This window comes from Polaromonas sp. UC242_47 (assembly GCF_044452385.1).
Lineage (GTDB): Bacteria > Pseudomonadota > Gammaproteobacteria > Burkholderiales > Burkholderiaceae_C > Polaromonas.
The window spans coordinates 53,425-166,452 of sequence record NZ_JBIOAO010000001.1 but is presented as its reverse complement, the minus strand read 5'-3'; the positions used below and the strand labels follow the sequence as shown (position 1 = coordinate 166,452).

Below are 113,028 nucleotides of genomic sequence, written 5' to 3'. Positions count from 1 at the left end.
CAGCGCCGTCGCCCCGAAACCGGGCCGGCCTGGCCGTCGCGTTCGTCGTAAGCCTGGCTCACAAGACCCCGTGCTGCAATGCTGGCAGCTGCAAACGCAGCGCCTGCAGGTGTTCGCCCGACACCTCGGCCATGACCACCGCAGGGCCTTGGGCCTGCTGCGCCAGGATATTCCCCCAAGGGTCGGCAATCAGGCTTTGGCCCCAGGTGCGGCGTTGGTTGTCATGCACACCACCCTGGGCCGCAGCCACGACATAGGCCAGGTTTTCAATGGCGCGTGCCCTGAGCAGGATTTCCCAATGCGCCTGACCAGTTGTGAAAGTAAAAGCGCTGGGCACCAGCAACAAATCCGCCTTCATGGCCCGGTACAACTCGGGAAAACGCAGGTCATAACAGATGCTCAGGCCAACCCGGTAACAATGGCCATCGATCGAGGGCAACTCAAAGGTCACCGGCTGGTCGCCGCCTTCGATCACCCGCGATTCGTCGTAATGTTCCAGCCCGTTGTCAAAGCGGAACAGGTGGATCTTGTCGTAACGCGCCACACATTGGCCCGAGGGCGCGTAGACCAGCGAGCTGTTGCGCACATGCTGGTTGTCACTGGCCTGCAACGGCACCGTGCCGCCAACAATCCAGAGCTTGAACGCCTGAGCCGACTCGGCGAGAAAATCCTGGATAGCCCCGCGGCCCGGCGCCTCTTGGGAGGCTAACTTGTCCGTGTCTTTCATGCCCATCAGGCAAAAATACTCCGGCAACAAGGCCAGCTCGGCACCTTGTCCGGCGGCTCGTGCCAGCAACTGCCTGGCCGCGTCCAGATTGGCCTGAACGCTGGGACCGGACACCATTTGTAGCGCAGCAACTTGCATGATCAGCGGGTCCCCCCTGAGTTTTCATCGGACTTGCCCTCGACCACGGGTTTGCGGTCGATCTTGGTGATTTTCGGATTGGCCCAGGTGCCGTCAATATGAAACTCCTGGGTCGTGGCCTGCATCAGCGGACGCCTTAAAAAATACTGGGCCAGGAAAGAACCCAGGCCGATGGCCGGGTTGATCACGGTGGCAATCAGCGATGCCGTGCCGGCATTGATTTCAGGCACCACCACCACCTTCAGGTCTTGCGTTTCCCTGGCAATGTCGGCGCGGCCTTCCATGAGCACGGCGGCATTCACGCCTTTCATCTGCAGGTTGTTGGTAAACGCCAGCCCCTGGTTGATGCTGATGTCGCCACGCACAAAGTCAAAGGAAAACCCTTCCGAAAACACGTCGCGGAAATCCAGTGTCAAACGCCGGGGCAAAGCCTGCAGGCTGAGCACGCCCAGCAGCTTGGCAATGCCCGGGTCGGCCTTGAGAAACTGGCCGGACGCCACATTCACATTAAATTGCCCGCTCAAGCTGGGATAGTCCAGGCTCAGCGGCGAGCCGACCCAGGCGATCTGGCCTTCCAGCCGCCCCTTGCCCTCGCGAATGACATCCCCCATGCCAAAACGTTTGAGCAACTCACCCGAGTCGGCAATATCCAGCTTGAAATTCATCACGGTGCGGCGCCGCTCGACCGCGCGCGGCGAAGCGCCGGCGGCCTGGGCCTGCTGCGCATTGACAGCCACCCAGTTGCCGGTGGCCGTCAGCGTGGCCTCAGGCATGAGGATGTTGAGTTTGTTCAGGCGCCACTCGCGAACACCGCCTTCGCGGGCCACCGTGCCGGCACCCCGGTTGATCGCCTCGATTTCAACCCGGCCCAGTTTTTTGCCACGTAAGTCCAGGTCCTCGACCACGATGTCGAGTGCCGGAATGTTCACGGGTTGCTCGTTCAGAATGGCCTCGACCTCGCCGGCAGAACCCTGGCCCAGGCTCAAACGCGACAGCCGCCCGTACAACCGGCCGGCACCCGCGCCACCGGGCTGGCGAAACTCGGCATAACCATTGAGCTCGGTCGCATCGATGTTGGCGCGCCAGGTCAGGCCCTCGCGCGAACCGCCCAGCACCACGTTGTGCAGCGTGCGGCCTTCCAGCCGCAATTCCTTGGCACGTATCGCCATGCTGGTCGGCAGGTAACTGAGCACCGCGCTGGCCGGGGTCAGCCGGGTGCCCGCAGGCGCGGCGACAGGCGTGCCGGTGGAGGTGCTCAGCACCTTGTCCCAGGCATCGATGTCGAGAATGGCCTGGTTGATGTTGGCCGCCACGCCGCTGTCCGGCAGGGGCGCATTTTCCCCCGGCTGCAGACCGATGGCCAGGGAGCCGCGCAGCACCAGCGGCTCGGGCCCGCTGATGTCGCGCACATACAGCACCGAGGCCAGTTGTCCGACGGTCAACGACAACTGGTCCTGTGTAGCCGGCCGGCCGGCGCCGGCCGATTCACGCAAGGCGGTGTTCTCAAAGCGCAGGGGCAGGGCCGTGTCGGCACTTTTGGTCAACGGTGCGGGCAGGCTCAAGGCCATGCCTTGCAGATTGCTGCTGATGCTGAGTTCTGTCATGCCAGCCCTGAAGCCGAGGTTGGCGGTGTAGGCGGCAGAGCCGCTGGCGTGAGCCCCCAGGCGCGCGGCCAGACCCAGCTCTTTGGCCTGGCGCAGGCCTTCGGCGCTCAAGGTGCCCTGGGCGCGCACCACCACACTGGCATCCGGAAACTCCATCGGACCGGCCGCCGAGCGCGCCGCGCCCGTGGCGGCGGCGCGTGTACCGCCCTCCAGCCGGATGTCGCCGCCCAACATGCGGCCCTGGCCGCCGACAATGGCAAAACCACTCTCGCTAAACGTCACCACGCCCTTCAGACGTGTGAACTGCGGCGTGTCCGGCGTGAACTGCACGTCATTGCCCGGCACGTTGACGCTGCCCTGCACCGTGGTCTTGTCCAGGGCACTGAGCGGCAGGCTGAGCTGGAACTGGTAGTCGGCGGCGCCGCTGGCCACGGTTTTGGCCAGCGCCTTGCCGGTCATGCTGCCCAGCGGTGATGTGTTGACAAACCCCAGGGCCTCGGCGAGCGGGCCTTTGAGCTCGGCCTTGACCTGTACCGTGGCCGCATGCATCAGGTCCGGGATACGCGCGTCCGCCTTGAGCACCTGCAGGCCGGGAAAACCGCTGACCCGGCCGGTGGCGCCATTCACCTGCAGCGAAGCGCGATCAAACACCAGCTCGCCGTCCAGTTCACTCAAGGCCGGCCAGGCCACGGCGTCCCGCGGCAAAATCGATTTGGGCACATAGGCATACGCCGCCTTGGCGACCTTGGCCGACACCCGGAATTCACCCTGTTTCGGGTCGGTAAACGGCATGTCATGCAGGTTGCCCTTGACCTTGAACTTGACGTCCGACAGCGCGCCCTGGGTCACGGCGTCCCGCACATAGTGGCGCACCCCATCCGGCAGGATCAAAGGCAGGTAACGGTGGACTTTGCTACCGTCGCCCCGGCTGATCACGCCCTGCAGGTCCAGCACGCCGGGAAAACGTGCGTCGTGCGCAGTGCCTGAGGTCTGGCCGCTGGCCACCTCGGCGGTATGCCAGCTGGCTTGCGCCACGCCTTGCGCATCCACATTGGCGAACACCATGTTGCGCAACTGCACCTCTATTTTCGGACCGGCCAGCTTCCACTGGGCCTCGGTCGAAAACTGATCCAGCAACACGTGCGGGTCTTCAAAAATTCCCGGCAAGGCAATCTCGCCGTCGTTGATCCTGACCTTGGCCTGGCCGCCCTGCTGGCTCAGGTCAAAGTCCACGGTCGCGCCCCGCACGCCGGGCCGACCGATCGCCACATGATGTGCCGTGCCTGCGGCTGCAGCCGTGGTACTGACCGGCGGCGCAGCCGCTGCCAGCGACGCCATTTCCAGCTGGGCCACTCGGCCTTTCGCGGAATAACTGACAGGCGCATCCAGCGGGCCTTGCCATGTCGCTTCGACCACGTCCACCAGCCCCTTGGGCGCCAGCGCGGCGATCGCGGCATGGGCCGCGTCGCCCAGCGGCAGGCGGTTGGCAATTTGCGCCAGCGCAGCCAGATCGAGTTTGTCGGCCTTGAGCTCGCCGCGGGCCGGCGCCCGGCCTTCGGCCGCTGTGTAGACAATGGCCGCATTGCCGCCCGGCCATTGCAGGCCGTCGCGGGTGCGGAACTGCAAGCCTTGGGTGGCGACATCAAAACCGTTGGCCAATTGCCGGCCACCCACGCGACCGGTCACGGCCTCCAGCGCCAGCGGCTCCAGCGCCTGACCCAGTTGCGCATCCACCTCCAGCAGCGCCACGTCGGCGGTGCCGCCGGTGAACTCCCCGTGGTCCACATCCACCCAGGCCCGCAAGGCGCCGGTGCCGGCTTTCAGGTCTATGCCCAGGCCGTCCAGGCTGGCGTAAGGCTTGACCGCGGAGGCATCCACGCGGCTGAACTCGGCGTAAAGCTGGCCAGCCCAATGTTGCCATTGCCCGGCACCACCCGACCAGAGCGGCTCGCGAAACACCCCGCGCAGGCTGAAACGTTCGCCCCAGGCGGCCGGCGGCGTGGCATCCAGGCGCATCAGGTGCCGGCGGCCCGGGTTGCGCGAGGTCCAGTCCACCTGGGTCAGGGCCAGCACCGGCACCTGGCGCATATCGTCGCGCCAGCGCACCGTGCCGCCGCGCACAACAAACTCGGTTTGCGAGAAAAACCAGTCGGCCATGGCGCTGCTGCCGTCGCTGCGGTTTTGCGACACATCCAGCCCGGCCACATAAATTTTCCCGTCCGCGGTGCGCCGGATGTCGAGTTCGGGCTGGTCGATGAACAACTGCTCGAAACCCAGGCGCCACAGCGACGCAGGCGATACCGCCGCCAGCACACGCGGCAGGCGCAAGGCCGGCCGGCCCTGGGCATCCAGCAGGGCCACGTCGCGCAGTTCGAACGAAGGCAGCAAGCCACGGGAATGGGCCGTGATCTGGCCTATACGTACCGGTACACCCAGTGCCCGGCTGGCCTCGATTTCCAGGCGTGGGCGAAACTCGCCGATTCGCGGCACAATCCAGCCGTGGAGGATGGCCCAGGCTATACCGAACAGAAGCCAGAAAGCCAGTACCCCCCACAAGGCCAGGCGTGTGGCGAAAGCAGCAACTTTGAGACCTCGTGCAGGAAGCACTGGCGGGGAGAGAGTCGTTTGATCCATTGACATGGGAATTATGACCTTCAGCGCTTCCGTCCGTTCAACCCAACCCAGGGAAGTCTTTGTTAACTAGTGTGATGACCGTTCCATCGACCGCCTCTCCCGCCGCATCGGGCCATTCCCGCTTTGTCCAGCGCATACGCCGCCGTTATGCCGACCAGCTTGCATTGTTGCCGGCAGGTGCGCCGGTGCGCGCCAGCATGCAGCTGGCTTACGACGCCTTGCAGGCACGCGGCCTGGACACCGGCGCCGCCTTGCGGGTGTTGCGCCAACTGGTGATGGAGCGCCTGGTGGTGCTCGATTGCGACGCGCTGGACGCGCCCACGCCAGCCTCAGCCTCCGCGACCCTGGCGATCGTCACCACCGCCATGACAGAACTGGCCGAGCTGGCCCTGGACATCGCGATCTGCGACTCGCGGCCGGCGCTGGATGCTCTGTATGGCGCGCCGCAAGCGCCTTGTTCGCCGGACGCGACGACCGGCCCGCGGGCACAGTTGTGGGTGGTCGGCATGGGCAAGCTGGGCGCCCGAGAACTGAATGTCTCCAGCGACATCGACCTGATCTACGTCTACGACCACGACGGCGAGACCACGGGCTGCGCGGACGGCCGAGGCGTCATCTCCAACCACGAATATTTTGCGCAGCAGGTCAAGGCCATCTACAACCTGATTGGCGACACCACGGAGCACGGCTTTGTGTTCCGGGTCGACCTGGCGCTGCGGCCCAACGGCAATTCAGGGCCGGCGGCGGTGTCGCTCAATGCGCTGGAAGAATATTTCCAGGCACAAGGCCGCGAGTGGGAGCGTTTTGCCTGGCTCAAGAGCCGGGTGGTGGCGCCGCGCGACTGCATCCAAAGCGGCTCGGCCCAGGCCATGCGCGGCTCGGTCCTGCCTTTTGTCTTCCGGCGTTACCTCGACTACAACGTGTTTGACTCGTTGCGCCTGCTGCATCGCCAAATCCGCGAACACGCGGCCAAACGCGCCGCCGGCCACCCGGAACGTGCCAACGACGTGAAGATGTCGCGCGGCGGCATCCGCGAAATCGAATTCACCGTGCAGCTGCTGCAAGTGGTGCGCGGCGGCCAGTTCCCCGAACTGCGCACCCGGCCCACGGTTGATGCCTTGCGACGGGTCGCCCATGCCGGGCTGATGACGCAGGCCACCGCGGAGGCGCTGGTAGGGGCCTACGAGTTCCTGCGCCGCGTCGAACACCGCATCCAGTACCTGGACGACCAGCAAACCCATGTGTTGCCGACCCAGGACGAGGACCTGGCCTGGATTGCGCAAACCATGGGTTACAGCAGTTGCTGCCCGTTTTTGAGCGAGCTGGACGCCCACCGCGAGCTGGTGGCCCAGGAGTTCGACACCTTGCTGGGCAACAAGCCCGACTGCAAGGGCTGCGGCAAGGCGGCCGCGGCGGCGCCGCAAGACCTGGAGGACTTGCTGGAAAAACTCGCGGACCAGTGGCCCGGCAAATTTCGCGCGCGCCTGGAAGCATGGCGCGAACATCCCCGCGTGCTGGGCCTGCGCGACGACGCCCGTGCGCGCTTGACCCGGCTGGTGCAACGCACGGCGCAATGGCTGCTCGAAGGCAAGGTCGATGAAACCGCGGCGGTACGCATCATCGACTGGATAGAACCCCTGCTGCGCCGCGAAAGTTACCTGGCCATGTTGCTGGAGCGCCCCGCCGTGCATGAGCGCCTGCTGCGCCTGCTGGGCGCGGCCAAGTGGCCGGCGCGTTACCTGCTGCAGCACCCGGGCGTGATCGACGAGCTGGCCAGTGCAGCCATGTTGCACGAACGTTTTGATGCCGCCGCCTTCGCCCAGGAACTGCAGCAACGCCTGGCTGCCCTGCGCCGCACCGGCGAGGACGACGAAGAAAGCTGCCTCAACCTGCTGCGCCGCGCGCACCACGCGGAAGTGTTCCGCACCTTGGCGCGTGATGTCGAAGGCGCGCTGACCGTCGAGCAGGTCGCCGATGACTTGAGCGCCCTGGCCGAAACCATGCTGCGGGTCACCACCGGCTGGTGCTGGGAACGGCTGAAAAACCGCCACCGCGACACGCCGCAGTTCGCCATCATTGCCTACGGCAAACTGGGCGGCAAGGAACTCGGTTATGGCAGCGACCTGGACATTGTGTTTGTCTTCGAAGACGAGGACGAACGTGCGCCCGAGGTCTATGCCGCGTTTGTGCGCAAGCTGATCAACTGGCTGACCGTCAAGACCGGCGAAGGCGACCTGTTCGAGATCGACACCGCCTTGCGGCCCAATGGCAACTCGGGCCTGCTGGTCACCAGTTTCGAGGCCTACGCCAAGTACCAGCAGCAACGCGGCAGCAACACCGCCTGGACCTGGGAACACCAGGCCATGACACGCGCCCGATTCATCCTCGGCGACGAGTCCTTGCGGACGCGTTTTGACCAGGTGCGGCAGGCCGTGATCAGCGCGCCGCGCGACGTCCCGGCGCTGCAGCATGAAATCATGGCGATGCGCGACAAGGTCCGCGCCGCCCACCCGATCAAGCGCCCGCACACACCACCGCCCGAGGGCGACACCGTCGGCGAACTCTTCGACGTCAAACACAGCCCGGGCGGCATGGTGGATGCCGAATTTGCCGTGCAGTTTCTGGTGTTGTCGCAATCGGGCCGGCATCCGGAGCTGGCCGACAACGTCGGCAACATCGCGCTGCTGCAACGTGCCGAGGTCGCTGGCCTGTTGCCGGCCGGCGTGGGCCAGGCCGCGGCCGACGCCTACCGCGAACTGCGCCGGGTGCAACACCGCGCGCGCCTCAACGAAGAACCCACACAAGTCATGCTGCCCGCACTGCAGGGTGAACGCGCGGCCGTCCTGGCGGTGTGGGCCTGGGTCTTCAACACCGGCAAGCCACGCGCAAACCCTTGACGGCAAGCCGGCTTCTTTAATTAAAACTTAAATCAGCTGTTTTAACTTCATGCTCTAATGCGGCGCATGCAAGCCGCTGCCCACCCGCTCCCGCTCCCTCACCAAGCCCGCAAGCAGCGCGCCGACGGCGCCGAGGCCAGGGGCCAGTTGCTGCTTGCCGCGCTGCGGCTGTTTGCCGAAAAGGGCTTTGCCAAAACCTCCATCCGTGACATTGCACAGGCCGCCGGCGCCAATGTGGCCGCCATCCGGTATTACTTCGGCGACAAGGCCGGGCTTTATCGCACGGTGTTCACCGAGGCCCTGGGCACGCCGCTCTGCGACGACGTGGCGCGTTACCAGGCGGTGCACCTGAGCTTGCGGCAAGCGCTGGAAGCTTTGATGGCGGACTTTCTGGCGCCCATGAAACAAAGCGAGCTGGCGCAGCAACTCACCCGCCTGAATTTCCGTGAAATGCTGGAGCCCACCGGCCTCTGGGCCGAGCAGATCGACAGCGGCGTCTTTCCGGCGCACACCGCGCTGGTCGAGGTGTTGCGTCGCCACCTGAGCATCCCCCAAGCGGACGACGATGTGCACCGCCTGGCTTTTTCCATCCACGGGCTGGCGATGCAGATGTTTGTCACCCGTGACGCGATTGAAGCCGTCCGGCCGCAACTGATCGCCACACCCCAGGCCATAGACCTGTGGGCGGCCCGCCTGGCGGATTTTGCCGAGGCCATGGTCGTGGCCGAACAGGCCAGGCGCCAGCCCCGCGCTCTTGAGAAGAAAACCCAAGCATGAAACAAACCCGACGCATCGCCCTCGTGATGGCGCCCCTGCTGCTGAGCGCCTGCGCACTGCAAACGCCGCCCACCGCGGTGTCCGCCAACCCGCCCGCGCAATGGTTCACGCCTGTGCCCGACCTGCCGCACCAGGGCAGTTTGACCGACCTGAGCCAGTGGTGGCAAGCGCAGGGTGATCCCTTGCTGGTCGAGTTGATCGCGGCGGCGCAAGCCGTCAGCCCCTCGGTCGCCACGGCGCGTTCACGCATCGAGCAGGCGCGTGCCAGCCGCGTCGCCGCCGGCGCGGCCTTGCTGCCCTCGCTGGATGGGTTGACCAACATCAGCCGTGCGCGCAGCCAGCCGCTGATCCCGGCACCCGCGTCAACCGGCACCACCGCGAGAGCCGGCTTGCAGACGGCCTGGGAGCTGGACCTGTGGGGCGGCCTGCGGGCCAACCGCAAGGCCGCGCAGCTGCGTTACGAAGGCGCCCAAGCCCAGTGGCATGACGCGCGAGTGCTGGTGGCGGCCGAAGTGGCCAACCAGTATTACAGCCAGCGCAACTGCGAACAACTGCTGGTGGTGGCACGTTCCGACGCCGCCTCGCGCGCCGAGACCAACCGGCTGGCGGCACTCAGCGCCGGCGCCGGCTTCACCGCGCCGGCCACCGCCGCGCTGGCCCGCGCCAGTGCGGCCGAAGGCAACAGCCGGGCCACGCAGCAGGCGGCGCTGTGTGAGCTGGACATCAAGGCGCTGGTGGCGCTGACCGCGCTGCCAGAGCCGGATTTGCGATCAAAACTGGCCTTAGCCACCGTCGGCATTGCGCAAACAGCTACCATTTCCATAGCGAGCGTGCCGGCGCACGCCCTCGCGCAACGTCCCGACGTGTTTAACGCGCAGCGCGAAGTCGCCGCGGCCAGCGCCGAGGTCGGCAACGCCGAAGCCGCGCGTTACCCCAGCCTGCGTTTGAGCGGCGCGGTCACCGCCAACACCTTTCGCAGCGACGGCCTGCGCGCCGACTTCAACACCTGGTCCATAGGCCCGCTGGCCCTGAGTATTCCGCTGCTGCACGGCGGCCGCGTCGACGCCGAAATCAAAGCCGCGCAAGCGCGTTACGAAGACGCCGCCGCCAGCTACCGGGGCCGGGTGCGCCAGGCCGTGCGCGAGGTGGAAGAAGCGCTGGTCAACCTGCAAAGCACGGCGGCACGCAGCGACGATGCCCGCACCGCCGAGCAGGGTTACCGCGCCGCGTTTGCCGGCATTCAGGCCCTGTACCAAAACGGCCTGGCCAGCCTGATCGAACTGGAAGACAGCCGCCGCAGCCAGCTGGCCGCCGAAACCGCGCTGCTCTCGCTGCAGCGCGAACGGGCGTCCGCCTGGGTGGCGCTGTACCGCGCGATGGGCGGCGGCTGGACGCCGGCGCTGGACAGCGCCGCGGCGCGGCCCTGAACCACCTTCCCGACCTTGCCCCTGACGAACCCGACCTCACCATGCACGCTTTCAAGCTTCACCCCATCGCTATCGTTTTAATAGCTTTCCTCGTCGTCATTGCGGGGGCCGCGGCTATTTTTTCCTCAAGAAACGAGAGCCAGGCTGCGCCGGCGGTGGCGCCGGCCAAACCGGCGCTGACGGTGACCAGCACGCGGCCCGAGCAGACGCGCTTGCCGATACGCCTCAGCGCCAACGGCAATGTGATGGCCTGGCAGGAGGCCATCATCGGTTCCGAGTCCAACGGCCTGCGCCTGACGCAGGTGCTGGTCAATGTCGGCGACACGGTCCAGGCCGGGCAGTTGCTGGCGCGTTTTTCCAGCGACAGCGTGCAGGCCGACGTGGCGCAGGCGCGGGCCAGCCTGGTCGAGGCGCAGGCCACGGCGCAAGACAGCGCCGCCAACGCGGCCCGTGCCCGCACGCTGCAAAACTCCGGCGCCTTGAGCACGCAGCAGATCAACCAGTACAACACCGCCGAACAAACCGCCCAGGCCCGTGTGGCCGCGGCGCAAGCGGTGCTGGACGCGCAGCAAGTGCGCGGCAGCCACACCCAGGTGCTGGCGCCCGACAACGGCATCATTTCGGCGCGCAGCGCCACCGTGGGCGCGGTGGTCGGCGCCGGCACCGAGCTGTTTCGCCTGATACGCGGTGGCCGGCTGGAGTGGCGCGCCGAGGTCACCTCCAGCGAGCTGGGCCGCATCAGCACCGGCACCACCGCCACCGTCGTGGCCGCCAGCGGCGCCGAACTGCAGGGCCGGGTGCGCATGATCGCCCCCACGGTGGACCCGCAGACCCGCACCGCGCTGGTCTATGTGGACCTGCCGTCTTCGCTGGGCAAAAACATGCCGGCCAAGGCCGGCATGTTTGCGCGCGGTGAGTTTGACCTGGGCAGTTCCCGCGCGCTGACCGTGCCGCAGCCCGCCGTGGTGGTGCGCGACGGCTTCAACTACGTGTTCCAACTGAGCCCCGACCAGCGCGTCAGCCAGCTCAAGGTACAGACCGGCCGGCTCGCCGGCGACCGTGTCGAAATCACCAGCGGCCTGCCGACGGATGCCCGCATCGTGGTCAAGGGGGCGGGCTTTCTGAACGATGGCGACCTGGTCCGCGTTGTTGAAGATATTGAGCCAAAACAGGCACCGGCCCCCGCCAGTCCTGCGCTACCAGCTAGCAATTAAGGAGCGAGCATGAACGTCTCCTCCTGGTCGATCAAAAACCCGATTCCCGCGCTCATGCTGTTTGTGCTGCTGACTTTCGGCGGCATCCTGTCTTTCAACGCCATGAAGGTGCAGAACTTTCCCGACATCGACCTGCCGACCGTGACCGTCTCGGCGTCCTTGCCGGGCGCGGCGCCGGCGCAACTGGAAACCGAGGTCGCACGCAAGCTCGAAAACTCCATCGCCACGGTGCAGGGCCTCAAACACATTTACACCAAGGTGCAGGACGGCGGCGTGACCGTCACCGCCGAGTTCCGCCTCGAAAAGCCGGTGCAGGAAGCGGTGGACGATGTGCGTTCGGCGGTCTCGCGGGTGCGCAGCGATTTGCCGGCCGATGTGCGCGAGCCGATTGTCAGCAAGGTTGATCTGGCGGGCCAGCCGGTGCTGGCCTTCACCATCGCGTCGAATCGCCTGGACGCCGAGGCCTTGTCCTGGTTTGTCGACAACGATGTCTCGCGCAAACTGCTGGCGGTGCGGGGTGTGGGGGCCGTCACCCGCGTCGGCGGCGTGACACGCGAGGTGCGTGTGGCGCTGGACCCGTCACGGCTGCAGGCGCTGGGCGCCAGTGCGGCCGACATTTCGCGCCAGCTCAAACAGGTGCAGACGGAAAGCGCCGGCGGCCGCACCGACCTGGGCGGCAGCGAACAACCGGTGCGTACCCTGGCCACCGTCAAATCGGCCGAGGAACTGGGCCGGCTTGAACTCGCCTTGAGCGATGGCCGGCACATCCGGCTCAACCAGGTCGCCACCGTCAGCGACACCACGGCCGAGCCGCGCTCCGCCGCCTTGCTCGACGGCCAGCCGGTGGTTGGTTTTGAAGTGGCGCGCAGTCGCGGTGAAAGCGAAATCACCGTCGGCAACGCGGTGCAAAAAGCGCTGGCCGAACTCAAGCGCCAGCACCCGGATCTGGAACTGACCGAAGCCTTCAACTTCGTGCAACCGGTGCAGGACGAATACGACGGCTCCATGCATTTGTTGTACGAAGGCGCGATCCTGGCGGTGTTGGTGGTGTGGCTGTTTTTGCGTGACTGGCGCGCGACCTTTGTCTCCGCTGTGGCGCTGCCGCTGTCGGTGATCCCGGCGTTTATCGGCATGTATTTGCTGGGCTTTTCGATCAACGTGATCACCTTGCTGGCGATGTCGCTGGTGGTCGGCATCCTGGTCGATGATGCGATTGTCGAGGTGGAAAACATCGTGCGCCACCTGCGCATGGGCAAAACGCCTTACCAGGCGGCCATGGAAGCGGCCGACGAAATCGGCCTGGCCGTGGTGGCAACCACCTTCACCCTGATCGCGGTGTTTTTGCCCACCGCCTTCATGAGTGGTGTGGCCGGCAAGTTTTTCAAGCAGTTCGGCTGGACCGCGTCGCTGGCGGTGTTTGCCTCGCTGATCGTCGCGCGGGTGTTGACCCCCATGATGGCGGCCTACCTCCTCAAACCCATCGTGGGCGGCCACCAGGAGCCGGGCTGGATGAGGACTTATATGCGCGCCGCCGCCTGGGCGCTGCAACACCGCGTGCTCACCATGCTGGCCGCGACCCTGTTTTTCATCGGCTCGGTGATGCTGATTCCGCTGCTGCCCACCGGCTTCATCCCGCCGGACGACAACTCGCAAACCCAGGTCTACCTGGAGCTGCCGCCTGGCGCCACGCTGGCGCAAACCATGGCCGCGGCCGAGCAGGCGCGCCTGCTGGTCAGCCAGGTCGACCATGTGCGCAGCATCTACACCACCATAGGCGGCGGCAGCGCCGGCACCGACCCGTTTGCGATGCAGGGTGCGGCAGAGACACGCAAGGCCACCTTGACCGTGCTGCTGACCGAGCGCAGCGAACGCCCGCTCAAACAAGGCATTGAAAACCAGATGCGCAGCGCGCTCGAAGCCTTGCCCGGCGTGCGCACCAAGGTCGGCCTGGGCGGCTCGGGTGAAAAATACGTGCTGGTGCTCACCGGCCAAGACCCGCTGGCGCTGCAAACGGCGGCACGCGCGGTCGAGAAAGACCTGCGCACCATTCCCGGCCTGGGCAGCGTGGCCTCCAGCGCCAGCCTGATCCGCCCCGAAATCGCCGTGCGGCCCGACTTTACCCGTGCCGCCGACCGAGGTGTGACCAGTGCCGCCATCGGTGAAACCTTGCGGATTGCCACCGTCGGCGACTACGACATGGCGCTGCCCAAGCTGAACCTGTCGCAGCGCCAGGTGCCGATTGTGGTCAAGCTCGACGAGTCCGCGCGCCAGGACCTGGGTGTGCTCGAACGCCTGTCCATCCCCGGCAGCAAGGGCCCGGTGATGCTGGGCCAGGTCGCCACCCTGGAGATGACGGGCGGGCCGGCCATCATTGACCGTTACGACCGCTCGCGCAATGTCAACTTCGAGATCGAGCTGTCCGGCCTGCCGCTGGGCGACGTGACCAAGGCGGTGCAGGGCTTGCCGGCCGTCAAACAGTTGCCGCCGGGTGTGAAAGTGGTGGAGATCGGCGACGCCGAAGTGATGGGCGAGTTGTTTGCCAGCTTCGGCCTGGCGATGTTGACCGGTGTGTTGTGTATTTACATCGTGCTGGTCTTGCTGTTCAAGGACTTCCTGCACCCGGTGACCATTCTGGCGGCGCTGCCGCTGTCCTTAGGTGGCGCTTTTGTGGGCCTCCTGATGGCGCAGAAAAGTTTTTCCATGCCTTCGCTGATCGGCCTGATCATGCTGATGGGTATTGCCACCAAAAACTCCATCCTGCTGGTCGAATACGCCATCGTCGCGCGCCGCGGTAACGACGGCAGCAACGGCCACCCGGTGGTGGCACCGATGTCACGCCGCGACGCGCTGCTGGACGCCTGCCACAAACGGGCCCGGCCCATCATCATGACCACGTTGGCCATGGGTGCCGGCATGTTGCCGATTGCGCTGGGGTTTGGCGCGGCGGACGCGAGTTTTCGTTCGCCGATGTCGATCGCCGTGATCGGCGGCCTGATCACCTCCACCGTGCTGAGCCTGCTGGTGGTGCCGGCGGTCTTCACCTACATGGACGACCTGGAGCAGTACATTAAACGCATGCTGGGCAAGCTGCGGCACACCCCCCGTCCGGTGGAGCCGGCACCGCCCCCCGCTTGACGCAGGGGCTTGGCCGCCATGGAACCAAGCCCTGCGGACCTGATCCAACCTTCATTAGCTGGCGCTCCGTCCGGCTCTTGGAGGTGTCCCATGAAACCGCTGAAACATTGGCAAGACCCCGTCAACGCCCTGCTCGGGGCATGGGTCATTCTTTCGCCATGGGCATTGGGCTTCCAGGACAACACGGCGGCGATGAGCAACGCCGTGATCATCGGGCTGGCCCTGATCGCGGCCGCGCTGGGCGCTATTTTTGTTCCGCGCGCCTGGGAAGAGTGGACCGAAGCTGCGCTCGGCTTGTGGCTGATTGCCGCCCCCTGGGTGCTGGGCTTCAGCACCCATCGCGACGCCATGCTGGCGGCCGTGGTCACCGGCGTGGTGGTCCTGGCGCTGGCCTTGTGGACGCTGGCGACCGACAAGGACTACAGCAGCTGGCTGCGCGACCGGATGGCGCACTGATTGGCCATCCCCCGCCGCGAGAGAACTAGGCGCCGGCCTTGATCTTGCTGACCAGAGCCGTCGTCGAATAGCCATCGACAAATGGCAGCGCTTGCGCCTGCCCGCCGTAGGCCCGCACGACGGCGGTTTCCGCCAGCTTGTCCATGTCGTAATCACCGCCCTTGACCAGGATGTCGGGCTTGAGTTCGGTGATGAGTTCCAGCGGTGTGTCTTCGTCAAACCAGGTCACCAGGCTGACGGATTCCAGCGCGGCCATCAAAACAGCGCGGTCCTCCTGGTTGTTCAAGGGCCGGTCCGGCCCTTTGCCGAGTCGCCGGGCCGAGGCATCGGTGTTGATCGCCACGATCAGGCTGCCGCCCAGCGCACGCGCGGCGGCCAGGTAGCTGGCGTGACCCCGGTGCAAGACGTCAAACACGCCGTTGGTAAACACCACCGGGCCGGGCAGCGCCACGCGCCGCTTGGCCGCCTCGGCGCGGGAGACAATTTTTTGCGTGAAATGGGAAGGGGCGGCTGCGCTTTGCATCACGCCACTTTAACGGAAGGCCACAAGCGGAATCAAACGCTGGTCACGACCGGTTTGGCGGCGATGGACGCCGTGATCTCCCGGCTCAGTTCCTTGCGATAACGGTTGAGTTCCTGCACGGTCTTGAAGCTCTGGTTCATCAGCAGGCTCATGTTGTGCAGAATGCGTTCCACCACCTTGCCCTCCCAGACCGCGTCGAACTTGATCTGGGTGTCCAGCCAGTGCTCCAGCCACTCCGGGTTGGGCAGGCGCGACTGGATGGTGTCGCGCGGAAACAGGTCTTTGTTGACGTGCAGATTGGTCGGGTGCAAAGCCTGCGCGGTGCGGCGCGCGCTGGCCATCAACACACCGACCTTGGTGAAGGCGGCCTTGGCCTCGTTGCCGAAGTTGTTGATGGCGCGTTTCATGTAACGCAGGTAAGCGCCACCGTGGCGCGCTTCGTCCTGGCTGAGCTGGGTGTAAATCTGCTTGATGACCGGCTCGGTATGCCATTCGCTGGCGCGCCGGTACCAGTGATTCAGACGGATCTCGCCGCAAAAATGCAGCATCAGCGTTTCCAGCGCGGGTGCCGGTTCAAACTCGAAACGCACTTCGTGCAGCTCTTTTTCGGTGGGCGCCAGCTCGGGGCGGAAACGCCGCAGGTATTCCATCAGCACCAGCGAATGTTTTTGCTCTTCAAAAAACCAGATCGACATGAAGGCGGAAAAGTCGCTGTCGTCCTTGTTGTCGCGCAAAAACATTTCGGTGGCCGGCAGGGCGGACCACTCGGTGATGGCATTCATCTTGATGGTCTGGGCCTGCTCATCGGTCAGTTTGGACGCGTCGAAGCTGGCCCAGGGGATGTCCTTGTCCATGTCCCAGCGGACGGATTCGAGTTGTTTAAAGAGTTCTGGGTAAAGCATGAGACTTCCTTTACGCGGCCTGCGCCGACTTAGATTCAAGACGATTTTAGGGCTTGAATATGACAAATTGCCTGAAATGGGTTTTTACGGCCACTTCATGAGAACTTGCAGCTTTTTAGCTGCCTTTAATCGTTCTACACCGTTTTCCAGACCCTGGGTAGCGGCCAAGGTCGGCAGTGTGCTGCTGAGCGATTATCGGGTGTCTGATCCGGGCTTGAATCCGTTCGCACCTGGCCTGCGTATTTTGAACGGACCGGCCAGGGCGCCAACGGCTGTTGCTTTTGTCCTTGCCGTGGACACAATGACTTTTTGGGCCCCGCCCTTGATCCAACTGGAAAGAAGAACATGAACCCTGTTTCATTCAAAGCTTGGCTGGCCAGCGCACTGCTAGGCCTCAGCCTGGGCGGCATGGCGAGCCACGCTGCCACACCGGCCACAGCAGTAGCGCCGGCAGCGGCCTGTGCACCCCTGCTGCAACACAGCTTTTTGCGCCTGCAGGATGAAAAACCCCAGTCCCTGTGCCAATACAGCGGCAAGGTGCTGGTCGTGGTCAATACCGCGAGTTTTTGCGGCTTCACCGCGCAATACGAAGGCCTGGAGGCCTTGTATGCCAAATACCGGGACAAAGGTCTGGTGGTGCTGGGTTTTCCATCCAACGACTTCGCACAGGAGACCGGCAGCAACAAGGAAATCGCCGATTTTTGCGAAAACACCTTTGGTGTGAAGTTTCCCATGTTTGCCAAGTCCGGCGTGAGCGGCAAAACCGCCAACCCGTTGTTCAAACAGTTGGCCGACATCACCGGCAGCGCGCCGGCCTGGAATTTCCACAAATACGTGGTCTCGCGTGACGGCCAGGGCGTGCGCAGCTTCAGCACCCGGGTGGATCCCAAAGACCCGGCTTTTGTCGCCGAAATCGAAAAACGACTGCTGGCCAAATAAGTCCCACCCAGCCATGCCATGAGCGCTTCTTCACAAATCTTTACCCAGCCCGAATTGCGTTTCCGGGGAACTGGGCGCAGATGCCGGGCTCATACCAACATCGGCATGGCAGCGTAAGCACCCAGCCATACACACAGTTTTTTGTTGCGAAGACTTCTGGACCCCCGCGGTCCGGATGGAATCCCGGGGCGGTTCTCCTCCTCCTCCCTCCCTCCCTTGTTCGCACTGGGGCGCTTCGCAGCATTTTTATCTTCTGGCCGTCCAGCGCCCTCGGCCTTCGGCGTCACCCGCACACCGGGCGATACACGCGCTCACAAAATAACAGAGGCGGCCCGCCCAAAGCCAAGCCACGCGCTTGGGCGCGGACTATCAATAGCTACTGTTTTTATAGCTGACTGCGTCCGACCATCAAGGGCTGCAAGCCATTTTGACGTTAAGAACGACCTAGGCGGGGCGGGTATCGATGAAGCTGGGGCGCTGCATCAATTTGTCGTACAGGCGTGTCAGGTTGGGGTGGGGCGTGCGCCAGTCGATCTGCGGAAAACGGAAATCCAGGTAACCCAGCGCACAACCCACGGCGATGTCGGACAAGCTCAAATGAATGCCGCTGCAAAAAGCTTTGTCGCCCAGGCCGGTGCTCATGGCCCGCACCGTCATCTCGATCTTGCCCATCTGGCGATCTATCCAGGCCTGGCTGCGCTGCTGCTCTTCGCGGCCGGACCAGGTCGCTTCCAGCCTGGCCAGAATGGCCGCGTCCATCAGGCCGTCGGCCAGCGCTTCCCAGGTTTTCACCTCGGCCCGCTCACGGCCTTGCACCGGGATCAGTTTGCCCACCGGCGACAAGGTGTCCAGGTATTCGACGATCACACGCGAGTCGAACACGGCTTCTTCCGATCCGTTGGCACCTTCCATGACCAGGCAAGGCACTTTGCCCAGCGGGTTGGATTCGGACATGGCGGTACCGGCAGCCCAGACGTCTTCCAGCACGAACTGGTAGTCGAGCTTTTTTTCGGCCATCACAATGCGCACTTTGCGCACATAGGGGCTGCCATGGGATCCGATGAGTTTCATATGTAGATTTTGTATCGTGGGACGAAGTCTTTTGTATTCTATAGAGTAAGCCGTGCTCCGAAACCGGCCCAGCTCTAAATGGGTGGGCGGCCTACAATTGCCCCATGAACCCGTCTACCAGCTTCACCATCACCGCCCTGTCCCCGTTGGACGGCCGCTATGCCGCCAAACTCGCCCCCTTGCGGCCCCTGATGTCGGAACTCGGTTATATGCACCGCCGCGTCCAGGTCGAAATCGCCTGGTTTATCGCGCTGTCGGATGCAGGCTTTGCCGAATTCAAGCCTCTCAGCCCCGGAGCACGTACTTACTTGCTGGGACTGGTCAAACATTTCTCCCACGCCGATGCCACGGCCATCAAAGAGATCGAAAAAACCACCAACCACGACGTGAAAGCGGTCGAATACTGGATCAAATCCAAGTTCGAAGCCCGGCCAGAACTGCAAAGCGCCAGCGAGTTTGTGCACTTTGCCTGCACCAGCGAAGACATCAACAACACCAGCCACGCCTTGCAACTCAAAAGCAGCCGCGAGCAGGTCTTGTTGCCGGCCCTGGACAAAGTCATCACCCAGCTGCGCGAAATGGCGCACCGCTACGCCTACCAACCCATGCTGAGTCGCACCCACGGCCAGACCGCCAGCCCGACCACCGTGGGCAAGGAAATCGCCAACGTGGTGGCCCGCCTGGCCGTGGCCCGCGAGCGGATTGCCTCGGTCCAGCTGATGGCCAAGATGAACGGCGCTGTTGGCAACTTCAACGCCCACCTCTCGGCCTGGCCCGACTTTGACTGGGAGGCGCTGAGCCGCCGTGTCATCGAGTCGCCCGAACCCCTGGGCCTGGGCCTGACCTTCCAGCCCTACAGCATCCAGATCGAGCCGCACGACTACATGGCCGAGCTGTTTGACGCTATCGCGCGCACCAACACCATCCTGATCGACTTCGCCCGTGATGTCTGGGGTTATGTCAGCGTGGGTTATTTCAAGCAGCGCCTGAAAGAAGGCGAAATCGGCTCCAGCACCATGCCGCACAAGGTCAACCCGATCGACTTTGAAAACGCCGAAGGCAACCTGGGTCTGGCCAACGCCTTGCTGCGCCACCTCAGCGAAAAGCTGCCTATCAGCCGCTGGCAGCGTGACCTGACCGACAGCACCGTGCTGCGCAACATGGGCGTGGCTTTTGGTTATGCCGTGCTGGCCTACAGCTCCCTGAGTGTGGGCCTGGGCAAGCTGGAGCTCAACAGCGAAGCGCTGGACAAGGACCTGGACAATTCGTGGGAAGTGCTGGCCGAGCCGATTCAGACCGTGATGCGACGTTACGGCGTGCAGGGCGCTTACGAAAAACTCAAGGAAGTCACACGCGGCAAAACCGTGACCGCCGAAGCCTTACACGGACTGATTCGCTCCCTGGACATTCCCGAGGCCGAAAAAGAACGCCTGCTGGCGATGACGCCGGGCAGTTATGTCGGCAAGGCTGCGGAATTGGCTAAGCGCGTTTAAAAGCCCCCACGGGTCGCTCACTGCGTGTAGCTCCCTGCCCCCCGGAGAGGTCGCTGCGCCTGCGGTCTGGCGAAGCCAGTCCCGCGGCCCCGGCTTGCAGATGCGGGGGCACCGTTTCAGGCGGTCGTGGGCATATCGGCGCCGCAGTGCCAGCATTGCTCAAAACCACCTTCGACGGTTTCGCCGCAGGCGCACAACCAGCGCCGCTGCGGCGGGTTTTGCAGGCTGTGCAACAAGGCCTGGGCCTGCGGTTTTTCGTGGTCATGGGCCAGCCAGACTTCGGGCTGGCACTGGTCCGGCGGCAACTCGCCGGCCACGCTGCTCAAGAAATAACGCTGGACGCTGGCCGAGAAGCCGGCCTGCTGCAAGGCATCGGCCCACAAGGTGGCGATGGCGATGTTGGGCGCGCGGGCAAGTCTGAGCATGGCTCAGTTTACTCCTGAATTGATAGCTGCTTGCGCTGACCCCATCGGGGCTGGAAGCCTGAAAAGCTTAAGAAATCAGCAACTCAGGCCGAATCTGGCGGCGTGTTCTTTTTTTCCAGCGCACGGTCGGCATAACGGCCAAAACGCCAGGCCGTGTCTTCCTGCGTGATACGCCGCCAGGTCACGCGTTTGGCGGCCGGGCTCATCTCGGGCCAACGCTGAACTTCTTCAAAGGTGCGGCCGCAACCCTTGCACATCTCGTCGCCCTGGCTGGTCGAGCAGATCGCAATACACGGCGTGTCGGCCGTGGTGTCATACCAGGCACGCCAGGCCGCCAGCGCCTGGGTCGGAAAACCGGCTTCGTCGGCCTCTTCCTCATGGTAAAAAACCATCAGCGCATACACCTCGGCCAACACACGCAGCTCGGGCGCCAGCGTCACGCCGTCCGGCGAGGGCTTTTTTTCGCGCCAATAATTAATGGCGGCTTCAATATCAGTGATGTGGATGCCAGGCATAGGGAGTGAAAAAGCGAACAACAGACAGGTGCCTGTTTGCGCAGATGACAAGGGCAAGGATTTGCCAGGACCAGACCTTGGATTATCGGCGAGACCGCCAGCGGCCTTGCCCGTAAAAGGGTCTTGTGGCCCCCATCTTTGCCGAGCCGAACTTGCAATCCGTCCGATTCCTTCGTTAGAATACAGATTCCGAAGGGGAGTAACTCCCTCGTTTTGCTGCATTACAAGATAAAACATCACAACAGCAAGATCGCTTCAGTAAGTCGTCAATTCGAAGTTCACACTTCCGGCTTACTGGACATGCACAGACACTGCATGTCGAGCCAGACCTTCGATTGAAACCTGTACAGGTTTGATCGAGGCGTTCGCGGCACCCAGGTGTTGCACCACTCACTGACCTGTCCAGTTTTTACGAAAACCGGAAATCCGCCTGCGGATTTCCATGTCGAAACTCGGATTTTGGAGTCTGTGATCATGGAACTTTTTTCTACGCCCTGGTGGTCGGCCCTGTTGGCCATCATCCTGATTGACCTGGTACTGGCCGGCGACAACGCCATCGTGATTGCGTTGGCCGCGCGCAGCCTGCCCAAGGATTTGCAACGCAAAGCCATCATTTGGGGCACCGTTGGTGCCATCCTCGTGCGCTCGGCGATGACCATAGGCGTGGTCTGGCTGCTCAAGGTGCCAGGCCTGATGCTGGTCGGCGGCCTGGGCCTGCTGTGGATTGCCTACAAATTGCTGGCCGACCAGGGCGGCGAGGAACACCAAGGCCCCATGGCCAGCACCTTCTGGGGCGCCATGAAAACCATCGTGGTGGCCGACATGCTGATGGGCATCGACAACGTGCTGGGTGTCGCGGGCGCGGCCCACGGTGCGTTTGACCTGGTCATCATCGGCCTGCTGATCAGCGTGCCCATCGTCGTGTTTGGCAGCACCATGGTGCTCAAACTGGTCGAGCGCTTCCCCATGATCATCGGCATCGGTGCCGCCGTGCTGGCCTTTACCGCCGCCAAGATGATTGTCAGCGAGCCCCTGCTGGACGCCATCTACGGCGGCCCCGCGACAGCGATGGAAACCACGCAACGCCTGGCGCAGTGGGGCACTTATGCCCTGGCTGTGGCCGGTGTGCTGGGCGGCGGCTGGTTGGCCACGCGCCGCGCCAAGGCCAGCCATGGCGACAAACTCATCGCTGAATAAACATCAGAGCAATCGCAGGGGCCGGAACGGCCCCTGCCGCGCAGCCAGAGAGTCCACATAGCACGTAAAACCAAGGAGAACTTTATGGACAACATGATCGTTTACATCGATGAAGCCGCTTACGCGTTGAAAATGCTGACGCCTATGCTGCCCTCCGGAGAGACACGCACCCCCACGCGCTGGATTGTGGTGGGCTGTGCGCCGCGCATCACCCACCACGTCAGCAAGTGGGTGACCAACAGCGCCCGCCAGAGCTGGCGCGGCAAGTGGGCCGAAAAGGTTTTTGACCAGATCGTTCCCCTGCTGCAAGGCCCGGGCGATTCGGTGATCACCCAGGTCGCGCGCGGCCCCCTGTGCGACCTGACGGAGGCGCTGATCACCCAGTACGGCGCTGCGCGCGTGCTTGATGCGCGCCGGCCCAAGCTGGGCCAGGACCTGCCACCCGTCACCCACCAACAACCCCAGGAGGCGCAAGGCGTCTGGGGTTATGCCGCAGTGGTGGCCGGCGCCGGCGTGTTGCTGGCTGCGGACTAAACGCAGCCTTCCGTTCCAGTCACGGCCTGGCCTTGCCCAATAGGCGGCAGGCAGGTCGTGCCATGGTGCTATTCTTGCACCCATGAAACTCATTGTTAAATGGCTTCTCAGCGCCGCCGCCCTGCTGCTGGTGGCCTATATTTATTCCGGCGTGGTGGTGTCCAGCTTCACCTCGGCGCTGATTGCCGCAGCGGTGCTGGGCGCACTCAACACCGTGCTCAGGCCGGTGCTGGTGTTGCTGACCCTGCCGGTGACGCTGGTGACCCTGGGCCTCTTCCTGTTTGTCATCAACGCCCTGATGTTCTGGGCCGCGGCCAGCCTGATAGGCGGCCTGCAGGTCACGGGGTTTTTCGCCGCGCTGGTGGGCTCACTGATTTATTCGGTGCTGCAACTAGCGATCGACGCGTTCCTGGAGCGCTTGTTCTCGCAGTAACTGGTCGATCTCGCGCGCCCGCGTGTCGATGATGGACGCATCGATGTAACTGCCGGCCCCGCTGTTGTCGCGGTTGCTGCGCAACCAATCCTGCGCCGCCTTGAAACGGTCGCGCGCCGCACCGTAATCAAGCTGCGCCACGCGGCTCTCCGCATCGGCCCGGATGGCCCTCAGGGTCTGCCCCTCCTTGCCATAAGCCGTCGCCAGCAATTGCCAGGCCAACGCATCTTTGGGGTGGCTGGCCACCCAGCTTTGCAGGCGGTTGGACGCGTCCGGCGCGCGGCCCGCCGCCAGATCGGCCCGGGACTGCAGCCACACCGCGGCACGGCTGCCGGTGTCTGCCAGCTTGGTCAAATCCGCCGTGTTGCCGGCCGCCAGTTCAACTTCCAGCGCCAGCCATTCCGCGATCTCGGCAGCCGACGGGTTGGCGGCGGTCGCCGACTTCAGTTTGGCGACCAGGCTGCGCGCCAGCGTGTAGTTGCGCATCTGGCTGGCCGCCATGGCGCCGCCATACAAGGCACCGACTTCGCCCGGGCCCGGTGCCGCGCCAGCGGCCAGGGACACACGCTGCGCTTGCATCAGTTGGGTGCGCAAACCATCGACGCTGCTGTCGCCCAGCACGCGCGCACGCGCGGCCATCATGGCGTGCACCACGCGGGCGGCGGCCGCCTGCGCTGCCGTCGGCGCCGTGGCCGCAGGGACATTGCCCGCTTCCAGCTGCAAGCGGCCCTTGGCATCGCCGATCCGCTCGGTGGTCAAGGGGTGGCTGCGCAGATAGGGGTAGGAGCCGTTGTCATTGAGGCGCGAGGCCTGCTGCAGCTTGTCGAACATGCTGGCGAAACCCTGCTTGTCAAAACCCGCATCGGCCATCACGCCAAAACCGACCCGGTCGGCTTCGCGCTCCATGTCGCGTGAGAAGTTGAGCTGGTTTTGCACGGCCATGGCCTGGCCCCCGGCAATCGTGGCCATGGCTGCATCGGGATTTTTGCTGGCGGCCAGGGCGCCCAGAATCATGGCCGCAATCAGCCAGGGCATTTGCTGGCTTTGTTTGCTCATCAGCCGGGAAATGTGGCGTTGCGTCACGTGGCTCAACTCATGCGCCAGCACCGAAGCCAGCTCGTCCCGGGTTTCCACGGCGCTGATCAGCCCCAAATGCACCCCCAGATACCCGCCCGGCAAGGCGAAAGCATTGATGGTGCGGTTGCGAAGCAGCATGATGTCCCAGGCAAAACGCTCTTCCAGCTCGGGCCCCAGTTCCCCACGCGCCCGCGCCGCCACCATCAAGGGCCGCCAGATGCTCAGCAGGTAGTCGCCCAGCACCGGGTCGTCCAGGTAATCCGGGTCGCGGTAAATGCTGCTGACAATCCGGTCGCCCAGGCGCCGCTCTGCGCTGACCGCCAACTCCGAGGTGTCCCCCAGCGCCGGCAAGGCGCCGCTGGGGCGTACCGGCGTCTGGGCTTGCGACAGGTTGGCAGACGCTACAAAAACCATAGCTGCCAGCGCAATACTGCCAAGGGGAAAATGCCTTATTGGCTTGATAAATTTAGGAAAAATCAATGGAAGTAAAAACCATGGTGTTGAAATCCAGCGAAATCGCCCAGCGTCGACTGCGGCCCGACTGCCCGCCAAGGGCTTTTCCAGGGGGATATTGACGTTGCGAACATGCTCTTATGATGAGGGATTCTTGTAAAGGTTTCGTAACCCGCTCTATGACCACCACCTCACCACTGACACATTTTGACGGACAAGGACAGGCGCACATGGTGGATGTCGCCGCCAAATCCGCCACCCACCGCGTGGCCGTGGCCCAAGGCCGTATTGTGATGAATCCTGCCACACTGGCCATCATCCTGGCAGGCAGTGCGAAAAAAGGCGATGTGTTAGGCATTGCCCGCATCGCCGGCATCATGGCCGCCAAAAAAACCAGCGATTTGATTCCCCTGTGCCATCCGCTGGCGCTGACCCATGTGGCGCTGGACTTGACGCCCGATACCACCCACACCTGCATCACCTGCCTGGCCACCGTTGAAACCGTGGGGCCAACCGGCGTGGAGATGGAAGCCCTAACCGCCGTGCAAGTCGCCTTGCTGACGATTTACGACATGTGCAAAGCGGTGGACCGGGGCATGACCATGACCGACGTGAAACTGCTGGAAAAACACGGTGGCAAGTCGGGCAGTTTTATAGCCACGCCGTAACGCACTGCTTGCAGCATCAATCCTCAGGACCGTCCATCAAACCCTTGGCCTCACGCCATTTGGCGTGGGCTTGCGGAAAGGCGGCGCGGTAACGGGCCAGGTGCAGCAACGCCTCATCATCACGGCCCAGCATGACGGCGCTTTCAATCACTTTTTCGATCACGCGTGGTTCGGGTGAATAGTGCAGCAACGCCTTCGCGGTGGCGAAGGTCCACTGCGCGTTCGCCTGCGTGAGCGGCGTCAGGCTCAACTCGGCAAAAGACACCTGATTGGCAAACAACCAAGAGTTGCGAATTTTCGCCAAGGTGTCTTCGCGGTAGGCCGCAGCGCGTGCTTGGGGCGCAAGGTATATCTGGCTGATGCGGTGATAGTCCCAGGCCGCATAGCCCGCCATCACTATCAAAAAAATAGCTACTAGCGCCCGGTATATATGGGCTAGAGCCCAATTTTTCTTAAGCTTTTGGTCACCCACCGAGTGATTGCCACGCCAGAGCATCAGCACACACAAGCCCACCGCCATCTGGAAGGGCCCGTACCACAGCGGGTATTCCAGCAGGCTGTGCAGCCCGATCAGCGCCAGCACCGCCCACGCCAGTTGGCGTGTGGCGTCAGTCTCGCACCAGGGCTGCAGCCTGAAAATCCACCACAACACCCCGCCGCAAAAAAACAAAGCCGCCGGGACACCCAGTTCTACAGCCAGATGCAAAGGCAGATTGTGCGCATTGTCCAGCAGGTCACAAAACCGCGGCCCGTCGTACAAGGTGGTGTAGTGGGCGTAGTCCAGCTCGCCCCAGCCCCAGCCGAACCAGGGCTTTTGCGCGATCAGTTGCAACACGTTGGACCAGAGTGTGAGACGGCTGGCGCACACGGCATCCCCGGTGCGCATACGAGCCCAAGCGCCGTGTATCAGCGGGTCCATCCCGGTCAGCGACGGCAACAGCACCAAAGCAGTCACGTAGGTCAGCCCAAATGCCATCAGCACACAATGTACTCGTGGCTTGTGCAGCCCACCCCAAATTCCAAGAAGCAGCACCAGCAATCCCGTTTGGAGCAAGCCCGTACGCGAAGAAGATGCAGCATTGCCAAATGCCAAAATGCAGGCTGTCAACATGACCAGCCACCGACTTGATGCCTGGACATTTAGCTTGCTCACTAAGAAGCGCTCCTGCTCCACCCACCATAGCAGCGCAGCCAGCGCAACATTGGTCAACGTCGCAAACTGGTTGCGCTGGCGCAGATTGGCGAAGGCCTCACCAACGGATGTCTGGTTGATCCAAGGGGCCAGCGCTTGCGCAGCACCAAAGTATTGCAACAAGCCAATCATGCTGCTGACTACGCCGGCCAGCACCCATGCTGTGGGGTAGGTCCATTGCCGGGTGAGAGTGGAGCGCGCGCTCGGGTTAGAAAGTGGGCCGCCCAGCAGAGGCTGCAGCAACATAAAGCCAGCTGTCGCCATCAGTGCAAGCAGCCACGGCAACACAGCAGGCGATGGACCCGGCGCAAACGGATTTAGACAAGGCAACGTTATGACAAAAACGATAAGTGCGTCACGCCTAATGACTGCGGCAACTGCTGGCTTCATTGTCTTATTGGAATCTGATCTCCACTTAACCCATTAGTTTGGGTTTCTAGCGCGCCCCGTCAACGTTAGCCGGCCAAGGAACTGCCGCAATAGCCGGTTCCTTGAGTGCTTTTTGGGCCCAAGTAATCCTGGTTCCTTCGCAAAACTGCACAGGGAATGCTTTGCAGAGGTTTTTGAGCCACAACTGCGCTTCCACGCCTTGACCGTTAAGTGCGAGAGCCAGTGCTAACTTGTGGGCGTTATATGGGCTCGGGTAGGTCTTGGTGACATCTCGCATCCAGACCAGTTCTTGGTCACTCATATTCGGCCTAGCCTCGGTACGGCCAAATATGATCATCTCTCGTAGCTGCGTCAACACCCAAAGCTCAGGTGCAGATCCCGGGTTATTTGTATGAATCCGCGCTTTCTCGAAGCGCAAATCCGCGAAACTGGACTCCACACGAATGTAATCCCTTACCGTCACGGCCAGCATCGCTCCGGAACCCAACAACACGACCATACAAACCCAATGCGCCGAAATAAACGCAGGGCGAAACTTGAGACGGACATTCAACACCCCCGCGACCAGCCCAGCTGGCAGCAAGAAGTAAGCGTAGTGCAGGGGATACTCCAGCATGGCATGGACACCCAGTACGAGCAAAAAAAGCAGCAATATGGCGTCAGACACCCCTTTGACAGCCCGGGTCGCTGCAGCTAACCACCATGTCATGGCAACAACGACAAACACGCCGAGCGGTATACCATTCCACAAAATAAGGTCCAAAAACAGGTTGTGCGCCTCAAAGAAGATGACACCGAGAAACGGGTGACTTGCAGCTACTTGCAAATGAGCAAACCCTGTTTGCCCCCAGCCATAACCAAACCATGGTTTTTCCCATGCAGCGTCGGCAAGCAAGCGCCAAATCACAGGACGCGCTTGTTCCGAAAACCGGCCCGACAAATCGTAGGCCCCCGTTAATTGCAGCAGATCTGAAAGCCACGACAAACCCAAAACGCATACGACAAAAAAAGTGCCCAAGCCAACGGCTGTGACCATGATGCGCTTTTGAGAGCGCGTCCAGCCCCAACAGAACATGGCCAGGATGAAAATTGACACGTTCAGCCAACCCGTTCGCGACTGCGTCAAAGCGATGCCTAGCAAGAAAAAGCCCGCCAATAAAATACTACTCCACGCAGACAGTTGCTTGCGCACAAAGCCCCACGAACAGCCAAGCAGCCCAAGAACAAGCAATGTGGCCAACTGATTGGGTTGCCCGAGATTGCCATAAGGACGTCCTAGCGCCTTGTTGACCCAAAACTCCAGACTGTCAAACAGCAGCCATTGGTGTATTTGAATGCCAACGGACACCATCCCAGCCAAGCCCAATGCCAAAAACAAAAAATCCGCGCATTGCCCTGGGCTAGCCCGTTCCCAGTAAGCCCCCAATAACAGCGCCGTGCACAGCCCTAGCAAATAGGTGGCATTGATCCAAGCCACGCCAAAAAACGGAATCTGCCCAAAACCGTACTGAATAAGGGGAACACATGCCATGCCAGCCACAACAACAGCGGCCCAGTGCCACCGCACAGAGCTACGAGCAAAAAACATGAGCGCGATGCTGACCATTAGCAAGACAATCGCCAGCCAGGCATCGCTGTGGAAGGTCATCCAGGGCGGGTAATGGTTGGGCAGCAGCCAAGCAAGGGCCAAAAATAATGATGCCCCGCTCAACCAGAAGGCACTGATTGGGGATTTTTCTATTGCCACACAACCCCTTGGTCGATTGAAACTTTAAAGACTTCGAACATGAAAAAAGCGGCTTTAAGCCGCTTTTTTAGATCAAAAGGCAGAAGTCGTACTAAACGATCTCAGCCAAATTTACTTACAAGAACCTGGCAAATATTTTGGAGGCATTGGGTTTGTCCCCGCAGGGCCACATTTCCAAGAGGCAATCGAAGTGCCTCCAGCGGTTGTGCCAACAAGCGTGCCGCTTGCGCTGTAGGGTACGAGAGAAACTGCATTGGCCGTGGCAGATGTAGCTCCGCCCAACGCTGTCTCACTGCCAATAACCGTGATGACGCCGTTGCCATCCACCGAGCCGGAGGCAACATATTTGGTCAGTGTAAAGCTGCAAGCACTAGGCAGTGACGAAGAAATATCGACTTGCTGGGCTGTTTGAACCGCTTCAGTAATAGCGGTGCGGCAGGAAGACGCCGCCAAAATCACTTCAGACACCTTGGCACGCACAGTGTAATCTTGGTACGCAGGCAAAGCCACTGCAGCCAAAATACCAATAATCGCCACGACGATCATCAATTCGATCAGGGTGAAACCCTTTTGGACCATTTGCATAGAACGCTTCATGAAAAACTCCTTGATTGAGGGAATACTGACGCGGCAGTATGAGCAGGCTTCATGCCAGCCCGTTCAGGCGCTGAAATGTGTAAGTTAGTTCTCAATTTTTGTCACCGCCGCCATAAAAACTTACTTTTTTGACACACAACATCGGGTTGACTAACATTTTTGTCACTTGATGCAGACCGACCGGACCATTTTCAGATCCGTCAGCCCCATCAGCACCTTCTCCATGCCGTCCATCTTGAGCGTACGCATGCCGCTGTTAACCGCCGACGAGAACAGCTCGGCAACCCGCGCCCGCGCCTGAATCAGTTTTTTCGCCGCATCGTCGGCAACCATCAACTCGTGCAGGCCGATGCGGCCCTTGTAGCCCGTCTGGTGGCACTTATCGCAGCCGACCGCGCGGTACAGGGTGAGTTGGCCGTCTTTGCCGTAGCGCTCCATCCAGTCGTCCAACAGCATCTGCGACTCGCCACCGACATCTGCCTTCCAGGCATCGGTGTGGCGTAACTCCTCGGCATATTCCTTGATGAAGTCCTTGATCTCCTGCGAACTCGGTTGGTAGGCTTGTTTGCAGTCGCACAGTTTTTTCGCCAGGCGTTGGGCCAGGATGCCGAGCAAGGCGTCGGCGAAGTTGAACGGGTCCATGCCCATGTCCAGCAGGCGGGTGATGGATTCCGGGGCGGAATTGGTGTGCAAGGTCGAAAACACCAGGTGGCCGGTCAATGAGGCCTCCACACCCATGGACACGGTTTCCTTGTCGCGCGACTCGCCGACCATGATGATGTCCGGATCGGCGCGCAGAAAAGCTCGCATGACCAGCGCAAAATCGATGCCGGCCTTTTTGTTGATCTGGACCTGGCGCAGGCCTTTTTGCGTGATTTCGACCGGGTCTTCGGCGGTCCAGATTTTGGTGTCCGGTGTGTTGAGAAACTTCAGAATGGAATGCAGCGTGGTCGTTTTGCCGGAACCCGTGGGGCCGCAGACATAAAACAGGCCATAAGGTTTGGAGACGGTTTTCTCGAGCCGCTCTTTGTTATGTGCCGTCAGCCCCAACCTTTCGAGTGGAATCGGTTCACCCGCCGCCAGAATACGCATGACAACATCTTCGACCCCGCCCGAGGAAGGAATGGTGGCAACACGTAATTCGATATCGAGCGGCCCATATTTTTTGAACTTGATCTTGCCGTCCTGAGGCTTGCGCTTTTCGGAAATGTCCAGATCACACATGATCTTGAGCCGCGTGACCATGGCTTGGCGAAACTGGGCCGGGACTTCGATGTAGGGCTGCAAGGTGCCGTCGATACGAAAGCGGATGCCGGTTTTGGCCTTGCCTGGCATGGGCTCGATATGGATGTCGGATGCCTTCAGCTTGTAGGCGTCAACAATCACCTTGTTGACGAACTTGACCAGTTCGTTGTCGGCCGCCGCGGACTCCAGGGCGGAGTCGTCGTAGGCATCGTTGTCCAGCGGCGAATCCATGTCGGCCAGCAACTGGTCGATGGACCCCCCTTCGTTGCCTGCGCCAAACAGCTGACCCAAGGTTTCGTCAAATTCGGTCTGTGTAGTGACGCAGTAAGAGAACTTGCCGAGTTTCGGAAACACCTGCGGAACCACCCGAGCGCCGCGCACAGCCTCGGGATCAACACACATGATGGTCAACCCGTCCGGTGTTTCTTCCAGGGGCATCCAGCCTTGTTGCTCGATAAAGTGCCGCTTGAGCAGGCCATGCAACATCTCGGAGCGTATGCGCCCGGCGCTAAACGCCTCGTACGGCACCCCAAAAAATTTGGCCAGTGAGGCGCCTAGCTGCGCCGGACGGATGCGGTAGCGGGTCAGCAGCAGATGTTCGACCGACTGGCCTTCTTCACGCGCTTTGTGAAGACACTGCAGCAACTCGTCCGGCGACAACACACCTTCGGCCAGCAAGCCGTCGTATTTGGTGGCTTTGCGCCGCAGACCGTCTTCCTGCCGCTGCATACGCTGACGAAGCGCAATCCCCAGCGTCTTGCACAGTTGCTGCGCCCCCTCTTCTTCCAGCTTGGCAAAGGGCTGGTCACTGCGGTTATTAATCACCTGCAAAACACCGTACAAGGTGTTCCCATCCATCACCGGCGCGACCAACATTTGTTTGGTGCGGTAGCCGGAGCGTTTGTCGACTTCCTGCAAAAAACTCAGCTTGGGATGCAGCTTTTTGAGCGCGTCTTCGTCGTACACATCCGCAATATTCACCATTTTTTTGGCCAGCGCCACATAACCGGCAATGCTTTGCACACTGATGGGCAGTTTCAGCTCGCGGCTGGTATTCAGGCCGGTCTTGACTTTGGAAATGATGGCCGTGCGGTCCTCATTAACCGCATACAAGGTCAGCCGGTCGGCATTAAACAGCTTGCAGATGTCCTGGCTGGCCTCCAGCATGATCTGGTCAATGTTCTCGGTTTCGTGGATGCGGTTGGTCACCAGTTGCAACTGGCGAAAATACAGCACTTCAAACGTGACCCCTCGCTCTTGGGGGGGCAACTTTTGCGAGACAAAAAACTGGTCTTCGGGATCTCGCGGCAAGGCGGCACTCATAGTTCAAACTCCTGACCCGCGCGCAGCCAGCGTATGTCGTGGATCACATGGGGCCCCACCGGGGTCGTCTGATCAAAACGTTGGATTTCGGCCATGATCAAATCGGTTTCGGCGGGCTTGGTGTGCGTGATGTAAATGGGGTAATTCCGGCTTTTATCGATGCAATCGAGTTCGCTCGCCAGGACATGCGGCGACAGATGCAAACTCCGCTTGGCCAGGTCGCCCTCCCGGTTGCTGAACGCGGTTTCGATGACCAGCATGGCCACCTTGAGCTGGTTGATACGCGCCCACAGTGCCGGGTTTCTTTCCGTATCGCCGGTAAATACCCAGCAACCCGATTCCGCCGCCACAGCGTAGCCGACAGCCGGCACCGTATGAACGGCGGGCAAAACTTCCACGGATTTTCCGGCGAGCAACAGCGTTTGTCCGACCGTCAGGGGGTGGAAGCTGACAAAGGGCGCCTCCGGCGTGGGGATTCTTGAAAAATCAGGCCAGATGGTGTTGTTGAAAATATGCACCTGAAGTGCATCAATCGTGCCCTGCAAAGCGTGAATCTGTATGGGCGTCGTCCTTTGCGCGGCGATCGCGTCCACCATCAGCGGCAAGGCGGCCACGTGATCCAGATGGGAATGTGTGAGCAGGACATGGTCAATGCCGCGCATCTCGTCCAGCGTGAGGTCGCCCACCCCGGTCCCCGCATCGACCAGCACATCATGATCGAGCAGGAAAGACGTGGTCCGGCAGTCTTTGGCGATGGCTCCTGAACAGCCCAGTACACGTACTTTCATGGTTTTAAGGTCTGGTGCGTTGATGGTGAGGGTTTACTTGGTGTCAAAGTTGGTTGCACCGTCCCAGGCGGGATCCAACGGCAACAGCCTCATGGAGGCTACACGTTCTGCATACAGCCGGTAAAGGTACTTTTTCGCATTCATGCGCTGCAAATTGAGCAAATGCACATCGCAATCATCCCAGGCCTGGTCGCGATAGGCCTTGAGGGCCAAAGTCCATTCTTTCAGTTCGCTGCCGAGCTGCTGGTCGACCTGGTCTAAAGGCGCCACAGGACAAAAAATCGCCACCGCCTGGTCTTTGCCTTTGACCCGAACCTTGTCGAGTTCTTGCCAGGCAAAGTCGCTCGCCAACTGGCGGGTGGCCTCACTGGCCACGGTATCAACGCCATAGGTTTTGGACAACCCCTCCAGGCGAGCGCCCAGGTTGACCGCGTCGCCAATCACCGTGTAGCTGCGGCGTATGTGGGATCCCATGTCACCCACACACATGCTCCCGGTGTTCAGGCCTATGCCGATACCGATCTCCGGCAGACCTTTGATCCGGTGCTCTTCGCTGAGCTGGCGCACGACCTGCACCATTTCCATCGAGGTCTTGACCGCCAGGCTGGCATGGGCCGGCGTGTCCACAGGTGCGCCCCAGAAGGCCATCACGCAGTCCCCCATGTATTTGTCGATGGTGCCACGGTTGCTACGGATCAGGTCCGTCAGCCGGCTGAAAACGCTGTTGAGCAAGGCCTGCAGTTGCGTGGGCTCCATGGTTTCAGACATCTGGGTAAAACCACGCATGTCGCAAAACATCACCGTGAGCTCCTTGGCCGAGGCTTTCATGCTGTAGCTGTCGGGGTCTTTGACCATTTCATCGACCAGCTCGGGCGGTACGTAGGTGCCGAACAGGTTGGCCAACTCCCGCTTGGAGCGGCTCTCGACAAAATAACCGTAACTCATGTTCAGGGCAAAGGCCGTGAGCGCCATGACCAAGGCGGTGGCCAAGGGCAACACCAGGCCATACGCCGAATACAGCCAGAAATTAAGCCCGACCAGCGCAGCCACCATGGCTGCGCTGGTGGCGACCGCCTTGGGCGCGGACAACAAGGGCAACACAAACGCCAGGGTCAAGCCTGACAGAATGAGTAACAGCACCTCGTAACCCACCGCGTAGTCCGGTTTCACCAGGACCTTGCCATCCAGAAATCCTGAAATCACATTGGCGTGGGTCTCGACACCGGGGTAGGTCTCGCCAACCGGCGTCACCCGCAGGTCCAGCAGACCCGGTGCGGTGGTACCCAGCAGGATGATTTTGTCCTTTAACTGGCCTGGTGCCATTTTTTGCGCCAGCACATCGGATGCCGAGATGTAGCGGAACGAGCCGCCATTGGCCCCCCCCGCCCCCCGAAAGGGCACCAGGGTCGCCACCCGCTCGTCCACCGGAATGGCCAGGGACTTGTTGCCCTGTTTGAGCAGGATGCTCTCCAGGCCCCGGTAGTGAGCGGTCAGGAGTTTTCCCTGCGGGAAACCAGGCTCCACGCCGGGCAGGCCCACCAGCATGCGAAACATGGCCAGAGACAAGGATTCGTAGTATTGGTCTTTGAACTCGGCCAACAAGGGAATGGAGCGCACCACGCCGTCACCTTCCGTGATTGAGTTCATAAACCCGCCCATGGGTGCCGCCTTCGCCAGCAGGTCGATATTGGCACCGTAACCGTTCCAATTGGTGAAGCGTATAGGCCGGCCTTGCAGGGCCTCGCGGTCCATCACCGGCGCAGGTAACATGCCGTTGACCCGCCCATCGCGGTCGCTGGTGAAGTAATACCCCAGCACCACCGGCCTTTTTTCAATGGCCTTGGCAAAACGGGCATCGTGGTCCAGGCTGTCCTGGAGTTGGCTGAGTTTGTCGATAAAGACCGGCTGGTCTTTCAGTTCGCGCCGGGCCAGTTGCTGGAGCCGCTTCAAGCCGGAACTGTTGTCGGCCTCCGCAAACACCACGTCAAAGCCCAGCAATGCCGCTTGCTGCCGGCCCAACAGCTCTTCCACCAGGTCCGCCAGATGGTGGCGTCCCCAAGGCCAGTGACCCACTTCGGCGAGGCTTTTTTCATCCACATCGACAATAACGATGCGCTCATCCAGCGTGCGCGGCATGGTGGCGCGCAGGCGGGCATCGTAAAGAATGTCGTCCAGTCGCTGCAACACGTCCAGGCGCAGCACCGCGCCGGCATGCAGCAAAGCAAAAACGAGTGGGATCAGCGTGACAAGAATCCGAGGCCAATGCCGGGCAAAAAGTCGCATAAGGCCTCTTGGGGAGCTGCGCTTGAAAGCGGTTTTCCGGTCAAGGCCAGAAAACCGCCGGGTTCAATGCTGCACGAACTGCATTTGCGTGCCCGCCAGCTCAAGAAGGTCGCCGTTTTTGAGCGGGACGGGATCGGTCCCGATGGACGCGCCGTTGAGGGTGGGCCGGTTGTCACCTTCCACATGGGCCACCACAAAACCCTGAGGCCTTTTGGTAATGGCGGCAACCGCTACCCCGGGCTTGCCAATGGTGGTCACCACCTTGACCAGCGCGACTTCGCGGCCGGCGGCGGCACCCGACATCACCTTGATGGCGGCACTGGAAGCTGCGCCCCCCTCCACCGGTGCGGGTGCTGGCGCGGCGGGTGCAGCTACACCGGGCGAGCCCGCCTTGATGATCATGGTCTTCTCGAAGCCGGCGTTCGCGGCTTCATTCACATATTTGATCTTGTACTTGCCGATTTCGACCGTGTCGCCATTGGCCAGTTGTTGCTTCTTGACCGCTTTGCCATTGAGATAAGTCCCATTGGTGCTGTTCAAGTCCTCGACAAAAACTTCATTGCCCGACATCTGCAGAACAGCATGCTCCCCACTGACGGCCAGGTTGTCGATAACGATGTCGTTGTAAGGCCGCCGACCCAGGGACGTACGGTCCTTGGTCAGCTGCACCTCTTTAATCACAACACCGTCAATAGAGACGATCATTTTCGGCATGGCCGACTCCTGTCTATTTTTAATATGGCACTCACTCTGGCTACCTCCCCATCATTCTGGACAACAGGCCGCGCTTGACCGAGGCCTCCTTGGCGCGCACCAGCAACACTGAAATATTGTCCCGCCCACCGCCCGCATTGGCCGCAACCACCAGTTGCCGGGCTGTTTGCTCCAGCGGCTTGGCCCCCGATAGAATAGCCGCAATCGCTTGGTCGCTGACCATGTCGGACAGGCCATCGGAGCACATCAGGTAGATATCGCCCAACTCCACGCGGTGTTCGTTGACTTCCAGCAACACCGAGTCTTCCACGCCCAAGGCCCGCGTGACCAGGTTTTTGTTCACCGAGGTGAGCGCCTGTTCCGGCGTGATCAGTCCCGCATCAATCTGCTCCTGCAGCAAGGAGTGGTCCTTGGTGATCTGCTGAAACTGGCCCGCACGCCAGCGGTAACAACGCGAGTCACCGATGTGGCCCAACATCAGGCGCGTGCCCTGAAATACAGCGACCACCAGCGTCGTGCCCATGCCGGAATATTGCGGGTTGGAATTGGCCGCGTTGAAAATGGAGTGGTTGGCGTTTTCTACGCAAATTTCCATAGCACGCCGCACCTCCCGGGAATTCGCGTGTTTGCCCGCCTGCGACAACCAGCGACCCAGTTCCGAGCGGATAAACGCGACGGCCATGCCGCTGGCGATTTCCCCCGCGTTGTAACCCCCCATGCCGTCGGCCAGAATGCAGAGGTTGGTCACGGCATCAAACGTCAGCGCATCTTCGTTGTTGTCCCGCGTCAAGCCAGGATCGGTCTGGGTGCAGATCTCGTAGAGCATCGTATTCTTGTTATGGATTCAAATCTGTATCGGCGTGGCCTGCCGGGGCATCCGAAAGAGAAGAGGCAACCGGGCGTGTACACCGCGCGACCCAAGCCGATGCCCCATGCTGGCGAGGCCTTGCTTGTCGATGGCCACGATCGCCATCCGGTCTGAGGGTTGGCGCAAGGTGCTGGTACCGAAAAAGTCGGTGGCGGTGTACAACATCGGGACGGCCAAAACCACGCGAGCCCCCACGCCCCTGTCGGCCCGCCGGAATTGCCTGCGCTTGTTTGCTGTGGTGCTCACGCCACGCCCCCTGGTTCGCTGTTCATATCCGCTGTTATGTTTCTTTTTTCGTCGCTACCAGCCGACGATTGTTACTTATTAGTTACAAATATCCCGGATGTGGACATTAACAGACGCCGTGCAGGCGGACAAGGCACTTTTACACATCCTGCAATGGATTTAGGTAGTCCCACGGAAAGTGGCCCGCCAAAAGCAGAAAACCCGGGGTTTGACCCGGGTTTTCTGAGCTTGCGGCCCGCAAGTTCACGTCAAACGTGGACCGACGGGCAGACAGGAAAGTCAGGAGCCAGTCACTGGACTTTTGCCGCGCTTTTGCAGGTAGGTGCCCAGCGCCACCACCAGCACGGCGCCCAGGATGCCACCAAAGGTCACGGTTTGCTCGGCAATCTGGCCAAAACGGCTGGTCACGGCCGGATCGGTCAACAACATCTCGCCGGCCAGGAAACCCAGCAGGGCCGCGCCGATCGTGATGATGATGGGGAAACGCTCCATGACCTTGGTCAGCAAGGTGGCACCAAAAACGATCAGCGGGATGCTGACCAGCAGGCCCAGGACCAGCAGCGGCAGGTTGCCCTTGGCGGCAGCGGCCACGGCCAGCACGTTGTCCAGGCTCATCACCAGGTCGGCCAGCAGGATGGTGCGAATCGCGGCCATCATGCCGCTGATTTCCTGGCCGGATTCATCGCCGTTGTCTTCGCCCTTGAGCAGATCAACACCGATGTAGACCAGCAGCACCGCGCCTATCATCTTCAGGTAGGGCAGGCTCAAGAGCTGGATCGCCACGATGGTCAGAATAATCCGCATGACAATCGCCGCGGCGCTGCCCCAGAAAATGGCTTTGCCGCGCTGATGCGGCTCCAGCGTTCTGGCAGCCATGGCAATCACCACGGCGTTGTCGCCGGACAAAACGATGTTGGCGATCATGATGGAGCCGAAGGCGCTCCAGAAAAGAGGGGACGCGAAGTCGAGACCGAAAAACATGAGAGCTCCTGTTATGAATTAAAAAAAGCGCTGGGGAGCGCTTTTTCGTTTTTTTAGAGTCTAAGCCGCAATACGGCTTACCACGATTGGTATTACTGCTTATGCACTTGACCGAGGTCAAGTTTTTGCAATCACCTTACAGCAGCGCCTTGAGCAACCTGGCCATCTCGGAGGGGTTGCGCGTGACCGTGAAGCCGCAGGCTTCCATGATGGCCAGCTTGGCATCCGCCGTGTCGGCACCACCGGAAATCAGCGCACCGGCATGGCCCATGCGTTTGCCGGCAGGCGCCGTCACACCAGCGATGAAACCCACGATTGGTTTCTTCATGTTGGCCTTGCACCATTCAGCGGCTTCGGCTTCGTCGGGGCCGCCGATTTCGCCAATCATGATGACGGCGTCGGTGTCCGGATCATCGTTGAAGGCGCGCATCACGTCGATGTGTTTCAGGCCGTTGATCGGGTCGCCACCAATGCCCACGGCGGACGACTGACCAATGCCCAGTTCGCTCAGCTGTGCCACGGCTTCGTAGGTCAGCGTGCCGGAGCGCGAAACCACGCCGATGCGGCCTTTCTTGGTGATGTGACCGGGCATGATGCCGATCTTGATCTCGTCAGGCGTGATCAGACCAGGGCAGTTGGGGCCCAGCAGCAGGGTTTTCTTGCCGCCGGCGGCTTCCTTGGCCTTCATGCGGTTGCGCACTTCCAGCATGTCCTTGACGGGAATGCCTTCGGTGATACAGATGGCCAGGTCCAGGTTGGCTTCCACGGCTTCCCAGATGGCGGCGGCTGCGCCTGCGGGCGGCACGTAAATCACCGACACGGTGGCGCCGGTCGCCTGGGCGGCCTCGGTCACATTGGCGTAAATCGGGATGCCTTCGAAATCTTCGCCGGCTTTCTTGGGGTTCACGCCGGCGACAAAGCATTCCTTGCCGTTTGCGTAGTCGCGGCACATGCGGGTGTGGAATTGACCGGTCTTGCCGGTAATGCCCTGCGTGATGACTTTGGTGTGTTTGTTGATGTAGATCGACATGCTTGTTTCTCCTGGGCTTACTTGACGGCGGCCACGATTTTGGTCGCGGCTTCGGCCATGGTGTCTGCGGCAATGATGGGCAGACCGGATTCGGCCAGCATCTTCTTGCCCAGGTCTTCGTTGGTGCCCTTCATGCGCACGACCAGCGGAACCGACAGGTTCACGGCCTTGCAGGCAGCAATCACGCCTTCGGCGATGGTGTCGCACTTCATGATGCCGCCGAAGATGTTGACCAGGATGCCCTTGACTTCAGGGTTCTTCAGCATGATCTTGAAGGCTTCGGTCACCTTCTCGGCCGTGGCGCCGCCGCCGACGTCCAGGAAGTTGGCCGGCTCGCCGCCGAACAGCTTGATGGTGTCCATGGTGGCCATGGCCAGACCGGCACCGTTGACCAGGCAACCGATGTTGCCGTCCAGCGAGATGTAGGCCAGGTCGAACTTGGAAGCCTCGATTTCAGCCGGATCTTCTTCGTCCAGATCGCGGAAAGCCACGATTTCAGGGTGACGGAAGAGGGCGTTCGGGTCGAAGTTGAACTTGGCGTCCAGCGCCATCAGCTGGTTCTTGCTGTCGCGGTTCAGCGGGTTGATTTCGACCAGCGATGCGTCGGTGTCCATGTAGCACTTGTAGAGCTTCTGGAAGATGTCCACGGCCTGGGCAGTGGACTCGGCGGGCAGGCCGATGCCGTTGGCGATCTTGGTGGCTTGCTCAGCGCCCAGACCGGTCAGCGGGTCGATGTATTCGGTGATGATTTTTTCGGGGGTGGCATGCGCCACTTCCTCGATGTCCATGCCGCCTTCGCTGGATGCGATGAAGGCCACTTTTTGTGTGGCGCGGTCGGTCACCAGGGAAACGTAGTATTCCTTCTGGATGTCGGCGCCGTCTTCGATGTAGAGGCGGCGAACCTTCTGACCTTCAGGGCCGGTCTGGTGCGTCTTGAGCTGCATGCCCAGGATTTCGCCAGCGATGCGTTTGACGTCTTCAATCGTCTTGGCCACCTTCACGCCGCCACCCTTGCCACGGCCACCGGCGTGGATCTGGGCCTTGACCACCCAGACCGGGCCGCCAAGTTTTTGCGCGGCTTCCACCGCTTCTTGCACTGTGAACGCGGGGATACCACGTGGCGTAGGGACACCAAAGTTGCGCAAGATTTCCTTGCCTTGGTACTCGTGAATTTTCATGAAATTACTTCCAGGAGTCGGTAAATGGGGGGCGCTCGCATGATCTGATGTTTGTCTGCCACATTCCGCAGAATTCACCAAAATGTAAGGCCTTCGATCACTGCACGCAGCAGCGCAGAACTGTATCATGTTGCGATGCACAATTCTTGTGCCGAATTTATACTTTAGTAATACGCACTTTCCACAGGGGAATAAGCCACCATGGCCAAGGTTTTTATCGACGGTGAAGCGGGAACCACGGGTCTGCAGATCCGCGAGCGTCTGCAAGCCATGCCGCAGATTGAATTGGTCAGCATCGCCCCCGCCTTGCGCAAGGATGCCGCCGCCAAACGCGAGCTGATGGCCCAGGTCGACCTTGTCATTCTGTGCCTGCACGATGACGCCGCGCGCGAATCGGTCGCCATGATCGACTCCCTGCCGGGCAAAAAACCCAAAATCATTGACGCCTCCACCGCCCACCGCACCACGCCGGGCTGGGTTTATGGCTTTCCCGAACTGACCCGGACACAAGCCGCCGCCGTGGCCGCCGCCGACCGTGTGGGCAACCCGGGCTGTTACGCCACAGGCGCGATTGCGCTGATCCGCCCGCTGGTCGATGCCGGCCTGATGCCGGCCGACTTCCCCTTGAGCCTGCCGTCGGTGAGTGGTTACTCCGGTGGTGGCCGCCAGATGATTGAGGCCTACGAGGCCGGCAACGCCCCGGCCTACGAGCTTTACGGCCTGGGTCTGGAACACAAACACCTGCCGGAAATCATGTTCTACACCGGCCTCACGCGCCGCCCGGTGTTTGTGCCTTCCGTCGGCAACTTCATTCAAGGCATGCTGGTGCAACTGCCGCTGCACCTGGACCTGTTGCCCGGCCAGCCAATGGCCGCACAGCTGCACGAGGTGCTGGCCAAGCATTACGCCGGCAGCACATGGGTGACGGTAGAGGCCGCGCCCGAGTCCGGCAAGCTGGACGCTCTGGCGCTCAAGGACACCAACAAAATGGAGTTGCGCGTGTTTGGCAACGAAACGTATCGCCACGCGGTGCTGATTGCACGACTGGACAACCTGGGCAAGGGGGCTTCCGGCGCCGCGGTCCAGAACCTCCAACTGATGCTGAATCTCTAGAGCCCCCACGCTCCCCACTGCGCGTGGTTCGCTGCCCCCCGAGGGGGCGCTGCGCCTGCGGCCCGGCGAAGCCGGTTCCGCGGCCCTTGCTGGCATGAAGCGTCCCCACGATCGCTATTAGTTTGATAGCTTCTTGCGCCCGAATCTATTGGGCTAGCGGCCAATTTTTCTTGCAATCCTGGCCAGCAGAGCTATTCAGTCATCCTCGGCCTGCGACACCACGCGGCGGATCGCATCCGCCCCAAAACCGCGCGCCGCCAGAAAACGCATCTGTTTGCCGCGTGCGGCCGCGTCCAGCGCTGGTTCGCCAAACTTTTTGCGCCAGACTTCGCGGGCGCGTTCGACTTCGCTGGATTTCAGGCGGTTGACGGCGTCGGCCACGGCTTCGGGCGCCAGCCCCTTGCCCTGCAACTCGTGACGGATACGCGCCGCGCCAAAACGGGCGGCGCGCCGGTTGATCACCGATTCGACCACCCGCGCCTCGCTGATGAAGTCCTTGGCCTGCAACTCGTCGAGCACTTGGGCCAGTTGCTCCGGCGACTCGGCATGGGCGGCCAGCTTGCGCTCCAGCTCGGCACGTGAATGTTCACGCGCCGCAAGGTAACGCAGGGCCCGGCCTTTCAAGGACAGACCGAAGCCGGCGGCCGGGGACGGTTTGTCCGAAGTCAAACGAGGCATGGCTATTGACTCACTGCTGTTTTGATAGCTGCTTGCGCTGATGAATTAAGGGCTGAACCCGATTTGAGGCGCAACCGGGGCCTAACCCGGACTTCAGGCTGCGGCTTTGGAGGCTTTTTCAGCCTTCTCGGCCTTTTCGGGCTTCTCGGCCTTTTCAGGTTTGCCGCCCACCGCGTCCTGGATCAAGGGAATGCCTAACGACTCGCGCACCTTGTTTTCGATCTCGATCGCCAGTTCAGGGTTTTCTTTCAGGAACTCGCGCGAGTTGTCGCGGCCCTGGCCGATTTTTTCACCGTTGAAGGCGTACCAGGCGCCGGCTTTTTCGACGATGTGGCCGGCCACCCCCAGATCCAGCACCTCGCCGAGGCGACTGATACCTTCGCCGTAAAGAATGTCGAACTCTGCCATCTTGAAGGGCGAAGCGACCTTGTTTTTCACCACCTTGACCCGGGTTTCGTTACCGACGACTTCTTCACCCTTCTTGATCGAGCCGATGCGGCGGATGTCCAGGCGCACCGAGGCGTAAAACTTCAGCGCATTGCCGCCTGTGGTGGTTTCCGGGCTGCCGAACATCACGCCGATCTTCATGCGGATCTGGTTGATGAAAATCACCATGCAATTGGCTTTTTTGATGTGGGCGGTCAGCTTGCGCAACGCCTGGCTCATGAGACGTGCTTGCAGGCCGGGCAGGGAGTCGCCCATTTCGCCTTCGAGTTCAGCCTTGGGGGTGAGTGCCGCGACCGAGTCGACCACGATCAGGTCCACCGCGCCGGAACGGGTCAGGGAATCAACAATTTCCAGGGCTTGTTCGCCGGTGTCGGGCTGGCTGATCAGCAAGTCCTGCAGGTTCACGCCCAGTTTTTGCGCGTACTGGATGTCCAGCGCGTGTTCGGCATCGACAAAAGCGCAGGTGCCGCCCAGTTTTTGCATCTCGGCAATCACCTGCAGGGTCAGCGTGGTTTTGCCGGACGATTCCGGACCGTAGATTTCAACCACACGGCCGCGCGGCAGGCCGCCCACGCCCAGCGCAATGTCCAGACCCAGCGAGCCGGTGGAGACGACCTGGATGTCCTCGATCACCTCGCCGGCGCCCAGCTTCATGATGGTGCCTTTGCCGAACTGCTTTTCGATCTGGGCCAGGGCCGCTTGCAGGGCTTTGGCTTTTTCGGTGTTCAGGGCGGGGTTGGCTTTGTTCGGCAGGTCCATGGAAATCTCCTTGAAAATCAATCGGGTAAAAACTGGGGCATCACCGTCAGCCTCTGCTTTTAATCACAGCGCTGGATGCATGACCAGTACTTTATGGGCGTCGTATAAATAAGTAAACCCTGTTTTTAGTCAGTTTGCCTGATCAATTGGGCTATCATTTTGGCCATGGATACCAGCCCCGCCCCCAGCCCTGCCGACCAGGAAAACTGGCGCCTCACCCACCTGGGCCGCCTGCTGGGCCACGCCTTACGCCGCTTCGACGAACGGGTACTGGTGTTGATGGCGCGCAATGTGGATGTGCCGCTGGCGCTGTCCAATCTGGCGGCGCGGGCACAGGTGGGCGCGGCGCACATCCACATCACGCGGCACCTGGCGGTCGGTGGCTCCCGCCTGACCGAGCTGGCGCACAGTGCCGGCATGAGCAAACAGGCCATGGGCGACCTGGTGGACCAGTGTGAAGCCTGGGGCTTGGTCACCCGTGAGGCCGACCCGCGCGACGCCAGGGCGCGGCGTGTGTGTTTCACACCCACCGGTCTGGACTGGCTGCAGGCTTTTCGGGATGCCGTGGCCCAGGCCGAAGCCGAGTTCCGCGAGGAAGTGGGTGACAACGTGGCCACGGTGGTGGCGATTGGGCTGGAGGCTTACGCCGGCGGCGCATAAACCCGGCTGGTCCTTCAGCCCAGCACGGCCGGGCCAGCCAGCAGGGGCAGTGCGGCAGAGGGCGGCACAGCCACCGTCAGCAGCCACTCGCGAAAACAGCTGAGTGTCGGGATCTGGCGCCTGGCTTCGGGGTAACAAAACCAGTAACCCATGTCGCTCTGGTAACCGCCGCCCGCCAGCGGCTCGCGCACCATGCCGGCGGTGATTTCGTCCTGTACCAGGCAACGCGGCACCAACGCCAGGCCCATGCCGGCCATGACGGCGCGGATCATGGTCTGGAACTGGTCAAACTGCGGGCCGGCCAGCGAATTCAACTCCGTCACGCCATGGGTCTCGCTCCAGCGCACCCAGGCCTCGGGCACCGTGACGTGGCGCAGCAAGGTGTAGCGCGACACGTCCTGCGGCGAGGTTATCGGCCAGTCGGCGACGCGGGTGCGCGGCGCAATCAGCGCCACATCGTTGCCCGTGAGGTAATGCGCCCGGGCGCCCGGCCAATGCCCTTCGCCAAACAAAATGGAGCAGTCGAGTTCGGGCCGCTCGAAGTCGTAGCTGTGCACATAAGGCACAAAGTGCAGGGTGATTTGCGGGTGCAGTTGCTGGAACTGGGGCAGGCGGGGAATCAGCCACTTGGCGCCAAAAGTCGGCAGGCTGGACAGGTGCAGCGCACCCCCGCCGTCGTCACTGGTGATCAGCTCCAGCGTGGCGGCTTCCAGTTGCGCCAGCACGGCACGCACGGCTTTTTCGTAATGTTCGCCGGCCGGTGTGGGCGCAAGGCGTTTGCGGCTGCGCTCAAACAGTGGCACACCGACCCAGGATTCCAGTTCTTTGACCTGTTTGCTGACCGCGCTTTGGGTCAGGTGCAAGGCCTCGGCCGCGCGCGAGACCCCGCCAAAACGGGTCACGGTGGAAAACGCCCGCAGCAAATGCAAGGGAGGGGTGAGCCGGCGCAAAGACATGGTGAAATGCATCATAACATTCCATATTGGAATGATGTTAGGCACATGAATTGCTTTTTATTAATCGTCAGTTCGATTAATCTTGTCCTCATTCATTGGAGAACTCCCTCATGCAACGTCGTCATCTGCTCGCTTCCCTGGCCGCCGCATCTTTCATTCCTGGAATGTCTTTCGCCCAAGAAGGCAAACCTCTGCGCGTGATCGTTCCCTTCCCACCCGGCGGCGCCACCGACATGAGCGTGCGCGGCTTGCAGGAAGCGCTGTCGCGCATCCTGAAGCAGCCCGTGGTGCTGGAAAACCGCGGCGGTGCCGGCGGCTCCATCGGCATGGCTGAAGTCGCCCGTGCCGCACCCGATGGCCTGACGGTCGGCGTGGCCACACTGTCCACCCATGGCGTGAACCCCGCGGTTTACAGCAAGCTGCCTTACGACCCGATCAAGGACTTTGTTGGCGTCACGGAACTCGTGAAAGCCCCGGGCGTGATCGTGATCAACCCCAAGATCCTGCCGGTGAAAGATTTCGCCGAACTGGTGAAATACCTCAAGGCCAACCCCGGCAAGGTGTCTTACGCCACCCCCGGCAACGGCACGATTGGCCACATGTGGGGCGAGCTGTTCAAGAGCAGCACCGGCACCTCCATGGTGCACATTGCCTACCGCGGTGCCGGCCCGGCCATCAACGACGTGTTGGGCGGTCAGGTGCCTGTGTATTTCGACCAGGTCGCCTCGTCGCTGCCGCATATCGCCTCGGGCAAACTGAAGGCCCTGGCCGTGTCCTGGCCGACCCGCCTGGACGTGTTGCCCGAGGTGCCTACCTACGCCCAGCTCGGTTACCCCGCCAACAACGACCCGTCCTGGTTCGGCCTGGTGGCCCCCGCCGGCACACCAGCCGCTGCCGTGGATCGTATCCAGCAAGCCGTGGCCCAAGCCCTGCAAGACCCGGCCGTGCGCCAGCGCATGACCGCGCAAGGCCTGTACCCGTCGGGCACCACGTCCAAGGACTTCTCTGCGCAAATCGTGAAAGAAATCAAGAAAATGAAGGGCGTGGCCGCCTACGCCAAGGTCAGCCTGGACTAAGCACTGCTCAGCCCACCCGCCCGGCCCTGCTGTGCCGCGCTGACCGTGTTGTCACGGTCAGCGCTAGCATGGCTGACCAGGCCTGCTGCGCCGGGCTGCCTCGACGGCTTTCCACCCGGCGCGCTTTCACGGATTTCCCCCATGCACGCAGCACTGAAACTCATCAACCAACGTTTCCAGCACGCCCAGCCGGGCGCGTCGGGATCGACCCCCACCACGGCCGCGCCGGCCATGGTCAGCCAGCAGGCCGGCAACACGCCGCTGGTGCTGGACTCGCCGCACAGCGGCACCGTCTATCCGGCCGATTTCGGCTCGGTCTGCGACCTGCCGACACTGCGCCGGGCCGAAGACACCCACGTCGAAAAAATTTACGGCTTTGCCCCGGCCCTGGGCGTGGCCTGGGTGGAAGCGCATTTCCCGCGTATTTACCTGGACGCCAACCGCAACACCACCGAACTCGACACCTCGCTGCTGGACGGCGCCTGGACCGAGCCGCTGGCGACCGACCCCGAGGTCTTGTCCAAGGTGCGCCTGGGCAAAGGCCTGATCTGGAAGTTCACCGACGAAGGGGAGCCCATCTACAACCGGCTGCTCACCGTGGACGAGGTGCGTGCGCGTATCGAGCGTTGCTGGAAGCCCTACCACGCCGCCGTGCAGCAAGCAATTGAAGCCGCGCATACGCGCCACGGCTACAGCATTCACATCAACTGCCACTCCATGCCGGCCGTGGCGGCCAGCCACGCCACCAACTTCCCCGGCCTGGTGCATGCCGACTTTGTGATCGGTGACCGCGATGGCAGCACCGCCGACCCGGCCCTGTCGCACATGATTTGTGCGCACCTGCGTGCCTGCGGTTACAGCGTGGAATACAACTACCCCTACAAAGGTGTGGAACTGGTGCGCCGTTACAGCGACCCGGCGCAACATCGCCACAGCATCCAGATCGAGATCAACCGCAAGCTCTACATGGACGAGCAAAGCCTGGCGCTCGACCCGGCCGGCATGGCACGCCTGCAAACCGACCTGCAAGCCCTGGTCGTCAAGCTGCTGGCCACGGACCCGCGCTAAAGCCGTCAACCTGCAGCGGCAACAGGCCGCGTCTCACTGAAGTCAGGGGCGCCGTAAAATGCGGCGATAGACGGTCTTCTAAGATCGCCCCTACAACAGGAGACAGCCATGCGTATTCTGATTGCCGAAGACGACCAGGTTCTGGCCGATGGCCTGTTACGCACCTTGCGTGCTTCCGGCGCGGCGGCCGACCACGTGGCCAGCGGCAGCGAAGCCGATGCGGCCTTGCTGACCAACACCGAGTTTGATTTATTGATCCTGGACCTGGGCCTGCCGCGCATGCACGGGCTGGAGGTGCTGAAACGCCTGCGCGCCCGCGGCTCGGCCATGCCGGTGTTGATCCTGACCGCCGCCGACAGCGTGGAGGAACGGGTCAAAGGCCTGGACTACGGCGCCGACGACTACATGGCCAAGCCGTTTTCGCTGCAGGAACTGGAAGCCCGGGTGCGCGCACTGACGCGGCGCGGCATGGGCGGCGCCAGCAGCACCATCAAACACGGCCCGCTGATTTACGACCAGGCCGGGCGTGTGGCCACCATAGACGGCCAGATGCTGGAGCTGTCCGCGCGCGAGTTAGGCCTGCTGGAAGTGTTGCTGCAACGCGCCGGCCGCCTGGTCAGCAAGGACCAGCTGGTCGAGCGCCTCTGCGAATGGGGCGAAGAGGTCAGCAACAACGCGATCGAGGTGTATATCCACCGGCTGCGCAAGAAGATTGAAAAAGGCCCGATACGCATCGCCACGGTGCGCGGCCTGGGCTACTGCCTAGAAAAAATCCCCGGCTAGAAATGGAGCCCCCACGTTCGCTCACTGCGTGTAGCTCTCTGCCCCCCGGGGGGGCCGCTGCGCCTGCGGCCCGGCAAAGCCGGTTCCGCGGCCCCGGCTGGCGTAAAGAGCACGTCCGCCACGCTTGCTGATCTGTGGCACTCCGACTCTTTCAGCGTGAACGCCGGAGTTTGTTTGGCGAGATTCTCGACTGGATGCTCACGCCGCTGTTGCTGCTGTGGCCCATCAGCCTGGCGCTGACCTGGCTGGTGGCGCAAAACATTGCCGGCAAACCTTTTGACCGCGCGCTGGAATACAACGTGCAGGCCCTGGCCAAACTGATCGTGGTCAAAAACAAGCAGGTGCAGTTCAACCTGACGGCGCCGGCGCGCGAAATCCTGCGCGCCGATGACACCGACCTGGTGTATTACCAGGTGATGGGCACACGCGGCGAATTCCTCAGCGGCGAACAAGACCTGCCGCCACCACCCGACGAAGAAAGCGCTTTTGACGGCGAGGTGCGCCTGCGCGAAGACAAGGTGCAGGGCGAAGATGTGCGTGTGGCCTACACCTGGATCAAGGTCGATGTGCCGGGCGCCCGGCCCATGCTGGTGCAGGTCGCCGAAACACTCGGCAAACGCAAAACCCTGGCCACCGAAATCGTCAAGGGGGTGATGGTGCCGCAGTTTGTCACCTTGCCGCTGGCCGTGTTGCTGGTCTGGCTGGCGCTGGTGCGCGGCATCAAACCACTGGACCAGCTGGAAAAACGCATACGTGCGCGCAAGCCCGACGACATGAGCCCGCTGGACGAAACCGTGGTGCCGGAAGAAGTGGCGCCGCTGGTCTCCTCGATCAACGATTTGTTGAGCCGGCTCAAGGTTTCGCTGACCACGCAAAAACGGTTTTTGGCCGATGCCGCGCACCAGCTCAAAACCCCGCTGGCCGGTTTGCGCATGCAGGCCGACCTGGCGCAGCGCGAGACCGATGCCGACGAGCTGAAAAAATCGCTGAAACACATAGGCCGCGCCAGCATACGGGCGACCCACACCGTGAACCAGTTGCTGGCCCTGGCGCGTGCCGAAACCACAGGCCGCAGCCTGGCCAAACACCAACTGGACCTGGTGCACATCCTCTCCGAAGCGATCCAGGACTCGGTGCCACGCGCATTGGAAAAACACATAGACCTGGGTTACGAGGGCCCAGCCGTTGGCGAACGCGCCAGCCTGCTGGAGGCCAACCCGACCCTGCTCAAGGAGCTGGTGCGCAACCTGCTCGACAACGCGCTGAACTACACGCCCGAAGGTGGCCATGTCACGGTGCGGCTGCTGACCGACCGTTTCAGCGGCGTGATTGTGCTGCTGGTCGAAGACTCGGGGCCGGGCATTCCGGAGTCCGAACGCGAGCTGGTGTTCCAGCCTTTTTACCGCGCCCTCGGCACCAACGTCGACGGCTCCGGCCTGGGCCTGGCGATTGTGCTGGAAATTGCCAAACAACACGGCGCCACCATCAGCATCGACGACGCCAGTGTGGCCGGTCACCCGCAGTCGCCGGGCACCCGGGTGACCGTGCGTTTTATCGGCATGGACAGGCCGGCGGAATGAGCACATTCATGTATCAAACAGGGCTCCAGCCCTGATACACCAGGCGCAAGCAGCTATCAAAAACAAAGCAAGGCAGGTAAATACCGAAAAATGCGGCTTTGTCCTATAGCCCGGCCCGACCGCGCTGGAGGACACTGGACTTGCGCAACTTTTTGAGGATGCCTTATGCCCGCAGCCCGACGCCTGAAGATTGGCCTGTCCGCCTGCTTCTCCCACCCCGACCACGCCCGCTCCCTGTTCACCGGCAAGACCTTGCAATATGTCGAGCAGTCGATTGCCCACTGGTTGATGTCCTCCGGCGCCATGGTGGTCATGGTGCCTTGCCCGACCGGCGCCACCCAGCGCGGCGACGTGACCTTTGACCACTATGCGCAGTGGCTGGACGGCCTGGTGTTACATGGCGGCGCCGATGTCTGGCCCGGCAGTTATGGCGAAATACCGCTGGAAGAACGCTGGAGCGGCGACCGCCTGCGCGACGAATACGACAAGGCGCTGGTCACGGCGTTTGAAGGCCTGGGCAAACCGGTGTTTGGGGTCTGCCGCGGCCTGCAATTGCTCAACGTGGCTTTTGGCGGCACCTTGTACCAGGACGTGGAGACCCAGGTGCCGGAATCTTTCCGCCACCGCGATGCGGCGTCTTACGACTTGAATTACCACAGTGTGGACATTGTCCAGGGCTCTGGCCTGTCCCTGTTGTACCCGGGTGTGGAGCGCGTGCGCGTCAACAGCATCCACCACCAGGCGATCAAGGACCTGGCGCCCGAGTTCCAGGCCGAGGCCTTCAGCATCAGCGACGGTCTGGTCGAGGCGATACGCCGGCGCGACCCGGCCAAAAGTTATATCGCCGCCGTGCAGTGGCACCCCGAGTTTCACCAGCCCGGTTCGGACACGATAGACGACCGCGCCTTGCTCGACGATTTTCTGGACGCCGTGGCGGCGGCGAAGCAAAAACACGCCGCGCCGGCATAAAACCCGCCGAGTCTTAAGAGAAACAGGCCTCCAGCTCAGAAGGGGCGGGCGCAAGCAGCTATTCATTCAATAGCAACTGGCGACCCGTTTATTCCACACCCAAGCGGTCGTAAATCCGCGTCACATAAGCGCCGAAGGCCGGCGTGGTTTTGAGGTGCAACTTGCGCGGCCCGGGCAAATCGATGGGGAAAAAGTCGGCCATACGCGCCGGCCCGGCGGTCATCACCGCGCAGTGTGAACCGAGAAACACCGCCTCCTGGATGCTGTGGGTCACGACCACAAAGGTCTTGCGGCTTTGCGCCCAGATACGCAACATTTCCAGGTTCATCTTCTCGCGGGTCAGCGCGTCCAGCGCTCCAAAAGGTTCGTCCATCAAGACCAGTTTGGGGTCGTGGATCAAGGCCCGCGCAATCGAGGCGCGTTGCTGCATGCCGCCCGACAACTCGTAGGGAAACTTGTTGGCAAAGCCGTTCAGGCCCACCATGTCGAGCAGGCCGTGGGCGCGCTCCACCGCCGCCTTGCGCGGCAGGCCCAGGATGTCGGCGGGCAAGAGCACGTTCTCCAGGATGTTGCGCCACTTCAGCAGCAGCGGCTGCTGAAACACCATGCCCACATCACGCCCTGGCTCGAAAGCCGCGCCGCTGGCGCCGCCAATCTGCAGGTCGCCGCCGTCATGGCCATGCAGGCCCGAAAGTATTTTCAGCAAGGTCGACTTGCCGCAGCCCGAAGGTCCGACCAGCGACACCATGTCGCCTGCGTGGATGTCCATGGTGACGTCGGAGATCGCCAGAAACTCCTGCGTGCCCTTGCGGTACACCTTGCGCAGATTGCGCATGCTGATCAGGGGCTCGCCCTGGCGCGGCATGGCCAGACTCATGACAACCACCGCTGCAGGTTTTCGCGCACAAAAGCATCGTCGCTGAGGTCACCATGCGCCTGGTAGATGCGGTCGATTTCTTCGGACTGGCCGGCACCCAGGCCTTCGGCCGGGTCCAGGCACCAGATGCCTTCGAGCAAGCCCTGGCGCCGCAGCACCTCGTGGCAGCCGGCGATACAGCCGTGGAAGTTGTTGCGCACATCAAAGAAAGCCGCATTGCAGTCGGTCACGCGGGAGTCGAGTGCCAGCAATTCCGGGCTCAAGGCGCCGCCGTGGGCCGCGAGTTCGGCCTTGATCTGCGCCAGTTGTTTGGCCGCGCTGGCAGTCCAGACCGACCAGTGGCCCAGCAAGCCGCCGCGAAAACGCACGCTCACGGCCTGGCCCTCACGCATGGCGGTGAAGGGCAAGGCCAGGTCCAGCACGATATGGTCGTCGTTGCCGGTGTACAAAAACACCCGATCCTCGGCCCGCGCATCGACCAGGCCGCGCACCACATCGATGCTGCGGTAACGGTTGAAAGGCGCGACCTTGATCGCCAGCACATTGGGGATCAAGGCAAAACGGCGCCAGAAGTCGCTGGACAAAATCGGCCCGCCCACCACCGTCTGCAGGTAAAAACCGATCAGCGGGATTTCTTGCGCCACGGCTTCGCAGTGAGCAATCAGTTCGTCTTCAGAACAATGCGCCAGCGCCGCCAGGCTCAAGAGGCCGGCGTGGTAACCCAGGCCGACGGCGATTTGTGCCTCGGCACGTGCCTGGGCCGTGCTGCCGCACAAGCCGGCGATCATGACCATGGGCCGGCTGGACCAGGCCAGGCGGTCTTCCATGGCCGCGCGCAGCACGGGTTCGTACAGGCCACGTTCACGGATGCTGAACTGCGTGGTGTGGACACCGACGGCCAGGCCGCCGGCGCCGGCATCCACGTAATAACGCGTCAGCGCGCGCTGGCGCTGGCGGTCAAACTGGCGCTGGGCATTCAGGGCCAGCGGGTGGGCCGGGATCACCGTGCCTTGCGCCAGCAGCGCCAGCACGTCTTCGGGCAGGTCGGATCGATTCAAGGGCATGGGGACTCCTGTGTCTGTGGGGGTGCTGCCGCTTATCCGAATTCCGGACCCGCGATGGCATGAATGAAATGGTTTTGTCCGCGCAAGGGCTGCTCGCCGAGCACCATGCGTATGAATCCCCGCTGCGGCGTGAAACCAGCGACACGCAAGGCCTGGCCCAGTTGCACGCGCTCATCGGGCACATCAATAAACACCCGGCCCGCCAGACCTGACACGGCGCGGCCCAACAGTTCGGCGGCGCTGGGCTGGTCCAGCGCCAGCAAGGGGCCGATCTGGTGAGCGAGACGCCCGCGGCGCACGATGGCAAAACCCTGGGTGCCGCGCACGCAGGTCGTGTCGGGCCGCGCCAGAAAATCAGCCAGCAAGGCGTGACGCGGCGCACCCAAAGCCTGCGCATCCAGCGCCGCCAGGGCTTGCGCGTCATGCGACACGGCGCTGCGCCCGGCCGGCACAACTTCTGGCACCGCCTCGCGCTGCCAGCGTGTGAGCCGGTCCACCGGGGCAAAACCAAACTGGCGGTACAGGCGTTCACCGTCCGGCGTGGCATCCAAGTAAGCCGTGCGCCCGGCGGCTTGCAGCAGGCCCAGGCAATGCGTAAACACCGCGCGGCCCAGACCCTGACCGCGCAGATCGGGCGCGACCAGAATCATGCTGATCCAGGCCACCTTGGCGCCGTGGGGCAAGACCGCGCCGCTGGCGATGATGCGTCCTTGCGCATCACGCACGACACAAATTGTGCCTTCGCGCGCGAAAGCTGCCCAGTCCTGCGGCGTCTGGTTCCAGCCGCTTTGCAACACCAGCGCATCGAGCTCGGCCTGCACGGCGGGTGTCAGCGCGTCCAGGCTTTTGACGGCAAACGCGGTCTCAGTACTTGCCATCACGTGACTCGAACTTGGTCGGTTTGCCGTAGAGGCGTTGCTCGCGGGAAATCCAGTCCGCGACCCAGCCGATCTGGCGCGACAGCGACACACGCGGGTAACCAAACAGGCGTTCGGCTTCGCCGGTGTTCATGAGCCAGGCGGTGTCGGCTTCTTCGCCGACGATGTTGGCCGGCTTGCCGAAGCAGCGCCCAAACTCCTCGGCCAGCCAGCGGATGGAGGTGGTCTCGGGCCCGCTAACGTTGAGCGGCGAAGTTGGCACCGTGGCCACCGCCAGGCAACGCAGCGCCTGGGCATTGGCATCGCCTTGCCAGATGACGTTGACATGGCCCATGGTCACATCCACCGGCTCGCCGCGCCAGACCTTGGTGGCCACATCGGCCAACACGCCGTAACGCAGGTCGATCGCGTAGCTGAGGCGAAACAGCCGGCCCGGCGTGCCATGCACCTGCGAGAAGTATTCGAACATACGCTCCCGGCCGACACAGGAGTTCGCGTATTCGCCGGGGGGGCTGAGCGCCGAGTCTTCGGCCGCGCCCTGGCTGTTCACCGGGGCAAAGGGGTAGACACAGGCCGTGGAAAACGCCACGATGCGCGAGGCCTTGAAAGTCTCGGCCACCAGGGCCGGCACATGGGTGTTCATGGCCCAGGTCAGCGGGTGGTTGCCGTCGGCGCCGAACTTGCGCCCGGCCATGAAGATCACGTTGGCGCAGGGCGGCAAGGCCGCCATGGCGTTGCGGTCCAGCAGGTCGCAGCTGATGGTTTCTATGCCGTGTTGCTCCAGCATCTCGCGCACGCCGGCCTCGCTGAAACGCGCCACGGCGATCACACGCCGGCCCGGCATGGCGTTGCGCGCCAGGCGCGCCAGGGTGGGCCCCATTTTTCCGCCCACGCCGAGAATCATCAGGTCGCCGTCCAGGCCGGCCAGGTCGCGGATCAGGTCGCGCGAAGGCGTGGCCAGGTAGTTTTCAAGGGCTTGTTCGTCGGCAAAACTGTCGGGAAAAGGCAGCTCGTCGAGCACGGCGGGGGAGGCGGCAGGTAGGTGGGTCATTGGATTCTTGCGTCTTGGGTGATAAAAAGCCGCTCCAGCAACAGGACCAGCAGGTAAAGCAACACGCCCAGGCCGGTGATCAGCAACACGGCCATGAACACCGCCGGCGTGTCCAGCGAAGCCTGGACCTGGATCATCAAATAACCCAGGCCTTTGTCGGAGGCGATGAACTCGCCGACCACAGCGCCGGCCACGGCCAGAATGGTGCCGACCTTCATACCGGAAAACACATACGGCAGCGAGCCCGGCAACTGGATATAGCGAAACAGCTGCCAGCGCGAACCCTTGAGAGCGTGCACCAGGTCCAGCAGTTCAGGTTCGGTTTCGTTCAGGCCGCGAATGGTGGTGAGCAGAATCGGAAAAAAGCACAGGCTGAAGGTGATGAGGATGTTGGGGCCTATGCCGTAGCTGAACCAGACAATGACCAGCGGGCCCAGCGCGACCTTGGGAATCATGTTCAGGGTGACCAGCAGCGGGAACACCAGCAGCATCAGGCGGCGGCTGGTGACAAACAGCAGCGCGCACAAAATGCCAAACACCAGGCCCAGCGTGTAACCGCCAAACACCTCGATGGCCGTGACGGCGGTGTTGCCGAGCCAGCTCAGGTTGGGGTTGGCCAGGGTTGCCAGCACCTGCGATGGCGCCGGGAGAATAAAGGCCGGGATCGCAAAAATCCGCACCACGGCTTCCCATAACGCGACACAGGCCAGGTGAATGCCAACAATCGCCAGCCAGCGCCGCCACGGCGGCCCGCTGGTCGCCAGGGACGGGGCGGTCGTGATCACCGCACCGTTGAGGGGAGCCGTCATGTGAAGTCCTTCGCGCAAGCAGTCATCGTCAAATCATAAATTTGACGTCAGCCCTTGTCAACCAACCAGTTGAATTAATTAAGGACCGGCTCGCCGACCTAACACTCGATCACATTGACGGCCAGGCCGCCGCGTGAGGTTTCCTTGTATTTGGTCTTCATGTCGGCGCCGGTTTCGCGCATGGTCTTGATGACCTGGTCCAGTGAGACCGAGTGGCTGCCGTCGCCCCGCAGCGCCATGCGTGCGGCGTTGATGGCCTTGGTCGCCCCCATGGCGTTGCGCTCTATACACGGCACTTGCACCAGGCCGCCCACCGGGTCGCAGGTCAGGCCTAGGTTGTGCTCCATGCCAATCTCGGCCGCGTTTTCCACTTGCGCCGGCGTGCCGCCCATGACCTCGGCCAACGCACCGGCGGCCATGGAGCAAGCCACACCGACCTCGCCCTGACAACCGACTTCGGCCCCCGAGAGCGAGGCATTTTCCTTGTAGAGAATGGCGATGGCGGCGGCCGTCAGCAGGAAACGCTCCACCCCTTCGGCATTCGCGCCGTGGATAAACCGCGTGTAGTAATGCAGGACGGCCGGGATGATGCCGGCCGCGCCATTGGTAGGCGCGGTCACCACACGCCCGCCGCTGGCGTTTTCTTCGTTGACGGCCAGCGCATACAGGCTGACCCAGTCCAGCACCACCAGCGGATCGGTCAGCCCGGCCTGCGGCTGGCTGTTGAGCTGGCGCAACAAATCGGGCGCGCGGCGCTTGAGCCGCATGGGGCCGGGCAACACACCCTCATGAGCGCAGCCATTGCGTACACATTCCTGCATCACCGCCCAGATGCGGGCGAGGCCGGCCGAGGTCTGGTCGGCTGGCCGCAAGGCATTTTCATTGGCACGCATCAGCGCACTGATGGAAACATTCTGGGCGCGGCACAAGGCCAGCAACTGGTCGCCGGTGGTGAAGGGATGCGGCAGAGGCAGGCTGACGTTGACCAGGGCCTGTGCCTTGTCGTCGACGACAAAACCGCCGCCCACCGAGTAATAGTCCTGGCTGCGCAACTGAGTTCCATCGGCTGCCACCGCCACAAAGCGCATGCCGTTGGGATGAAACGGCAGGGTCTTGCGGTAATACAGCAGGTGTTCGGCCTCGACAAAATGCACCGGCTGTGTGCCCAGCAAGGCCAGGCTTTGCTGGCTGCGTATCTGCGCCAGCCGGGTGTCTATCGTCGCCATGTCGACCTGGTCCGGCTCTTCGCCGAGCAGCCCCAGGATCACGGCCTTGCCGCTGCCATGGCCCTTGCCGGTGGCACCCAGCGAGCCATACAACTCGGCCCGCACGCCGGTAGTCTGCGCCAGCAAGCCGTCCTGTGCCAGGCCACGTACAAAACGCGCGGCGGCACGCATGGGGCCCACGGTGTGGGAGCTGGACGGGCCAATGCCGATCTTGAAAATATCCAGGACGCTCAGGGTCATCGGTGAAATAACTCCGGGGTGAGCCGCGTCCTGGGGTCAGGGCCGCAAGGCGTTCAGGGCAAACTCGATCACGTGGCGGCGGCGCTGTACCAGCGCCCCGCGCGAACCCAGCGGTTTGCCAAAAATGGCCGACAAGGTGTGGTTGTTCGAGAAGAAAAAATACGAGATGCCGGCAATCGAGATGTAGAGATTGATCGCATCAAAATCCTTGCGAAAAACACCCTGGGCCACACCGCGCTCCAGCGTCGCTTCCAGCATCTCGATAAAAGGCGAATGCATTTTCTGCAAGCGCTCGGACGCCAGGATGTGGCTGCCCTGGTTGCGGTTTTCATCGGTCAGCAGCGCAATAAATTCGGGATGTTCGGCCAGGTAATCAAAGGAAAACCCCACCAGCTGGGCCATGGCGTCCAGGGGCTCCAGCGCACCCAGCGAAAGCTTTTGTTCCTTCTCGCGGATCTCGGCATACACAGCCTCCAGCGCCACCAGGTACAGCCCCTGCTTGCTGTCGAAGTAGTGATACACCAGTTGTTTGTTGACACCGGCCGACACGGCGATCTCGTCCACGCGGGCGCCGGCAAAACCCTTGCGCGAGAACTCGGCCACCGCAGCCGCAATCAGGGCCGCCCTGGCCGACGAAGCATCACGCTTGGTAGCCGCTGGAGCGCCTGGAGTTTTCAAGGAAGTGGCCATATTGCATTTCAACCAAACAGTTGGTAATATAAATTGTAAACCGCTCAACCACAAACCATCCATTCTGGAGTTGAACCCATGCGCAGATTGTTTATTTCCGCCACCACCCTATTGTTGGCGACAAGTGCCCCCTTGGCCATGGCGGCAGACCCCATGAGCCTGGTGCTGAACTGGACACCTACTGCGGATCATTCGCCGCTTTATTACGCCAAGTCCAAGGGCTGGTACAACGACGCCGGGATTGACCTCAAGATCGAGGCCGGCAAAGGCTCCGGTGTGGCGGCGCAACGTGTGGGGGCGGGCGCTTCCAACGTCGGTATCGCCGACCTGCCCACGGCCATGCAGGCCAAGGGCAAAGGTGCGGACCTCAAGGCCGTGATGGTGGTGTATGCCAACTCTCCACAAGGGTTTTACTGGCTCAAGTCCTCAGGCATCTCCGGCCCCAAAGACTTTGCCGGCCGCAAGATCGGCAACCCCCCGGGTGACGCCTCGCGCATGATGTGGCCAGCCTTCGCCAAGAAAACCGGGCTGGCGCCGGATGCCGTGACTTTTGTCAACATCAGCCCGCCGGCCAAGGTGGCGGCCCTGAAAAGCAAGTCCGTCGACATCATCAGCGACTTCTACAACGAACACGACCTGAAGGCGCAAGAATTCGGCGCCGACCTGGGCTTTGTGGCCTGGCGTTCGATGGGCGTGAATGTGTACGGCAACTCTATTGTTGCCAATGGCGCCTACCTGGCGGCCAACCCCGAACGCATGAAAAAATTCGTCGCCGTGACCCAGCGCGCCTATGCCGCCTGCGTCCAGGACTTCGAACCCTGCCTGAAAGCCCTGACGACAGAAGTCAGCGGCTTGAACCCAGACAACCAGCGCAACCAGTGGTCACGCATCAAGCAGTTGATGCGCGACGACACCACCACCAAGGTCGCCCTGGGCAGCTTTGACGGCGCACGTGTGAAGGCCGACTACGACCTGGTGCAAAGCCTGATCGGCATCGACAAACCCTTCGACCCGGCCACGCTGTTCACCAACGATTTTCTGGACAAAAACCTGCGCATGACGGCCAACTGATGTCGCTCTGACATCTTCCCGCTGCCGACCCGGCCACTTTAGGCCGGTGGTCCAGGCAGCGGGGCCAGGCACTTGACCTCCGCTCAAGTGCCTGGCCCGACATCCCCGCCCGTTCAAGCATCGGCAAAAAACTCCGAAGAACCCACCGCTCTTTGGTGGCCTTGGTTCGCGCGAATCCTTAACTGCCCCGCCGTCGGCACTCACCAGAAAGTCCGTTGGCATTGCCCGTGACGTACGGACCTGCGGGATCCTTGCAGGCGAACCAGTGCTCTTTGTAGGGGCCTTTTACATCCATCATCGGTCCAGCAACACTGCTGCGATCATGCGGACGGACAAACTCGAGACCAACATCATTTCTGGCGCAATCGCTACTTCGCACACCCCGACCGGTAAAACAGAAATTAACCGCGACCTTGTATCCACATGAGTTCACGAGAAACATGAATGTCTTGTTGCTGGTGGTGTCGAAGCGCACACAGGCATTGCTACTTGGCTCGGAAATCCATTGCTGCGACTTGGATTGAGGAGCAGTGGTCCCGGCAGACGGTTTTGCAAGGTTAGAGGTGATGCTTGTCGCGCCAGTACCGCCGCCGGCGGATGTTGTCATGCCCGTACCGCCTTGCGGCGCAGTTGCTGCGGCTTGCCAGGGAGGCGCGGTTTTGCCACCGCTGATGGCCGTGGCCGGAAGCCTCGCCGCGCCCGTCGTCCTGTTCGGTGCTGCGGCCGCGATCCCGCCCGCGACGCTTGCAAGTGTGTTCAAGAGATTGGTGCTCGATCTAGCGTCTGCCGCAGCTTGCGCCGCATACTGCGTGCGCCGGGCGTTGTCTGCCGCCAGCCGCCTGGCCGTTGCATCTGCGAGACCGTTGACGATGGCAACCCGATTCGAATCCCCAAGGCCGAGGCGAACCAGCTCCGCTGCATAGGCGCGTTGATAGACCACAACTTGCTCATGGACAGAGGTGAGGCTTCCGTTGGAAAACTGGCAATACTTCAAATCGCACTTCGCCGTTGTTGCAGCGGCGGCCCGGTCGCTCGCTGCCTGCAGCAGGTCGCGAAGGCGTTCAAGCTGCGGAAGGAATACCTTCTGCTCTTCCGGCATCACGGCAAAAGGGTAAGTGAGCGAGGAAATGTCTCTGGGGGACCATGTTCCGCGGTCAAGGCCAATGGCATAAATTCGCGTCCAAAGCGCAGCATGGCCCGTGTCCTTGGCCAGGGCGAGCAATGATCCCGAGATGGACACAAAGGCATGCGGGCGACTGTCCATATAAGACACGACCATGTTTGCGACTTCGATGGCGTCCTTCGGACGGGCTTTGGCCAGGTCCGTCGCAGCCTGTTGCGTATAGTCGATGACCTTCGCCGGATCGGTCGAGCAAGACGGAACTGTCGCGCGAAGACCGGCGACAGCCTTGTCGACATAGTCGCTTTGAAGCTTGTCGTCATTTTTCGCGCTAAGGATGGTGGTTCTGTAGTGGTAGACGGCCTCGGCGCAATCCGTATCGCGCGCCGCACGCTCCAGGTAAGAGGCCGTAGAAGGAGCACCACAACCAGCCATGAGGCTGACAAGGAGTCCAAGCGTCAGGCAAGGCAAGATGCGCTTGAGGCATGGAAAGAAAAAAGGCTTGTTCATCAACTTATCTTTTGATCATTAAGTTTTTCACCCGCACCCACCGTTGGTTTATTACAACTCCATGCGTGCGAAGCCAACGAAAACGCACAAATGGTCGCCGAAGGCATAACAAACAGCCATCCCGCAATTGCGGTATTTTTTCGCTCAAAGGAAGAGGCGCGGGGAAGTCAGGTGTCCGTCAACCACCGGCGTCGGGATCAAACGCACCAGATCAACCGGCCCTGGCGACCAATTCAATGCGATCGACCGCCCCACGGATGTGACATCACATCCCTTTGCTGCTTTTTTGCACCGGCAAAAGCCCAGCGGCGCAGACGCGCTTTTTGATGCGACTGTGATGGTTTCTGGATGGCGTGACGCCAGAGGTGGTTTTCCCCAAGGGCAAACTCAAAGCACATTTGCACCCGAGTTAAATGCGCAAGCAGCTCCAGTGGGCAGAGGCACTTCCGTCGCGAACGTGAACATCCCGCCCCAATCACATGGCGTCCCTGTTGGCCAGCCTACGCTGCTGGGGCCGCCTCTGGCAACGGCTTGTCCTGCATGTCCTTGCGGCACAGCTCCGCAGCGAAGCAGAGACAGCTAGACCAACGCTGCCTTGCGCAGGCGAAACGAAAACGAATGGCGGCCGCGATCTGGAACACGCCAGCAATGAGTGCCCAGGCCGCAATGATGTAGAGCAGGAAAAGTGCGGTCAGACCGGGCCAGAAGAAGGTGACCAAACCGGCAGCGATGCCCAGCACGCCAATCATGACCATGGACCACAAAGGCTTGCCATGCTCCTTGATGCTAAAGCCGGCGATCAAGGCGAGCACGCCATCCACTCGGGCGAATGCCCCCCAGACCATTACCAGGGCTGAAAAGGTGATGGCTGGCAAAAACATGGCCAGCAGGCCAAACAAAACGGCGACAACACCTCGCACCGCGACCCAACCCCAATGGCGGCCGATCTGGTCCACAACGTTTTGGCTAAGCATCACGATCTCCAGGTTGTAACAGGAGTGGCCATCTTATCGCCCGCCCTCATCACACGCCATGGCAGGATGAGCATGGTTGTGGTGCATTCACACACGCCGCACCAGCCAGCGGCTTGCTGCGTCAAGCGGCTTAAAACGCCAGCGCCTGGATCAGGCGCACCAAATCAAGCTGCCTGTGGCAACCGGTCTTGCGCAGCAGGTTCTTGAGGTGCGTGCGCACGGTGTGCCAGCTACAACTTTCCGTGCTGGCGAAGTCGTGGATGGTTTTGCCAGCGGCCAGGGCCAAGGCGAGGCGGGCTTCGGTAGGGGTGAGGTCCAGCAGCTCGCCCAGCAAAGGCGCCGAGGGACAGACGGACCCCTGGGGGTCAGCTAGGACGACCATGGCGAGGTGAATTTGGCGGAAGGATGCCAGCGGATGACTGGCTTTGAGCGGCAGCACGGAGACACCCCACCATGGGCCGGCATCGCGTGACAGGCGGAAGGCGCCGGCACTGGCCGGGCTACGCTGGCGGCAAGCGGCGGTGAGCAAGTGGCGGAATTGGGTGTTGGCCTCGCTGGCAGCAAATACGAGGCGTTCATGCTCGGCGCGGCAAGGCGCAGCGACGGCGGCCATGCAGGCCTGTGCCGCACGGTTGAGATGCTGGATGCGGCCGGTCTCATCCACAATGAAAATGCCCTGGGACAACTTGTCGAGCGCACCCAAGCCCAGAGCGGCCTGTTGCTCCAGTTGACCCATGCGTGCGCGCAGTCCGCTGGCGCGGTGCAGGTGCGGCAGCAAGTGCGCGAAAACGGCCTTGTCGTGGACATTGAAAAGACGCTGCCCGGGCGAGCGAAAGAACGCCAGAAACTCTCTTTGCGCATCATCCGTCCGGAGCTTGACGGAGAGCGTGTCGCGAATGCCCTGTGGCATCAGCCAATCCGCAAAAATGGGCCAGCTGGAGACGGCTTGGGCATCAAAGTGATCGCTGTCGACCATGAGCTCGCCCACTGGCAGCGCAAAAACCCGCGCCGCCCGCGGATCATCCTGGGCATAGTGCACCTCGTATTCCTGCACCTTGCCCGCCGGAAATTCGGCCAGCGAGACGCTGTCGAGCACCGCGAAATTCTGCGCATGTAGCGCGAAATAATGAAACCCGATGCCGCCCAGCATTTGGTTGATGGCATCCAGGCCATCATACCAGTCACCTGGATTCAGAACCCCGTCATAGAGCAAGGAAACAATGGGCTCAATACCCGCAAGCCGTTCCATGGCAACTCCTCCGACCCTCGGAATTCAGGGGAATTTTATCGTCCTCACCCCTGAAAACTTTAAGCAAAAAGGCCTCAAGCCCTTACTTTACAAGCGCAACCAGCTATAAAAACAATAGCGATCGCAGATCCACCACCGTCAGCTCAGGTGTTTGCCCACAATCCCCGCCAGTTCAAACATCGTCACCTGCGGCTTGCCGAACACCGGCAGCAGCTTGGCATCGGCATTGATGGCGCGCTTGTTGGCCGCGTCCTGCAGGCCTTCGGCCTTGATGTAATCCCAGAGTTTTTTAATGACCTGGGTACGCGCCACCGGCTCGTTGCCTATCACCGCGGCGAGGGCATCGCTGGGTTTGAGGCCTGAGCCTGGTTTGGCGACACGTGCGACTTTGGGTTTGGTGGTTTTGGCGGCGGGCACCTTTTTGGCGGCTACTTTTTTGGCGGCGGGCGCTTTCGCCGCCTTCACCGCGACGGTTTTGCCAAAGGGCGTTTTCACCGTACCGGTCTTCGCGGCCGCCGGTTTGCGCGGCGGGAACTTCGACGGGGCAAACTCAAAGTTGACCTTGCCGGCCTCGGCGTCCCAAGCCAGCATGGCCTTGAAGGGCCGGCGTGTGCGCATGGAGACAAACTTGTCGAGCAGGTCGGTCTTGCCTGTCGTCAGCAACTTGACCATTTGTTCATGCTCCACCGGCTGCTGCAGAATCATCTGGCCAGTCTTGAAGTCGCAGCTCGGGGTCGGCTGGGCCAGGGTGGGCACTGACTTTTCGCAGACATAGTTCTTGCCGTGTTCAAACACCGAGGCGCCGCATTTGGGGCAGGGACCCAGCGACTCCTGAGCGCCGAAGTCCACAATCTCGCCGGTTTCGGCATTTTTGTCGTCGCCGAAGTCGAACTCCAGCTTGTAGTTCTTGGTTTCTTCGTCGAACTTGATGACCATCTCGGCCGTGAAAGGCCAACCCGCCTTGGAACGAAAGCCGTCCAGCGGGCCAATGCGTTTGTCGCGCAGAAACTGCTCGACCTCGGCCACTTCAAAGGTCCGGCCGGCCGGGGTTTTGCCGAAGGAAAAACCGCAGCCGTCGTCGCCGCTTTTGCCGGTGCAGGTGTAGCGCCTGTAGTTTTCCTTGATGACGCCGCCGCAATTGGGGCAGGGCGCCTGCAGGGTGGCGTAGTCGCCCGGAATCGTGTCCTTGTCGTAACCCTTGGCCTTGTTGACCAGGTTTTCCGTCATGGCGGCAATCTCGGCCATGAAGGTCTCGCGGCTGAGCTTGCCGAGTTCCATCTGCGCCAGCTTGTATTCCCACTCGCCGGTCAGGTCGGCGCGCGACAATTCTTCGACGCCCAGGCCGCGCAGCAAGGTCATGAGCTGGAAGGCCTTGGCCGTCGGGATCAGTTCGCGGCCTTCGCGCAAGATGTATTTCTCGGCGATCAAGCCTTCAATCGTCGCGGCGCGGGTGGCCGGCGTGCCCAGGCCTTTTTCCTGCATGGCTTCACGCAGCTCGTCGTCGTCAATCGTTTTGCCGGCGCCTTCCATGGCGCCCAGTAAGGTCGCTTCCGAATAACGGGCGGGTGGCCGGGTTTTCAGGCCCTTGGCATCCACTGTTTCGGCCAGGACCATCTCGCCGGGTTTGACCGGCACCAGGGTCTTGCTGTCTTTTTCGTCGGTGTTTTCGTCTTCGGCTTCCTTGCCGTAAATCGCCAGCCAACCCGGCTTGACCAGCACCTTGCCTTCGGTCTTGAAGCTGTGACCGACCGCCACGGAAATACGCGTGGTCACCAGGTATTCGGCGCTCGGGAAAAACACAGCCATGAAACGGCGCACCACTAGGTCGTAGAGTTTTTGTTCGGCATCGCTCAGGCCGCTGGGCGCCTGCAAGGTGGGGATGATTGCAAAGTGATCACTCACCTTGGCGTTGTCGAACACGCGTTTGGTCGGCTTGATGTAATTGCCCTTGAGCGCCGTCGCCGCATGCGGCGCCAGGTGTTTCATGCCGCTGTCGGCCAGCATTTCAAAGGTCTGCTTGACCACCGGCAAATAATCTTCGGGCAAGGCGCGCGAATCGGTACGCGGGTAGGTCAAGGCCTTGTGGCGCTCATACAGGCTTTGCGCAATCGACAGCGTGGTTTTGGCCGAAAAGCCGAACTTGCCGTTGGCCTCGCGTTGCAAGGAGGTCAGGTCAAACAGCAGGCCCGAGGCCTGCGTGGTGGGTTTGCTTTCTTCGGTGACGCTGGCGGTTTTGCCGCGCACGGCCTCGGCAATCGCGCGGGCTTCTTTTTCAGACCAGACCCGGTCGGCCTTCAATTCGGCATCGGGCTCGGCATTCTCGGCATTGGCCGCGGCCTTTTTCCACTTCGGGTCGAACCACTTGGCGGGGTAGTCGCCGGCTTCGGCGCTAAAGCTTGCGTGTACTTCCCAGTAGTCACGGCTGACAAACTTGCGGATTTTTTCCTCCCGCTCGACCACCACCGACAGGGTCGGGGTCTGCACCCGGCCCACGGTGGTCAGGAAAAAACCGCCGTCGCGGGAGTTGAAGGCGGTCATGGCACGGGTGCCGTTGATACCTACCAGCCAGTCGGCCTCGGAGCGGCAACGCGCGGCGTCGGCCAGCGGCAACATTTGTTCGTCGCTGCGCAAAGAGGCAAAACCTTCGCGGATCGCGGCCGGCGTCATGGACTGCAGCCAGAGCCGCTTGACCGGGTGTTTGCTTTTGGCGTATTGCTGGATCAGCCGGAAAATCAACTCCCCCTCGCGGCCCGCGTCACAGGCGTTGACCAGGGCGCCCACGTCCTTGCGTTTGGCCAGCTTGACGATGGCGTTGAGCCGCGTCTTGGTCTTGTCCATGGGTTTCAGGTCGAAATAGGGCGGGATCACCGGCAGGTTGGCAAAACTCCATTTGCCGCGTTTGACGTCAAACTCTTCGGGCGCCTGGATCTCGACCAGGTGGCCGACCGCCGAGGTGACGATCCAGTCCTCGCTCTCGAAATACTCGTCGTGTTTTTCGAACTTGCCCGCCGTCGGCGTGATGGCGCGCACGATGTCCTGCGCCACCGAGGGCTTTTCTGCAATCACCAGAGTTTTCATAAGAACTTCTTCAAACCTTGTACATCTTCGGGGAACATTTCCCCGGCTTCGGCAAATACGACTTTTCCGCTGCGGCCATCGGCCGCCAGCTTCAGCACCACGACCACCGGCAAGCCGGCCGGTTTCGGCAGAATCCTGGCAACCTCGGGGCTTACCAGGCCTGCGGGAAAGCTGTAGCCCTTGGCCTTCATATAGTTAACGGCGGCAGCGGGCTGTTTATCAATCGACAAGGCCAGCACCTCCAGCCCCTGGGCCTGCTGGGCCCGCCACAAGGCCTCGATATGCGGCGACTGCACCGCACAAAAAGGGCACCAGCTGGCCCACCAGTACACCACAAGCGTCTTGCCACCCACCGCGGCGGGGGTCCAGGGCCGCCCGTCCAGCAGGGTCAGGGCAGGCAGCTTGAGCGTGCTGCCCAGCGGCGGCAAGGGGCTTTCCGAGTCTCGGGCCCAGGCACGCGCGGCCAAGCCGAGCGTGGCCAGCGCGGCAAGGGACTGAATCAGGTTTCTTCGAGTAAACATCTAGGGGCTTTCCGGGCGCATCACTACAATACGGCTTCGCGCGTACGCACGCGCGCACCCGCAGGTGTGCGCACATGCATGAATTAACCATACCAAAAAAAACCGCCGTGTCAAAAACTCTGGTCTTAGCCCCCTCTTCCAGCCCGGCCGCCGGCCCTGTTTCAGCCGCGGGCCGCCGCATCCAGACCCGCGTGTCGGGCGTGCATGGCAAGGGCGTGTTTGCCGTGCAGGACCTCGCCGAAGGCGAAACCCTGATTGAATACATCGGCGAAGTGGTCACCTGGAAAGAAGCGCTGCGTCGCCATCCGCACGACCCGAAAGACCCGAACCACACGTTTTACTTCCACATCGACGAAAAACACGTGATCGATGCCAAGTACGGCGGCAACTCCTCGCGCTGGATCAACCACAGCTGCCACCCCAACTGCGAAGCCGACGAAGAAGGCAGCCGTGTCTTCATCAAGGCACTGCGCAACATCCAGGCCGGCGAAGAGCTGTTTTACGACTACGGCCTGATCATCGACGCGCCCTATACCAAGAAACTCAAGGCCGAGTACCCCTGCTGGTGTGGCGCCCCGGATTGCCGCGGCACCTTGCTGGCGCCCAAAGACGACAAACCGGCCAAGGCCAAAAAGTCAGCCAAAAAGGCCGCCAAGGCGGATAAGGCTGACAAGGCCGTGAAGGTGAAAAAGGTCGACAAGGCTGACAAGGCCAAGACGGCCAAAAACCCGAAAAAAGACAAAAAAGCCGAGAAAGCGGCGAAAAGCAAAAAGGCCTGAGGCAGCGCCTTAACGTCCGCCGTCACACCCCACAGGCTGTTGCCGTGAGCCCTGACCCGACCACCCCCATCCGCTGGCCCGCCGAGGCCATCTGGGAGGCCGTGGCGCCGGTTTTGCCCGGCTTCACGGTCGAGGTCTTGCCGCAGATTGATTCGAGCAACAGCGAGCTGATGCGGCGTTTCCGCGCCGCCGGGCCGACTGCCGCCGAACCCGTGTTGCTGGTGGCCGAACAACAAAGTGCCGGCCGCGGCCGCATGGGGCGCGGCTGGCAAAGCCGGGTTGGCGACAGCCTGACCTTTTCATTAGGCCTGCCCTTGCAGCCGGCCGACTGGTCCGGCCTGTCGCTGGCGGTGGGCATCAGCCTCGCCGACAGCCTGGAACCCAGCCATGGCGGCCAGCCCCACATCCGCCTGAAATGGCCCAACGACCTGTGGCTCACCGATGCCCGGGGCGAACGCAAGCTGGCCGGCATCCTGGTCGAAACCGCGAGCTGGGGCGAGTTGCGTTATGTGGTCATCGGGGTCGGTATCAACATTCGCCCGCTGGCGCTGGCAGACACCGCCACCGTCCCCGGCCAGGCTGCGCCCCTGCCGCCTGGTGCGCTGCAGGACTTGTTCCCCGAGATGGACGTGGCGCAGGCCTTGGCACAGGTGGCCGCGCCGCTGGTGCAGGCCCTGCAGGCCTTCGAGCTGTTTGGCTTTGCGCCCTTCCAGGCGCGTTTTGCGGCGCGTGACGCGCTGGCCGGGCGGGCCGTGCGCCTGTCCGACGGCACCGAAGGCATGGCCCACGGCGTTGGCGAAAACGGCGCGCTGCTGGTGCATACTGCGGCTGGCATGCAAGCAATCACCAGTTCTGAAGTCAGCGTCCGGCCTGTCACCGGCCACCCGCCCGCATGTTGAGGCTGCTGGTCTTGTTGCTGGTGCTGGCCAACGCCGGCTACTGGGCCTGGTCGCAAGGCCTGCTGGCGGCTTACGGCTTGGCGCCGGCGGTACAAACCGAGCCGCAGCGCCTGGGCACCCAGATCCAGCCCGAAGCCATCCGCCTGCTGCCGCCGGATGAAGTCAAGAAGCTGGACAACGGCCCCTCGGCCAGCGCCGACACCCCGGCGTCGGAGTGCCTGCAAGCCGGCCTGTTCAACGACCAGCAAATCAGCAGCCTGCGCCCCCGCCTGGAAGCCGCGTTGCCGCCGGGCAGCTGGCAGCTGGAAAGCAGCACCGAGCCGGCGCGCTGGATTGTCTACATGGGCAAATACACCACCGAAGAGGCCCTGGCCAAAAAGCGCGGTGAACTGCGCCAGCTGGGTGTGGCTTTCCGCGCCGTGCACAACCCGGCCCTGGCACCCGGGCTGGCGCTGGCCAGTTTCCCCTTGCAGGCGGATGCCGACAGGGAACTGGCGCGGATTGCCACCAAAGGTGTACGCACCGCCAAGGTGGTGCAGGAACGCGCCGAAACCCATGGTCACACCCTGAAACTCGCCGCCGTCGATGCCGCCCAACACGCCCGGCTGGATACGCTCAAGCCACAACTCGAAGGCAAGGCGCTGCAGCCCTGCTCCTGAAGCCCACCGCGCACGCTTCTGTTTTGATAGCTGATTACGCCCGTCGTTAAAGGGCTAAAGGCCTTTTTTACTCATAACTCACGCCAAATCGGGGCGACAGCCGTCGTTCACACCGTTTCCGCACGCACGGGCCGCTTGAACAGCTTGTGCACCAGCGCCCGCATCCACTGGTGCGCGGGATCCTTGTCGGTGCTGCTGTGCCAGACCAGGCGGACCTCGTAGGCCGGCACGCTGGGAATCCCCCAGACCCGGAAGTCGTAACGCTGGCGCAGGTTGCGCGCATACATTTCCGGCACGATGGACAACAGATCCGAGCTCAGCGCCAAATCGGGCAAGGCGCCGAAGTGGCGTGCTCGGAGCACGATGCGGTCCTGCAGCTTCATACGCACCAGCATCTGCTCAACGCTGCCGTGAAACGTCGCCGTGGGTGAAGCCACCACAAACGACGCCTCGGCCAGTTGTTGCGGCGTCAGGGTGCGGCCGCTGCGGCCGGAAGCCGGCCGCCACTGCGGTGCGGCAATCGCCACATAATGTTCACGAAACAGCAGCTCGGTGCGTATGCCCCGGTGTTTGGGCTGCAAGATGCCTATGGCCAGGTCAATCTCGCGCGCCTCCAGCGCGGCCGCCACATCGGCCGCCGCCACCGAGATGTTCGCCAGGCGCGCGCCCGGCGCCTGGCTGCGCAGCGCACCCGCCAGCTCCGGTAAAAACAACATTTCCCCCAGGTCCGACAGCGAGAGCTGCCAGTGCATGTCGCTGTGCGCCGGATCAAACTCTTCGTGGCCGGTGACCACGGTTTCCAGCGCCAGCAACTGGGCCAACACCGCGGGCGCCAGCTGTTCACACAAGCGTGTGGGTTTCAGGCCCGAGGGCGCACGCACAAACAACTCGTCCTCAAAAAAATCGCGCAGCCGCGCCAGCGCATTGCTGGTCGCCGGCTGGGACAGCGACAAGGCCTTGCCGGCCAGGGTAACCGAGCCGGTGCGGTGAATCGCTGCCAACACACGCAGCAGGTTGAGGTCTAGTTGGCGGAAATTCATCGCAACATCCTTGGTCAAGAGTTCTCAGGGTTCTTACCAATTATTCACCAAACAGATGTGCTGCATCAGAATAATCCATTTGCCGGATGTGATGGTCCTGCGTAAATTCGCCTGAAACAAGAACGCCGCCAGGCCGCAGAACCCCTGCTGGCGGCTGCCCACGACGGACCCTACGGTGATAGCCATGCAGCAAAAACAGATTCATCCGGCCCCACGCGCCGCCTCGGGAGCACACCATGGCTGAGCGCTCGTTCGCCAACGAAGTCGAAAAGCTGCGCCTGGGCGACGGCGACGAGTTTCGCGGTGAAGGCATCCTGGCCGTCACCAAGGCCTTGCTGCAATCCGGCGTGGCCTATGTGGCCGGTTACCAGGGCGCACCCATCTCGCACCTGATGGATGTGTTGACCGATGCCAACGACATCCTGCAGGAGCTGGGTGTGCGTTTCGAGCACAGTGCCTCGGAGGCCACCGCCACCGCCACCCTGGCCGCCTCCGTCAACTACCCGTTACGCGGCGCCGTGACCTTCAAGTCCACGGTCGGCACCAACGTGGCCTCGGACGCGCTGGCCAACCTGGCATCCGGTGGCGTGACCGGCGGCGCCATGTTGATCGTCGGCGAAGACTACGGCGAAGGCTCCAGCATCATGCAGGAGCGTTCCCACGCGTTTGCGATGAAATCCCAGGTCTGGCTGATAGACCCGCGGCCGAATCTGGAAAGTATTGTGCGTGCCGTCGAGATGGGCTTCGAGCTGTCCGAAGCCAGCCGCACACCGGTGATGCTGGAGCTGCGTATACGCGCCTGCCACGTGCACGGGCGTTTTGCGACCAAGGCCAACAAACGACCTACCTTCACGCTGAAAGACGCAATCGAAAATCCGCAGCGCGACGCCAGCCGCATCGTGTTGCCGCCCGCCAGCTACACACAGGAACAGGAAAAAATCACCGAACGCTGGCCGGCTGCCGTGAAGTTCATCCAGCAGCACCAGCTCAACGAATTTTTTGCCGCCGATGCGAAAGACTTCGGCATCGTCATGCAGGGCGGTTTGTACAACAGCGTCTTGCGTTCGCTGGAGTTGCTGGGCCTGGCCGATGCCTTTGGCGAAACGCAGATCCCGCTGTATGTGCTCAACATCACCTACCCGCTGATCGACGACGAGTTCCATCGGTTTTGCGCCGGCAAACGCGGCATCCTGCTGGTGGAAGAAGGCCAGCCCGACTTCATCGAGCAAAACGTCAACTCCATGCTGCGCAAGGCCGACATCCAAACCAAGGTGCACGGCAAGGATGTCTTGCCCATGGCCGGCGAATACACAGGCGGCGTGGTGCTCAAAGGCATCGCACGTTTTATCGAGATCTATGCGCCCGCGCTCTTGCAAGACCGCGAGCTGCCGCTGGCGGCACGGCCGGCGTCCAGCGGCCTGGCGCTGCTGGATGGCAACCCCAAGGCTTTTGCCATCCAGGCCGCCTCGGATGAAGTGCAGGGCCGGCCACCCTCGTTTTGCACCGGCTGCCCGGAGCGTCCGATCTTCACCGCGATGAAACTGATAGAACGCGAGCTGGGCCAGCACCATGTGAGCTGCGACATCGGCTGCCATCTGTTTTCCATCCTGCCGCCCTTCAACATCGGTGCAACCACCATGGGTTACGGCCTGGGCTGGGCCGGCGCCTCGGCCTTCAACACCAGCGAAACCTCCAAACGCACAATTGCCATGATGGGTGACGGCGGCTTCTGGCACAACGGCCTGACCAGCGGTGTCGGCAACGCGGTGTTCAACCAGACCGACAACGTCTTGCTGGTGGTGGACAACGGTTATTCGGCCGCGACCGGCGGGCAGGACGTGTTGTCGTCCAAAGCCCTCAACCCGATACGCAGCACCAACAACCCGATCGAGAAAGCCGTGCGCGGCGTGGGTGTGAAGTGGGCCAAAACGGTGACCAACACCTACAGCCTGGAACAGATGCGCAACGTGTTGCGCGAGGCCTTGACCACCAAAGAAAAAGGCCCCAAGGTCATCATCGCGCAAAGCGAATGTATGTTGAACCGCCAGCGCCGCGTCAAGCCGCAAATCCGCAAGATGATTGCCGGCGGCGAACGGGTGGTGCGTGAACGTTTCGGCATAGACCCCGACACCTGCACCGGCGACCACTCGTGTATACGCCTGTCGGGCTGCCCCTCGCTGACCATCAAACCCAATCCCGACCCGCTGCGGCGCGATCCGATTGCGACCGTGATCGACAGCTGCGTGGGCTGCGGCCTGTGTGGTGAGGTGGCGCATGCCGCCGTGTTGTGCCCCTCGTTTTACCGCGCGGAAATCATCAACAACCCGACGGCCTGGGACCGCATCAAGCTGCGGCTGCGCACCAGCGTGATCGGCTGGCTGCAAAACCGCATCGAACGCCGTCTGGAAGGGATTGCCGCATGAACACCCAACACTCCATCACCATAGCGATATTGGCCATGGGCGGCGAAGGCGGTGGTGTGCTGGCCGACTGGCTGGTGGATCTGGCCGAACAAAACGGTTATTTCGCGCAGACAACTTCGGTGCCCGGCGTGGCACAACGCACCGGTGCCACGGTGTATTACCTGGAAATGTTCCCCGAAGCCGGTGCGCCTACGGGCCGCCTGCCGACCATGGCATTGAGCCCGGTGCCGGGCGAGGTTGATATCGTGATTGCGTCGGAACTGATGGAAGCCGGCCGCGCGCTGCAGCGCGGTCTGGTCACCGCGAACCGCACCACCTTCATCGCCTCGACCCACCGCGTGTATTCCATGACCGAACGCACGGCCATGGGTGACGGCCGCGTCAACTCGGACAAGCTGCTGGCCGGCGGGCAAGCCGCCGCCCAACGGTTTGTCAGCGCCGACTTTGCCCAACTGGCCGAGGACACCGGCAGCCTGATCAGCCCCACCTTGTACGGCGCATTGGCCGCCACCGGCCGCCTGCCGTTTAGCCGCGCGCAGTTTGAAGACACCATCACACGCGGCGGTGTCGGGGTCCAATCCAGCCTGAAAGCGTTTGCTGCCGGCTTTGCAGTGGCGCAACAAACACCCACACCGGCGCAGGTCAGCGCGCCAGTCGCACCCATGCCACCCGTGGGCTCCCGTCTGGCGGCGCTGGCGCAGCGTATTCAACAAGACTTTCCGCCGGCCAACCACGCCACCTTGGCCGCCGGCATCACGCGTGCGGCCGACTACCAGGATGTGGCTTATGCCGCCAGTTACCTGGACCGCCTGCAGCCGCTGATCAGCCATCTGCCGGTCGACCCAAAGCTTGCCGCCGATCTGATGGACGACACCGCGCGCCATCTCGCCTTGTGGATGTCGTACGAAGACACCGTGCGTGTGGCCGATCTCAAAACACGACGTTCGCGTTTTAACCGCGTGGGTGGCGAAGTCAAACTGAGCCAAACCCAACACCTGGGCATCAACGAGTTTTTGCATCCACGGGTCGAAGAAATTGCCGACACCCTGCCCGCCGGTCTGGGCCGCTGGTTGCTGGCCACGCCCTGGGCGCGTGCCTGCATTGAACCCTTCACGCGCAAGGGCCGGATTGTGCAGACCAGCTCGATCCGCGGCTACCTGCTGCTCTACACCATTGCGGCCATGCGTCCGCTCCGCCCACGCTCCCTGCGTTTTCAGGTCGAGCACCAGCGCATCACCGACTGGCTGGCGACCATCACACGCCTGGCACCCACCCAACCAGCGCTGGCGCTGGAGGTGGCGCGTTCGCAGCGCCTCGTCAAAGGTTATGGCGACACCCATGCCCGCGGCTGGCGCAGTTACCAGCGTGTCATGGCCAAACTGCCGCAGTTGCAAACCATGCCGCAAGGCGCGCAGCAGTTGGCGGCACTGAGCCAGGCCGCGCTGGCCGATGACAGCGGCAAGGCGCTGGAGCATTTGCTGGCCGCCACCGTTTAACAAATCATCGTGATTCCCCGTATGGACGGGATTGTGTGCAAGCAGGACCATCAAGCGTTAACTAAAAACAGGAGACAAGACCCATGAACATCACATCTTTCCAACCCGGCCGGACCGCCGCAGCCCTGCTGCTGGCCGCCAGCTTTTCCGCAGGCGCACTCGCGCAGGAAGTCACGCTGCGACTGGTCAGCGCCTTCCCTGAAAACGGCATTTATGTGCAGCGCCTGCTGCCCTGGATTCAGAAGGTCAACGCCGAAGGCAAGGGCGTTCTGCAAATCAACTTTCTGGGTGGCCCCAAGGCCATCCCGACCTTTGAGGCCGGCAATGCGGTGAAGACCGGCGTGGTCGACATGGCCATGAACACAGGCGCGTTTTACACCAACGTCATGCCGGAAGCCGACTTCCTCAAGCTCACACAAATCCCGGTGGCCGAGCAACGCAAGAACGGCGCGTTTGATGCGATCAACAAGGTCTGGAACGAAAAAGGCAACACGCAGTACCTGGCGCGTATGGTGGAAAACCAGCCCTTTCACATCTACACCAACAAGAAAATCGACAAACCGGATCTGACCGGCCAGAAGATCCGCATCTCGCCGGTGTACCGCGACTTCTTCCAGAGCCTGAATGCCAGCGTGGTCACCACCCCGCCGGGCGAGGTCTACACCGCGCTGGAACGCGGCGTGGTCGATGGTTATGGCTGGCCGATTGGCGGCATCTTTGATTTGAACTGGCACGAAAAAACCAAGTTCCGCGTGGACCCCGGTTTTTACGATGCCGAAGTCTCGCTGACCATGAATCTGCCGGCCTACAAAAAGCTCAACGATGCACAGCGCAACTACCTGCAAAAACAGTTGCTGGCGCTGGAAGCCCAAAACATTTTCTGGACCCAGTACGGCAAGGAAGAAACCGCACGCCAGGAAAAAGCCGGCATCCAGACCATCAAGTTTGACGCCGCTGCGACCAAGGCTTTTTACGACAAGGCGTATGAAATCGGCTGGGCCGGTGCCGCCAAGCAAAGCCCTGAAGTGGCTGCGCGTTTCAAAGCCCTTTTCTCCAAATAAGCCCGTTGGGCTCTTTCAGGAACACGCCAGGTGATAGACCGGATCTCGCTTTTCTACGGCCGTTTTCTGGAGCGCCTGGCCCTGCTCGGCTGCGCCATCCTGATGGCCATGATGTTTCTCATCGTGGTTGACGTGGCGTTGCGCAACCTCGCCATCCCCGGCCTGCCCATGGGCCTGGCCTGGAGCACCGAGGTCTCCGAGCTGATGCTTTACCTCATCACCATGTGTGTCGCGCCCTGGCTGCTGCGCCAGGGCCAGCACATCCGCGTCGACATCATGCTGCAGGCGATTCCGCGCCAGCTCGCCTGGTACCTCGAATGGGTGGGTGATGTGATCGGTTTTGCCTGCTGCATCGTGATTGCCTGGTTTGGCACGCAGGCCGCCTGGTCCAGTTATCTCTCGGGCGCCGTCAACATCAAAACCCTGGTCACCCCCGAGTGGTGGGCGCTGGCGCCCTTGCCGCTGGTTTTTGTTTTGCTTGGAATTGAAATGATTTTTCGCATGATTCGCCTGCAACGCGCCGAGCGCGGACCGCGCCACGACGCCGTGGGGTCCGCATGAGTAGCTGGGGCATAGCCGCCTGGCTGATGCTGGGCGGCTCCACCGTGCTGCTGTTTATCGGCATGCCGGTGGCGCTGACCTTTATCACCATCAACATCATTGGTGCCTGGCTCTACATGGGCGGCGAGCCCGGGCTGATGCAGCTGGCACGCAGCAGCGTCAGTTCGGTCACCGCGTTTTCACTGACACCCATTCCGCTGTTTGTGCTGATGGGTGAAATCCTGTTTCACACCGGCCTGGCGCTCAAAGTCATTGAAGGTGTGGAGCGCCTGATCAAACATGTGCCGGGTCGCCTGGCGGTGGTCGCCGTGGTGGCGGGCACCGTCTTCTCCGCCATCTCGGGCTCGACGATTGCCACCACGGCCATGCTGGGCTCGCTGATGTTGCCCATCATGTTGTCGCGCGGTTACCACCCGACCATTGCCGCCGGCCCCATCATGGCCATTGGTGCGGTGGACATGTTGATCCCGCCCTCGGCGCTGACCGTGTTGCTGGGTTCACTCTCGGGCATCTCGATTTCCAAGCTGCTGATAGGCGGCGTGATTCCCGGCGTGATTTTGTCCATCGCTTTTGTGGCCTGGATTGTGATTCGTGTCAGCATCAGCCCGCAGCTCGCGCCGGTCGACCAGGACGATGTCGTGCAACACCGCGGCTGGGCGCGCTGGCACCTGTTTTTTGCCTATGTCTTGCCGACGTTGTCCATCTTCGGCGTCGTCGTCGGTGCCCTGGCCGCCGGCTGGGCCACACCGACCGAATGCGCGGCGCTGGGCGCTTTTGCGACCATGCTGCTGGCCGTGTGTTACCGCGCCCTGACCAAGGAGGCCGTGCTGAAGGCGCTCAAGGGCACGGCCGGTATCTCGGGCATGATTTTGTTCATCATCCTGGGCGCCACCACCTTCGCGCAAATTTTGTCCTTCTCTGGCGCCAGCAATGGCCTGGTGCAGTTCATCACCGGCCAGGGCCTGTCGACCAACATGATTGTGGTGGGCATGATGCTGATGCTGATTTTTCTCGGCATTTTTGTCGACCAGGTCAGCATGATGATGATCACCCTGCCGATTTTCATGCCCATCGTGCAGGCGCTGGGCATAGACCCGATCTGGTTCGGCGTGATGTTCTTGATTTGTATGCAGCTCGGCCTGCTGCTGCCGCCGCACGGCTTGTTGCTGATGACCATGCGCGGCGTCGCGCCGCCCTCGGTCACCATGGGCCACATCTTCATGGCGGTCGTGCCTTATGTGGCGATGAGCCTGATTTTGCTCGCCGCTGTGTTCTGGATTCCGCAGATCGCGACCTGGCTGCCCAAGCTGATTGGGTAAGTGGGCGGCCTGGGTGCGCCAGTCGCTCCCGTTTTGATAGCTGACTGCAACCATCCTTATTGGGCTAGAGGCCTAAAAAGCTTAAGAAAACCGCCCGCACCGGCGGTTTTTCCGTTGCGCTGCAGCGGCAGCTTTCCACCGCACACAGAGCTTGCGCGCATCCGGCGCGCCATGCTTCAAAAATATTTTGCGCTTGTAAAGCCGTTGACATACGGAGTAGCACCGGGGTTCTAAGCTAGGCGGAAATTCATCACTGTTTTCACAAAGAGATGGTGCGCTGCCTCAAACCCTGGATGTCATGTATCACGCAATGCGATCCGACCTTGTCAAGCAGCCCGTCCTCATGAAGCTGGATCAGGACATTCGATGTCATGACCCGGCTCAGGCCGGTGAGGTTGGCCATCTCCTGGTGCGTGAAGGAGATGCGCAGTGCAATGCCATCGGCCACCTCCTCGCCATAAGTCTCGGCCAGTTGCACCAGGTGGTAAGCCACCCGTTGCGCGGCGCTGGCGTGGCTCAGCAACAAATTCTGGTTCGCCAGAATACGCAGCTTGACATTGCCCAGCCACAGCACCTGACGCAAGCAGGTCGCATCTCGCCCGAGGCAAGCCAGCAGTTGTTCGCGCTCCACCTGCCGCAGCACCACGTCCGACGAGGCCACCGCCGTCACCGAGTGCTTGCCATCCAGAAAAGCACTGCACTCGCCCACCATGCCGTGGGTGCCAACGATGGCCATGTGTTTCTCGTGGCCGGCCGCCGACATCAGCACCAGACGCACCCGGCCTTGCTCCACCACATACACGTGATGCACCGCATCGCCTTGCGAAAAAAGCGTCTGCCCCTTGGCCAAGCGCAGCGTGCGTGTGCCTTCGCCCCTCAAGCCCTCCCAGGTAAAACCCGGCAGCTCTATCCAGGCCGAGGGCGCGCTGGTCCCTTGTTCATTTCCACCCATTGCCTGAAGGCCTCTCTGCGGTATAGCGTCATTCCATGAAACATCCATTCTCGTCGTACCGATCTCTTTTTCCCATTCTGGAAAACACCGCACAGCTGTCCAGCTGTTCGCAAAGCGCACTCAGCCTGCCGGTGCGTAGCGCCATCAACGATTACCTCGATGTCTGGCAGCGGCGCGGCGCCGACTGGGGCTACTGGATGGAACAGGTCGGGCTTGCGCGTGCCGAGTTCGCCCGCCTGATCAACGCCCACGTCGATGACGTGGCGGTGCTGGGCAGCGTGTCCGATGCCGCGTCCAGCATTGCCTCGACCCTGCGTTTGAATGCGGAGCGCAACACCATCGTCACCACCACGCTGGACTTCCCCTCGATCTGCCATGTCTGGCTGGCCCAGCAGCCGCGCGGCGCGCAGCTGCGTTTTGTGCAGGCGCAGGCCGGCAACACCGATGCCACCAGCCTCATCACCCGCGCCATCGACCAGCAGACCGCGCTGGTCTCGGTGTCCCAGGCCTGCTTCTACGACGGCCAACTTGTCGACGTGGCGGCCACCGGCCGCCAGGCCAGGGAACAGGGCGCGCTGCAGTTTGTCGACGCCTACCAGTCGGCTGGCAGCATGGCCATCGATGTCCAGGCGCAGGGCATAGATATCCTGGCCAGCGGCGCACAAAAATACCTGCTGGGTATTCCCGGCATTGCGTTTCTTTATGTGCGGCCCGAGCTCGCGCAACGGCTCACACCCACGGTTACCGGCTGGTTCGGCCGCGTGAATCCCTTTGAGTTCGACCCGACCAAACTGGACTTCGCTGCCAGCGCCACACGTTTTCACACCGGCACACCGCCCATGATGTGCGCCAGCGTGGCCCGTGCCGGCATGGGCCTGCTCAACGAGATCGGCATCCCGGCCATCGAACACTATCTGGGCGACTTGTCCCGCGTCGCCATCGAAGAGGCCGGCCGACTCGGGCTGTCGATTGCCAGCCCGCTCACACCCGGCAGCAAAGGGGCCAACACCGCCATACGGATTCCCAACGCCGCGCAGGTGGAAGAACGCATGCTGCAGGCTGGCTACGTGGTGTCGGCCCGCAACGACGTGATCCGCGTCGCGCCGCACTTCTACAACACCCCCGACGAAGTGGTCGGCGCCCTGCGTGAACTGGCAAGGCTGACCCAATGATGGCCACCCAAACGCAGCCCCCTGAAGCACATTGCGCCTCGGTCTGGTGCCAGGTGCCGGCGCAGCAGGCTTTCGCCTTTCTCGCCGACGGCCTGGCGCTTGGCCAGTGGGCGCTGGGGGCCTGGCACACCGTCGCCGTGGGCGAGGGAGTGGTGCGCGGCCAGTCGCTGTTCGACGACCAGCCCAGCTGGGTGCGCCCGGTCGGCGACCTGGCCCGCCTGACGATTGACTACCACGTGGGGTCTTCCCCCGACGCCTTGCAGCCGCGTATCAGCGCGGTGGTGCAAGCCGGGGAAAGCTCGGGCCGCGGCGCCGGCTGCTGCCAGGTCAGCCTGCACGCGGTACGCAGCCCGGGCATGGACGACGCGCGCTGGCTGCGCCTGGTGCGTTGCCACGAGGTCGAGGTCTTGCTGATCGAGGCGCGCCTGGCCCTGCAGGCGGCAAGCACCACCCCGCGCGACACCGCGTAAACAGTTTTTCCCTGTTCTTTGCCAACCCACTCTTAAGGACTCCACCATGACCCGACGCCTTTTCAGCCAAGCGCTTGCAGCGGGGCTGTTTCTGCCCGCACTGACACTCTCTACCCTGGCCAGTGCCAAGCCCTACACCGGGACGGTTCGTGTGCTGGTGGGCTTTCCCCCGGGCGGCCACACCGATGTGGTGGCCCGCGCCATTCTCGACAAGCTCAGCAAGGTCCTGGGCGGCCAGGTGTTCATCGTGGAGAACCGCGCCGGCGCCGGCGGCCAGATCGCCGCGCAACTGACCAAGGCCGCGCCGGCCGATGGCTCCACCATCATGCTGTCGATCGACCACACGCAGGTGATCATTCCCCTGACCATTGCCGCCGCCGGCTACAACCCGGTCAGCGATTTCACGGCCATGTCCGGCGTGGCCTCGTATTACAACGTGCTGGCCGTCAGCACCAGCACCGGTGTGAAAACCATGGCCGAACTCGGCCCCTGGCTCAAGGCCAACCCCAACGCCAGCAACTACGGCATTCCGGCCGCCGGCAGCGTGCCGCAGTTTATCGGCCATATCATCGGCAAGTCCTTTGGCGTCACCATGAACTCCATTCCCTACAAGGGCGGTGCGCCCATGGTGCAAGACCTGCTGGCCGGCCAGGTGCCGATGGCCATCGCCTCCATGACCGAACTGATCGAACACCACCGCGCCGGCAAGGTACGCATCCTGGCAAGTTCTGGCCAGACACGCAGCCAGGCCGCGCCTGAAATTCCGACATTCCGCGAGCTCGGCTACACCGGCATCGACAAAAACCCCTGGCTGGCGTTTTTCGGACCCAAGGGCATGCCGGCGGATTTTGTCGCGCGTTTTGACGACGCGATGAAAGTTGTCCTGGCCCAGCCCGACTTGCAGGACAAACTCGCGAAGATAGGCGACGAAGTGTCAGCGGTGCCCGGCAAGGAAGTGCAGCAATGGGTCGTGGACGGCACGCGCCACTGGGAGCAAGTCATCCGCGAGTCCGGCTTCAAGCCGCAATAAACACCGCACCACGATGCATCCCGGGCGCATCGCGCCCTGCTTCTTTCCTGACTGGACTTTTCCATGACCCTCCTGACCCAACTGGCCCAGGCCATGCGCACCCAAGCCGTCCGCACGATTGACCTGACACACACCTTGAGCGAGGACTTCCCCGCGCTGCAATTGCCGCCGCAGTTCGGCCAGGTGGCGGGCTTCAAAATGGAACGTATCTCCAAATACGACGACGCCGGCCCGGGCTGGTACTGGAACAACTTCACCTGCGGTGAACACACCGGTACCCACTTCGATGCCCCCGCGCATTGGGTCACCGGCAAGGACCACCCCCACAACACCGTCGACACCATCCCGCCAGCCAGTTTTATCGCGCCGGCCGTGGTGGTGGACGCCAGCGCGCAAGTGGCGCAAGACCCCGACTGGTTGCTGACCACGGATTTCCTGCAAGCCTGGGAGGAAAAACACGGCCGTATCCCGGAGGGCGCGTGGCTGCTGTTTCGCACCGACTGGTCCAAACGCCTGAGCGACCCCGCCGCCTTTGTCAACATGCGCGAGGACGGCGCCCACACACCGGGCCCGACGCAGGCCGCCGTGGAATGGCTGATCAAGGAACGCCAGGTGCACGGCTTCGGTGTCGAAACCATCAACACCGATGCCGGCCAGTCTTACAGCTGGCCGCTGGCCTACCCCTGCCACACCCTGATGCACGGCGCCAACCGTTACGGCCTTCAATGCCTGAAAAACCTCGACCAGTTGCCGGCCACAGGCGCACTGATCGTGGCCGCCCCTTTGAAGATACGAGAGGGCTCGGGCAGCCCGTTACGTGTGCTGGCCCTGGTCGCGGACTGACATTGCAGCCGCTCCTGATTTGATAGCTGCTTGCGCCCGTTCCCTATGGACTAGCGGCATAAATCGCTTCTAATTTGGCCTCAGAACGGGCTGTCATCCCGGGACCGGATCCGGGGTCCACGCCTCTGAATCACCCCGAGTCATGGATGGCGGGTCGGCGCCCGCCATGACAAAACCAGGCGGGCTCTGCACATGGCCGTGCTCTCATGTAACCTCAGGGCATGAGTTCTGTTCCCCCGTCCCTGGCCGCCAGCGCCACCGCACCGGCCACCACCTCGCCCCGTTCCGTCTGGGTCATGCTGTTTGCGCTGACCACCGCGTTTGCGCTCAGTCAGGCTTACCGCACCGTGGCCGCCATCATGGCGCCGCCGCTGCAAGCCGACTTTCATTTGAACGCGCAGGCGCTGGGCCTGTTTGCCGGCGCTTTTCATTTTGCGTTTGGCGCCATGCAGCTCTTCATGGGCATAGGCATAGACCTGCACGGCGTGCGGCGCACCGTGCTCACGGCCTTTCCGCTGGCGATTGCCGGCTCGGCGCTGTCGGCTTTGTCCACCAGCTACAGCACGCTGGTGCTGGGCCAGGTCCTGATCGGTGTGGGTTGCGCACCGGCGTTTCTGGTCTGCACCGTGTTTATCGCGCGGCATTTGCCGAGTGACCGTTTTGCGGCGATCTCCGGCATGACCTTGGGCCTGGGCGGCATCGGCATGTTGCTGACCGGCACGCCGCTGGCCTGGCTGATCGAGGCCACCTCCTGGCGCATGGGTTTCTGGGTGCTGGGCGGCCTGGCGGCGCTGGCCTGGTTGCTGATTTTTGGCCTGGTGCATGAACCAGCACCGACACGGCCAACGCCGCAGCGCAAAGAATCCATGCGCGAGGCGATTGGCAAATTCGGCACCTTGCTGGCCATGCCGCACACCTTGGGCATCGTGTTGCTGGCGAGCGTGGGTTATGCGTCTTTCATCTCGCTGCGCGGCCTGTGGCTGGGGCCCCTGCTGATCGAGCGCCACGGCTTTTCACTGGTGCAAAGCGGCAACGTCGCGCTGGCGATGTCGCTGGCCTCGCTGTTCGGCCCGCCGCTGTTTGGCCGCTTCGACCCCGGCCAGCGCCATCGCCGGCGCTGGATCATCGGCTACACGCTGCTGCTGGCCGCGCTGTTTGCGGCCTTTGCCATGACCCACAGCACCATCATCGATGTGGCCGGCCCCATCGTGATTGGTGTGCTCTCGGGCTACATGGTGCTGCAATACGCCGACGTGCGCAGCGCCTACCCGGCCGCACTGACCGGCCGCGCCATGGCGGTCTTCACCATGGCCATGTTTCTGGGCGTGGCCGCCATGCAGTGGTTCACCGGCATCGTCGCCTCGGTCGCCACCGCCCACGGCGCCGAACCCTACACCGCCGTGCTGGCCAGCATTGCCGCGCTGCTGGCGGCGGGCGCCGTCGCCTTCACCTTGCTGCCCGGGCCAGCCAAGGCCGACTGAGCCTCAGTCGCTCCTGTTTTTATAGCTGCTAGCGCCCGATTCATCTGGGCTAGCGGCCGTTTTCATCATGAAATTGCCGCTGGCCGCCCCGCCAGAAACGCCCCACTGGCAACGCGGTATTAATCGGCCTAAACTGGTTAATGCCTGCACGGGCCGAAGTGCTGTCTGGCCCCGGAAGGTCTAATTTTTCCAGGAGGCTGCCATGTCCATTCCCTCAAACCTAGCCACCTACCTCGACCAGCGCGGTGCGCGCTATGAGGTTGTCGCGCATGCCCACAGCCGCACCAGTGCAGAGACGGCCCGCAGCGCCAACGTCATGGCCTGCCACCTGGCCAAGTCGGTGATTCTGGAAGACGACGCCGGCTACGTGATGGCCGTCATCCCCGCCGACAAAGCCGTGCGTGTGGGCGAGCTGGCACGCATGCTCCAGCGCAAGGAGTTGCGGCTGGCCGACGAAGACCGCGTGGCGATGTTGTTCAAAGGCTGCGAGCCCGGTGCCGTGCCCTCCATCGGCATGCCCTGGGGCATTGAAACCGTGGTCGATGACGAGCTCGAAGAAAGCGAAGTTGTGTACATGGAAGGCGGCGACCACGAACGCCTGCTGCGCATGTCGCACGACAACTTCCACGCCCTGATGAGCGCGCAGCGCCACGGCCAGTTCTGCAAGTACCCAACGCATTGAGGCTGGCACGGTCGCGTTGATTCGTTTTGCCGCGTCGCTGGCGGCGGGGTGATGGCGTTCACGCGGTGCCCGCAGCGATGACACCTGGCTGATGCGCTGCCGCTACGGTTTTTATAGCTGCTTGCGCCCGTACCACCTGGGCTAGAGGCCTCTTTTTCTTATAAAAATCGGGTTCCTGCATCTGCAGAGCGCCCTTTACGCCGCGCGCCGCCTTCCTGGTGAACTATTTCCCTAGGGGTTTTCCTTTGAATGAATACCTTTGGAGTATCTGAAAACCGTAAAACCGATCTGCGCCCAAAATTCGCGGTCATGATGGATGTCACCAATTGTTAACCAGGTAGTGAATTCCGGATGGCGACTCTTATTCCTTCGATGGGGACGTGTGTTTCGCGCATGACCGACGGCACACAACGCTTGCGCTGGCGATTGGCACTTGATCTGCTGGCACCTCACAGCGTTCCAGGCGCGTAACTCCGACCGCCCAAAGTGGACTCCGCAACACTCTCGATCATTTCCAGCGCCTTTGGCGTTTTGGCGCCTGCGCTCTTTGTGCTACTTTTTATATGGGTATGGTGGCGCACAGAATCCCGCCATGTTTTGTTCTATCGCCTATGGCAGCTTGTTCACGGCAGCAAGGAAATAAGCGACCCAGAAGTCAAAGCCTTTATTGACGAGCAAACAAGCCTGATGTCATTCCGCTTTGTCACGGGCGTTCGCGTGAAATCACTGAAGGATGCGCAGGCCCTTATTCAATGGACGCGACGTAACGACATAGACATGGGCGCAATCAGTCTGTGCGGCGAATATTTCGACCCCGATCAGCGGCAAGTGCTAGTCAAAAAACTGCCATCGAAGCCAATGCAAGGCGCAAAGCTCCTGTTAGCTGGATCCGCTGTTGTTGCGGCATACATGAGCATGCTGGGTATCTACAACGACTATGCCGTTCTAAAGTTCAAAGACAGCGGGCGCTCATTTTTAGCGAGTACCGAGCAAGCTCGAGCGCTGTCATTTGGCGTGGTTGCAATTCAGAAATCCAGTTGCTCGAACGACAAACAAGCCATCCCCCCCAAAACCGAGTTTTCCGAACAAGAAACACAGGTGATATGCAAGTTCCTCAATGAAGAGGCTTCTCAGATCTTTATCAAAAAAACTGTTTCAGAACAAAGGCAGTCTTTTGGATTGCTGCTCATCGCTATGGCGTGGGTGGCATGGTCTTCACTCAGAGCATGGTTAAGTGGAAAACTGGCATTGCGCCTGGCTCGGCGGAAGTTCGATCCGGACCCCAGCGATCGTCAACTTAATTTGGACCTAAGCGCTAGATGAACTGCTGATCGGACGAAAAAAGAATCACCAGGAGGAAAGATGAACTCAGGCAAACGATCACTCAGAAAAAATGTATTACGGCGTTACCTAATCGCTTTGGGCGTTGCAATAATCTCGTTGTCGGCGGCCGGCTTTCAAGTCCTTCCCAAAGTTAGTGACGTGGATCGCAAGCTAGCCGGGTTAGGCAGCAATTGGGTGCTTGATCCCCTTGCACAGTTCGGCATGGGGGGCGTACTTCCAATGATCAAGAGCCCGGTTCACGAAGCAATTACGTTGGCAGCGGTTGGATGTAATACCGCGCCGGCCCAAGAAAAAGATTGCGTCGTTCTGAATGCGGTAAAGGCCAATCGAATCCTCCTGTATGGAGTTCGCTGGCCAGATGACCCACCGTTTTCGTTAGATCGGAACAACCCACCGGGCATCGCCGACTGCGACGCACGGGTGACCATGCGCTCCACGGCACAACCAAAGTGTTGGAAGGGGCTGTTCGACGATGCCGGTGCGAAGGCGAAAATTTCGCTACTCAAAAAACCCGGTCAGCCCGCGTTCGGTCCCGGCCACTACATGCTCTATCGCTCTCACTACGGTGACCTTCAGTTTTTCCACTCAATGGCGGCTTATGACGGGGAGCGCGCCGCAGACACTCAGGCACGCATGAAAATGTGGGCGCAATTTCTGTGGGGAGTCGCAATCGGCCAGGTACCGACTGATCGATTCATTCGTGAATTGGGCTTTGCCGAACTCACGCCTTATTTCCCAGGCGACATAACTGCCACTAACCTCTTCGCCACAGGCATCGTTGAAGTGCGCAAGGAGCTGGATAAGGTTGCTCTGGGCGTGCTGCTGCATATGTTGCAAGACAGCTTTTCACAAGCGCACACCGATCGTCTTCCAGAAACAGGTGGTCAATGCCCCCAGATACCGCGCTTTGCTAAACCAGGAAAGGTCGCGCAGTTCTATGGCTACGCGAGGCAAGCAGGACACATGCATGACGAGGAAGACACCTTCAACGCGTTAGGCTTACAGACGCTTCAGACCACACCCACTGTAATCGACGTGAGCAGAAATTTCGTCACACTTTGGAGTGAAAAAGCATCTTGGGAAGATGCTTCGAAACTCTTCGACTGCGTGATTGACGTGCAGAACGCGGATACGCCCGCTGGACCAGGTCGATTTGTGGAGCAACCAGTTCATAAGTCAACCGGCTCTAGCGAAGCGATACGATGAGTCAGCCAATCAGCATTCCGCGTGAGCGAAGCTTCATGCTTTGCGACATGACGATTATTTATCGGCACCACTCGGTAAGGAATGACCGCTCGGATTCACCAACTCGCAAGAAACTACCGAAGCGGATTCCCTGGCCATCCGGCGCCTTCAAGTCAGGTGTCGAAATACTGACCGCTTTTTTTGCGATGCGCCGCAGAAAAGGATGCTCCTCTTCCTTGGTGGCGCTCACTAAAGCTAGACTGATGCAGGAGGAGCGAGACGAGGCGCATGAAGAGTTCCGGCGTCATTATCCTGGAGCAACGAGAGCCACTCAAGTACTAGCCCCCTCGCCAAGCGGAGGGCGCAGATTTGCGTCATCCCTTCTTTCATCCTCATAAAAATGAAACGACTTAACGAGGTGCCGGTTCGCGAGGCGAACGGCCGAGACACCATACTCAGGTATCGACTGCAGTGCATTGCTGCCGCGTACGCAAGTCTTCAGATACTGGACGGAAAGGATATCGACCGTGTCTACTGTGATTTTCATGATGACTTTGTTGTGCGGCACAAGTCCGGCACGGAATTTCGCTATCACTTCCATCAAGTAAAAACAAATGTCAAACAGAAGCACCAGTGGAGCCTAGGAGAAACAGTAGGCATCAACAAGAAGAAACTTAAGGCTCCTGAAAAAGAAGATTTTCAAAAAATAAGAAGTAGTTTCTTTGGTAAGTTGCTCTCGCACGCGATTAATTTTGATGCGGCGTGCAAAGAGATGACCTTGCTCACAAATGTGCATTTCCACGATGACACAGAGAAACTCATATCTGACATAAGAAATGACACCTCAGAGCCATTGGCCAACTTCCTCCGAGAGCAATTCCAAAGAATATTTCAGCTCAACGATGTGATTGACATCGATACCGCAAAAAAGCATTTGAAGAAACTGGTAATTGCTCCGAACACGACATATATCAGTATTGAAAAAAATGACTTTGAAGGGCTAGCTCTGACGGCGATTTACAAGTACAGCGAGATCGAGTTGAGCTATCGCGAAATGGCAGAAATATCCCAAGACCTAATTTCTTTGGCTCATCAAAAATCCTTCTCAAGATTGATGACTGAAGTAAGCGCGGCAGAACTCGATCAACAAGCGGGGATAGGCATTGATGATCTCTTGCGTGTCCTGTCCATCTCCAAAAGTGCTTACAAAATTCTGATGAATGGCGGCGACGGTAAAGCGCTACGGAGCGCTTCCGTTATTCAGCGAACGCTTCACCAAGCAGGGGCGACCACTGACTTAATTGATTTCTGTACACAACAAAAGGTTAGATGGGACATATGGGTAAGAGAAAAGAGGCACTTTGTTTCAGAACTTGATTTCAACATTCTGCAAAGCGACTTAATGACTTTGAGGCGTGATTGGAATGGTCTGAACTGGTCTTGGCTAAGAGAGCAACTGACGACGCTTCAGAAAAAATTGGAAGTGAGTGGATTTAACGAGGTGGTCACTGTCGATTTATTGATTGGTGGTTTTTTTGCCGCTTTGGTGAGGAGCGATGCCCAATGAATTTCGAAGAATTTTTCTTGGAAGCCGAGCGACTAAAACTACGAATTCCCATCGTAAATGAGTCATCTCATGCCCCGCTTTTATTGAGCAACGAAGCGCTTTTTCATCTGCCTTTACTCGCAATGGTCATATTGACTTTATCGAAAGGCGCGCGGAAACCTCGATCTAGCGAACTAGGGCAAATTGTGGGCGACTGTATAGAACGCACTCTAGCCGGCTTTAAAGGATCGTCTCAACACATAGGGTGGTCGGCCAACTTGCGTATTAGGACAATTAAAGCTCTCACATTTCTAGAGCTCGCGGGCCTTGTGAACGTTGATCAGAACAACAAATTTGTTTCCTCAACCGACATCGGTCGAAAAATAGTTACGTCAGCGATGACTGGAGAAACCAATCTTGCATTTACTCTACATAGCATTTCTAGAAATTATCGCGATATTGCCGTTGAAAAACAGATCAGGTTGGAGTTGTCATGAGGCTTCTTAAACTAGAAATACTTCCTAGAGGTGACAACGGATGGACCTCAATGGATCTGGTGTTTGGGGCAGAGATCACGTCCCTTCACGCAAGCAACGGTAGCGGCAAGACTCCAATCATGCAAGCAATTGCGTTCTGCCTTGGGGTACCAGAGACCTTCCGGGAGGATCTCGCAAGCAAGGTTAGAGCGGCCCGCCTGACATGCTCAATAGACGAGCGAAACTACGTTTTGGAACGCAGCATCGACAAGGAGGTTTATGTATCCGTCAAAGACTCAGACGGAAAAGAAATCGTTTTTACCAACGAGCGAGCCTATTCCGACCATCTCTTTCAGTTGCTGAAAATTACGACGCCCACCTTGGTGGGGGTGAATAGACAGCCCGCAAGTCCATATCTATCAACGACCTTACCTGTTTTTTATCTGGATCAAGACTCCGGTTATTCCGCCGCATACAAATCGCGTGGCAATTTCATCAAAGACCAATTTGTCGAGACGATTCGTTTCCTATACGGCTTTCATCCAAAAAACTCTTTTACCGTTCAGAAGAATTTGCTAGCACTCCAAGAGCAGCTAGCGGGCATCGACAGAAAAATCGTCTTTCAAGAGTCAACCGTCGAAGGGCTTAGGGCGGACATCACTACGTCCGAAACCGCCGAAAATCTACATAGGCAAATTGAACAACTTAAGACCGAGCTAAGCAACTTGCGCTCTACCGTCAACTTTGGGGAAAGCACGAATTCCGTACTGAATGGTATGTATGCAGCCAAAAGCCAGGCCATTCAAAAAGCACAGAGGGACATTGAGAGCTTGCGAGAACGTGTGGAGGGCATTGAAAGCATTAGCAATGAAATTTTGGCCGAAGCAGACACGCTTGGTCTTAACGAAGAAGCTCGGCGACAGTTCATGTCATTCTCAGAAATTTGCTCGAAAGAAGACTGCTGTTTATTCATAAGCAGTTCGCAGTCGTATGCGAAAAATCTTCTTTATTTGAAGGATCAGATGAAGGACTTGGAGCTCAATTCAGCTTCCGCATCTTCAAAAATATCTCACCTTGAAGGCCAACTTGAACAGCTTAAATCTGACCTAGAAGAGATAAGTAAAAAAATTCATTCGAATCGTACGGCGAATGACGTGAGCTCTCTTGTCGATTTGGTTGGTCGCCTTACGCAAGAGATATTTGCACTGGAAAAAAGTCGTGCACAGCTGGAAACATTGCAGAAGCAAAACAACCTTTATCTTGACTTACTAAACAGAAGAAAGAACTTGCAAGAAGAGATTGGCTCAAGCTCGTCTTCATACGAAAGAGATATCGAATATTCAAAATTTCGTATGGCATTGAAGGGGGAAATAGTGAGGTGGCTTGATATTCTTAGAACAAAAAATGTTTCACGCAATGTGAATATCGATTCAGATCTCAACATCGATTTTGGGGGAGAACGCTTGGATCCAATTAAAGGAAGTACAAAAATTCGCGTAGTTCTTGCAATTCATGCGGCATTTTTTCAGCTTTATCTGCAAGATCGAACGCGTGGATTCCGCTTCCTAATTTTGGATACCCCTAGACAGCATGAAATGGATCCAGCCGACCTACTTAATTATCTGGACGAATTGAAGCATGTAGCATCGAAGCACAATGCCCAGATAGTGATCTCCTCTACTGATTTTCGATTCAAATGTGGGGTAGCAGATGCCGAGTGGACACCGCAATTCCAAGGGCCCGAGCAAAACATGTACTTGGGAGCGCCGCAGGCGCGCTTGACTCAATAGTGCACACTATTCCGAGCAACAGAGCTGCACGTTCGGGCACTCCAAGCTAGGGCAAGATCGCAAACACTACGATATGCAAGTTGGTCCGTAGACCGCACTCACTGCTTTTTCAGCCCATTTTTTTAGCCTGTACACCTCTACAACGAACCTGTTGCTCGAGCAGCATAGGAGTCTTCGCTCTACCAAGCTCAACTAAATGTGTCGCTGGCTGCGCTCGTTGCTTAATGTTTGGAATCTGAGAAATCCTATTGCGCTCATCAGGCGTTATCCAAGTCGACATCACTTGCGAGGCTGTTGTGTCTTTAGCCTCGGCTAGTTGTTTCACCTTCTCCGAATTGCGATTGAGATCCTGGCTTACCGCGTGTGCAGTCAACCCCACTCTGCTACAGCGCATCCCTTGCCCACCCAAGCCGCTTCCAAATCCCCCACATGACCCAAGCCGTCTCCCGCCCGCGTACCGCGCGCCTGGCGCGCAGCTCCAAACCCTTTCTTGCCTGTGGCGGTCCGTGCGGGGAGCGTTGCGCGGGTTGACGCCTGCTTCCCAGCCATTGCCTGAGCGGCAAGGTGTGAACGGGTGCGGTGAGTGACTGCCGTTTGAGGTGACCGGGGTTACGTGAAGCTACGTACTGCGGTTGGACCGGATGCTCAGGCATCAGGCAAGGCAAGTAATATGCGCAGTCTCATATTTCGCCCGATGCCGGGCTTCAACGGAGAAAACGATGTTTAGTCATGTGATGGTTGGTGTAAACGATCTGGAAGTTTCAAAAAAGTTTTACGACGCGCTGCTGGGCACCCTGGGGGTTGCGCCTGGCTTTGCCAACAAGAACCGTTATTTCTACCGTAGCCCGGGCGGGACCTTCGCCATCTCCACGCCCATCAATGGCGCGCCCGCCAACCATGGCAATGGCAGCACCATCGGGTTTACCGCGCAGTCGCCTGAGCAGGCGGATGCCTTTCACGCGGCGGGCGTGGCCCACGGCGGCACCAGCTGCGAAGAGCCGCCGGGCTTTCGTGAAGGCCCAGGCGGCACCTTGTACCTGGCCTATGTGCGCGACCCCGACGGCAACAAGCTCTGCGTGCTGCACCGTCCCGCCAAAAAGTAAGGCCGTCGGCGCACCCCGCCATTCCCCCTGCGCCATACTCCCCTGCATGCGGCCGGGCGCCTTGCCCGTCACCCGCTGCCGAACGCCGCGTGCACTGTTGCCGTGGCCGGCGGCCAGAGGAAGAAGGAAAGCGCGTGAAATCTGCAAGTGATCAATGGTTCGACGAGGCGTATTACCAGCGCTACTACTTCGACAAAAAAACCAGCGTGGTGGACCCCGGGCATGTCGAGCGGCTGGGCAACTTTGTCTGCAGCTACCTCAAGTACCTGCGCGTGCCCGTGAAGCGGGTGCTGGACGTGGGCTGCGGCATTGGCCTGTGGCGCGAGATTGTGGCCAAACATTTTCCCGATGCGAGTTACCAGGGCGTGGAGTTCAGCGAATACCTGTGCGAACGTTTTGGCTGGGAGCGTGGTTCGGTGGTGGACTATGCATCGGCCGAGCCGTTTGACCTGGTGATCTGCCAGGCCGTGTTGTCCTACCTGAGCCCGGCGGACCTGAAGCTGGCCCTGCACAACCTGGGCAAGCTGAGCCGGGGCGCGCTGTATGTGGAGGCCGCGACGCGCGAGGACTATGAGCGCGACATCATTGACGATGCGCTGGCCGACCCGCGCCTGTTTCGCCACCGGGCGGAGATGTACCGGCGCGGCCTGCAGGAAGGCCTGATCGACCTGGGCGGCGGTGTGTGGCTGAGCCGCAAGCTCGATGTGCCGCTGTTCGAGCTCGAATGTGCGGGTAGCCGTTGAGCCTGGACGCCATCCGCCTCGCCCCTCACGCCCGTTGGGCGAAGCGCTGGGCCAGCAAAAACGCGACAAAGGTGGCGGTGTTCAGCGCCAGCCATTGGCGCGCGGGGTAGACGGCGTAGATGGCGGGGCCGGGCGTGAGGCTGTAGCGGGGTAGCAGCTCCACCAGGGCACCACTGGCCAGTTCTTGCTCGACCAGCAGCCGGTCTATCACGGTGATGCCGGCGCCGGTGCAGGCGCTGGCGACCAGGGCCATGCCGTCGTTGACGTGGATGCGCCCCTGCACCCGCACGGGCGTGGTGACACCGCCCAGGCTCAAGGACCATTCGTCGTAAACGCGGTGGTCGCGCGTCCACAACAGGCATTCGTGCCGGGTCAGGTCCTCGGCGGTGCGGGGCACGCCGGCACGCGCCAGGTAGGCCGGTGCGGCCACCAGGACGCGGGGGTTGTCCGCCAGCTTGCGGGCGACCAGGGTGGAGTCGTCCAGATGCGCGACGCGAATGGCCACGTCGATCTGCTCGGCAATCAGGTCGGTCAGGCGGTCTTCCACCAGCAGCGTCACCTCCACCAGGGGATGCAGGCGGGTGAACTCGGTGATCAGGGGCACCAGATGGCGCTGCCCGAGCGGGCGCGGGCAGGCCACGCGCAAGGGCCCGCGAACCTCTTGCTGAAACTGGCCGGAGATTTGCGCCACGTTGCTGAGCGCACGGTCAATCTGCTGGGCTTCCAGCAGCACGAGCTTGCCGACTTCGGTCAGCATCAGCTTGCGTGTGGTGCGCTGTATCAGTCGTGTGCCCAGCTCGGCCTCCAGGCGAGCCAGCTGGCGCGAAACAACCGACTTGCCGCAGTCCAGCCGGATGGCGGCGGCGCTGATGCTGCCCGCGCTGACGATGGCAGAAAACGTGGTCAGGAGTTGCGGGTTCAGCATGGCGAAGGTGGCTCAGAACTTGATTGTTGCCTATTCAACAACTCAATTGTGCGTTATTAGGCCTTCCAAAGCAACGAAGTGAAGCCTACATTCACTACAAGCGCGTTTGACGCGACGCCAACTGATCACCAAGGAACACGTAAATGACAAGCTCTGCCACCCTCACCCCCTCTGTCCACACGGCGCCCGCCCAGGACATGCCATCGGACGCGCTGATGGACCGCCTGCAGTGGCGTTATGCCGCCAAAAAGCTGGACCCCGCCAAGCCGGTGCCGCAAGACAAGGTGGAGCGGATTCTGGAGGCGGCCCGCCTGGCGCCCACGTCCAGCGGTCTGCAGCCCTACGAGATCATCGTGGTGAGCAGCAAGGACGTGCGCGAGCGCATCAAGCCGATTGCCTGGAACCAGGGCCAGATCACCGATGGCTCGCACCTGCTGGTGTTTGCCGCCTGGGACAACTACACGGCGGATCGCATCAACATGATGTTTGACCTGACCAACACCGTGCGCGGCTTCAAGAACGAAGGCTGGGAAAACTACCGCAACATGTTGCTGGGCATGTACCCGCAGCGTGATGCGGAGCTGAACCACCAGCACGCCGCCCGCCAGGCCTACATTGGCATGACCGCCGCGATGCTGGCCGCCGCCTTTGAAGAGGTGGACTGCACGCCGATGGAAGGTTTTGACGCAAACGCGCTGGACGAGATCCTGAATCTGCGCGCACAGGGCCTGCGCAGCGTCGCCATTCTGCCGCTGGGCTACCGCGAGGCCGACAAGGACTGGCTGGTGAACCTGGTCAAGGTGCGCCGCCCACGCGAGCAGTTCATCACGGAAGTCTGAGGGGCGCGGGGGCGCTTGACAGGCCGCGCGTCCGTTCTTGCACCCTTGCCCGGGAGAAATAAGCGCTAGTGGCCCATTTGGCTTGCCGCCTGATGCGTGCATTAACGCATTGGCTCAGTTCGCTAAAGATTGCAATGCGTAAGCCGTATTGCGTCCACCGCCTTCCAGTTTGCCCAGCACCCCCAGCGCCAACAAGCCATTGATATCGCGCAAGGCGGTATCTGGCGAACATTTGGCAATCGCCGCCCACTTGGCATTGGTGAGCTTGCCTTCCATGCCATCAAGCACACGGTTCAGCACCAGCGTCTGGCGCTCGTTCATGGGGGTGCCGGCCCAGCGTTGCCAGAACTGGGCCTTGTCCAGCACACCTGCCAGCAGGTCGTCTGCGCCTTGCACCGCGCGCAGCAGGCAGGCCAGAAACCAAGCCAGCCATGGCGTGACGTCCAGTGGGCCACGCTGAGTCGTTTCGAGCTGGTCGTAATAGGTTTTACGCTCGCGCTGGATTTGGGCACTCAGGCTGTAGTAGCGCTGAGCACTGCCCTCGGCACGGGCCAGGGCCATGTCGCCCACGGCACGGCTGATGCGGCCGTTGCCGTCGTCAAACGGGTGCAAAGTAACGAGCCACAGGTGGGCCAGCCCGGCATGGATGAGCGCATCGCCCACCACCGGGGCGTTGAACCAGTCCAAAAAAGCGGTGGTCTCGTGCTGCAGCGTCTGGGCAGGCGGTGCTTCGTAATGCACCTTTTCACGCCCCACAGGGCCAGAGACCACTTGCATCGGGCCTGCGGCGTCGTTGCGCCACGCGCCCACCTGGATGCGCAGCCGCCCGCTGTACCCGGTGGGAAAAAGTGCCGCATGCCAGCCAAACAAGCGTTCGGACGTGAGCGCCCGGGTGTAGTGCTGGGTGGCGTCTAACACCATGTCCACCACGCCGTCGACATGGCGGTCAGACGGGGTGAGCGCGCCAATATCCACACCCAGCCGCCGGGCGATGGAGGAGCGCACGGCATTGAGGTTCAACGCTTCGCCTTCGATGGCGCTGGTGGTGATGACTTCTTGCGTGAGCGCCTGCAAGGTGGCCTGGTCGCGCTGCACCAGCCCCAACTCGGCCATGCGGCCTGCGAGATGGCCCTGGGCACGGTGCACCTGCGCCAGTGGCGCGGCCAGCACAGTGGCGTCCCAGCGCCACTGGGGCCAGTCGGGGCGTTGCCAGAGGTAGGTGCGGCGGCGGGTTGGTTTGTCGGTCCACATGCGGTGATTATGAGCCTTATTCACCGCAAATTGTGCGGCGAATAAGAGCACCAATCGCCGCAGAGTTGCGCGCAGTCGTGCAGTTTGGGATGCGCGGTATGCGGCGGCAGGCGGCGCGCACGCGCTAGAGTACGCACTCCGCCGCTGAACAACTACATGCCCGACACCCCTCACGCCGTCACCCGCCTGCGCACCACCCGCCTGGCGCGCAGCACCAAACCCTTTCTGGCCCGTGGCGGCCCCAGCGGCGAGCGTTGCGCCGGTTGCCGCCTGCTGCCCAGCCACTGCCTGTGTGCCTTGCGCCCGCTTGTGCCTACCCATGCGGGCGTGTGCCTGCTCATGGCCGACGTCGAGCCGCTCAAGCCCAGCAACACGGGCTGGCTGATTGCCGATGTGGTGGCCGACACCTATGCCTTTGGCTGGGCACGCACCGAGGTGGACCCGGCGCTGCTGGCCCTGCTGGCCGATCCGCAGTGGCAGCCCTACTTGGTGTTTCCGGGCGAGTTTGTGGCCCCCGGGCGGGTGGTGACGGCGGTGTTGCCCACCGAAGCACTGGAGGCCCAAGCCACCAAGCGGCCGCTGTTTGTGTTGCTGGACGCGACCTGGCCCGAGGCGCGCAAGATGTTTCGCAAAAGCCCTTACCTGGACAACTTTCCCGTACTCAGCCTGCAGAGCGAACAGCTGTCACGTTACCGCCTGCGCCGCTCGCAGCGTGATGAGCACTTTTGCACCTCGGAAGTGGCCGCCCTGTGCCTGGCGCTGGCCGGTGAGCCCCATGCGGCGCAGACCCTGGAGGCTTACCTGGATGTGTTCACCAACCACTACCTGAATGCCAAAAACCAGCGGCCAATAGACCCGGAAGACGCGGCGCACCAGCGTTTGCGCAGCCTGCGTTTGCCTTAGAGGCACGACAAATTCGCTTCCAATTTGATAGCTGCTTGTGCATATGGCATAAGGACTGGCGCCCTGTTTTTCTTAAATTTTGACGATTTTCGGCCCTAGCAGACCACCGGGTTCCCGGCAGGGGCTTTGGCCGTGGCTGGCCAAGGGGCGACAATCCAAGCCCAGCGTCCCTTTAAAGCAGCACCATGACCGAAGACCCGAACCGCCAAAATGAATTGAAAAAGATGGAGCTGTGCGACTCGTGCGCCGGCATCCAGCGCAACTGGCGCAAGGCGCCCGGCCACCCAGAGCTGGTGCAGGGCAACAACCGCCACGAAACACGCCGCCACGGCCTGATCACCATCACCAGCTACTGCTGCGACCGCTGCGGCACGCGCTGGGAATACGAAAACGACAAGACCAACTTGCACGCGGGCTGGTCGGTGGTGGGCCGCTCGGCTTAAGGCTGGGTGAGGGCCGGTGTGTCCAGGCCGCCGCCTGGCGTACACCCGCGCGGGCTTGACCCGACCATGAATCACCCATAAAAAAGACAGGCCAGGCCTGTCTTTTTTACGCGTGCAAGTTTTGCAACTTGCGGCGGCTTTTTACTTGCTGCCGGCCGCTTTCACATCGGCCTTGGCTTCGGCCTTGACCGCCGTGGTGTCCAGTTTGGCCGCGGCCTTGTCGGCGGTGGCGTTCACCTTGGTGGTGTCGAGTTTGGCTTCGGCTTTGAGAGTGGCTTTGTCTGCTTTGGCGTCGGCCTTGGCATCGGTTTTTTCAGCCGCGGCCGTAGCCTTGGTTTTGTCGCCTGCATCCGCCTTGGCGACGTTGGCATGGGCCTTGGCTTTGGTCTTGGCGGCCTTGTCGTGGGCGTGGGTGGTTTTGGCAGCGGCTTTTACTTCTGCCTTTTCAACTTTGGTGTCTGCCTTGACGTCCACCTTGGCTTCGCTCTTGACGGCGGCGGCGACTGATTTGTCGGCCTTGGCTTCTGCCTTGACCACGGCTGGTGTGGCAGGGGCCACAGGCGCAGGTGTTTGTGCAGAAGCAACGCCAACAAACAAGGTGGCAATCAGGGTAGCGAGTAATTTGTTCATAAAAGCCCTTTGGATTCAGTTCGTTTAAAAGCAGTTGATTTCACGAGAAGCACATGTTCAACGAAGCGCGCGGCTCTTCTGTTGACGCAACACACACACTGTTGCAACACGCTGTCTGCGCTTTACATGGCCCATGCAGCGGGGGCGCCCTCTGATGGCCATGACTTGGGGATAGACGTCAAGCCGCGAGATAAAAACCGCTAGTGCCGGTGCGAACCACCGCCACCGAAACCCCTGCCAGTGCCGCCACGCGCGCCACGACCTGCGCCAGGCGCATGAAACTGCGACGAGTGGTGTGGAAAGACGCCGGGGTGAAACCGGTAGTAGTTGAGGGAGAAAGCGCCATAAGCGCCGAACGGGTACACGCCATCACCATAGACATACATGGGCGGCACCACGCCATAAGGCCCGTATGGCGCCACCACGCTGCCGTCATACGGACCGTAAGCGACAGGTGGGTACACCGCGCAGCCCGACAGGGCCGCCACGGCCAGCAGGGAAAGAAGCGTTTTCATAACGATCTCCTGACACCCGGCCCAACGTGCTGGCCAGGTCCAATCATTGAGCGCCTGTCAGGTATCGCCCTGATGTCGTATTTGCGGTGAAAACGTGTATGCAGGTTACAAGGTGTGCACAAGGCCTGATGGGCACAATGAATACTTTGGCGAAAGACCCACGGATGAAACGCAGACAGTGGATACAGGGGGCAGCGCGGCTGGCGCTGGGTGGCATCGGTTGGACGGTGTTGTCGCAGGCGCACGCCCAGCCCAGCTACACGGTGGCCAGCGCGCAATTGCAGGAGGCCGTGGCCCAGCGTTTCCCCGTGCGTTATGCATTGGGCGGGCTGCTGGACCTGACCCTGCAAAGGCCGAGCCTGCGCCTGCTGCCCGCGCTGAACCGGCTGGGTGCCGAGATGCCCGTCGAAGCCAGCGGCCCGGCCCTGGCGCGTAGCACGACTGGCAGCTTCGACGTGGATTTTGCGCTGCGTTATGAGGCCAGCGACCAGTCGATACGGGCGCACCAGATACGCGTCAACACCTTGCAGCTGGCGGGCCTGCCGCCCGGCCCGGCCGCGCTATTGCAAACCTATGGCCAGGCGCTGGCCAGCCAGACCTTGCTGGAGGTGGTGCTGCACAAACTCAGGCCGCAAGACCTGATGCTGGCCGATGGCCTGGGCCTAGAGCCGGGCACCATCACGGTGACGGACAAGGGCCTGCTGATCGGTTTTGTGACCAAGCGGCAGCTCTGAACAAACCGGCCGCTGCGGACGTGGGTCTCAGTTGCTGGTCGGTGGGTCCTGGGGTGCGTTGACCTGCGGCATGACCTGCGTCGCGGTGCCGGCGTCAACACCTGCCTCCGTCGCCTCCGGTATCGCCTTCGCGGTGCGACCCGGCAGCACTTTGTCCAACTCGCTGGCAGAGGCGGCGAGGAAACTTTTGGCCGCGTCGTCCTTCTGCGCCAGAAGTTCCATGCGCGCTACGACCTGCGGAAGCCACGGCGGCAGTTTGTCCGCGGGAGATTCCAGCATGTCGCCGGCCGGAAAGAAGCCGTGTTTGTCCAGTTGGAAGTTGCCAAAAAGCAGCTTGCGGGGGCGCGCCAACCCGGCGCGAAAGATAGTGACCGGGGGTTTGCCCACACACTCCTGGCGGTTGACCAGGGCCACGTAGCCGGCGACCTTGTCGGGCTCTGGCGGGAGAACCTCGATATCTTCTCCGCGCTTGACCTCTTCGGGCCAGGTGCGGGTGTAGGGGACCAGCATACCCTTGAAGGAACACTTGTCTTTACCGTCCTCACGCCACCATTCACGGTAGAAAGTGATGGGGGTGTAGGAGTCCTTCTCCCGGGAGATGGGGGTCTCACCGTCGGGATACAGGGTAATGCTGGAGAGCAGAATCCCTGCCAGGTAAGCGATGTTCAAGATATCGAGCATGCGTTTTCTTTAGAGATGCGCAGGACGGTCTGGCGTCTGAGACAACGCCGCCTGCCTGGAAATAGAGCCCGCCTTCGCGCAAGCTTGTGGCACGGGGGATGAATCCCCTGATATCGGCAGATCGCGCAAAATCTTTAGCCCAAACCCTCACCGATGTCGCTGACAAAATGGCGTGCATGGCTGCGAGACCACGGTGCGAATTTCGACGGCGCGCTTCGCTGACACGCGTCAAGTCAGATGATTTTTTTGGCGGAGCCGGAAGGTCCTCTGCGGAGAAAATTCAAGATCGGCTTTGGGCTCATTGCGACCATCGCTAAGATGATGACCATCGGTCAACAGCGGACATTGCACATGAACCCCTGGTTTGTTTTCTGTGACGGCAGCGCCGTTCCGAACCCCGGTCGTATCGGCCTTGGCGCGGTTTTTACCGAACCGGATGGAACGCGCCACACGCTTTCGCAAGCGGCACGTGAGAACGGCTGCAACAATGAGGCGGAGCTAAGAGCTCTGCTGGCGACGCTTCAGGAACTGAAATTACGGGGGGCGGGCAGGCTGCTCATACACTGCGACAACAGTGTCGTTGTCGAACAGGTCGGCAGCGACACCGCAAAGCCGATTGCCCGGCTGGCTTCCTTGTTTGATGAAGCGCGAGCGCTGCTCAATTCGTTCGACCAGGCAAGCCTGGTGTGGATACCGCGCCATCGCAACAGCGAAGCGGATGCACTCGCGCGTGCCGCATTGGGCATTGCAGAAAAGCGCGTTGTCAAAATAGCCAAGAAGCGGCGTTAGTTCCAGGCCAGCGGCGGCTACTTCCAGCCTGAATCAGACGTCACGCATTCATCATAAAAATCACCACAGCAGCAGACGGCACATATTTCGTTAGCGCGAACGAGGTTTGCAACGGGATTCAAATTTCGGATTTTGGGGTCCGTCTTGGCGCGACGCTTGATGAGGCCAAGTTATTACGCCAACAGATCGGTGATGCAATTGACCGGCGGTGAATACAGTAACCGGCCACTAGCAGACGTTGCCTGAAGATGTGACACTCGCCGGGAGGCGGTAGATGCCCGTTTGGAATTCGAGCCTGACCCTGGCGATGGAAGTGCGAGCTGCCCTCACGCTCGAAGCGCTCCTGGTATCGATGTTTGCCGAGGGCCCCGTGGTGTCCGGTTAGCTCAGGTGCTTGCCCACCAGCCCGGTCATCTCGAACATGGTGACTTCATCCTTTCCGAAGACGGCCTTGAGCTTGGCATCCGCCAAGATGTTTCGCTTGTTCTTCGGATTTTGCAGGTTATTGGCCTTGATGTACTCCCACATGAGCTTCACCACTTCTGTGCGGGGTTGAGGCGTTGCACCGATCACAGCGGCCAGCTCGGCGCTGGGAGTGAGGGCACGGTTGAATGCGGTTGGCTTCTTGGGGGTGGTCATCTAAGGCTCATCATTTGAAACCACCATTCTAGGGTGCGCATCCAATCCCTCTGTAACCGCCTGGCACCGAGAATGCGGGGTCAAGAATCTTGTTGCCCAGAGTGGCAGCGTTTTCGATGACTGCTTTCCGCAGAATCCAAGGACAGTATCGGGCCCAGTCCAGAAGGAGTTACCATGACGCAAATCGGCCAGGAGCAGCCAGTCGGCAAGTCTCCTTGCTCGACCGCTTCAGGCTGAAAGCAGAATTAGAAATCTGCAAAAGAGCGTCCGGTGACCTGACATTCAGCCCACACTTTGGCTCAGCTCCAGCCTAACGCCGCAACAGCGCGGCACCTGCAGCTGCATGTACTTGCCGTGTCAGTCCATCCAGGAGTGACGAAGCAGCCCTTGCTTGTTGCCAATACAAGGGCACATCCAGCGGTGTGTTGGGTACCAGTTCCTGAAGGGCACCGCTCTCGAGATGGTGTCCGATTAAAGACTCTGGATGCAGACCCCACCCCATCCCGGCAAGCGATGCTGCGACAAAAGCCTGCGGGGAGGGCAATGTGTGCCGTGGCAATTCGACATGGCGGCGGCACAGACGCCGCACCCAGCGGGACTGCAGTTCGTCTTTGGTATTGAATACCAGACTGGGAGCACGGGCCAAGCCGCTTGCGCCAACGCCCTTGGCAAAGAATCGCTCCACAAATGCAGGGCTGGCAGCAGCCAGATAGCGCATGGCGCCCAAGGGGCGGCTGTTGCACCCTGTGGCCGTGCGAGTAGTGCCGGTTACAGCAGCCAGTACCTTGCCGGAGCGTAACCATTCGGATGTGTAGTCCTGGTCATCTACCGAGACTTCCATCAGAACCGGAGCATCGGCGGCGAAGGCCGCAAGCGCTGGTGCAAACCACGTGGCCAGGCTGTCGGCATTCACCGCGATGGGCAATGGCACACGCGTGTCTCCGTCCGTTGCCAAGGCGGGTACTTCGCCGTTGAGCTCATGCTCTAGCAGACGCACTCGGTCCACATGCTGACAGAGACGCCGCCCGGTTTCGGTGGCATGGCAGGGCTGGCCGCGCACCACCAGGGCGCATCCAATGCGCTCTTCCAGCAAGCGAATTCGCTGGGAGACTGCCGAAGGCGTCACATGCAATGCACGAGCAGCCCTCTCAAAGCTGCCCTCGCGCACCACTGCGGCTAGTGCGGAAAGCGATGCGTAATCCAGCATGAAGATAGTTTTCCTTAATTCGGTGAAGGAATGATAGTTTGTCTTCATCCGCGCAAGCTGGCAATCTCAGGGTATGAGCAACCTGCCAACAAGCATTTCCATCATCGCGCCGGCCTTTGTGCAGGGCCTAGCCCTGAGCTTCGGACTCATCGTGGCCATCGGGGCACAAAACGCGTTTGTGCTGCGACAGGGTTTGCGCCGTGAGCACGTAGGTAGTGTGGTGCTGTTCTGCGCACTTGCGGACGCTGTGCTGATTGCTGCCGGCGTTCTGGGAATGGCACAGGCCTTGGGTGAGCATCAGGGATTTGCACGCGCGCTTGCATTGGCAGGTGCTGTGTTTTTTGCGACTTATGGCTGGCAAGCGCTTCGCCGTTCCCGGCAATCAAGCCAATTGCGTGCGCAAGAAGCAGGTGCAAGCTCGCGGTTGGCGGGTGTTATTGCTCAGGCCGCAGCCTTTACCCTGCTCAATCCGCATGTGTACCTGGATACCGTTCTCCTGGTCGGAAGCATTGGTGCGCAGCAACCGGTTGCATTGCGCCCTTGGTTTGTAGCGGGCGCGAGCTTTGCCAGTCTGTTCTGGTTTGGCATGTTGGGGTTTGGTGCGCGTTGGCTGGCACCTTGGTTTGCCCGACCCAAGGCCTGGCAAGTGCTGGATGGCCTGATTGGCTTGACCATGTGGGCGCTGGCACTCTTGTTGGTAAGGCATGCGCTGGCGGGTTTATAAGGAATAAGCATGTACATTTCAAAGCATCACCAACTCAATGACTACGAAGCAGTGATGTCACTCATGGAATCCCACCCCCTGGGAGCTTGGGTTTGCCATTCAAGGGATGGACTGATTGCAAATCATGTGCCGTTCTTCCTGGACCGAACGCGGGGCCAACACGGCACACTGATGGGCCACGTGGCACGGGCCAATGGTGTCTGGCGTCAGCTTTTCCCAGACACTCCGTCCGTCGTGATGTTTCAGGGTGCACAGTCGTACATCACGCCAGGTTGGTATCCCGGCAAGGCAGAACATGGAAAGGTCGTGCCCACCTGGAACTACGTTGTCGCCCATGCACACGGGACAGCAAGGGTAATTGAAGACCCTGACTGGATGCTGGACATGCTCCATCGGCTGACAGATACCAACGAGTCACGACATGCCATGCCTTGGCGCGTGGGAGATGCGCCCTCCGGCTATATTGAAAAATTAATGCGTGGCATTGTGGGCATCGAAATTTCGATTGACCGGTTAGAAGGCAAGCTCAAGGCAAGTCAGGACGAGGACTTGCAGGACCGGCACGGTACTGTAAGGGGCTTGCAGTCAAACCATAGTGAGCAGCCCAGTGCGCTGGCCGCACTTGTGTTGAGCACGTTGACAAGCGAAGCACCACAAAGCTGACGGTCCCGACCGTCGCCAATCGCTGCGAAGCGGCCTTACGAGGCAACGACTTGAAAGACCGCAGGGGCCTTTGCAGACAACGGTGGCTCAGCCGGGCGGACGTTCGGGGCGAGCTCTATTGCAACAACCGTGGCACTCGGCCTATGGCACCGAACCTGACGACGAGGGCTAGACTGGCGTGGAACGGGGCCTTGAATTGCACGCGCCAGCATCCATCTGGAGAGGGCCAATATCCGCAAAGGATACCTATGAACGCTCATCTCGATCGTCAAATCCTTTCATCTGATCCCTCCTCTGTTGCTCCCGCTCAGGACGAGGAGCTGCTCGATGCGTACAGCGAGGCCGTGGCAGACACCGTTGAACGGGTGCAGGACTCAGTTGTCTTCATCGCCGCACAAGCAAAGCGCGGCCCAAGCTCTCGGGGTGGCTCGGGTTCCGGCTTCCTTTTCACGCCAGATGGCTACTTGCTCACCAACAGCCATGTGGTGCATGGTGCAACAACCCTCGAAGTGACCCGCTCCGACGGTGTCAAGTCCACCGCTGAACTTGTCGGTGAAGACCCAGACACAGACCTGGCGGTGCTGCGCATTTGGTCAAGCCGCTCGCTGCCTCACGCGCAGCTAGGCGATTCGTCGCGATTGCGCGTCGGCCAGGTTGCAATCGCGATCGGCAACCCGCTGGGCTTTGCGCACACAGTCACGGCTGGGGTTGTTTCCGCACTCGGGCGCTCTTTGCGCTCGAACACAGGCCGGATGATTGACAACGTCATACAGACAGACGCGGCTTTGAATCCAGGTAACTCCGGTGGCCCGTTGCTCGATACGCGCGCCCATGTCATTGGTGTCAATACAGCCATCATTCTCGGAGCTCAGTCTATTTGCTTTGCGACAGCTATCAATTCGGCCAAATGGGTCGTTGGTCAGTTGTTCGCGCATGGCCGGGTAAGACGCGCTCGTCTTGGACTGGCAGGTTCGACGATCCCGCTCTCACGCCGGGTTGCCCGCTTTCTCGAGGTCGAGCAGGCCAGTGCCGTTCGTGTTTCCGAAGTCCAAGTCGGTTCACCAGCCACAAACGGCGGGTTGAAAGTCGGGGATATCGTTGTCGGCATTGACGGCATCCCCGTCACAAACGTCGATGACTTGCAGCGCCTGCTGGACGAATCAAGAATTGGGACGGTCTGTGTATTTCGCGTGCTTCGCGATACCCGGGCCATTTTCCTGCCCCTGACGCCCATCGAGTCCTTCCCTCAGGCCTAGCAGGCCCGCGCAGCTGGTACGAGGCTCTCAGCCCTCCAGCAATCTTTCTTGAAGCACCTGCGGGCACTGGAAATCGCTGCCCATCATTGCGGCTGTCACTGACAAGTGATGCTGGTGATGACCACCGAATGTCGGCTTTGACGAAAGACGAACTTCCCCTTTGAGAGGCGGATTCAACCGGTCAACGGATCCCGCTTGAGCGCCTGCCATGCAGCGTCAAGAGCCGGTCATGAACGACCGTTGACTGGAAATCAATTGGGTTGCCGGTAAGCCGACACCGGTGATCGGCAGCAACGAACCCGAAGCCGACATTCCACCGGCCGGAAAGCGGGCGTTCACCTGCTGGGAAAGTCGCAAGAAAATCGCCAAATTGTTCGTTGGCATGAATACACAGGGAACTCATTTTTTGGCCTGAAACCCAGCACTTGAGCGAGGCCGCGCGACGGTAGATTGTGTTCATAACAATCCCATGTCGGCTTCAGGCATCGGTGAACGCATTCGTCCATAAAGGCGGACGCGACGGCCTTCGCCAACCCCAAGCCCCTGAATTTCTCAATCGTCAGCATGTCAATCGCGTGGCAACCGTCGGACACAAAAACCGAAAAACAAAGACTCACGACGCGCTCGTCAATCAACACGAAAAATCCAACACTACCCCCCTCGAAGTCGATTGCGGATTTCCACGTCCCACCTATCCATGGGTACACGGTCGCCTCCACATTTCGCATCAAGGCCGCATCCATGGGGGCCATGAGGACGTGGCGGGAGAGCCGGTTCTGAGCGCCGCGCATAGAAGCTGTCTTTGTCGAATCCAAAGGCGACGCGCTGAACCCGTTTCGTTGAAGGGGCAATGGCCGCGTTCAGCGCGGACATCCATCCCTCATGACTCGGGTAGAGGATAAAAAAAGTCCTGATGCAGATGGTTGTAGAGCCATTGCAAGCAGGCCTTTGCGAAATCCGGATTCACAACGGGGCCCGCTAACACGCAAAACCCGTTGTCGTAGACAAAAGCGGATCGGGGGTCTGTGCGGGCACTGACGAACACCTTACCCTGTGTGTGGCCAGAGAGAACGGCGCCCGCAACCTCTGCGCCGTTGTGCGGCAGCCTGAATAAAGGAATCAGAGAGGCATAGTCGTTCAGAGCTAATTCAAACATGACGCTCTCCGTGTTGGAGGGTAGCTCTCAAACTGACCCCGGAGATGTTTGATTGGAAGGCACAAGCAGGTCAGGGCTTAGACAGCGCCGCAAAGCCGCTCTCGCTAGCAGGCGTGTGGAGTCCAGCGTTGGCAGCGGCGAATTCGCGTCGTTCATGATCAGCGGAATTTCGGTGCAGCCGAGGACTACGGCGTCGCAGCCCGCGATTTTCATACGCGCCATCACCTGCTGGAAATATGCGACGGATTCGGGTTTGAATACACCGGCCACCAACTCGTCCATGATGATGCGACTCGTCTCGTCGCGTTCTGCCTTGTTGGGCCGCAGGTAGTCCAGCCCGCACGCGCTGAACTTTTCCGGGTAGACCTCGCTGTCCACCAGCCAGCGTGTGCCGGTGATGCCTATGCGTTTGAAGCCGCGACTTGCGGCTTCTGCGGCCACCACCTCGGCGATGTGCAGCCAGGGCAGCGGGGCGTGCGGTGCAACGAGGGCAAAGGCCTGGTGGATGGTGTTGTCGGGGCAGATCAGAAAGTCGGCGCCCATGGCCGCGAGCTTGTGGGCAGACGCCAGCATCAGCGCGGCCACACCCTGCAGGTCGCCGCGGTTCAGGCAGTCCACATACAAGGCCAGCGAAGGCGTGTGCAGCGAGACCTCGGGGTGCGCATGCGGGCCGAACAGCTGCGTGCCTTCGGCGCAGATGGTGCGATAACAAAGTGCTGCGCCTTCGGCGGAGCAGCCAACAATACCGATGTGCTGGGGCATGGCGGGGTTCCAGGATGTGTCTTCTGGATTATTGCCGCGCCAGCCCCTTGCCACCGTTTCTTAACGCATGGCCTCCGGATAAGGCATGGTGACAAAACCACGGCTGTCGACCTTGAAACGCGCCGGGTACAAGGCCTTGCTACCTGCGCTGACGACAGAGATGTCGGGCACGGTGTGGCCATCATGCATGCTCAGGAACAGCGGCGTGCGGCCGTCGGGACTCAGGGCCATGAGGCCGGTGCGAGTGGGCACGGGCAACATGGCATGCGGCAGGCGCACCAGCAACGGTTTGATCCAGTTGTTGTTGTGCACCCAGGTGCTGACGGCGCTGCGCTCCTTGATCAAGCCTATCCAGAGCCGGCCCTGCGGGTCGCGGTCCAGGCCATCGGGCAGGCCGGGCAGCGAATCCTGCAACACCTCGTGGCTGCCGGCTTGGGCGCCGGCCAGGTGCAAACGCAGCAGACGGAAGTTGGTGGTTTCCGTGACTAGCAGCGTGCCTTCCTTCGCACCATTTTGGCCGGGCTCGATCAGTACGCCGTCCATAAACGCAAACCCTTGCGCCACTAGGCGCGCGCCGCGGTCCAGATCGATCAGCCACAAGCGGCTGTTGCGCGAGCGGGCAATCGCTTCGTTGAAGGCGCCGCCACCCATGGAGGCATCGGCCGAGGCATAAGGCTCGGAGAAATAAATACGCCTGCCGTCGGCACTGATGTCGAGGTCGTTGCAAAACGCGATGGGGCGGCTGTTGGCGGCGGTCATGGCGGCGGGTGTCAGGTAGGCCGCGCCTTGCTCTGCCGCCACACGTTCGTGCGCGGGTGGTTCGGTGGTGGCTGGCACCTGCAAGGCCACGGGATCTATCTTGCGGCTCGGCATATGCAGCTTGTAAATGCCGGGCTGCTCGCCGGCCGGATGCACCACGCCATACAGGCGCGAGGCGCAGAAGTACAACACGTCTGGGTTGCTCGGGTCGGCGCGTGCGCCCGACGGAATCAGCGGGGTCTTGACCCAGCGCTCCTGCTGGCCGCTGGCCAGGTCCACCCGCCAGAGATAACCGTCCATGGCCGTGACCCAGGCGCGGCCTTGGGGCTCCTGCAACACCACGTCGTCGTAACCTGGCAGTTCGCCGGGCGTGGTTTTGGTAGTCAAGGCCACATCGTCCTGGGTGCTACGCACTTTCTGCACGGCGGCCGAAGGCGGGGTCAGCGGATACTGGTCCCCCGCCACCTGCACGGGAATGCTTGGTGCGGCGCGCACCCACCAGGCCCCAAAAGCCAACACCAGCAGGGCCAGCACGGAGAGAAGAATTTTCTTGATACGCATGGGGCGCTCCTTTATATTTTTTTGATTCACCACGTCGCTGGCGCCACATGCGGCACGTCGTCGCTGAGCCAGTAGGCGCGGCCGGGTTCAACCACCAGGATTTCCTCGAACTTGGCGCCGTTGCCGGCCCAGCCTATGTGCGGCTCTATCGCCCACAGGCCGAGCTTGGTGCCGGTGTGTTCGGGTGTCAGCAGCTGGCTAAACACGCCATGGTTCAGAAATGCCATGTTGGCCTGCACACTGAACCAGCCCATGTGGCCGCCGGGAAGTCGCAGGCCGCGCCCGGGCTTGACCTTGACGCGGTACACGCGGTGGCCCAGCACACAAAACGGGTACTTGGCATGTACGTTGTCGTAACCGGCTTCCTGGATCAGGCGGTCGACCTCGGCCCAGATGGCCTTGGGTGTCATGGCGCTGGTGAACATGGGCGGAATTTGCGCACGCAACTCACGCATGAAACTCATGGCGCGGCTCAGTTCGGGGTTGTCACCCAAGGCGCAGGCATAACCCACGTCGCCGATGTAGCCGTCCAGCATGGGCGAGACATCGAGGATGGCGGTGTCGCCTTCGGCCAGCTGGCGCCCGCTCGGGTGGTAGTCACCATAGCCGCTGTAACCGTCAAAACGTGCGTGTTCACCAAACCAGGCAAAAGGCCGGTGCAGGTAACGCTGTGCGCCATGTGCGATCAGGTATTTGTCGAGCAACTCGGCGGCCTCGATCTCGCTCATGCCGACACGCAACTGCGTGGCTACTTGTGTCACGCAGTCGTAGGCCAGGCGCTGCGCACGCTGAAAGCCGGCGCGGGCTTGGTCGTCGGCGAGCTGGTCGGCGCTGGAGGGCCGCTGCGAGAGCCAGCCGGACAGGGCGCGGTAAGCGCGGGTGATGGGTCCGCGTTGTGCGGGGTCGTAGCCTATGGGCATGGGGATGCCTCCTGCCGGGCCGCCCCAAAGGAGGCATGCGCCCCCTCGGGGGGCAGTGAACGTATGTGAACGTGGGGGCTCATGTCTGTCTCCTCGTTATTACCGGCCTTGATACAGGCAGGCTGCTGCTAGTATGGTTTGGACGCATCACCAACACTGTCCCATCTTGGCAATTCAACACCAGCCCCAACTCGTCGCCGCCGGCGCGGCCATTCCCGGTCTTTTAAACCTGCCCGAGCCCGTGGCCGACTTGCTGTTGCAGGCTTCGCAGCGCCGCAAACTCTCGCGTGGCGAGCCTTTGTTTGCTTATGGCTCGGCGCCGGATGCGATGTTTGGCATGGTGACGGGCGCGGTGCGCACCAGCATCACCAGCGCCTCGGGCCGAGAGTTTGTGTTGGGCCTGCTGCAAGCCGGCCACTGGTTTGGCGAGGTCTCCTTGCTCGACGGCTTGCCGCGTGTGTATGCGGCCCACGCCGTGGGTGATTGCGAGGTCGCCGTGTTGCCCGCCGCGAGCTTCTGGCCGCTGGCCGAGAAACACCCCGAGGTTCATCTGGCGCTGACGCGACTGGTCTGCCACCGGCTGCGCCTGGCGCTGGCCTGGATTGACGACACGGTCCTGATGCCGCTGCCGGCCCGCCTGGCCAGGCGTATCACGGCGCTGCTGCAAGGCGGTGGCACTTCGGGCGAACAAGACGTGGTGTCGCTGTCGCAGGAAGACCTGGCGGCGCAACTGGGCGTGTCACGCCAAAGCATCAACCGCCAGCTCAAACTCTGGGAAAAACAGGGCTTGCTGCGTATCGCCTATGGGCGTATCGCGGTGTTTGATCGCGCGGCGCTGGAGCGGCTGACCCACGGTTGACGGTGGGCACCAAACGCTCCTGATTCAATAGCTGCTTGCGACCGTTCCGCCTGGGCTACAGGCCTTTTTTTCCTTAAGAACATGCGCTACCCACCGCGGCCCGCCGTGGCGGGCGGCATGGCGCCCGGATCAAGCCCGGGAGGACAAATTTCCGGGTCTGCGCGTGTGTCACTGCCCGGGCTTGACCCAGGTAAACACGCGCACCGGCGGCATATTCACCACTTCCCAGCGCTTCTGCGGCTGGCCCAAATGGGGCGACACAAAACCGGCGACATGCGCACGCACCTGGTAGGCAACAAAGCGGCCGCCGGGGCGCAGCACTTCGGCGATGACCGCGGCGGTGCGGTCCGCGGCTTCGGGCGCCATGGTTGAAAACGGAATGCCGGAGACGATGGCATCCGGCATCGGTACGCCGCTAGCGGCCAACAAGTCTTCCAGCTGCTCGGCGCTGCCCAACTCCAGCGTGAAACGCGGGTCTTGCAGCGTGATGCGCAGGTGCTGGTAAAAGTGGGCGTCAAGCTCTATCGCCAGCAGCTGGGCTGCGGGCGGCATGGCGCGCAGGAAGGCGGCGGTCGTGCCGCCGGTGCCCGGCCCGAGTTCAACCACGGTGTGCGCTTCGGCCACCCGGGCCTCGCGCACCAGCCGCTGCTCCAGCCAGCGCGAACTCGGCACGACGGAGCCCACCCGGGCCGGGTGGCGCAGAAAGCCGCGTAGAAACTCCAGGCCGTCGCGCAGCTGGCCGCTGTGGCGCGGGCGGGCAAGCGGCGTGGCTCGGCCGGTCGGCCGCACGGCTCTGGGTTCGTTCAGCATGGTGGTGCTTGCGTGATGGGTTGTGGTTTTTCTTCAGAAGTCAACGCCCTGGAAGCCGCCGACGCCGCAAACGGCGTGGTTTCAAAGCGACCCTGCCAAGGATCATGCGGCAAGGGCGGCTGCAAGGTCAACTGATTCTGGCGCCGGCTTGCGCGGAGTGCCGCTGTGATCCCGGGCTTGATCCGGGTCACGGTGCTTGAGACCGGGTTCATGGATGGCGGGGCCAGCCCGCAATGACAACGCGGGGAAACACGCGATTCGAGGAAGGGCTGTCATCCCGGAATCGATCCGGGATCCATGTAGGCCATTCAGCGTCGCTATTATTTTTATAGCTTTTTACGCCCACCCATGGAGGGCTATAGGCCAATCTGACACATAAGGCAGGGCCTTCTGGACAGCCGGTCCTGCAGGGCGGAAAATTGGCAAATCTTCGGATGGGAGTCGCATCCATGGAACACCAGGTTGACACACTTGTGATAGGCGCTGGGCCGGCCGGCCTTGCGGTGGGGGCCTGCCTGAAGCGACGCGGCCTGCCTTTTCTGATGGTGGAGCGCTCGGCCGAGGTCGGCGCCAGCTGGCGGCGCCACTACGAGCGGCTGCATTTACACACCGACCGTGCACACTCCGCCCTGCCTTACCTGCCTTTTCCCGCGGGCACGCCGCGTTACCCGTCGCGCCAGCAGGTGATTGATTACCTGGAGCACTATGCGCAGCACTTCGCGCTGGCGCCGCACTTCGGCCAGGAGGTGCAGGCGGTGCGTCCGGGTAACGGCGGATGGAGCACGGCCACCACGGCCGGCCTCTACCACTCGCGGCGCGTGGTGGTGGCCACCGGCTACAACGCCGTGCCCCAGTTGCCGCACTGGCGGGGGCAGGAACGTTTTGGCGGCCCCATTCTGCACAGCAGTACCTACCGCAACGGCGAGGCCTTTCGCGGCCAGAACGTCCTGGTGGTCGGTTTTGGCAACAGCGGCGGCGAGATCGCGATGGATCTCCACAACTGCGGCGCGCATGTGGCCTTGGCGGTGCGCGGCCCGGTGAACATCATCCCGCGCGAGATCCTGGGCCTGCCCGTGCTGGCCATCGGTATTGCGCTGAGCCGCTTTCCGGCGCGTGTCGCCGATGCGCTGGCGGCGCCGCTGGTGCGACTCAGTGTGGGCGACATCACCCAGCTGGGTTTTCGCAAACTGCCCATGGGCCCGATCACGCAGATCAAGACCAAGGCCAGGGTTCCGCTGATCGACATCGGCATCCTGCAACTGGTGCGCGACGGTCAGATTGCGGTGCGCAGCGGTATCAGCGAAATGGGCGTGGGCTGCGTGCGTTTTGACGATGGGCGCTGGCAACGTTTTGATACTGTCATCGCGGCCACGGGTTTCAAGCCGCAGGTCGACCGTTTCCTCACGCCGCCGGACGCTGCCCCCAACGCGGGGCCCACACCGGCCCCCGGTGAAACGGGGCTTTATTTCAGCGGTTTTTATGTATCGCCAACGGGGATGTTGCGTGAAATTGGCCTGGAGGCGCAGCGGATTGCCGACCACATCCAGCAGCACCAAAATCATCAGCCTGTTGCGCTCGCGCCAGGCTAGGGTCGCGCTTTCGCTACTTTTTTGATAGCTGTTTTCGCCCGTCCTTCCTGGGCGACAGGCCTTTTTTTCTTGAAAATTTAGCTGAAACAGCCGGCGCGGCCTGTTCCGGCGCCAGCGCGCGGCCCGGCTCGAGCAGCGTGAGTTGGGCGAATTCAGTCGCCAGAAAGTCGATCAGCTCACGCACCGCCGGTAACAGGCCGCGGCGCGAGGGAAATACCGCGTGCACAATGCCGGCGCGTGGCCGCCAGTCAGGCAACACATCCACCAGCCGGCCCTGCTGCAAATCGTGTTGCACCATCATGGTTGGCAGTTGCAACACACCTACCCCCTGCAGCGCGGCCAGGCGCAAGGCCAGCCTGTCGTCGCTGATCAGGCGCGGCTGGTGGTGCAGGGTGGCGGTGGCGCCGTCCGGGCCCAGCAGGTGCCACACATGCTCGCGGTGCGGCGGGCCTTCGTCCAGGCTGGGCAGGCTGGAGAGGTCGGCCGGCAACAGCGGCGCAACGAGGCCATGGGCCTTCAGCAGCGCCGGGCTGGCCACCAGGCGCTGCGTGCTTTCCCCCAGCACCCGCATCACCAGGCCGCTGTCTTCCAGCGGCGGGAAACGCACACGGATGGCAATGTCAAAACCCTCGCCGATCACATCAACACGCCGATTGGTGCTTTCCAGTTGCATCTGCACACGCGGGCAGGTGGCCAGGAAACGCGCGAGGATGTCGCCGATCTGATAGTCCAGCAGGGCGGTGGGGCAGCTGATGCGCACCGTGCCCTGCGGCTGGGCGCTGACGCGGTCAATCACCTCCTGCGCGGCATTGGCCTCGACCAGCATGGCCAGGCAATGCTGGTAATAAGCCTGGCCGATCTCGGTCACGGCAAAACGCCGGGTCGAGCGCTGGATCAGGCGCACCCCCAGGCGCTCTTCCAGCAAGGCGATGCGCCGGCTCAGTTTGGACTTGGGAATGCTGAGCGCGCGGCCGGCGGGTGCAAAGCCCTGGTGCTCCACCACCTGCACAAAGTAATAAAGGTCGTTGAGGTCTTGCATGAACTCATTGTTCCTTAAATAGAACGCTGATGGCAAATACTGCCCACTACCGGCTTCATCGTTCCAGCCTTATCTTCGGTACATGGCAGTTCTATCTTCTGCCACTTTTTAAGGAGCAGCTCATGAAGAAGGTTCTTGGCATTTACAGCAACCCGCGCCAGCATTGGGTGGGCAATGGTTTTCCGGTGCGTTCCTTATTCACGTACGACACGTTGGGCCAACACGTGAGCCCGTTTTTGCTGCTGGACTACGCCGGCCCGGCGGAGTTCAAACCCGCCAGCACGCCCGGTGAAAAACGCGGTGTGGGCACCCATCCGCACCGCGGTTTTGAAACCGTGACCATCGTCTACAAGGGCGAGGTGTCACACCAGGACTCGACCGGCAGCGGCGGCACGATTGGCCCCGGCGATGTGCAGTGGATGACGGCGGCCTCGGGCATTCTGCACGAGGAGTTTCACTCACCGGCCTTCACGCAATCGGGTGGGCCGTTCGAGATGGTGCAGCTGTGGGTGAATCTGCCGGCCAAGGACAAGATGAGCGCGCCGCATTACCAGGGCATCGTCGACCAGCAGATTCCGTCTGTGGCGCTGCCTGACGGCGCCGGCAGCGTGCGTGTGATTGCCGGGGAGTACGACGGCCACAAAGGACCAGCGCAAACCTTCACACCCATCAATGTCTGGGATGTGCGCCTGGGCCAGGGCAAGGAAGCGGCCTTGAGCTTGCCCGAGGGCCACACCGCCGCCGTGGTGGTCTTGCATGGCGCGGTGCTGGTCAACGGCGAAGTCGTGCGTGAAGCGCAGATGGCGCTGCTGGAGCGCGACGGCGACGGCCTGCGCCTGGAGGCCAACAGCGATGCGACGATTTTGTTGCTGACGGGCGAGCCCATCGACGAGCCGATTGTCGGTCACGGCCCGTTTGTGATGAACACCCAGGCCGAAATCGCCACGGCGATCAGCGACTTCAATGCCGGCCGTTTTGGCCGGATCAGCCAGGCCACACGCTGAGTTGAAGTGGCATCCTGATCCGGCCCCGCCAGGGGTCGGGTCGGGGCGCCAACCCCTTCTTGACCCAAGCCCAACCCGGGCCGGCCGTGACGCGCCTGGGCGCGCCGCAGACCAGCCTTGTTTCTGTCCGTCCTCACTCAGGAGCCTCTCATGGGTCCGAAAACTGCCGCCGCCGTCGCCACCGTTCTCTGGGGCTTCACCTATGTCGTTTCGACGACCCTGCTGCCGCACAACCCCTTGCTGGTCGCCGCCGTGCGTGCCCTGGGCGGCGCCTTTGCGCTGCTGCTGTTGGCGCGCCATCTGCCGCCGCCGGGTTGGTGGAACAAACTCATCGTGTTGGGCACCTTAAACGCCGGCCTGTTTTTTGCGCTGCTGTTTATCTCGGCCATGCGCCTGCCCGGCGGCGTGGCCGCCATCTTCCAGGCGCTGGGGCCGCTGTTTGCGATCCTGCTGGGCTGGGCGATCCTGAAAATGAAACCCAGCCTGCTGAAAATTGCCAGCGTGTTGATAGGTGTGGCCGGCGTGGCGCTGGTGGTGCTCAAGGGTGATGCCGGCCTGGACGCCATCGGTGTGGCTGCCGCGCTGGGCGGAACCCTGTCGCTGGCGCTGGGTGGTGTGTTGATGAACAAATGGGGCAAGCCGCCCATCTCGATGATCGCCTTCACCGGCTGGCAGTTGCTGGTGGCGGGCATAGAACTTTTGCTGATGGCCTTGCTGGCCGGTGACCTGCCCAGCACCCTCACGGCCACCCACATCGCGGGTTTTGTGGTTCTGGCGGTGGTGCTGACGGCCGTGCCTTTTGTGCTGTGGTTCGGCGCCATCGCCAAGGTCGGCGTGGTCGTCGTCGCGCCTTTCTTCCTGCTGGTGCCCATCACCGCCTTTGTGCTGGACGCGCTGATCAAGGGCTTTGTGCCGACCGGTTTGCAGATCGTGGGCGCCGTCATCGTCGTGGCCGGTCTGCTGTTGAGCCAGTGGGTACCCAAAGCGCCGCGTCAACACAAGACGCGGCCAATACATCGCGTCAAACCTTCCCGAGAGACTTTCCCGA

At 61.4% G+C, this 113,028-nt stretch carries 104 protein-coding genes and 2 pseudogenes (2 of these 106 cut by a window edge); 55 read left to right on the top strand and 51 right to left on the bottom strand.

Translation table 11 applies throughout. The annotated features are described in order from the left end of the window. The 3 genes in view from ACHMXK_RS00845 to ACHMXK_RS00835 are tightly spaced (at most 2 nt apart) and all read right to left on the bottom strand, a layout consistent with a single transcriptional unit that may run on beyond the window. Positions 1–62 carry the 5' end (the start) of a nitrogen regulation protein NR(II) gene (locus ACHMXK_RS00845; RefSeq protein WP_397436833.1) on the bottom strand. It extends 2,008 nt beyond the left edge of the window, so 62 of the gene's 2,070 nt are visible here — the first part of the coding sequence; the start codon lies at positions 60–62; its stop codon lies beyond the left edge, outside the window. Then, on the bottom strand, positions 59–865 hold the full coding sequence (locus ACHMXK_RS00840; protein ID WP_397436831.1) for a carbon-nitrogen hydrolase family protein: 807 nt from the start codon (positions 863–865) through the stop codon (positions 59–61). The genes ACHMXK_RS00845 and ACHMXK_RS00840 overlap by 4 nt, the downstream gene beginning before the upstream one ends. Positions 866–867: 2 nt before the next feature. Continuing rightward, a complete protein-coding gene (locus ACHMXK_RS00835) occupies positions 868–5,076 on the bottom strand; it encodes a YhdP family protein (RefSeq protein WP_397436829.1) in 4,209 nt (1,402 codons plus the stop codon). A 101-nt stretch (positions 5,077–5,177) separates the two neighbouring features. Between ACHMXK_RS00835 and glnE the strand changes: the two genes are divergently transcribed. The 6 genes from glnE (at position 5,178) to ACHMXK_RS00805 (ending at position 15,009) form a co-directional block, all read left to right on the top strand. Next, the gene (gene glnE / locus ACHMXK_RS00830; protein WP_397436827.1) at positions 5,178–8,000 is read left to right on the top strand and encodes a bifunctional [glutamate--ammonia ligase]-adenylyl-L-tyrosine phosphorylase/[glutamate--ammonia-ligase] adenylyltransferase; all 2,823 of its coding nucleotides are present in this window, start codon (positions 5,178–5,180) and stop codon (positions 7,998–8,000) included. A gap of 66 nt (positions 8,001–8,066) precedes the next feature. After that, positions 8,067–8,777 (top strand): CerR family C-terminal domain-containing protein, encoded by a 711-nt coding sequence (locus ACHMXK_RS00825; protein WP_397436825.1) that lies wholly within the window; start codon positions 8,067–8,069, stop codon positions 8,775–8,777. Next, complete coding sequence (locus tag ACHMXK_RS00820; RefSeq protein WP_397436823.1) at positions 8,774–10,204, top strand: efflux transporter outer membrane subunit; 1,431 nt, start codon at positions 8,774–8,776, stop codon at positions 10,202–10,204. Before ACHMXK_RS00825 ends, ACHMXK_RS00820 begins: the two co-directional genes overlap by 4 nt. Before the next feature lie 41 nt (positions 10,205–10,245). Next, a complete protein-coding gene (locus ACHMXK_RS00815) occupies positions 10,246–11,418 on the top strand; it encodes an efflux RND transporter periplasmic adaptor subunit (RefSeq protein ID WP_397436821.1) in 1,173 nt (390 codons plus the stop codon). Positions 11,419–11,427: 9 nt separating this feature from the next. Continuing rightward, entirely contained in the window at positions 11,428–14,553 is a 3,126-nt protein-coding gene (locus ACHMXK_RS00810) for an efflux RND transporter permease subunit (protein ID WP_397436819.1), read from the top strand. Between the two features lie 90 nt (positions 14,554–14,643). Next, on the top strand, positions 14,644–15,009 hold the full coding sequence (locus ACHMXK_RS00805) for an SPW repeat protein (protein WP_397436817.1): 366 nt from the start codon (positions 14,644–14,646) through the stop codon (positions 15,007–15,009). Positions 15,010–15,034: 25 nt separating this feature from the next. Here the strand turns inward: ACHMXK_RS00805 and rfaE2 are convergent, their stop codons facing one another. After that, positions 15,035–15,532, bottom strand: a complete 498-nt coding sequence (gene rfaE2 / locus ACHMXK_RS00800) for a D-glycero-beta-D-manno-heptose 1-phosphate adenylyltransferase (protein WP_397436815.1) — start codon at positions 15,530–15,532, stop codon at positions 15,035–15,037. 32 nt (positions 15,533–15,564) lie between these two features. Beyond that, positions 15,565–16,434, bottom strand: coding sequence for a ferritin-like domain-containing protein (locus ACHMXK_RS00795; protein ID WP_397436813.1), 870 nt, complete (start codon positions 16,432–16,434; stop codon positions 15,565–15,567). Between ACHMXK_RS00795 and ACHMXK_RS00790 the strand changes: the two genes are divergently transcribed. Further along, positions 16,433–16,783: a hypothetical protein gene (locus ACHMXK_RS00790; RefSeq protein WP_397436811.1), complete on the top strand. Its 351-nt coding sequence runs from the start codon at positions 16,433–16,435 to the stop codon at positions 16,781–16,783. The genes ACHMXK_RS00795 and ACHMXK_RS00790 overlap by 2 nt on opposite strands. After that, complete coding sequence (locus tag ACHMXK_RS00785; RefSeq protein ID WP_397436809.1) at positions 16,780–17,373, top strand: glutathione peroxidase; 594 nt, start codon at positions 16,780–16,782, stop codon at positions 17,371–17,373. Before ACHMXK_RS00790 ends, ACHMXK_RS00785 begins: the two co-directional genes overlap by 4 nt. 444 nt (positions 17,374–17,817) lie before the next feature. Here ACHMXK_RS00785 and ACHMXK_RS00780 read toward each other — a convergent pair whose 3' ends face one another. Then, positions 17,818–18,444, bottom strand: a complete 627-nt coding sequence (locus ACHMXK_RS00780) for a glutathione S-transferase family protein (RefSeq protein ID WP_397436807.1) — start codon at positions 18,442–18,444, stop codon at positions 17,818–17,820. 104 nt (positions 18,445–18,548) lie between these two features. On the opposite strand from ACHMXK_RS00780, the gene purB reads away from it, so the two are divergent. Beyond that, positions 18,549–19,937, top strand: a complete 1,389-nt coding sequence (purB, locus tag ACHMXK_RS00775) for an adenylosuccinate lyase (RefSeq protein ID WP_397436805.1) — start codon at positions 18,549–18,551, stop codon at positions 19,935–19,937. Positions 19,938–20,053: 116 nt separating this feature from the next. Here purB and ACHMXK_RS00770 read toward each other — a convergent pair whose 3' ends face one another. Both ACHMXK_RS00770 and ACHMXK_RS00765 read right to left on the bottom strand, forming a co-directional pair. After that, entirely contained in the window at positions 20,054–20,362 is a 309-nt protein-coding gene (locus tag ACHMXK_RS00770) for a DUF2007 domain-containing protein (RefSeq protein ID WP_397436803.1), read from the bottom strand. Between the two features lie 83 nt (positions 20,363–20,445). Beyond that, a complete protein-coding gene (locus ACHMXK_RS00765; protein WP_397436801.1) occupies positions 20,446–20,877 on the bottom strand; it encodes a DUF3717 domain-containing protein in 432 nt (143 codons plus the stop codon). A 474-nt stretch (positions 20,878–21,351) separates the two neighbouring features. Between ACHMXK_RS00765 and ACHMXK_RS00760 the strand changes: the two genes are divergently transcribed. The 3 genes from ACHMXK_RS00760 (at position 21,352) to ACHMXK_RS00750 (ending at position 23,041) form a co-directional block, all read left to right on the top strand. Then, positions 21,352–22,074, top strand: a complete 723-nt coding sequence (locus ACHMXK_RS00760) for a TerC family protein (RefSeq protein WP_397436800.1) — start codon at positions 21,352–21,354, stop codon at positions 22,072–22,074. Positions 22,075–22,158: 84 nt separating this feature from the next. Further along, positions 22,159–22,608 (top strand): hypothetical protein, encoded by a 450-nt coding sequence (locus ACHMXK_RS00755; RefSeq protein WP_397436799.1) that lies wholly within the window; start codon positions 22,159–22,161, stop codon positions 22,606–22,608. 82 nt (positions 22,609–22,690) lie between these two features. Next, the gene (locus ACHMXK_RS00750; protein ID WP_397436797.1) at positions 22,691–23,041 is read left to right on the top strand and encodes a phage holin family protein; all 351 of its coding nucleotides are present in this window, start codon (positions 22,691–22,693) and stop codon (positions 23,039–23,041) included. On the opposite strand, the gene ACHMXK_RS00745 is transcribed toward ACHMXK_RS00750, so the two are convergent. Continuing rightward, positions 23,000–24,532: a M48 family metalloprotease gene (locus tag ACHMXK_RS00745; RefSeq protein WP_397436795.1), complete on the bottom strand. Its 1,533-nt coding sequence runs from the start codon at positions 24,530–24,532 to the stop codon at positions 23,000–23,002. The two genes, ACHMXK_RS00750 and ACHMXK_RS00745, sit on opposite strands and share 42 nt — an antisense overlap. Before the next feature lie 218 nt (positions 24,533–24,750). Here ACHMXK_RS00745 and moaC point away from each other — a divergent pair, with 218 nt between their 5' ends. Continuing rightward, complete coding sequence (gene moaC / locus ACHMXK_RS00740) at positions 24,751–25,239, top strand: cyclic pyranopterin monophosphate synthase MoaC (RefSeq protein ID WP_397436793.1); 489 nt, start codon at positions 24,751–24,753, stop codon at positions 25,237–25,239. 16 nt (positions 25,240–25,255) lie between these two features. On the opposite strand, the gene ACHMXK_RS00735 is transcribed toward moaC, so the two are convergent. From ACHMXK_RS00735 to sucC, 11 genes are all read right to left on the bottom strand, one after another. Then, a complete protein-coding gene (locus ACHMXK_RS00735; RefSeq protein ID WP_397442409.1) occupies positions 25,256–26,563 on the bottom strand; it encodes a PglL family O-oligosaccharyltransferase in 1,308 nt (435 codons plus the stop codon). A 304-nt stretch (positions 26,564–26,867) separates the two neighbouring features. Further along, positions 26,868–28,469 (bottom strand): Wzy polymerase domain-containing protein, encoded by a 1,602-nt coding sequence (locus tag ACHMXK_RS00730; RefSeq protein ID WP_397436791.1) that lies wholly within the window; start codon positions 28,467–28,469, stop codon positions 26,868–26,870. 210 nt (positions 28,470–28,679) lie between these two features. Next, positions 28,680–29,165 carry a pilin gene (locus tag ACHMXK_RS00725; RefSeq protein ID WP_397436789.1) on the bottom strand — a complete coding sequence of 162 codons (486 nt, stop codon included), beginning with the start codon at positions 29,163–29,165 and terminating at the stop codon, positions 28,680–28,682. Between the two features lie 162 nt (positions 29,166–29,327). After that, the gene (locus ACHMXK_RS00720; RefSeq protein WP_397436787.1) at positions 29,328–31,733 is read right to left on the bottom strand and encodes a GspE/PulE family protein; all 2,406 of its coding nucleotides are present in this window, start codon (positions 31,731–31,733) and stop codon (positions 29,328–29,330) included. Beyond that, positions 31,730–32,521 (bottom strand): MBL fold metallo-hydrolase, encoded by a 792-nt coding sequence (locus ACHMXK_RS00715; RefSeq protein WP_397436785.1) that lies wholly within the window; start codon positions 32,519–32,521, stop codon positions 31,730–31,732. The genes ACHMXK_RS00720 and ACHMXK_RS00715 overlap by 4 nt, the downstream gene beginning before the upstream one ends. Before the next feature lie 33 nt (positions 32,522–32,554). Further along, the gene (locus ACHMXK_RS00710; protein ID WP_397436783.1) at positions 32,555–34,804 is read right to left on the bottom strand and encodes a CHASE2 domain-containing protein; all 2,250 of its coding nucleotides are present in this window, start codon (positions 34,802–34,804) and stop codon (positions 32,555–32,557) included. Between the two features lie 63 nt (positions 34,805–34,867). Next, positions 34,868–35,518 carry an FHA domain-containing protein gene (locus ACHMXK_RS00705; protein WP_397436781.1) on the bottom strand — a complete coding sequence of 217 codons (651 nt, stop codon included), beginning with the start codon at positions 35,516–35,518 and terminating at the stop codon, positions 34,868–34,870. Between the two features lie 40 nt (positions 35,519–35,558). After that, complete coding sequence (locus ACHMXK_RS00700) at positions 35,559–36,344, bottom strand: Stp1/IreP family PP2C-type Ser/Thr phosphatase (RefSeq protein ID WP_397436779.1); 786 nt, start codon at positions 36,342–36,344, stop codon at positions 35,559–35,561. Between the two features lie 567 nt (positions 36,345–36,911). Further along, entirely contained in the window at positions 36,912–37,613 is a 702-nt protein-coding gene (locus ACHMXK_RS00695; protein WP_397436777.1) for a TerC family protein, read from the bottom strand. 136 nt (positions 37,614–37,749) lie between these two features. Then, positions 37,750–38,643 carry a succinate--CoA ligase subunit alpha gene (gene sucD, locus ACHMXK_RS00690; RefSeq protein WP_397436775.1) on the bottom strand — a complete coding sequence of 298 codons (894 nt, stop codon included), beginning with the start codon at positions 38,641–38,643 and terminating at the stop codon, positions 37,750–37,752. 17 nt (positions 38,644–38,660) lie between these two features. Beyond that, positions 38,661–39,821: an ADP-forming succinate--CoA ligase subunit beta gene (sucC, locus tag ACHMXK_RS00685; RefSeq protein ID WP_397436773.1), complete on the bottom strand. Its 1,161-nt coding sequence runs from the start codon at positions 39,819–39,821 to the stop codon at positions 38,661–38,663. Positions 39,822–40,022: 201 nt separating this feature from the next. Here sucC and argC point away from each other — a divergent pair, with 201 nt between their 5' ends. Further along, positions 40,023–40,934 carry an N-acetyl-gamma-glutamyl-phosphate reductase gene (argC, locus tag ACHMXK_RS00680; protein WP_397436771.1) on the top strand — a complete coding sequence of 304 codons (912 nt, stop codon included), beginning with the start codon at positions 40,023–40,025 and terminating at the stop codon, positions 40,932–40,934. A gap of 195 nt (positions 40,935–41,129) precedes the next feature. Here argC and recX read toward each other — a convergent pair whose 3' ends face one another. Continuing rightward, complete coding sequence (gene recX / locus ACHMXK_RS00675) at positions 41,130–41,612, bottom strand: recombination regulator RecX (protein WP_397436769.1); 483 nt, start codon at positions 41,610–41,612, stop codon at positions 41,130–41,132. Positions 41,613–41,705: 93 nt separating this feature from the next. Then, positions 41,706–42,818: a recombinase RecA gene (gene recA / locus ACHMXK_RS00670; RefSeq protein WP_397436768.1), complete on the bottom strand. Its 1,113-nt coding sequence runs from the start codon at positions 42,816–42,818 to the stop codon at positions 41,706–41,708. 165 nt (positions 42,819–42,983) lie between these two features. Between recA and ACHMXK_RS00665 the strand changes: the two genes are divergently transcribed. Beyond that, the gene (locus ACHMXK_RS00665; protein WP_397436766.1) at positions 42,984–43,478 is read left to right on the top strand and encodes a MarR family winged helix-turn-helix transcriptional regulator; all 495 of its coding nucleotides are present in this window, start codon (positions 42,984–42,986) and stop codon (positions 43,476–43,478) included. Between the two features lie 14 nt (positions 43,479–43,492). Here the strand turns inward: ACHMXK_RS00665 and ACHMXK_RS00660 are convergent, their stop codons facing one another. Further along, positions 43,493–44,434, bottom strand: coding sequence for a LysR substrate-binding domain-containing protein (locus tag ACHMXK_RS00660; protein WP_397436764.1), 942 nt, complete (start codon positions 44,432–44,434; stop codon positions 43,493–43,495). A 110-nt stretch (positions 44,435–44,544) separates the two neighbouring features. Between ACHMXK_RS00660 and ACHMXK_RS00655 the strand changes: the two genes are divergently transcribed. The 5 genes from ACHMXK_RS00655 to ACHMXK_RS00635 all read left to right on the top strand — a co-directional run bounded on the left by ACHMXK_RS00655 (position 44,545) and on the right by ACHMXK_RS00635 (position 49,910). Next, the gene (locus ACHMXK_RS00655; RefSeq protein ID WP_397436762.1) at positions 44,545–45,510 is read left to right on the top strand and encodes a tripartite tricarboxylate transporter substrate binding protein BugE; all 966 of its coding nucleotides are present in this window, start codon (positions 44,545–44,547) and stop codon (positions 45,508–45,510) included. Between the two features lie 141 nt (positions 45,511–45,651). Continuing rightward, entirely contained in the window at positions 45,652–46,578 is a 927-nt protein-coding gene (locus ACHMXK_RS00650; protein ID WP_397436761.1) for an N-formylglutamate amidohydrolase, read from the top strand. Between the two features lie 108 nt (positions 46,579–46,686). Further along, entirely contained in the window at positions 46,687–47,361 is a 675-nt protein-coding gene (locus ACHMXK_RS00645; protein WP_397436759.1) for a response regulator, read from the top strand. 134 nt (positions 47,362–47,495) lie between these two features. Beyond that, positions 47,496–48,941 carry a sensor histidine kinase gene (locus ACHMXK_RS00640; protein ID WP_397436758.1) on the top strand — a complete coding sequence of 482 codons (1,446 nt, stop codon included), beginning with the start codon at positions 47,496–47,498 and terminating at the stop codon, positions 48,939–48,941. A 165-nt stretch (positions 48,942–49,106) separates the two neighbouring features. Continuing rightward, on the top strand, positions 49,107–49,910 hold the full coding sequence (locus tag ACHMXK_RS00635; protein WP_397436756.1) for a gamma-glutamyl-gamma-aminobutyrate hydrolase family protein: 804 nt from the start codon (positions 49,107–49,109) through the stop codon (positions 49,908–49,910). Between the two features lie 88 nt (positions 49,911–49,998). Here the strand turns inward: ACHMXK_RS00635 and ACHMXK_RS00630 are convergent, their stop codons facing one another. The 7 genes from ACHMXK_RS00630 to ACHMXK_RS00600 form a co-directional block, all read right to left on the bottom strand. Then, positions 49,999–50,787 (bottom strand): ABC transporter ATP-binding protein, encoded by a 789-nt coding sequence (locus tag ACHMXK_RS00630; protein ID WP_397436754.1) that lies wholly within the window; start codon positions 50,785–50,787, stop codon positions 49,999–50,001. After that, positions 50,784–51,851 carry a dihydrodipicolinate synthase family protein gene (locus tag ACHMXK_RS00625; RefSeq protein WP_397436752.1) on the bottom strand — a complete coding sequence of 356 codons (1,068 nt, stop codon included), beginning with the start codon at positions 51,849–51,851 and terminating at the stop codon, positions 50,784–50,786. The genes ACHMXK_RS00630 and ACHMXK_RS00625 overlap by 4 nt, the downstream gene beginning before the upstream one ends. Positions 51,852–51,883: 32 nt before the next feature. Beyond that, the gene (locus ACHMXK_RS00620; protein ID WP_397436750.1) at positions 51,884–52,729 is read right to left on the bottom strand and encodes a GNAT family N-acetyltransferase; all 846 of its coding nucleotides are present in this window, start codon (positions 52,727–52,729) and stop codon (positions 51,884–51,886) included. Continuing rightward, positions 52,716–53,780, bottom strand: a complete 1,065-nt coding sequence (locus ACHMXK_RS00615; protein ID WP_397436748.1) for an NAD-dependent epimerase/dehydratase family protein — start codon at positions 53,778–53,780, stop codon at positions 52,716–52,718. Before ACHMXK_RS00615 ends, ACHMXK_RS00620 begins: the two co-directional genes overlap by 14 nt. Then, the gene (locus ACHMXK_RS00610; RefSeq protein ID WP_397436747.1) at positions 53,777–54,589 is read right to left on the bottom strand and encodes an ABC transporter permease; all 813 of its coding nucleotides are present in this window, start codon (positions 54,587–54,589) and stop codon (positions 53,777–53,779) included. Before ACHMXK_RS00610 ends, ACHMXK_RS00615 begins: the two co-directional genes overlap by 4 nt. Before the next feature lie 98 nt (positions 54,590–54,687). Then, positions 54,688–56,055: an L-serine ammonia-lyase gene (locus ACHMXK_RS00605; protein ID WP_397436745.1), complete on the bottom strand. Its 1,368-nt coding sequence runs from the start codon at positions 56,053–56,055 to the stop codon at positions 54,688–54,690. Positions 56,056–56,091: 36 nt separating this feature from the next. Beyond that, positions 56,092–56,745, bottom strand: a complete 654-nt coding sequence (locus tag ACHMXK_RS00600) for a TetR family transcriptional regulator (protein ID WP_397436743.1) — start codon at positions 56,743–56,745, stop codon at positions 56,092–56,094. A gap of 78 nt (positions 56,746–56,823) precedes the next feature. Between ACHMXK_RS00600 and ACHMXK_RS00595 the strand changes: the two genes are divergently transcribed. Next, on the top strand, positions 56,824–57,816 hold the full coding sequence (locus ACHMXK_RS00595) for an ABC transporter substrate-binding protein (RefSeq protein ID WP_397436742.1): 993 nt from the start codon (positions 56,824–56,826) through the stop codon (positions 57,814–57,816). Positions 57,817–57,994: 178 nt separating this feature from the next. Here ACHMXK_RS00595 and ACHMXK_RS00590 read toward each other — a convergent pair whose 3' ends face one another. The 5 genes from ACHMXK_RS00590 to ACHMXK_RS00570 form a co-directional block, all read right to left on the bottom strand. Further along, positions 57,995–59,446: a hypothetical protein gene (locus tag ACHMXK_RS00590; protein WP_397436740.1), complete on the bottom strand. Its 1,452-nt coding sequence runs from the start codon at positions 59,444–59,446 to the stop codon at positions 57,995–57,997. A 500-nt stretch (positions 59,447–59,946) separates the two neighbouring features. Then, positions 59,947–60,420, bottom strand: coding sequence for an HdeD family acid-resistance protein (locus ACHMXK_RS00585; protein ID WP_397436739.1), 474 nt, complete (start codon positions 60,418–60,420; stop codon positions 59,947–59,949). A 130-nt stretch (positions 60,421–60,550) separates the two neighbouring features. Next, positions 60,551–61,669, bottom strand: coding sequence for a helix-turn-helix transcriptional regulator (locus tag ACHMXK_RS00580; protein ID WP_397436737.1), 1,119 nt, complete (start codon positions 61,667–61,669; stop codon positions 60,551–60,553). 138 nt (positions 61,670–61,807) lie between these two features. After that, a complete protein-coding gene (locus tag ACHMXK_RS00575) occupies positions 61,808–64,747 on the bottom strand; it encodes a DNA topoisomerase III (RefSeq protein ID WP_397436735.1) in 2,940 nt (979 codons plus the stop codon). Beyond that, positions 64,744–65,268 (bottom strand): TlpA family protein disulfide reductase, encoded by a 525-nt coding sequence (locus ACHMXK_RS00570; RefSeq protein WP_397436733.1) that lies wholly within the window; start codon positions 65,266–65,268, stop codon positions 64,744–64,746. Before ACHMXK_RS00570 ends, ACHMXK_RS00575 begins: the two co-directional genes overlap by 4 nt. A 74-nt stretch (positions 65,269–65,342) precedes the next feature. On the opposite strand from ACHMXK_RS00570, the gene ACHMXK_RS00565 reads away from it, so the two are divergent. From ACHMXK_RS00565 to ACHMXK_RS00555, 3 genes are read left to right on the top strand one after another with little or no spacing between them, the layout of a single operon-like run. After that, positions 65,343–66,047 carry an SET domain-containing protein gene (locus ACHMXK_RS00565; protein ID WP_397436731.1) on the top strand — a complete coding sequence of 235 codons (705 nt, stop codon included), beginning with the start codon at positions 65,343–65,345 and terminating at the stop codon, positions 66,045–66,047. A gap of 44 nt (positions 66,048–66,091) precedes the next feature. Further along, entirely contained in the window at positions 66,092–66,946 is an 855-nt protein-coding gene (locus ACHMXK_RS00560; RefSeq protein ID WP_397436729.1) for a biotin--[acetyl-CoA-carboxylase] ligase, read from the top strand. Beyond that, entirely contained in the window at positions 66,940–67,605 is a 666-nt protein-coding gene (locus ACHMXK_RS00555) for an SPOR domain-containing protein (RefSeq protein WP_397436727.1), read from the top strand. Before ACHMXK_RS00560 ends, ACHMXK_RS00555 begins: the two co-directional genes overlap by 7 nt. A gap of 107 nt (positions 67,606–67,712) precedes the next feature. On the opposite strand, the gene ACHMXK_RS00550 is transcribed toward ACHMXK_RS00555, so the two are convergent. After that, positions 67,713–68,645 carry a LysR family transcriptional regulator gene (locus ACHMXK_RS00550; protein ID WP_397436725.1) on the bottom strand — a complete coding sequence of 311 codons (933 nt, stop codon included), beginning with the start codon at positions 68,643–68,645 and terminating at the stop codon, positions 67,713–67,715. 236 nt (positions 68,646–68,881) lie between these two features. On the opposite strand from ACHMXK_RS00550, the gene ACHMXK_RS00545 reads away from it, so the two are divergent. The 5 genes from ACHMXK_RS00545 (at position 68,882) to ACHMXK_RS00525 (ending at position 75,505) form a co-directional block, all read left to right on the top strand. Beyond that, positions 68,882–71,068 carry a thiamine pyrophosphate-dependent enzyme gene (locus ACHMXK_RS00545; protein WP_397436723.1) on the top strand — a complete coding sequence of 729 codons (2,187 nt, stop codon included), beginning with the start codon at positions 68,882–68,884 and terminating at the stop codon, positions 71,066–71,068. Next, positions 71,065–72,564, top strand: coding sequence for an indolepyruvate oxidoreductase subunit beta family protein (locus ACHMXK_RS00540; RefSeq protein WP_397436721.1), 1,500 nt, complete (start codon positions 71,065–71,067; stop codon positions 72,562–72,564). Before ACHMXK_RS00545 ends, ACHMXK_RS00540 begins: the two co-directional genes overlap by 4 nt. Positions 72,565–72,647: 83 nt before the next feature. Beyond that, a complete protein-coding gene (gene dctP / locus ACHMXK_RS00535) occupies positions 72,648–73,625 on the top strand; it encodes a TRAP transporter substrate-binding protein DctP (protein ID WP_397436719.1) in 978 nt (325 codons plus the stop codon). A 30-nt stretch (positions 73,626–73,655) separates the two neighbouring features. Continuing rightward, on the top strand, positions 73,656–74,186 hold the full coding sequence (locus tag ACHMXK_RS00530) for a TRAP transporter small permease (RefSeq protein ID WP_397436717.1): 531 nt from the start codon (positions 73,656–73,658) through the stop codon (positions 74,184–74,186). Further along, complete coding sequence (locus tag ACHMXK_RS00525) at positions 74,183–75,505, top strand: TRAP transporter large permease subunit (protein ID WP_397436715.1); 1,323 nt, start codon at positions 74,183–74,185, stop codon at positions 75,503–75,505. The genes ACHMXK_RS00530 and ACHMXK_RS00525 overlap by 4 nt, the downstream gene beginning before the upstream one ends. Positions 75,506–75,764: 259 nt before the next feature. Here the strand turns inward: ACHMXK_RS00525 and ACHMXK_RS00520 are convergent, their stop codons facing one another. Beyond that, positions 75,765–76,457, bottom strand: a complete 693-nt coding sequence (locus ACHMXK_RS00520; RefSeq protein WP_397436713.1) for a Crp/Fnr family transcriptional regulator — start codon at positions 76,455–76,457, stop codon at positions 75,765–75,767. Positions 76,458–76,492: 35 nt separating this feature from the next. Between ACHMXK_RS00520 and ACHMXK_RS00515 the strand changes: the two genes are divergently transcribed. The 14 genes and pseudogenes from ACHMXK_RS00515 (at position 76,493) to ACHMXK_RS00450 (ending at position 90,322) form a co-directional block, all read left to right on the top strand. Beyond that, on the top strand, positions 76,493–77,629 hold the full coding sequence (locus ACHMXK_RS00515) for an aminotransferase class V-fold PLP-dependent enzyme (RefSeq protein WP_397436711.1): 1,137 nt from the start codon (positions 76,493–76,495) through the stop codon (positions 77,627–77,629). Next, a complete protein-coding gene (locus ACHMXK_RS00510; RefSeq protein ID WP_397436709.1) occupies positions 77,626–78,099 on the top strand; it encodes a hypothetical protein in 474 nt (157 codons plus the stop codon). Before ACHMXK_RS00515 ends, ACHMXK_RS00510 begins: the two co-directional genes overlap by 4 nt. A gap of 46 nt (positions 78,100–78,145) precedes the next feature. Further along, entirely contained in the window at positions 78,146–79,129 is a 984-nt protein-coding gene (locus ACHMXK_RS00505) for a Bug family tripartite tricarboxylate transporter substrate binding protein (protein WP_397436707.1), read from the top strand. 63 nt (positions 79,130–79,192) lie between these two features. Next, a complete protein-coding gene (locus tag ACHMXK_RS00500; RefSeq protein WP_397436705.1) occupies positions 79,193–79,972 on the top strand; it encodes a cyclase family protein in 780 nt (259 codons plus the stop codon). A 221-nt stretch (positions 79,973–80,193) separates the two neighbouring features. After that, the gene (locus ACHMXK_RS00495; RefSeq protein ID WP_397436703.1) at positions 80,194–81,453 is read left to right on the top strand and encodes an MFS transporter; all 1,260 of its coding nucleotides are present in this window, start codon (positions 80,194–80,196) and stop codon (positions 81,451–81,453) included. A gap of 202 nt (positions 81,454–81,655) precedes the next feature. After that, complete coding sequence (locus tag ACHMXK_RS00490) at positions 81,656–82,135, top strand: aminoacyl-tRNA deacylase (RefSeq protein WP_397436701.1); 480 nt, start codon at positions 81,656–81,658, stop codon at positions 82,133–82,135. Positions 82,136–82,621: 486 nt separating this feature from the next. After that, positions 82,622–83,458: a DUF6216 family protein gene (locus ACHMXK_RS00485; protein ID WP_397436699.1), complete on the top strand. Its 837-nt coding sequence runs from the start codon at positions 82,622–82,624 to the stop codon at positions 83,456–83,458. Between the two features lie 39 nt (positions 83,459–83,497). Beyond that, the gene (locus tag ACHMXK_RS00480) at positions 83,498–84,685 is read left to right on the top strand and encodes a hypothetical protein (RefSeq protein WP_397436697.1); all 1,188 of its coding nucleotides are present in this window, start codon (positions 83,498–83,500) and stop codon (positions 84,683–84,685) included. Positions 84,686–85,064: 379 nt separating this feature from the next. Then, positions 85,065–86,231 carry a dsDNA nuclease domain-containing protein gene (locus ACHMXK_RS00475; RefSeq protein WP_397436695.1) on the top strand — a complete coding sequence of 389 codons (1,167 nt, stop codon included), beginning with the start codon at positions 85,065–85,067 and terminating at the stop codon, positions 86,229–86,231. Further along, positions 86,228–86,707: a hypothetical protein gene (locus ACHMXK_RS00470; protein WP_397436693.1), complete on the top strand. Its 480-nt coding sequence runs from the start codon at positions 86,228–86,230 to the stop codon at positions 86,705–86,707. Before ACHMXK_RS00475 ends, ACHMXK_RS00470 begins: the two co-directional genes overlap by 4 nt. Positions 86,708–86,757: 50 nt before the next feature. Further along, positions 86,758–88,476, top strand: a complete 1,719-nt coding sequence (locus ACHMXK_RS00465; protein WP_397436691.1) for a hypothetical protein — start codon at positions 86,758–86,760, stop codon at positions 88,474–88,476. A 429-nt stretch (positions 88,477–88,905) separates the two neighbouring features. Further along, positions 88,906–89,004 (top strand): annotated as a pseudogene (locus ACHMXK_RS00460) (DTW domain-containing protein); the annotation flags it as partial. Between the two features lie 191 nt (positions 89,005–89,195). Then, the gene (locus ACHMXK_RS00455; RefSeq protein ID WP_397436689.1) at positions 89,196–89,579 is read left to right on the top strand and encodes a VOC family protein; all 384 of its coding nucleotides are present in this window, start codon (positions 89,196–89,198) and stop codon (positions 89,577–89,579) included. Between the two features lie 134 nt (positions 89,580–89,713). After that, complete coding sequence (locus ACHMXK_RS00450) at positions 89,714–90,322, top strand: class I SAM-dependent methyltransferase (RefSeq protein WP_397436687.1); 609 nt, start codon at positions 89,714–89,716, stop codon at positions 90,320–90,322. 25 nt (positions 90,323–90,347) lie between these two features. On the opposite strand, the gene ACHMXK_RS00445 is transcribed toward ACHMXK_RS00450, so the two are convergent. After that, the gene (locus tag ACHMXK_RS00445; RefSeq protein ID WP_397436685.1) at positions 90,348–91,247 is read right to left on the bottom strand and encodes a LysR family transcriptional regulator; all 900 of its coding nucleotides are present in this window, start codon (positions 91,245–91,247) and stop codon (positions 90,348–90,350) included. 197 nt (positions 91,248–91,444) lie between these two features. Between ACHMXK_RS00445 and ACHMXK_RS00440 the strand changes: the two genes are divergently transcribed. Next, positions 91,445–92,086 carry an NAD(P)H-dependent oxidoreductase gene (locus ACHMXK_RS00440; protein WP_397442408.1) on the top strand — a complete coding sequence of 214 codons (642 nt, stop codon included), beginning with the start codon at positions 91,445–91,447 and terminating at the stop codon, positions 92,084–92,086. Positions 92,087–92,200: 114 nt separating this feature from the next. Here ACHMXK_RS00440 and ACHMXK_RS00435 read toward each other — a convergent pair whose 3' ends face one another. Beyond that, positions 92,201–93,337, bottom strand: coding sequence for a Fic family protein (locus ACHMXK_RS00435; protein ID WP_397436683.1), 1,137 nt, complete (start codon positions 93,335–93,337; stop codon positions 92,201–92,203). A 156-nt stretch (positions 93,338–93,493) separates the two neighbouring features. Here ACHMXK_RS00435 and ACHMXK_RS00430 point away from each other — a divergent pair, with 156 nt between their 5' ends. Then, positions 93,494–94,240 carry a tRNA-uridine aminocarboxypropyltransferase gene (locus ACHMXK_RS00430; protein ID WP_397436682.1) on the top strand — a complete coding sequence of 249 codons (747 nt, stop codon included), beginning with the start codon at positions 93,494–93,496 and terminating at the stop codon, positions 94,238–94,240. 185 nt (positions 94,241–94,425) lie between these two features. Continuing rightward, a complete protein-coding gene (locus ACHMXK_RS00425) occupies positions 94,426–94,683 on the top strand; it encodes a hypothetical protein (RefSeq protein WP_397436680.1) in 258 nt (85 codons plus the stop codon). A gap of 141 nt (positions 94,684–94,824) precedes the next feature. On the opposite strand, the gene ACHMXK_RS00420 is transcribed toward ACHMXK_RS00425, so the two are convergent. Continuing rightward, positions 94,825–95,313 (bottom strand): hypothetical protein, encoded by a 489-nt coding sequence (locus tag ACHMXK_RS00420; protein WP_397436678.1) that lies wholly within the window; start codon positions 95,311–95,313, stop codon positions 94,825–94,827. Between the two features lie 200 nt (positions 95,314–95,513). Then, positions 95,514–95,828 carry a hypothetical protein gene (locus tag ACHMXK_RS00415; protein ID WP_397436676.1) on the bottom strand — a complete coding sequence of 105 codons (315 nt, stop codon included), beginning with the start codon at positions 95,826–95,828 and terminating at the stop codon, positions 95,514–95,516. A 164-nt stretch (positions 95,829–95,992) separates the two neighbouring features. Between ACHMXK_RS00415 and ACHMXK_RS00410 the strand changes: the two genes are divergently transcribed. Beyond that, positions 95,993–96,562 carry a DUF1439 domain-containing protein gene (locus tag ACHMXK_RS00410; RefSeq protein ID WP_397436674.1) on the top strand — a complete coding sequence of 190 codons (570 nt, stop codon included), beginning with the start codon at positions 95,993–95,995 and terminating at the stop codon, positions 96,560–96,562. A 27-nt stretch (positions 96,563–96,589) separates the two neighbouring features. Here ACHMXK_RS00410 and ACHMXK_RS00405 read toward each other — a convergent pair whose 3' ends face one another. Further along, positions 96,590–97,243 (bottom strand): hypothetical protein, encoded by a 654-nt coding sequence (locus ACHMXK_RS00405; protein ID WP_397436672.1) that lies wholly within the window; start codon positions 97,241–97,243, stop codon positions 96,590–96,592. A 321-nt stretch (positions 97,244–97,564) separates the two neighbouring features. Between ACHMXK_RS00405 and ACHMXK_RS00400 the strand changes: the two genes are divergently transcribed. Then, entirely contained in the window at positions 97,565–98,032 is a 468-nt protein-coding gene (locus tag ACHMXK_RS00400; RefSeq protein WP_397442407.1) for a ribonuclease HI family protein, read from the top strand. A gap of 381 nt (positions 98,033–98,413) precedes the next feature. Here ACHMXK_RS00400 and ACHMXK_RS00395 read toward each other — a convergent pair whose 3' ends face one another. Beyond that, on the bottom strand, positions 98,414–98,671 hold the full coding sequence (locus ACHMXK_RS00395) for an SWIB/MDM2 domain-containing protein (RefSeq protein ID WP_397436670.1): 258 nt from the start codon (positions 98,669–98,671) through the stop codon (positions 98,414–98,416). A gap of 310 nt (positions 98,672–98,981) precedes the next feature. After that, positions 98,982–99,878, bottom strand: a complete 897-nt coding sequence (locus ACHMXK_RS00390; RefSeq protein ID WP_397442406.1) for a LysR family transcriptional regulator ArgP — start codon at positions 99,876–99,878, stop codon at positions 98,982–98,984. Between the two features lie 73 nt (positions 99,879–99,951). Between ACHMXK_RS00390 and ACHMXK_RS00385 the strand changes: the two genes are divergently transcribed. The 3 genes from ACHMXK_RS00385 to ACHMXK_RS00375 all read left to right on the top strand — a co-directional run bounded on the left by ACHMXK_RS00385 (position 99,952) and on the right by ACHMXK_RS00375 (position 102,521). Then, entirely contained in the window at positions 99,952–100,602 is a 651-nt protein-coding gene (locus ACHMXK_RS00385; protein WP_397436668.1) for a LysE/ArgO family amino acid transporter, read from the top strand. A 9-nt stretch (positions 100,603–100,611) separates the two neighbouring features. Next, positions 100,612–101,265, top strand: a complete 654-nt coding sequence (locus ACHMXK_RS00380; protein WP_397436666.1) for an FMN-binding negative transcriptional regulator — start codon at positions 100,612–100,614, stop codon at positions 101,263–101,265. A gap of 248 nt (positions 101,266–101,513) precedes the next feature. Next, complete coding sequence (locus tag ACHMXK_RS00375) at positions 101,514–102,521, top strand: S1C family serine protease (RefSeq protein WP_397436664.1); 1,008 nt, start codon at positions 101,514–101,516, stop codon at positions 102,519–102,521. A gap of 335 nt (positions 102,522–102,856) precedes the next feature. Here the strand turns inward: ACHMXK_RS00375 and ACHMXK_RS00370 are convergent, their stop codons facing one another. The 5 genes from ACHMXK_RS00370 to ACHMXK_RS00350 form a co-directional block, all read right to left on the bottom strand. Beyond that, on the bottom strand, positions 102,857–103,312 hold the full coding sequence (locus ACHMXK_RS00370) for a GNAT family N-acetyltransferase (protein ID WP_397436662.1): 456 nt from the start codon (positions 103,310–103,312) through the stop codon (positions 102,857–102,859). An 89-nt stretch (positions 103,313–103,401) separates the two neighbouring features. Next, a complete protein-coding gene (locus ACHMXK_RS00365) occupies positions 103,402–103,677 on the bottom strand; it encodes a hypothetical protein (RefSeq protein ID WP_397436660.1) in 276 nt (91 codons plus the stop codon). Between the two features lie 27 nt (positions 103,678–103,704). After that, positions 103,705–104,439: an aspartate/glutamate racemase family protein gene (locus ACHMXK_RS00360; protein WP_397436658.1), complete on the bottom strand. Its 735-nt coding sequence runs from the start codon at positions 104,437–104,439 to the stop codon at positions 103,705–103,707. A gap of 60 nt (positions 104,440–104,499) precedes the next feature. Continuing rightward, positions 104,500–105,759: a hypothetical protein gene (locus ACHMXK_RS00355; RefSeq protein WP_397436656.1), complete on the bottom strand. Its 1,260-nt coding sequence runs from the start codon at positions 105,757–105,759 to the stop codon at positions 104,500–104,502. A 26-nt stretch (positions 105,760–105,785) separates the two neighbouring features. Beyond that, positions 105,786–106,679 carry a M24 family metallopeptidase gene (locus ACHMXK_RS00350; protein WP_397436654.1) on the bottom strand — a complete coding sequence of 298 codons (894 nt, stop codon included), beginning with the start codon at positions 106,677–106,679 and terminating at the stop codon, positions 105,786–105,788. Between the two features lie 166 nt (positions 106,680–106,845). Here ACHMXK_RS00350 and ACHMXK_RS00345 point away from each other — a divergent pair, with 166 nt between their 5' ends. Beyond that, positions 106,846–107,538, top strand: coding sequence for a Crp/Fnr family transcriptional regulator (locus ACHMXK_RS00345; protein ID WP_397436652.1), 693 nt, complete (start codon positions 106,846–106,848; stop codon positions 107,536–107,538). A 168-nt stretch (positions 107,539–107,706) separates the two neighbouring features. On the opposite strand, the gene ACHMXK_RS00340 is transcribed toward ACHMXK_RS00345, so the two are convergent. After that, entirely contained in the window at positions 107,707–108,348 is a 642-nt protein-coding gene (locus tag ACHMXK_RS00340; RefSeq protein WP_397436650.1) for a class I SAM-dependent methyltransferase, read from the bottom strand. 449 nt (positions 108,349–108,797) lie between these two features. On the opposite strand from ACHMXK_RS00340, the gene ACHMXK_RS00335 reads away from it, so the two are divergent. Continuing rightward, positions 108,798–109,937 carry a flavin-containing monooxygenase gene (locus ACHMXK_RS00335; RefSeq protein WP_397436649.1) on the top strand — a complete coding sequence of 380 codons (1,140 nt, stop codon included), beginning with the start codon at positions 108,798–108,800 and terminating at the stop codon, positions 109,935–109,937. A gap of 139 nt (positions 109,938–110,076) precedes the next feature. Here the strand turns inward: ACHMXK_RS00335 and ACHMXK_RS00330 are convergent. Further along, positions 110,077–110,976, bottom strand: a pseudogene (locus tag ACHMXK_RS00330) (LysR family transcriptional regulator); the annotation flags it as partial. Positions 110,977–111,098: 122 nt separating this feature from the next. Between ACHMXK_RS00330 and ACHMXK_RS00325 the strand changes: the two are divergent. Further along, positions 111,099–111,980 carry a pirin family protein gene (locus ACHMXK_RS00325; protein ID WP_397436647.1) on the top strand — a complete coding sequence of 294 codons (882 nt, stop codon included), beginning with the start codon at positions 111,099–111,101 and terminating at the stop codon, positions 111,978–111,980. A gap of 150 nt (positions 111,981–112,130) precedes the next feature. Continuing rightward, on the top strand, positions 112,131–113,028 hold the 5' portion of the coding sequence (locus tag ACHMXK_RS00320) for a DMT family transporter (protein ID WP_397436645.1). Its footprint extends 8 nt past the window's final position; 898 of the gene's 906 nt are visible here — the first part of the coding sequence; its start codon is at positions 112,131–112,133; the stop codon falls past the right edge of the window.

Excerpts from the sequence above, each read along its gene's own strand:
- ACHMXK_RS00400 (WP_397442407.1), top strand. The coding sequence starts at position 97,565 with ATGACCATCGGTCAACAGCGGACATTGCACATGAACCCCTGGTTTGTT.
- ACHMXK_RS00660 (WP_397436764.1), bottom strand. The coding sequence starts at position 44,434 with ATGTCTTTGCGCCGGCTCACCCCTCCCTTGCATTTGCTGCGGGCGTTT.
- ACHMXK_RS00390 (WP_397442406.1), bottom strand. The coding sequence starts at position 99,878 with ATGCTGGATTACGCATCGCTTTCCGCACTAGCCGCAGTGGTGCGCGAG.
- ACHMXK_RS00765 (WP_397436801.1), bottom strand. The coding sequence starts at position 20,877 with ATGCCTGGCATCCACATCACTGATATTGAAGCCGCCATTAATTATTGG.
- ACHMXK_RS00350 (WP_397436654.1), bottom strand. The coding sequence starts at position 106,679 with ATGCCCATAGGCTACGACCCCGCACAACGCGGACCCATCACCCGCGCT.
- ACHMXK_RS00420 (WP_397436678.1), bottom strand. The coding sequence starts at position 95,313 with ATGAACAAATTACTCGCTACCCTGATTGCCACCTTGTTTGTTGGCGTT.
- ACHMXK_RS00580 (WP_397436737.1), bottom strand. The coding sequence starts at position 61,669 with ATGGAACGGCTTGCGGGTATTGAGCCCATTGTTTCCTTGCTCTATGAC.
- ACHMXK_RS00565 (WP_397436731.1), top strand. The coding sequence starts at position 65,343 with ATGCATGAATTAACCATACCAAAAAAAACCGCCGTGTCAAAAACTCTG.
- ACHMXK_RS00710 (WP_397436783.1), bottom strand. The coding sequence starts at position 34,804 with ATGCGACTTTTTGCCCGGCATTGGCCTCGGATTCTTGTCACGCTGATC.
- ACHMXK_RS00615 (WP_397436748.1), bottom strand. The coding sequence starts at position 53,780 with ATGACCCACCTACCTGCCGCCTCCCCCGCCGTGCTCGACGAGCTGCCT.
- ACHMXK_RS00595 (WP_397436742.1), top strand. The coding sequence starts at position 56,824 with ATGCGCAGATTGTTTATTTCCGCCACCACCCTATTGTTGGCGACAAGT.
- ACHMXK_RS00370 (WP_397436662.1), bottom strand. The coding sequence starts at position 103,312 with ATGCGCGGCGCTCAGAACCGGCTCTCCCGCCACGTCCTCATGGCCCCC.
- ACHMXK_RS00735 (WP_397442409.1), bottom strand. The coding sequence starts at position 26,563 with ATGATTGGCTTGTTGCAATACTTTGGTGCTGCGCAAGCGCTGGCCCCT.
- ACHMXK_RS00750 (WP_397436797.1), top strand. The coding sequence starts at position 22,691 with ATGAAACTCATTGTTAAATGGCTTCTCAGCGCCGCCGCCCTGCTGCTG.
- ACHMXK_RS00355 (WP_397436656.1), bottom strand. The coding sequence starts at position 105,759 with ATGCGTATCAAGAAAATTCTTCTCTCCGTGCTGGCCCTGCTGGTGTTG.
- ACHMXK_RS00700 (WP_397436779.1), bottom strand. The coding sequence starts at position 36,344 with ATGCTCTACGAGATCTGCACCCAGACCGATCCTGGCTTGACGCGGGAC.
- glnE (WP_397436827.1), top strand. The coding sequence starts at position 5,178 with ATGACCGTTCCATCGACCGCCTCTCCCGCCGCATCGGGCCATTCCCGC.
- ACHMXK_RS00575 (WP_397436735.1), bottom strand. The coding sequence starts at position 64,747 with ATGAAAACTCTGGTGATTGCAGAAAAGCCCTCGGTGGCGCAGGACATC.
- ACHMXK_RS00495 (WP_397436703.1), top strand. The coding sequence starts at position 80,194 with ATGAGTTCTGTTCCCCCGTCCCTGGCCGCCAGCGCCACCGCACCGGCC.
- ACHMXK_RS00540 (WP_397436721.1), top strand. The coding sequence starts at position 71,065 with ATGAACACCCAACACTCCATCACCATAGCGATATTGGCCATGGGCGGC.
- argC (WP_397436771.1), top strand. The coding sequence starts at position 40,023 with ATGGCCAAGGTTTTTATCGACGGTGAAGCGGGAACCACGGGTCTGCAG.
- recX (WP_397436769.1), bottom strand. The coding sequence starts at position 41,612 with ATGCCTCGTTTGACTTCGGACAAACCGTCCCCGGCCGCCGGCTTCGGT.
- ACHMXK_RS00785 (WP_397436809.1), top strand. The coding sequence starts at position 16,780 with ATGAACCCTGTTTCATTCAAAGCTTGGCTGGCCAGCGCACTGCTAGGC.
- ACHMXK_RS00435 (WP_397436683.1), bottom strand. The coding sequence starts at position 93,337 with ATGTGGACCGACAAACCAACCCGCCGCCGCACCTACCTCTGGCAACGC.
- dctP (WP_397436719.1), top strand. The coding sequence starts at position 72,648 with ATGAACATCACATCTTTCCAACCCGGCCGGACCGCCGCAGCCCTGCTG.
- ACHMXK_RS00820 (WP_397436823.1), top strand. The coding sequence starts at position 8,774 with ATGAAACAAACCCGACGCATCGCCCTCGTGATGGCGCCCCTGCTGCTG.
- ACHMXK_RS00505 (WP_397436707.1), top strand. The coding sequence starts at position 78,146 with ATGACCCGACGCCTTTTCAGCCAAGCGCTTGCAGCGGGGCTGTTTCTG.
- ACHMXK_RS00625 (WP_397436752.1), bottom strand. The coding sequence starts at position 51,851 with ATGCCCTTGAATCGATCCGACCTGCCCGAAGACGTGCTGGCGCTGCTG.
- ACHMXK_RS00365 (WP_397436660.1), bottom strand. The coding sequence starts at position 103,677 with ATGTTTGAATTAGCTCTGAACGACTATGCCTCTCTGATTCCTTTATTC.
- purB (WP_397436805.1), top strand. The coding sequence starts at position 18,549 with ATGAACCCGTCTACCAGCTTCACCATCACCGCCCTGTCCCCGTTGGAC.
- ACHMXK_RS00805 (WP_397436817.1), top strand. The coding sequence starts at position 14,644 with ATGAAACCGCTGAAACATTGGCAAGACCCCGTCAACGCCCTGCTCGGG.
- ACHMXK_RS00480 (WP_397436697.1), top strand. The coding sequence starts at position 83,498 with ATGAACTCAGGCAAACGATCACTCAGAAAAAATGTATTACGGCGTTAC.
- ACHMXK_RS00715 (WP_397436785.1), bottom strand. The coding sequence starts at position 32,521 with ATGAAAGTACGTGTACTGGGCTGTTCAGGAGCCATCGCCAAAGACTGC.
- ACHMXK_RS00470 (WP_397436693.1), top strand. The coding sequence starts at position 86,228 with ATGAATTTCGAAGAATTTTTCTTGGAAGCCGAGCGACTAAAACTACGA.
- ACHMXK_RS00825 (WP_397436825.1), top strand. The coding sequence starts at position 8,067 with ATGCAAGCCGCTGCCCACCCGCTCCCGCTCCCTCACCAAGCCCGCAAG.
- ACHMXK_RS00525 (WP_397436715.1), top strand. The coding sequence starts at position 74,183 with ATGAGTAGCTGGGGCATAGCCGCCTGGCTGATGCTGGGCGGCTCCACC.
- ACHMXK_RS00455 (WP_397436689.1), top strand. The coding sequence starts at position 89,196 with ATGTTTAGTCATGTGATGGTTGGTGTAAACGATCTGGAAGTTTCAAAA.
- ACHMXK_RS00380 (WP_397436666.1), top strand. The coding sequence starts at position 100,612 with ATGTACATTTCAAAGCATCACCAACTCAATGACTACGAAGCAGTGATG.
- ACHMXK_RS00375 (WP_397436664.1), top strand. The coding sequence starts at position 101,514 with ATGAACGCTCATCTCGATCGTCAAATCCTTTCATCTGATCCCTCCTCT.
- ACHMXK_RS00695 (WP_397436777.1), bottom strand. The coding sequence starts at position 37,613 with ATGTTTTTCGGTCTCGACTTCGCGTCCCCTCTTTTCTGGAGCGCCTTC.
- ACHMXK_RS00395 (WP_397436670.1), bottom strand. The coding sequence starts at position 98,671 with ATGACCACCCCCAAGAAGCCAACCGCATTCAACCGTGCCCTCACTCCC.
- recA (WP_397436768.1), bottom strand. The coding sequence starts at position 42,818 with ATGGACCTGCCGAACAAAGCCAACCCCGCCCTGAACACCGAAAAAGCC.
- ACHMXK_RS00415 (WP_397436676.1), bottom strand. The coding sequence starts at position 95,828 with ATGAAAACGCTTCTTTCCCTGCTGGCCGTGGCGGCCCTGTCGGGCTGC.
- ACHMXK_RS00705 (WP_397436781.1), bottom strand. The coding sequence starts at position 35,518 with ATGCCGAAAATGATCGTCTCTATTGACGGTGTTGTGATTAAAGAGGTG.
- ACHMXK_RS00585 (WP_397436739.1), bottom strand. The coding sequence starts at position 60,420 with ATGCTTAGCCAAAACGTTGTGGACCAGATCGGCCGCCATTGGGGTTGG.
- ACHMXK_RS00465 (WP_397436691.1), top strand. The coding sequence starts at position 86,758 with ATGGATCTGGTGTTTGGGGCAGAGATCACGTCCCTTCACGCAAGCAAC.
- ACHMXK_RS00510 (WP_397436709.1), top strand. The coding sequence starts at position 77,626 with ATGATGGCCACCCAAACGCAGCCCCCTGAAGCACATTGCGCCTCGGTC.
- ACHMXK_RS00425 (WP_397436680.1), top strand. The coding sequence starts at position 94,426 with ATGACCGAAGACCCGAACCGCCAAAATGAATTGAAAAAGATGGAGCTG.
- ACHMXK_RS00725 (WP_397436789.1), bottom strand. The coding sequence starts at position 29,165 with ATGAAGCGTTCTATGCAAATGGTCCAAAAGGGTTTCACCCTGATCGAA.
- ACHMXK_RS00335 (WP_397436649.1), top strand. The coding sequence starts at position 108,798 with ATGGAACACCAGGTTGACACACTTGTGATAGGCGCTGGGCCGGCCGGC.
- ACHMXK_RS00385 (WP_397436668.1), top strand. The coding sequence starts at position 99,952 with ATGAGCAACCTGCCAACAAGCATTTCCATCATCGCGCCGGCCTTTGTG.
- ACHMXK_RS00655 (WP_397436762.1), top strand. The coding sequence starts at position 44,545 with ATGCAACGTCGTCATCTGCTCGCTTCCCTGGCCGCCGCATCTTTCATT.
- ACHMXK_RS00610 (WP_397436747.1), bottom strand. The coding sequence starts at position 54,589 with ATGACGGCTCCCCTCAACGGTGCGGTGATCACGACCGCCCCGTCCCTG.
- ACHMXK_RS00430 (WP_397436682.1), top strand. The coding sequence starts at position 93,494 with ATGCCCGACACCCCTCACGCCGTCACCCGCCTGCGCACCACCCGCCTG.
- ACHMXK_RS00500 (WP_397436705.1), top strand. The coding sequence starts at position 79,193 with ATGACCCTCCTGACCCAACTGGCCCAGGCCATGCGCACCCAAGCCGTC.
- ACHMXK_RS00650 (WP_397436761.1), top strand. The coding sequence starts at position 45,652 with ATGCACGCAGCACTGAAACTCATCAACCAACGTTTCCAGCACGCCCAG.
- ACHMXK_RS00360 (WP_397436658.1), bottom strand. The coding sequence starts at position 104,439 with ATGCCCCAGCACATCGGTATTGTTGGCTGCTCCGCCGAAGGCGCAGCA.
- ACHMXK_RS00780 (WP_397436807.1), bottom strand. The coding sequence starts at position 18,444 with ATGAAACTCATCGGATCCCATGGCAGCCCCTATGTGCGCAAAGTGCGC.
- ACHMXK_RS00630 (WP_397436754.1), bottom strand. The coding sequence starts at position 50,787 with ATGAGTCTGGCCATGCCGCGCCAGGGCGAGCCCCTGATCAGCATGCGC.
- ACHMXK_RS00590 (WP_397436740.1), bottom strand. The coding sequence starts at position 59,446 with ATGAACAAGCCTTTTTTCTTTCCATGCCTCAAGCGCATCTTGCCTTGC.
- ACHMXK_RS00755 (WP_397436799.1), top strand. The coding sequence starts at position 22,159 with ATGGACAACATGATCGTTTACATCGATGAAGCCGCTTACGCGTTGAAA.
- ACHMXK_RS00810 (WP_397436819.1), top strand. The coding sequence starts at position 11,428 with ATGAACGTCTCCTCCTGGTCGATCAAAAACCCGATTCCCGCGCTCATG.
- ACHMXK_RS00445 (WP_397436685.1), bottom strand. The coding sequence starts at position 91,247 with ATGCTGAACCCGCAACTCCTGACCACGTTTTCTGCCATCGTCAGCGCG.
- sucC (WP_397436773.1), bottom strand. The coding sequence starts at position 39,821 with ATGAAAATTCACGAGTACCAAGGCAAGGAAATCTTGCGCAACTTTGGT.
- ACHMXK_RS00645 (WP_397436759.1), top strand. The coding sequence starts at position 46,687 with ATGCGTATTCTGATTGCCGAAGACGACCAGGTTCTGGCCGATGGCCTG.
- ACHMXK_RS00555 (WP_397436727.1), top strand. The coding sequence starts at position 66,940 with ATGTTGAGGCTGCTGGTCTTGTTGCTGGTGCTGGCCAACGCCGGCTAC.
- ACHMXK_RS00815 (WP_397436821.1), top strand. The coding sequence starts at position 10,246 with ATGCACGCTTTCAAGCTTCACCCCATCGCTATCGTTTTAATAGCTTTC.
- ACHMXK_RS00440 (WP_397442408.1), top strand. The coding sequence starts at position 91,445 with ATGCCATCGGACGCGCTGATGGACCGCCTGCAGTGGCGTTATGCCGCC.
- ACHMXK_RS00410 (WP_397436674.1), top strand. The coding sequence starts at position 95,993 with ATGAAACGCAGACAGTGGATACAGGGGGCAGCGCGGCTGGCGCTGGGT.
- ACHMXK_RS00730 (WP_397436791.1), bottom strand. The coding sequence starts at position 28,469 with ATGACCTTCCACAGCGATGCCTGGCTGGCGATTGTCTTGCTAATGGTC.
- ACHMXK_RS00760 (WP_397436800.1), top strand. The coding sequence starts at position 21,352 with ATGGAACTTTTTTCTACGCCCTGGTGGTCGGCCCTGTTGGCCATCATC.
- moaC (WP_397436793.1), top strand. The coding sequence starts at position 24,751 with ATGACCACCACCTCACCACTGACACATTTTGACGGACAAGGACAGGCG.
- ACHMXK_RS00745 (WP_397436795.1), bottom strand. The coding sequence starts at position 24,532 with ATGGTTTTTGTAGCGTCTGCCAACCTGTCGCAAGCCCAGACGCCGGTA.
- ACHMXK_RS00720 (WP_397436787.1), bottom strand. The coding sequence starts at position 31,733 with ATGAGTGCCGCCTTGCCGCGAGATCCCGAAGACCAGTTTTTTGTCTCG.
- ACHMXK_RS00665 (WP_397436766.1), top strand. The coding sequence starts at position 42,984 with ATGGATACCAGCCCCGCCCCCAGCCCTGCCGACCAGGAAAACTGGCGC.
- ACHMXK_RS00545 (WP_397436723.1), top strand. The coding sequence starts at position 68,882 with ATGGCTGAGCGCTCGTTCGCCAACGAAGTCGAAAAGCTGCGCCTGGGC.
- ACHMXK_RS00605 (WP_397436745.1), bottom strand. The coding sequence starts at position 56,055 with ATGACCCTGAGCGTCCTGGATATTTTCAAGATCGGCATTGGCCCGTCC.
- ACHMXK_RS00570 (WP_397436733.1), bottom strand. The coding sequence starts at position 65,268 with ATGTTTACTCGAAGAAACCTGATTCAGTCCCTTGCCGCGCTGGCCACG.
- ACHMXK_RS00600 (WP_397436743.1), bottom strand. The coding sequence starts at position 56,745 with ATGGCCACTTCCTTGAAAACTCCAGGCGCTCCAGCGGCTACCAAGCGT.
- ACHMXK_RS00635 (WP_397436756.1), top strand. The coding sequence starts at position 49,107 with ATGCCCGCAGCCCGACGCCTGAAGATTGGCCTGTCCGCCTGCTTCTCC.
- rfaE2 (WP_397436815.1), bottom strand. The coding sequence starts at position 15,532 with ATGCAAAGCGCAGCCGCCCCTTCCCATTTCACGCAAAAAATTGTCTCC.
- ACHMXK_RS00515 (WP_397436711.1), top strand. The coding sequence starts at position 76,493 with ATGAAACATCCATTCTCGTCGTACCGATCTCTTTTTCCCATTCTGGAA.
- ACHMXK_RS00550 (WP_397436725.1), bottom strand. The coding sequence starts at position 68,645 with ATGAATTTCCGCCAACTAGACCTCAACCTGCTGCGTGTGTTGGCAGCG.
- ACHMXK_RS00840 (WP_397436831.1), bottom strand. The coding sequence starts at position 865 with ATGCAAGTTGCTGCGCTACAAATGGTGTCCGGTCCCAGCGTTCAGGCC.
- ACHMXK_RS00770 (WP_397436803.1), bottom strand. The coding sequence starts at position 20,362 with ATGCTCAGACTTGCCCGCGCGCCCAACATCGCCATCGCCACCTTGTGG.
- ACHMXK_RS00790 (WP_397436811.1), top strand. The coding sequence starts at position 16,433 with ATGAGACTTCCTTTACGCGGCCTGCGCCGACTTAGATTCAAGACGATT.
- ACHMXK_RS00520 (WP_397436713.1), bottom strand. The coding sequence starts at position 76,457 with ATGGGTGGAAATGAACAAGGGACCAGCGCGCCCTCGGCCTGGATAGAG.
- ACHMXK_RS00475 (WP_397436695.1), top strand. The coding sequence starts at position 85,065 with ATGAAACGACTTAACGAGGTGCCGGTTCGCGAGGCGAACGGCCGAGAC.
- ACHMXK_RS00795 (WP_397436813.1), bottom strand. The coding sequence starts at position 16,434 with ATGCTTTACCCAGAACTCTTTAAACAACTCGAATCCGTCCGCTGGGAC.
- ACHMXK_RS00340 (WP_397436650.1), bottom strand. The coding sequence starts at position 108,348 with ATGCTGAACGAACCCAGAGCCGTGCGGCCGACCGGCCGAGCCACGCCG.
- sucD (WP_397436775.1), bottom strand. The coding sequence starts at position 38,643 with ATGTCGATCTACATCAACAAACACACCAAAGTCATCACGCAGGGCATT.
- ACHMXK_RS00325 (WP_397436647.1), top strand. The coding sequence starts at position 111,099 with ATGAAGAAGGTTCTTGGCATTTACAGCAACCCGCGCCAGCATTGGGTG.
- ACHMXK_RS00490 (WP_397436701.1), top strand. The coding sequence starts at position 81,656 with ATGTCCATTCCCTCAAACCTAGCCACCTACCTCGACCAGCGCGGTGCG.
- ACHMXK_RS00620 (WP_397436750.1), bottom strand. The coding sequence starts at position 52,729 with ATGGCAAGTACTGAGACCGCGTTTGCCGTCAAAAGCCTGGACGCGCTG.
- ACHMXK_RS00405 (WP_397436672.1), bottom strand. The coding sequence starts at position 97,243 with ATGCTCGATATCTTGAACATCGCTTACCTGGCAGGGATTCTGCTCTCC.